General features: G+C 59.2%; 118 protein-coding genes (1 of these 118 cut by a window edge). 75 read left to right on the forward strand and 43 right to left on the reverse strand.

Annotation, left to right across the window (positions count from 1 at the left end; translation table 11 throughout):
* Positions 1-273 precede the first annotated feature (273 nt).
* The 7 genes from AC2FFD_RS18380 to AC2FFD_RS18410 all read left to right on the forward strand — a co-directional run bounded on the left by AC2FFD_RS18380 (position 274) and on the right by AC2FFD_RS18410 (position 5,980).
* Entirely contained in the window at positions 274-1,428 is a 1,155-nt protein-coding gene (locus AC2FFD_RS18380; protein ID WP_425080152.1) for a phosphoserine transaminase, read from the forward strand.
* A gap of 64 nt (positions 1,429-1,492) precedes the next feature.
* Positions 1,493-3,088, forward strand: coding sequence for a phosphoglycerate dehydrogenase (gene serA, locus AC2FFD_RS18385; RefSeq protein WP_170345525.1), 1,596 nt, complete (start codon positions 1,493-1,495; stop codon positions 3,086-3,088).
* Positions 3,089-3,206: 118 nt separating this feature from the next.
* A complete protein-coding gene (locus AC2FFD_RS18390) occupies positions 3,207-3,935 on the forward strand; it encodes a metallophosphoesterase family protein (RefSeq protein ID WP_496873793.1) in 729 nt (242 codons plus the stop codon).
* A gap of 35 nt (positions 3,936-3,970) precedes the next feature.
* Entirely contained in the window at positions 3,971-4,849 is an 879-nt protein-coding gene (gene serB, locus AC2FFD_RS18395; RefSeq protein WP_425080150.1) for a phosphoserine phosphatase SerB, read from the forward strand.
* Positions 4,850-4,891: 42 nt separating this feature from the next.
* A complete protein-coding gene (locus AC2FFD_RS18400; protein ID WP_117872947.1) occupies positions 4,892-5,221 on the forward strand; it encodes an ArsR/SmtB family transcription factor in 330 nt (109 codons plus the stop codon).
* Entirely contained in the window at positions 5,209-5,637 is a 429-nt protein-coding gene (locus tag AC2FFD_RS18405; RefSeq protein ID WP_170345528.1) for an SRPBCC family protein, read from the forward strand. The genes AC2FFD_RS18400 and AC2FFD_RS18405 overlap by 13 nt, the downstream gene beginning before the upstream one ends.
* 22 nt (positions 5,638-5,659) lie before the next feature.
* Positions 5,660-5,980 carry a YciI family protein gene (locus AC2FFD_RS18410; protein WP_170345529.1) on the forward strand — a complete coding sequence of 107 codons (321 nt, stop codon included), beginning with the start codon at positions 5,660-5,662 and terminating at the stop codon, positions 5,978-5,980.
* Between the two features lie 5 nt (positions 5,981-5,985).
* On the opposite strand, the gene AC2FFD_RS18415 is transcribed toward AC2FFD_RS18410, so the two are convergent.
* On the reverse strand, positions 5,986-6,984 hold the full coding sequence (locus AC2FFD_RS18415; RefSeq protein ID WP_496873794.1) for an asparaginase: 999 nt from the start codon (positions 6,982-6,984) through the stop codon (positions 5,986-5,988).
* A 179-nt stretch (positions 6,985-7,163) separates the two neighbouring features.
* Here AC2FFD_RS18415 and AC2FFD_RS18420 point away from each other — a divergent pair, with 179 nt between their 5' ends.
* From AC2FFD_RS18420 to AC2FFD_RS18440, 5 genes are all read left to right on the forward strand, one after another.
* Positions 7,164-7,700, forward strand: a complete 537-nt coding sequence (locus tag AC2FFD_RS18420; RefSeq protein WP_257599466.1) for an invasion associated locus B family protein — start codon at positions 7,164-7,166, stop codon at positions 7,698-7,700.
* A gap of 142 nt (positions 7,701-7,842) precedes the next feature.
* On the forward strand, positions 7,843-8,013 hold the full coding sequence (locus tag AC2FFD_RS18425) for a hypothetical protein (protein WP_170345532.1): 171 nt from the start codon (positions 7,843-7,845) through the stop codon (positions 8,011-8,013).
* A gap of 86 nt (positions 8,014-8,099) precedes the next feature.
* The gene (locus AC2FFD_RS18430; RefSeq protein ID WP_496873795.1) at positions 8,100-8,477 is read left to right on the forward strand and encodes a lysozyme inhibitor LprI family protein; all 378 of its coding nucleotides are present in this window, start codon (positions 8,100-8,102) and stop codon (positions 8,475-8,477) included.
* A gap of 86 nt (positions 8,478-8,563) precedes the next feature.
* Positions 8,564-9,751, forward strand: a complete 1,188-nt coding sequence (rlmN, locus tag AC2FFD_RS18435) for a dual-specificity RNA methyltransferase RlmN (RefSeq protein ID WP_257599464.1) — start codon at positions 8,564-8,566, stop codon at positions 9,749-9,751.
* A gap of 285 nt (positions 9,752-10,036) precedes the next feature.
* A complete protein-coding gene (locus AC2FFD_RS18440; protein ID WP_257599463.1) occupies positions 10,037-10,654 on the forward strand; it encodes a cytochrome P460 family protein in 618 nt (205 codons plus the stop codon).
* Positions 10,655-10,660: 6 nt separating this feature from the next.
* Here the strand turns inward: AC2FFD_RS18440 and AC2FFD_RS18445 are convergent, their stop codons facing one another.
* The 3 genes from AC2FFD_RS18445 to AC2FFD_RS18455 form a co-directional block, all read right to left on the reverse strand.
* Complete coding sequence (locus AC2FFD_RS18445; RefSeq protein WP_496873796.1) at positions 10,661-12,319, reverse strand: U32 family peptidase; 1,659 nt, start codon at positions 12,317-12,319, stop codon at positions 10,661-10,663.
* A gap of 63 nt (positions 12,320-12,382) precedes the next feature.
* Entirely contained in the window at positions 12,383-12,721 is a 339-nt protein-coding gene (locus tag AC2FFD_RS18450) for a hypothetical protein (protein WP_170345537.1), read from the reverse strand.
* Positions 12,718-13,638 carry a DnaJ C-terminal domain-containing protein gene (locus AC2FFD_RS18455; protein ID WP_496873797.1) on the reverse strand — a complete coding sequence of 307 codons (921 nt, stop codon included), beginning with the start codon at positions 13,636-13,638 and terminating at the stop codon, positions 12,718-12,720. Before AC2FFD_RS18455 ends, AC2FFD_RS18450 begins: the two co-directional genes overlap by 4 nt.
* A 160-nt stretch (positions 13,639-13,798) precedes the next feature.
* Between AC2FFD_RS18455 and AC2FFD_RS18460 the strand changes: the two genes are divergently transcribed.
* Positions 13,799-14,182: a hypothetical protein gene (locus AC2FFD_RS18460; protein ID WP_170345539.1), complete on the forward strand. Its 384-nt coding sequence runs from the start codon at positions 13,799-13,801 to the stop codon at positions 14,180-14,182.
* On the opposite strand, the gene AC2FFD_RS18465 is transcribed toward AC2FFD_RS18460, so the two are convergent.
* Both AC2FFD_RS18465 and AC2FFD_RS18470 read right to left on the reverse strand, forming a co-directional pair.
* A complete protein-coding gene (locus AC2FFD_RS18465) occupies positions 14,183-15,280 on the reverse strand; it encodes a cystathionine gamma-lyase (RefSeq protein ID WP_496873798.1) in 1,098 nt (365 codons plus the stop codon).
* A gap of 3 nt (positions 15,281-15,283) precedes the next feature.
* Entirely contained in the window at positions 15,284-16,126 is an 843-nt protein-coding gene (locus AC2FFD_RS18470; RefSeq protein ID WP_425080140.1) for an LOG family protein, read from the reverse strand.
* 79 nt (positions 16,127-16,205) lie between these two features.
* Between AC2FFD_RS18470 and AC2FFD_RS18475 the strand changes: the two genes are divergently transcribed.
* The 3 genes from AC2FFD_RS18475 to dapD all read left to right on the forward strand — a co-directional run bounded on the left by AC2FFD_RS18475 (position 16,206) and on the right by dapD (position 18,697).
* The gene (locus tag AC2FFD_RS18475; RefSeq protein ID WP_425080139.1) at positions 16,206-17,117 is read left to right on the forward strand and encodes a threonine/serine dehydratase; all 912 of its coding nucleotides are present in this window, start codon (positions 16,206-16,208) and stop codon (positions 17,115-17,117) included.
* Between the two features lie 44 nt (positions 17,118-17,161).
* Positions 17,162-17,761 (forward strand): GntR family transcriptional regulator, encoded by a 600-nt coding sequence (locus AC2FFD_RS18480; protein ID WP_152459316.1) that lies wholly within the window; start codon positions 17,162-17,164, stop codon positions 17,759-17,761.
* Between the two features lie 108 nt (positions 17,762-17,869).
* Positions 17,870-18,697, forward strand: coding sequence for a 2,3,4,5-tetrahydropyridine-2,6-dicarboxylate N-succinyltransferase (gene dapD / locus AC2FFD_RS18485; RefSeq protein WP_152459315.1), 828 nt, complete (start codon positions 17,870-17,872; stop codon positions 18,695-18,697).
* 141 nt (positions 18,698-18,838) lie between these two features.
* Here dapD and AC2FFD_RS18490 read toward each other — a convergent pair whose 3' ends face one another.
* On the reverse strand, positions 18,839-19,522 hold the full coding sequence (locus AC2FFD_RS18490) for a hypothetical protein (RefSeq protein ID WP_496873799.1): 684 nt from the start codon (positions 19,520-19,522) through the stop codon (positions 18,839-18,841).
* Between the two features lie 109 nt (positions 19,523-19,631).
* Here AC2FFD_RS18490 and AC2FFD_RS18495 point away from each other — a divergent pair, with 109 nt between their 5' ends.
* On the forward strand, positions 19,632-19,976 hold the full coding sequence (locus AC2FFD_RS18495; RefSeq protein WP_152459314.1) for a DUF8846 family protein: 345 nt from the start codon (positions 19,632-19,634) through the stop codon (positions 19,974-19,976).
* On the opposite strand, the gene AC2FFD_RS18500 is transcribed toward AC2FFD_RS18495, so the two are convergent.
* Positions 19,973-21,031, reverse strand: a complete 1,059-nt coding sequence (locus AC2FFD_RS18500) for a transporter substrate-binding domain-containing protein (RefSeq protein ID WP_170345545.1) — start codon at positions 21,029-21,031, stop codon at positions 19,973-19,975. The genes AC2FFD_RS18495 and AC2FFD_RS18500 overlap by 4 nt on opposite strands.
* Positions 21,032-21,241: 210 nt before the next feature.
* Between AC2FFD_RS18500 and dapE the strand changes: the two genes are divergently transcribed.
* Genes dapE through rnr form a run of 3 tightly spaced genes read left to right on the forward strand, consistent with a single transcriptional unit; the run spans position 21,242 to position 25,266 of the window.
* On the forward strand, positions 21,242-22,381 hold the full coding sequence (dapE, locus tag AC2FFD_RS18505) for a succinyl-diaminopimelate desuccinylase (protein ID WP_496873800.1): 1,140 nt from the start codon (positions 21,242-21,244) through the stop codon (positions 22,379-22,381).
* A 3-nt stretch (positions 22,382-22,384) separates the two neighbouring features.
* Positions 22,385-22,960 carry a TIGR04282 family arsenosugar biosynthesis glycosyltransferase gene (locus AC2FFD_RS18510; RefSeq protein WP_425080135.1) on the forward strand — a complete coding sequence of 192 codons (576 nt, stop codon included), beginning with the start codon at positions 22,385-22,387 and terminating at the stop codon, positions 22,958-22,960.
* Between the two features lie 47 nt (positions 22,961-23,007).
* Positions 23,008-25,266, forward strand: coding sequence for a ribonuclease R (gene rnr, locus AC2FFD_RS18515; RefSeq protein WP_496873801.1), 2,259 nt, complete (start codon positions 23,008-23,010; stop codon positions 25,264-25,266).
* On the opposite strand, the gene AC2FFD_RS18520 is transcribed toward rnr, so the two are convergent.
* Together AC2FFD_RS18520 and AC2FFD_RS18525 are read right to left on the reverse strand one after the other, a co-directional pair.
* Complete coding sequence (locus AC2FFD_RS18520; protein ID WP_257599451.1) at positions 25,257-25,643, reverse strand: DUF1801 domain-containing protein; 387 nt, start codon at positions 25,641-25,643, stop codon at positions 25,257-25,259. The two genes, rnr and AC2FFD_RS18520, sit on opposite strands and share 10 nt — an antisense overlap.
* Complete coding sequence (locus AC2FFD_RS18525) at positions 25,640-26,338, reverse strand: glutathione S-transferase family protein (protein WP_425080132.1); 699 nt, start codon at positions 26,336-26,338, stop codon at positions 25,640-25,642. Before AC2FFD_RS18525 ends, AC2FFD_RS18520 begins: the two co-directional genes overlap by 4 nt.
* A gap of 87 nt (positions 26,339-26,425) precedes the next feature.
* Between AC2FFD_RS18525 and AC2FFD_RS18530 the strand changes: the two genes are divergently transcribed.
* Entirely contained in the window at positions 26,426-27,139 is a 714-nt protein-coding gene (locus AC2FFD_RS18530; protein ID WP_425080131.1) for a helix-turn-helix transcriptional regulator, read from the forward strand.
* A 62-nt stretch (positions 27,140-27,201) separates the two neighbouring features.
* Positions 27,202-28,518: a lytic murein transglycosylase gene (locus tag AC2FFD_RS18535; protein WP_496873802.1), complete on the forward strand. Its 1,317-nt coding sequence runs from the start codon at positions 27,202-27,204 to the stop codon at positions 28,516-28,518.
* 52 nt (positions 28,519-28,570) lie between these two features.
* Here AC2FFD_RS18535 and AC2FFD_RS18540 read toward each other — a convergent pair whose 3' ends face one another.
* Both AC2FFD_RS18540 and AC2FFD_RS18545 read right to left on the reverse strand, forming a co-directional pair.
* Positions 28,571-29,968: an aspartate aminotransferase family protein gene (locus AC2FFD_RS18540; RefSeq protein WP_496873803.1), complete on the reverse strand. Its 1,398-nt coding sequence runs from the start codon at positions 29,966-29,968 to the stop codon at positions 28,571-28,573.
* Positions 29,969-30,045: 77 nt separating this feature from the next.
* Positions 30,046-30,729, reverse strand: coding sequence for a GntR family transcriptional regulator (locus AC2FFD_RS18545; RefSeq protein ID WP_480685916.1), 684 nt, complete (start codon positions 30,727-30,729; stop codon positions 30,046-30,048).
* 140 nt (positions 30,730-30,869) lie between these two features.
* Between AC2FFD_RS18545 and AC2FFD_RS18550 the strand changes: the two genes are divergently transcribed.
* The 5 genes from AC2FFD_RS18550 (at position 30,870) to AC2FFD_RS18570 (ending at position 36,161) form a co-directional block, all read left to right on the forward strand.
* Positions 30,870-31,955, forward strand: a complete 1,086-nt coding sequence (locus AC2FFD_RS18550; protein WP_496873804.1) for a polyamine ABC transporter substrate-binding protein — start codon at positions 30,870-30,872, stop codon at positions 31,953-31,955.
* Between the two features lie 75 nt (positions 31,956-32,030).
* Positions 32,031-33,158: an ABC transporter ATP-binding protein gene (locus AC2FFD_RS18555; protein WP_170345555.1), complete on the forward strand. Its 1,128-nt coding sequence runs from the start codon at positions 32,031-32,033 to the stop codon at positions 33,156-33,158.
* Positions 33,158-34,048, forward strand: a complete 891-nt coding sequence (locus AC2FFD_RS18560) for an ABC transporter permease subunit (protein ID WP_170345556.1) — start codon at positions 33,158-33,160, stop codon at positions 34,046-34,048. The genes AC2FFD_RS18555 and AC2FFD_RS18560 overlap by 1 nt, the downstream gene beginning before the upstream one ends.
* Positions 34,045-34,863: an ABC transporter permease gene (locus tag AC2FFD_RS18565; RefSeq protein WP_257599447.1), complete on the forward strand. Its 819-nt coding sequence runs from the start codon at positions 34,045-34,047 to the stop codon at positions 34,861-34,863. Before AC2FFD_RS18560 ends, AC2FFD_RS18565 begins: the two co-directional genes overlap by 4 nt.
* Positions 34,860-36,161 (forward strand): NAD(P)/FAD-dependent oxidoreductase, encoded by a 1,302-nt coding sequence (locus tag AC2FFD_RS18570; RefSeq protein ID WP_496873805.1) that lies wholly within the window; start codon positions 34,860-34,862, stop codon positions 36,159-36,161. Before AC2FFD_RS18565 ends, AC2FFD_RS18570 begins: the two co-directional genes overlap by 4 nt.
* 9 nt (positions 36,162-36,170) lie before the next feature.
* On the opposite strand, the gene AC2FFD_RS18575 is transcribed toward AC2FFD_RS18570, so the two are convergent.
* Genes AC2FFD_RS18575 through fliK form a run of 3 tightly spaced genes read right to left on the reverse strand, consistent with a single transcriptional unit; the run spans position 36,171 to position 38,980 of the window.
* The gene (locus AC2FFD_RS18575) at positions 36,171-37,037 is read right to left on the reverse strand and encodes a phosphotransferase (protein WP_496873806.1); all 867 of its coding nucleotides are present in this window, start codon (positions 37,035-37,037) and stop codon (positions 36,171-36,173) included.
* A gap of 53 nt (positions 37,038-37,090) precedes the next feature.
* Entirely contained in the window at positions 37,091-37,753 is a 663-nt protein-coding gene (locus tag AC2FFD_RS18580) for a flagellar hook capping FlgD N-terminal domain-containing protein (protein WP_171172301.1), read from the reverse strand.
* A 3-nt stretch (positions 37,754-37,756) separates the two neighbouring features.
* Entirely contained in the window at positions 37,757-38,980 is a 1,224-nt protein-coding gene (gene fliK / locus AC2FFD_RS18585; protein ID WP_496873807.1) for a flagellar hook-length control protein FliK, read from the reverse strand.
* Positions 38,981-39,090: 110 nt separating this feature from the next.
* On the opposite strand from fliK, the gene AC2FFD_RS18590 reads away from it, so the two are divergent.
* The 6 genes from AC2FFD_RS18590 to AC2FFD_RS18615 all read left to right on the forward strand — a co-directional run bounded on the left by AC2FFD_RS18590 (position 39,091) and on the right by AC2FFD_RS18615 (position 42,780).
* Positions 39,091-39,366: a rod-binding protein gene (locus AC2FFD_RS18590; protein ID WP_496873808.1), complete on the forward strand. Its 276-nt coding sequence runs from the start codon at positions 39,091-39,093 to the stop codon at positions 39,364-39,366.
* Positions 39,356-39,715, forward strand: coding sequence for a flagellar biosynthesis protein FlgN (locus AC2FFD_RS18595; protein WP_170345563.1), 360 nt, complete (start codon positions 39,356-39,358; stop codon positions 39,713-39,715). Before AC2FFD_RS18590 ends, AC2FFD_RS18595 begins: the two co-directional genes overlap by 11 nt.
* Positions 39,716-39,924: 209 nt before the next feature.
* Positions 39,925-41,136 (forward strand): flagellin N-terminal helical domain-containing protein, encoded by a 1,212-nt coding sequence (locus AC2FFD_RS18600; protein WP_170345564.1) that lies wholly within the window; start codon positions 39,925-39,927, stop codon positions 41,134-41,136.
* 77 nt (positions 41,137-41,213) lie between these two features.
* Entirely contained in the window at positions 41,214-41,588 is a 375-nt protein-coding gene (gene flaF, locus AC2FFD_RS18605; RefSeq protein WP_170345565.1) for a flagellar biosynthesis regulator FlaF, read from the forward strand.
* Positions 41,588-41,989 carry a flagellar biosynthesis repressor FlbT gene (gene flbT / locus AC2FFD_RS18610; protein WP_152459291.1) on the forward strand — a complete coding sequence of 134 codons (402 nt, stop codon included), beginning with the start codon at positions 41,588-41,590 and terminating at the stop codon, positions 41,987-41,989. Before flaF ends, flbT begins: the two co-directional genes overlap by 1 nt.
* On the forward strand, positions 41,986-42,780 hold the full coding sequence (locus tag AC2FFD_RS18615; protein ID WP_170345566.1) for a DUF1217 domain-containing protein: 795 nt from the start codon (positions 41,986-41,988) through the stop codon (positions 42,778-42,780). Before flbT ends, AC2FFD_RS18615 begins: the two co-directional genes overlap by 4 nt.
* A gap of 101 nt (positions 42,781-42,881) precedes the next feature.
* On the opposite strand, the gene AC2FFD_RS18620 is transcribed toward AC2FFD_RS18615, so the two are convergent.
* The 3 genes from AC2FFD_RS18620 to AC2FFD_RS18630 all read right to left on the reverse strand — a co-directional run bounded on the left by AC2FFD_RS18620 (position 42,882) and on the right by AC2FFD_RS18630 (position 45,523).
* Complete coding sequence (locus AC2FFD_RS18620) at positions 42,882-44,456, reverse strand: DUF427 domain-containing protein (protein WP_496873809.1); 1,575 nt, start codon at positions 44,454-44,456, stop codon at positions 42,882-42,884.
* A gap of 106 nt (positions 44,457-44,562) precedes the next feature.
* Positions 44,563-45,264, reverse strand: a complete 702-nt coding sequence (locus AC2FFD_RS18625) for a winged helix-turn-helix domain-containing protein (protein WP_170345568.1) — start codon at positions 45,262-45,264, stop codon at positions 44,563-44,565.
* Positions 45,236-45,523 (reverse strand): hypothetical protein, encoded by a 288-nt coding sequence (locus AC2FFD_RS18630; RefSeq protein WP_257599440.1) that lies wholly within the window; start codon positions 45,521-45,523, stop codon positions 45,236-45,238. The genes AC2FFD_RS18625 and AC2FFD_RS18630 overlap by 29 nt, the downstream gene beginning before the upstream one ends.
* A 176-nt stretch (positions 45,524-45,699) precedes the next feature.
* Here AC2FFD_RS18630 and AC2FFD_RS18635 point away from each other — a divergent pair, with 176 nt between their 5' ends.
* The 4 genes from AC2FFD_RS18635 (at position 45,700) to AC2FFD_RS18650 (ending at position 49,617) form a co-directional block, all read left to right on the forward strand.
* Complete coding sequence (locus AC2FFD_RS18635; protein WP_496873810.1) at positions 45,700-46,158, forward strand: hypothetical protein; 459 nt, start codon at positions 45,700-45,702, stop codon at positions 46,156-46,158.
* Positions 46,159-46,268: 110 nt separating this feature from the next.
* Positions 46,269-46,874 (forward strand): ribonuclease HII, encoded by a 606-nt coding sequence (rnhB, locus tag AC2FFD_RS18640; protein ID WP_496873811.1) that lies wholly within the window; start codon positions 46,269-46,271, stop codon positions 46,872-46,874.
* Positions 46,875-46,993: 119 nt separating this feature from the next.
* On the forward strand, positions 46,994-48,094 hold the full coding sequence (locus AC2FFD_RS18645; protein ID WP_496873812.1) for a site-specific DNA-methyltransferase: 1,101 nt from the start codon (positions 46,994-46,996) through the stop codon (positions 48,092-48,094).
* 140 nt (positions 48,095-48,234) lie between these two features.
* Positions 48,235-49,617: an adenylate/guanylate cyclase domain-containing protein gene (locus AC2FFD_RS18650; protein ID WP_496873813.1), complete on the forward strand. Its 1,383-nt coding sequence runs from the start codon at positions 48,235-48,237 to the stop codon at positions 49,615-49,617.
* Positions 49,618-49,696: 79 nt separating this feature from the next.
* Here AC2FFD_RS18650 and AC2FFD_RS18655 read toward each other — a convergent pair whose 3' ends face one another.
* The gene (locus tag AC2FFD_RS18655; RefSeq protein WP_170345574.1) at positions 49,697-50,833 is read right to left on the reverse strand and encodes an alkane 1-monooxygenase; all 1,137 of its coding nucleotides are present in this window, start codon (positions 50,831-50,833) and stop codon (positions 49,697-49,699) included.
* A 61-nt stretch (positions 50,834-50,894) separates the two neighbouring features.
* A complete protein-coding gene (gene mutY, locus AC2FFD_RS18660; protein WP_480685926.1) occupies positions 50,895-51,950 on the reverse strand; it encodes an A/G-specific adenine glycosylase in 1,056 nt (351 codons plus the stop codon).
* Between the two features lie 81 nt (positions 51,951-52,031).
* On the opposite strand from mutY, the gene AC2FFD_RS18665 reads away from it, so the two are divergent.
* On the forward strand, positions 52,032-52,538 hold the full coding sequence (locus tag AC2FFD_RS18665) for a DUF721 domain-containing protein (RefSeq protein WP_170345576.1): 507 nt from the start codon (positions 52,032-52,034) through the stop codon (positions 52,536-52,538).
* Between the two features lie 13 nt (positions 52,539-52,551).
* A complete protein-coding gene (locus AC2FFD_RS18670) occupies positions 52,552-53,214 on the forward strand; it encodes a DsbA family protein (RefSeq protein ID WP_257599435.1) in 663 nt (220 codons plus the stop codon).
* 39 nt (positions 53,215-53,253) lie between these two features.
* On the opposite strand, the gene lpxK is transcribed toward AC2FFD_RS18670, so the two are convergent.
* The 5 genes from lpxK to AC2FFD_RS18695 all read right to left on the reverse strand — a co-directional run bounded on the left by lpxK (position 53,254) and on the right by AC2FFD_RS18695 (position 59,297).
* Complete coding sequence (gene lpxK, locus AC2FFD_RS18675) at positions 53,254-54,255, reverse strand: tetraacyldisaccharide 4'-kinase (RefSeq protein ID WP_496873814.1); 1,002 nt, start codon at positions 54,253-54,255, stop codon at positions 53,254-53,256.
* Complete coding sequence (locus tag AC2FFD_RS18680; protein ID WP_496873815.1) at positions 54,242-55,480, reverse strand: 3-deoxy-D-manno-octulosonic acid transferase; 1,239 nt, start codon at positions 55,478-55,480, stop codon at positions 54,242-54,244. The genes lpxK and AC2FFD_RS18680 overlap by 14 nt, the downstream gene beginning before the upstream one ends.
* The gene (locus AC2FFD_RS18685) at positions 55,477-56,277 is read right to left on the reverse strand and encodes an inositol monophosphatase family protein (RefSeq protein WP_170345580.1); all 801 of its coding nucleotides are present in this window, start codon (positions 56,275-56,277) and stop codon (positions 55,477-55,479) included. Before AC2FFD_RS18685 ends, AC2FFD_RS18680 begins: the two co-directional genes overlap by 4 nt.
* Complete coding sequence (locus AC2FFD_RS18690; protein ID WP_496873816.1) at positions 56,264-57,610, reverse strand: TldD/PmbA family protein; 1,347 nt, start codon at positions 57,608-57,610, stop codon at positions 56,264-56,266. The genes AC2FFD_RS18685 and AC2FFD_RS18690 overlap by 14 nt, the downstream gene beginning before the upstream one ends.
* Before the next feature lie 172 nt (positions 57,611-57,782).
* The gene (locus AC2FFD_RS18695; RefSeq protein WP_496873817.1) at positions 57,783-59,297 is read right to left on the reverse strand and encodes a DUF2125 domain-containing protein; all 1,515 of its coding nucleotides are present in this window, start codon (positions 59,295-59,297) and stop codon (positions 57,783-57,785) included.
* Positions 59,298-59,437: 140 nt separating this feature from the next.
* On the opposite strand from AC2FFD_RS18695, the gene AC2FFD_RS18700 reads away from it, so the two are divergent.
* From AC2FFD_RS18700 to AC2FFD_RS18710, 3 genes are read left to right on the forward strand one after another with little or no spacing between them, the layout of a single operon-like run.
* The gene (locus AC2FFD_RS18700) at positions 59,438-60,181 is read left to right on the forward strand and encodes an SDR family oxidoreductase (RefSeq protein ID WP_496873818.1); all 744 of its coding nucleotides are present in this window, start codon (positions 59,438-59,440) and stop codon (positions 60,179-60,181) included.
* Complete coding sequence (locus tag AC2FFD_RS18705) at positions 60,178-60,786, forward strand: enoyl-CoA hydratase/isomerase family protein (RefSeq protein WP_170345584.1); 609 nt, start codon at positions 60,178-60,180, stop codon at positions 60,784-60,786. The genes AC2FFD_RS18700 and AC2FFD_RS18705 overlap by 4 nt, the downstream gene beginning before the upstream one ends.
* Positions 60,783-61,520: a VOC family protein gene (locus AC2FFD_RS18710; RefSeq protein WP_496873819.1), complete on the forward strand. Its 738-nt coding sequence runs from the start codon at positions 60,783-60,785 to the stop codon at positions 61,518-61,520. The genes AC2FFD_RS18705 and AC2FFD_RS18710 overlap by 4 nt, the downstream gene beginning before the upstream one ends.
* Here AC2FFD_RS18710 and AC2FFD_RS18715 read toward each other — a convergent pair whose 3' ends face one another.
* Positions 61,521-61,817, reverse strand: a complete 297-nt coding sequence (locus AC2FFD_RS18715; RefSeq protein WP_117872024.1) for an HNH endonuclease — start codon at positions 61,815-61,817, stop codon at positions 61,521-61,523.
* 48 nt (positions 61,818-61,865) lie between these two features.
* Here AC2FFD_RS18715 and AC2FFD_RS18720 point away from each other — a divergent pair, with 48 nt between their 5' ends.
* Positions 61,866-63,050, forward strand: a complete 1,185-nt coding sequence (locus AC2FFD_RS18720) for a TIGR03862 family flavoprotein (RefSeq protein WP_496873820.1) — start codon at positions 61,866-61,868, stop codon at positions 63,048-63,050.
* Between the two features lies 1 nt (position 63,051).
* Here AC2FFD_RS18720 and holA read toward each other — a convergent pair whose 3' ends face one another.
* From holA to AC2FFD_RS18740, 4 genes are all read right to left on the reverse strand, one after another.
* Entirely contained in the window at positions 63,052-64,080 is a 1,029-nt protein-coding gene (gene holA / locus AC2FFD_RS18725) for a DNA polymerase III subunit delta (RefSeq protein ID WP_425080104.1), read from the reverse strand.
* Positions 64,077-64,568: an LPS assembly lipoprotein LptE gene (gene lptE, locus AC2FFD_RS18730; protein WP_170345588.1), complete on the reverse strand. Its 492-nt coding sequence runs from the start codon at positions 64,566-64,568 to the stop codon at positions 64,077-64,079. Before lptE ends, holA begins: the two co-directional genes overlap by 4 nt.
* Positions 64,555-67,092: a leucine--tRNA ligase gene (gene leuS / locus AC2FFD_RS18735; RefSeq protein WP_496873821.1), complete on the reverse strand. Its 2,538-nt coding sequence runs from the start codon at positions 67,090-67,092 to the stop codon at positions 64,555-64,557. The genes lptE and leuS overlap by 14 nt, the downstream gene beginning before the upstream one ends.
* A 72-nt stretch (positions 67,093-67,164) precedes the next feature.
* On the reverse strand, positions 67,165-67,647 hold the full coding sequence (locus AC2FFD_RS18740; protein ID WP_170345590.1) for a DUF3576 domain-containing protein: 483 nt from the start codon (positions 67,645-67,647) through the stop codon (positions 67,165-67,167).
* A 285-nt stretch (positions 67,648-67,932) separates the two neighbouring features.
* On the opposite strand from AC2FFD_RS18740, the gene AC2FFD_RS18745 reads away from it, so the two are divergent.
* Positions 67,933-68,982: a porin gene (locus AC2FFD_RS18745; protein ID WP_170345591.1), complete on the forward strand. Its 1,050-nt coding sequence runs from the start codon at positions 67,933-67,935 to the stop codon at positions 68,980-68,982.
* Positions 68,983-69,083: 101 nt separating this feature from the next.
* The gene (locus AC2FFD_RS18750; protein ID WP_170345592.1) at positions 69,084-69,743 is read left to right on the forward strand and encodes a YggS family pyridoxal phosphate-dependent enzyme; all 660 of its coding nucleotides are present in this window, start codon (positions 69,084-69,086) and stop codon (positions 69,741-69,743) included.
* Here AC2FFD_RS18750 and AC2FFD_RS18755 read toward each other — a convergent pair.
* Both AC2FFD_RS18755 and ribA read right to left on the reverse strand, forming a co-directional pair.
* Complete coding sequence (locus AC2FFD_RS18755; RefSeq protein ID WP_496873822.1) at positions 69,727-70,227, reverse strand: L,D-transpeptidase family protein; 501 nt, start codon at positions 70,225-70,227, stop codon at positions 69,727-69,729. The genes AC2FFD_RS18750 and AC2FFD_RS18755 overlap by 17 nt on opposite strands.
* A complete protein-coding gene (gene ribA, locus AC2FFD_RS18760; RefSeq protein WP_170345594.1) occupies positions 70,224-71,315 on the reverse strand; it encodes a GTP cyclohydrolase II in 1,092 nt (363 codons plus the stop codon). Before ribA ends, AC2FFD_RS18755 begins: the two co-directional genes overlap by 4 nt.
* A gap of 162 nt (positions 71,316-71,477) precedes the next feature.
* On the opposite strand from ribA, the gene AC2FFD_RS18765 reads away from it, so the two are divergent.
* Positions 71,478-72,164 (forward strand): response regulator transcription factor, encoded by a 687-nt coding sequence (locus AC2FFD_RS18765; protein WP_117872957.1) that lies wholly within the window; start codon positions 71,478-71,480, stop codon positions 72,162-72,164.
* A gap of 218 nt (positions 72,165-72,382) precedes the next feature.
* On the opposite strand, the gene AC2FFD_RS18770 is transcribed toward AC2FFD_RS18765, so the two are convergent.
* Positions 72,383-73,201 carry a DUF2189 domain-containing protein gene (locus AC2FFD_RS18770; protein WP_480685935.1) on the reverse strand — a complete coding sequence of 273 codons (819 nt, stop codon included), beginning with the start codon at positions 73,199-73,201 and terminating at the stop codon, positions 72,383-72,385.
* A gap of 242 nt (positions 73,202-73,443) precedes the next feature.
* Here AC2FFD_RS18770 and AC2FFD_RS18775 point away from each other — a divergent pair, with 242 nt between their 5' ends.
* The 4 genes from AC2FFD_RS18775 to AC2FFD_RS18790 all read left to right on the forward strand — a co-directional run bounded on the left by AC2FFD_RS18775 (position 73,444) and on the right by AC2FFD_RS18790 (position 76,073).
* Positions 73,444-74,232, forward strand: coding sequence for an exodeoxyribonuclease III (locus AC2FFD_RS18775; protein ID WP_170345596.1), 789 nt, complete (start codon positions 73,444-73,446; stop codon positions 74,230-74,232).
* 75 nt (positions 74,233-74,307) lie between these two features.
* Positions 74,308-75,222, forward strand: a complete 915-nt coding sequence (gene trxA, locus AC2FFD_RS18780) for a thioredoxin (RefSeq protein WP_496873823.1) — start codon at positions 74,308-74,310, stop codon at positions 75,220-75,222.
* Positions 75,223-75,249: 27 nt separating this feature from the next.
* Positions 75,250-75,891 (forward strand): LON peptidase substrate-binding domain-containing protein, encoded by a 642-nt coding sequence (locus tag AC2FFD_RS18785; protein WP_496873824.1) that lies wholly within the window; start codon positions 75,250-75,252, stop codon positions 75,889-75,891.
* On the forward strand, positions 75,888-76,073 hold the full coding sequence (locus AC2FFD_RS18790; RefSeq protein WP_170345599.1) for a Trm112 family protein: 186 nt from the start codon (positions 75,888-75,890) through the stop codon (positions 76,071-76,073). The genes AC2FFD_RS18785 and AC2FFD_RS18790 overlap by 4 nt, the downstream gene beginning before the upstream one ends.
* Here AC2FFD_RS18790 and AC2FFD_RS18795 read toward each other — a convergent pair.
* Positions 76,070-77,332, reverse strand: coding sequence for an FAD-dependent monooxygenase (locus AC2FFD_RS18795; protein ID WP_245223640.1), 1,263 nt, complete (start codon positions 77,330-77,332; stop codon positions 76,070-76,072). The two genes, AC2FFD_RS18790 and AC2FFD_RS18795, sit on opposite strands and share 4 nt — an antisense overlap.
* 52 nt (positions 77,333-77,384) lie before the next feature.
* Here AC2FFD_RS18795 and AC2FFD_RS18800 point away from each other — a divergent pair, with 52 nt between their 5' ends.
* The 4 genes from AC2FFD_RS18800 (at position 77,385) to AC2FFD_RS18815 (ending at position 83,578) form a co-directional block, all read left to right on the forward strand.
* On the forward strand, positions 77,385-78,713 hold the full coding sequence (locus tag AC2FFD_RS18800; RefSeq protein WP_496873825.1) for an amidase: 1,329 nt from the start codon (positions 77,385-77,387) through the stop codon (positions 78,711-78,713).
* Between the two features lie 108 nt (positions 78,714-78,821).
* A complete protein-coding gene (locus tag AC2FFD_RS18805; RefSeq protein WP_496873826.1) occupies positions 78,822-80,003 on the forward strand; it encodes an aminotransferase class I/II-fold pyridoxal phosphate-dependent enzyme in 1,182 nt (393 codons plus the stop codon).
* Between the two features lie 14 nt (positions 80,004-80,017).
* Positions 80,018-82,942, forward strand: coding sequence for a DNA translocase FtsK (locus AC2FFD_RS18810; protein ID WP_480685941.1), 2,925 nt, complete (start codon positions 80,018-80,020; stop codon positions 82,940-82,942).
* 39 nt (positions 82,943-82,981) lie between these two features.
* On the forward strand, positions 82,982-83,578 hold the full coding sequence (locus AC2FFD_RS18815) for a LolA family protein (RefSeq protein WP_170345603.1): 597 nt from the start codon (positions 82,982-82,984) through the stop codon (positions 83,576-83,578).
* Positions 83,579-83,590: 12 nt separating this feature from the next.
* Here the strand turns inward: AC2FFD_RS18815 and AC2FFD_RS18820 are convergent, their stop codons facing one another.
* Both AC2FFD_RS18820 and AC2FFD_RS18825 read right to left on the reverse strand, forming a co-directional pair.
* Positions 83,591-84,172 (reverse strand): transglycosylase SLT domain-containing protein, encoded by a 582-nt coding sequence (locus tag AC2FFD_RS18820; RefSeq protein WP_496873827.1) that lies wholly within the window; start codon positions 84,170-84,172, stop codon positions 83,591-83,593.
* 60 nt (positions 84,173-84,232) lie between these two features.
* Positions 84,233-85,114, reverse strand: a complete 882-nt coding sequence (locus AC2FFD_RS18825; RefSeq protein WP_496873828.1) for an AEC family transporter — start codon at positions 85,112-85,114, stop codon at positions 84,233-84,235.
* Between the two features lie 80 nt (positions 85,115-85,194).
* On the opposite strand from AC2FFD_RS18825, the gene hspQ reads away from it, so the two are divergent.
* Positions 85,195-85,521 carry a heat shock protein HspQ gene (gene hspQ, locus AC2FFD_RS18830; protein ID WP_050604943.1) on the forward strand — a complete coding sequence of 109 codons (327 nt, stop codon included), beginning with the start codon at positions 85,195-85,197 and terminating at the stop codon, positions 85,519-85,521.
* Between the two features lie 35 nt (positions 85,522-85,556).
* On the opposite strand, the gene ggt is transcribed toward hspQ, so the two are convergent.
* The 3 genes from ggt to AC2FFD_RS18845 form a co-directional block, all read right to left on the reverse strand.
* Complete coding sequence (ggt, locus tag AC2FFD_RS18835; RefSeq protein WP_496873829.1) at positions 85,557-87,134, reverse strand: gamma-glutamyltransferase; 1,578 nt, start codon at positions 87,132-87,134, stop codon at positions 85,557-85,559.
* A 214-nt stretch (positions 87,135-87,348) separates the two neighbouring features.
* Positions 87,349-87,798 (reverse strand): ATP-binding protein, encoded by a 450-nt coding sequence (locus tag AC2FFD_RS18840; RefSeq protein WP_170345607.1) that lies wholly within the window; start codon positions 87,796-87,798, stop codon positions 87,349-87,351.
* 21 nt (positions 87,799-87,819) lie between these two features.
* A complete protein-coding gene (locus AC2FFD_RS18845; RefSeq protein ID WP_117872067.1) occupies positions 87,820-88,158 on the reverse strand; it encodes an STAS domain-containing protein in 339 nt (112 codons plus the stop codon).
* 102 nt (positions 88,159-88,260) lie between these two features.
* On the opposite strand from AC2FFD_RS18845, the gene AC2FFD_RS18850 reads away from it, so the two are divergent.
* The 13 genes from AC2FFD_RS18850 (at position 88,261) to rarD (ending at position 102,187) form a co-directional block, all read left to right on the forward strand.
* The gene (locus AC2FFD_RS18850; RefSeq protein ID WP_170345608.1) at positions 88,261-89,433 is read left to right on the forward strand and encodes a thiolase family protein; all 1,173 of its coding nucleotides are present in this window, start codon (positions 88,261-88,263) and stop codon (positions 89,431-89,433) included.
* A 72-nt stretch (positions 89,434-89,505) separates the two neighbouring features.
* A complete protein-coding gene (locus AC2FFD_RS18855) occupies positions 89,506-89,961 on the forward strand; it encodes a GAF domain-containing protein (protein ID WP_496873830.1) in 456 nt (151 codons plus the stop codon).
* Between the two features lie 141 nt (positions 89,962-90,102).
* Entirely contained in the window at positions 90,103-90,852 is a 750-nt protein-coding gene (locus AC2FFD_RS18860) for a hypothetical protein (RefSeq protein WP_496873831.1), read from the forward strand.
* A gap of 334 nt (positions 90,853-91,186) precedes the next feature.
* Positions 91,187-91,756: a helix-turn-helix domain-containing protein gene (locus AC2FFD_RS18865; protein ID WP_171726144.1), complete on the forward strand. Its 570-nt coding sequence runs from the start codon at positions 91,187-91,189 to the stop codon at positions 91,754-91,756.
* Positions 91,756-92,379, forward strand: coding sequence for a LysE family translocator (locus tag AC2FFD_RS18870; RefSeq protein WP_171726145.1), 624 nt, complete (start codon positions 91,756-91,758; stop codon positions 92,377-92,379). The genes AC2FFD_RS18865 and AC2FFD_RS18870 overlap by 1 nt, the downstream gene beginning before the upstream one ends.
* Positions 92,380-92,383: 4 nt before the next feature.
* Entirely contained in the window at positions 92,384-92,764 is a 381-nt protein-coding gene (locus AC2FFD_RS18875) for a GFA family protein (protein ID WP_170345613.1), read from the forward strand.
* Positions 92,765-92,779: 15 nt separating this feature from the next.
* Positions 92,780-95,230, forward strand: a complete 2,451-nt coding sequence (locus tag AC2FFD_RS18880; RefSeq protein ID WP_496873832.1) for a GcvT family protein — start codon at positions 92,780-92,782, stop codon at positions 95,228-95,230.
* Positions 95,231-95,246: 16 nt separating this feature from the next.
* Complete coding sequence (locus tag AC2FFD_RS18885; RefSeq protein WP_171637719.1) at positions 95,247-95,489, forward strand: cupin domain-containing protein; 243 nt, start codon at positions 95,247-95,249, stop codon at positions 95,487-95,489.
* A 45-nt stretch (positions 95,490-95,534) separates the two neighbouring features.
* Complete coding sequence (locus tag AC2FFD_RS18890) at positions 95,535-96,587, forward strand: alcohol dehydrogenase family protein (RefSeq protein WP_496873833.1); 1,053 nt, start codon at positions 95,535-95,537, stop codon at positions 96,585-96,587.
* Positions 96,588-96,598: 11 nt separating this feature from the next.
* On the forward strand, positions 96,599-97,492 hold the full coding sequence (locus AC2FFD_RS18895; RefSeq protein WP_496873834.1) for a homocysteine S-methyltransferase family protein: 894 nt from the start codon (positions 96,599-96,601) through the stop codon (positions 97,490-97,492).
* A gap of 5 nt (positions 97,493-97,497) precedes the next feature.
* Positions 97,498-98,475, forward strand: a complete 978-nt coding sequence (locus tag AC2FFD_RS18900; protein ID WP_496873835.1) for a GlxA family transcriptional regulator — start codon at positions 97,498-97,500, stop codon at positions 98,473-98,475.
* 89 nt (positions 98,476-98,564) lie between these two features.
* Positions 98,565-101,018: a GcvT family protein gene (locus AC2FFD_RS18905; protein ID WP_496873836.1), complete on the forward strand. Its 2,454-nt coding sequence runs from the start codon at positions 98,565-98,567 to the stop codon at positions 101,016-101,018.
* A 263-nt stretch (positions 101,019-101,281) separates the two neighbouring features.
* Positions 101,282-102,187 carry an EamA family transporter RarD gene (gene rarD, locus AC2FFD_RS18910; RefSeq protein WP_496873837.1) on the forward strand — a complete coding sequence of 302 codons (906 nt, stop codon included), beginning with the start codon at positions 101,282-101,284 and terminating at the stop codon, positions 102,185-102,187.
* On the opposite strand, the gene AC2FFD_RS18915 is transcribed toward rarD, so the two are convergent.
* Positions 102,178-102,888, reverse strand: a complete 711-nt coding sequence (locus AC2FFD_RS18915; RefSeq protein ID WP_496873838.1) for an SGNH/GDSL hydrolase family protein — start codon at positions 102,886-102,888, stop codon at positions 102,178-102,180. The genes rarD and AC2FFD_RS18915 overlap by 10 nt on opposite strands.
* Before the next feature lie 2 nt (positions 102,889-102,890).
* Entirely contained in the window at positions 102,891-103,301 is a 411-nt protein-coding gene (locus AC2FFD_RS18920; RefSeq protein WP_496873839.1) for a nuclear transport factor 2 family protein, read from the reverse strand.
* Positions 103,302-103,400: 99 nt separating this feature from the next.
* Between AC2FFD_RS18920 and AC2FFD_RS18925 the strand changes: the two genes are divergently transcribed.
* Positions 103,401-104,048, forward strand: a complete 648-nt coding sequence (locus AC2FFD_RS18925; RefSeq protein ID WP_496873840.1) for an RluA family pseudouridine synthase — start codon at positions 103,401-103,403, stop codon at positions 104,046-104,048.
* A 2-nt stretch (positions 104,049-104,050) separates the two neighbouring features.
* Here AC2FFD_RS18925 and AC2FFD_RS18930 read toward each other — a convergent pair whose 3' ends face one another.
* Positions 104,051-104,242, reverse strand: a complete 192-nt coding sequence (locus AC2FFD_RS18930) for a hypothetical protein (protein WP_170345624.1) — start codon at positions 104,240-104,242, stop codon at positions 104,051-104,053.
* 106 nt (positions 104,243-104,348) lie between these two features.
* Here AC2FFD_RS18930 and AC2FFD_RS18935 point away from each other — a divergent pair, with 106 nt between their 5' ends.
* From AC2FFD_RS18935 to AC2FFD_RS18950, 4 genes are all read left to right on the forward strand, one after another.
* Positions 104,349-105,041, forward strand: coding sequence for a helix-turn-helix transcriptional regulator (locus AC2FFD_RS18935; protein ID WP_496873841.1), 693 nt, complete (start codon positions 104,349-104,351; stop codon positions 105,039-105,041).
* A 126-nt stretch (positions 105,042-105,167) separates the two neighbouring features.
* Positions 105,168-105,839 carry a YiaD family glycine zipper/OmpA-like lipoprotein gene (locus tag AC2FFD_RS18940; protein WP_496873842.1) on the forward strand — a complete coding sequence of 224 codons (672 nt, stop codon included), beginning with the start codon at positions 105,168-105,170 and terminating at the stop codon, positions 105,837-105,839.
* Between the two features lie 132 nt (positions 105,840-105,971).
* Positions 105,972-106,514 carry an NADPH-dependent FMN reductase gene (locus tag AC2FFD_RS18945; RefSeq protein WP_170345627.1) on the forward strand — a complete coding sequence of 181 codons (543 nt, stop codon included), beginning with the start codon at positions 105,972-105,974 and terminating at the stop codon, positions 106,512-106,514.
* A gap of 15 nt (positions 106,515-106,529) precedes the next feature.
* Positions 106,530-107,321 (forward strand): HTD2 family dehydratase, encoded by a 792-nt coding sequence (locus AC2FFD_RS18950; RefSeq protein ID WP_496873843.1) that lies wholly within the window; start codon positions 106,530-106,532, stop codon positions 107,319-107,321.
* Here AC2FFD_RS18950 and AC2FFD_RS18955 read toward each other — a convergent pair.
* Positions 107,313-108,347 (reverse strand): NAD(P)/FAD-dependent oxidoreductase, encoded by a 1,035-nt coding sequence (locus tag AC2FFD_RS18955; protein WP_496873844.1) that lies wholly within the window; start codon positions 108,345-108,347, stop codon positions 107,313-107,315. The genes AC2FFD_RS18950 and AC2FFD_RS18955 overlap by 9 nt on opposite strands.
* Before the next feature lie 55 nt (positions 108,348-108,402).
* Between AC2FFD_RS18955 and mnmC2 the strand changes: the two genes are divergently transcribed.
* Both mnmC2 and AC2FFD_RS18965 read left to right on the forward strand, forming a co-directional pair.
* A complete protein-coding gene (gene mnmC2 / locus AC2FFD_RS18960) occupies positions 108,403-109,068 on the forward strand; it encodes a tRNA (5-methylaminomethyl-2-thiouridine)(34)-methyltransferase MnmC2 (RefSeq protein WP_170345629.1) in 666 nt (221 codons plus the stop codon).
* On the forward strand, positions 109,065-109,510 hold the 5' portion of the coding sequence (locus tag AC2FFD_RS18965) for a DMT family transporter (RefSeq protein ID WP_496873845.1). The gene runs 424 nt beyond the window's last position; the window shows 446 of its 870 coding nt (coding positions 1-446); it begins with the start codon at positions 109,065-109,067; its stop codon lies beyond the right edge, outside the window. Before mnmC2 ends, AC2FFD_RS18965 begins: the two co-directional genes overlap by 4 nt.

The following is a 109,510-nucleotide window of genomic DNA, read 5'->3' on the forward strand; positions in this document are numbered from 1 at the left end:
GTCGACAACGCATATGGCGACCGAAACCTCGTCTGCACATGCCCCCCAATGGACGCATACCAAGACGCCGCGGAATAACATCAAAAAACCCCGCCGAATTTCGGCGGGGTTTTTCGCCAATCGGAAACTCCTGTTCTGATTTGAGCCCTTTTTGGATGTCGTTTTCACTCAACGAAGCGTCTTTTCCGCTTGCTGCGGGCGCGAAGGACCCATAGCCCTGTGCGTGGGACACCCCTCCCCAACGAGGGGCGTGTATCTGGAAGGGTAATACACATGACGATCGAACAACCGGCGACGCGGCCGGCAAATCCGCGTTTTTCTTCGGGCCCCTGCGCCAAACCCCCCACATTTGATCTGACCAAACTGGCCGATGCCGCCCTGGGGCGTTCGCACCGTGCCGCTGTTGGCAAGGACAAGCTGAAAGCGGCGATCGAGGGCACGCGCGAGATCTTGGGTATTCCAGCTGATTACAGGATCGGCATTGTTCCTGCGTCTGACACGGGCGCGGTCGAAATGGCGCTGTGGTCGTTGCTGGGCGAACGCAAGGTCGAGATGCTGGCGTGGGAGAGCTTTGGGTCCGGTTGGGTGACCGACGTAGTCAAGCAGCTGAAGATCGACGCCGAGGTGAAGACCGCCGACTACGGACAGATCGTGGATCTGACATCGGTCGATTTCGCCAATGACGTCGTCTTCACTTGGAATGGCACCACCTCGGGCGTGCGCGTGCCGAACGGCGACTGGATCGCCGATGATCGTCAGGGTCTGACGATTTGTGATGCGACCTCGGCTGCCTTTGCGATGGACCTGCCCTGGGACAAGCTGGATGTGACCACTTTCAGCTGGCAGAAAGTTCTGGGGGGTGAGGCTGCGCATGGGATGCTGATCCTGTCGCCCCGTGCTGTTGAGCGCCTGGAGAGCTACACGCCGGCATGGCCGCTGCCCAAGATTTTCCGCCTGACCAAGGGTGGCAAGCTGATCGAAGGCATCTTCACGGGGGCGACGATCAACACGCCGTCAATGCTGGCGGTTGAGGATTATCTGTTTGCACTGGATTGGGCCCGCTCGGTCGGTGGTCTGAAGGGCCTTGTTGCCCGTGCGAACGCCAATGCCGGTGCCGTGCATGCGTTCTGCGACCAGAACGACTGGATCGAAAACCTGGCCGAAGACGCTTCGACGCGGTCGAACACATCCGTCTGTCTGAAATTCACAGATGCCCGTATTCAGGACGGCGCAAGCTTTGCCAAGGCCGTGGCCAAACGGCTGGAAGCCGAAAATGTCGCGCTGGATATCGGGGCCTATCGTGACGCGCCTGCGGGCTTGCGGATCTGGTGCGGCGGTACGGTCGAGACCTCGGATATCGAAGCGATGCTGCCTTGGCTGGCATGGGCCTTTGAGGCCGAAATCGCGGCGCAAACAGAAGCCGCCTGATCGCATCCCATCTTCACCGGGCCGCATCGGCCCGGACTTCTCATTGCATTCAAGGACCACAGACATGGCTCCCAAAGTACTCGTTTCCGACAAACTCAGCGAAACTGCCGTTCAGATTTTCCGTGATCGCGGCATCGACGTGGATTTCATGCCCGATCTGGGCAAGGACAAGGACAAATTGGCCGAGGTGATCGGCCAGTATGACGGTCTTGCCATCCGCTCGGCCACCAAGGTCACGCCGACCATTCTGGAAAAAGCCGACAAGCTGAAGGTGATCGGCCGGGCCGGAATCGGCACTGACAACATCGACAAGGAAGCGGCGTCGAAAAAAGGTGTGATCGTGATGAACACGCCATTCGGCAACATGATCACCACCGCCGAACACGCCATTGCGATGATGTTTGCCGTGGCGCGACAGATCCCCGAGGCCTCGACTTCGACCCATGCGGGCAAGTGGGAAAAGTCCAAGTTCATGGGGATCGAGCTGACGAACAAGACGCTCGGTGTCATTGGTGCGGGTAACATCGGCGGCATCGTGTGCGAGCGCGCGCTTGGCCTGAAGATGAAAGTCATCGCCTATGATCCCTATCTGGGCGAAGAAAAAGCCGCCAAGATGGGCGTCGAAAAGGTTGAACTGGACGAGTTGCTGTCCCGCGCCGACTTCATCACCCTGCACGTACCGCTGACGGATCAGACCCGCAATATTCTGAGCCGCGAGAACCTCGCCAAAACCAAGAAGGGCGTGCGCATCATCAACTGCGCTCGTGGTGGTCTGGTTGATGAGGAGGCTTTGGCAGAGGCGCTGCAATCCGGTCACGTTGCCGGTGCCGCGTTCGACGTGTTCAGTGAAGAGCCCGCCAAGGACAACCCCTTGTTCAACCTGCCCAACGTGGTCTGCACGCCACATCTTGGTGCAGCAACCACTGAAGCGCAGGAGAACGTGGCGCTGCAAGTGGCCGAGCAGATCTCGAACTATCTGCTGACAGGTGCGGTCGAGAACGCTTTGAACATGCCCAGTGTGACGGCGGAAGAAGCCAAGGTGATGGGGCCGTGGATCAAGCTGGCCGGCCATCTCGGCAGCTTCATCGGCCAGATGACCGATGAGCCGGTCAAGGCGATCAATATCCTGTACGATGGTGTTGCCGCTGAAATGAACCTGGCGGCGTTGAACTGCGCCGTGGTCGCCGGGATCATGAAAAAGTTCAACCCCGAGGTGAACATGGTGTCGGCCCCGGTTGTCGCCAAAGAGCGTGGGATCAAGATATCGACCACCAATCAGGACAAATCGGGTGCCTTCGAAGGCTATATCAAAGTCACCGTTGTGACCGACAAGCGCGAACGTTCCATTGGCGGCACCGTGTTCAGCGACGGCAAACCGCGTTTCATCCAGATCAAGGGTATCAATATCGATGCCGAGGTCGGTGCCCATATGCTCTACACCACCAACGAAGACGTGCCGGGCATCATCGGTGCTCTGGGGCGGACCATGGGTGAGAACAACGTCAACATCGCGAACTTTACCCTGGGTCGATCCGAGGCCGGCGGTGAAGCGATTGCGTTGCTTTATGTTGACGAACCGGTTCCGGCTGAGGCACGCGCCAAGCTGGCGGAAACGGGTCTGTTCACACAGATCAAGCCGTTGGAGTTTGATGTCACCTGACGAGGCCTGTTGAGTTTGAGAAACAGTGCAGGACCCGGATGATCGAATACCCGGGTCCTGTGTTTTCTCAGGCCGTAATATGCGGCACAAGCGAGCTGACCCTACCGTCGGAGGATCTATGACACAGCCTGTCTACGTTATTGGTGATCTGCACGGGCAGGTGGCCGAGCTGGAACGCGCGCTGTCTCTGATCCAGGGCGATGGCGGCCCGGATGCCCAGATCGTGTTTCTGGGGGATTACGTGGATCGCGGACCGGACAGTCGCGGGCTGGTCGAGCGTCTGATTGCCGGGCGCGATGCGGGCCTGAACTGGATCACTCTGCTGGGCAATCACGATCGCATGTTCGCCTGGTTCATGGAGGATACGCCGCGTCACGATCCACATTTGCTTGTAGGATATCACTGGCTGCATGAAAGGCTGGGTGGGGTCGAGACCCTGCGCAGTTATGGGGTGGAATTCGAAGGCCAGATTCGTCTGGAAGATCTGCATCGGATGGCGCAGGCGGCGGTGCCGAAATCGCACCTGACCTTTTTGCGAGATCTGGTTCTGATGCATCAGACGCCCGAGCTTGCCTTTGTTCACGCAGGCATTCGCCCGGGCGTGCCGCTCAACGAGCAGCGCGCCAACGATCTGGTCTGGATCAGGCAGGATTTTCATACCCATCCGGGCCCGCATCCCAAGCTGATAGTGCATGGTCATACTCCGGTGGATCAGGCAACGCATTATGGCAATCGCGTCAATCTGGACACTGGCGCCGGATACGGACGCCCGGTGGGTGTCGCGGTGTTCGAAGGGCAGACCTGCTGGGAATTGACCGATCAGGGCCGTTTACCGTTGACCCCTTAAGTCACCCCTTTCGGGTAGGACACTGGAGATTTAATATGTATGTCGCCACTTTGCTGACCAATCCGGCAGCGCCGTCGCTGGACAGCGCATTGGCTGAGTCCTTGCGCAATGCCTGGGGCGGTGGAGAGGTCCTCTGGCTCAACCCGGATGAGGCGGCAGAGTTCGAGTTGAACGCCATCCCCGACAATCGCTGGGACGTTTGGGCAGACCTGCAAGGGATGGGGGTGGACCTGATCGTGCAACCTGCGCAAGGACGGCGCAAACAGATGCTGCTGGCCGATATGGACAGCACGATGATCCAGCAGGAATGCATCGACGAGCTGGCGGATGAGGCCGGCGTTGGCGACCGGGTCAAGGACATAACGGCCCGCGCCATGAACGGAGAGCTTGATTTCGAAGGTGCCTTGATCGAGCGGGTTGGTTTGCTGAAGCACCTGGATGAAAGCGTCATCGGCAAAGTTTTGCGGGAACGGATCACCCTGATGCCCGGAGGCAGGGAATTGCTGGCGACGATGCGGGCAAACGGGGCCTATACAGCGTTGGTATCCGGTGGCTTTACGGCCTTTACCGCGCGGGTGGCAGAGCTTTTGGGATTCGATGAAAACCGCGCCAACACTTTGCTGGCGGAAGATGGCAAGCTGACCGGAGACGTCGCGCGTCCTATTCTGGGGCGTCAGGCCAAGATCGAAGCGCTCGAGCAGATTACGGCCCGGCTTGGCCTGTCGGAAAGTGACGTGATCGCCGTGGGTGACGGGGCCAATGACCTTGGCATGCTTGGCCGGGCCGGGGCCGGGGTTGCCCTTCACGCCAAGCCGTCCGTGGCCGCACAATGTGATGTGCGGGTGAATCACGGCGACCTGACGGCGCTGCTTTACCTGCAAGGCTATTGCCGCGCCGATTTTGTGGGCGGCTGATCAGGGCTATATTTTATTTAACATTTGTGTTAAATAATGGGTATGAGCACACTTCTGACCACGTTTTCCGCTTTGTCCGATGCCACCCGGTTCTCGATTGTCGAGCAATTGATGGAGCAGGGCGAACTGCCTGCCGGTGATCTGATCGAAGGGCGCGGCATGTCCGGCGCCGCGATTTCGCGCCACCTCAAGGTGCTGCGCGAGGCCGGGTTGGTACAGCAGCGTGTCCAAGGCACACAGCGGATGTATTCCATCCGATCCGAAGGGTTGCGGGCGATTGCCGACTGGACGATTTCCAAGCGGCAATTCTGGGAAGGCAGCCTCGACCGTCTGAGCGATATTATCGAAAGGGAGAATTCATGGCCGACCTGAAACTGGAACGGGAATTCCCTGTCAGTCCCGAAGAACTGTTTGCGTGGATCAGTGATGGTGCCAAGCTGTTGCAATGGTGGGGCCCCGAGGGGATGCACGTGCCGGACCACAACCTGGATTTCTCACGCACCGGCCCTTGGTATTCGGTGATGGAGAATGGCGAGGGCCAGCAATACAAGGTCTCGGGCCACGTCACGCATGTCGACCCGCCGAATTCGGTGGGTTTTACATGGGGTTGGCATGACGATCGGGATCAACGCGGTGCCGAAAGCCATGTGACCCTTTCCGTTGCCGCAACCGAAAACGGCGCCCGCCTTGTGCTGGACCACCGGGAACTGGCCGATGCCGAAGCAGCCGCGAACCACAATCAGGGTTGGACGTCTTCGCTGCGCAAACTCGAAGCACTTTGCAAATAGATATTCATCAGGGAGGAGTGATATGCCCCAATTTTTGTTTGTCTATCATGGGGGTCACACCCCGACCGACCCCGCCGAGATCGAGGCGACCATGGCCGCCTGGGGGGCTTGGTTTCAAAACATGGGCGACGCCCTCGATATACCCGGCAACCCGGTTGGGCAGTCTTACACCGTCAGCAACAATGGCGTGGTCGATAACGGCGGCGCGAACCCGGCCTCGGGCTTCACGGTGATCAAGGCTGACAATATCGACGCTGCGACCGAGATGGCCAAGGGCTGCCCGATGGTCGTCAACGGCACAGGCTCGGTTGAAGTGGCCGAAATCCACGAAATCGAGATGTAAGGGCCTTAGTCGGGGAAACCCGTCGCAGGTTTGATCACGCCGCATTCCAGCCCGCGACGGCTGTATTGCGTGGCGTTCATGAATTTGCGGGTGGCCGGGTGATCGGCCTCCAGCACGCCAAGGCTTACCAGTATCGCGGCAATCGCGCATTCACTGGCGCGGGTGGTTCCATCGGTGATCTTCAGCGCAACGCCCATGCGTTTTTCCGGGATGATGGCCACGAACACGGCCTCGGCCCCGGTCTTGATGGCCACACGTCCGTTCATCGCGCGCATCAGTTCGGTGCAGGCCCGGGTCTCACCGGCAACCAGTTCCGGGTGTTTGACCATGGCCGCAACCAGCTGAGCTGCCGCGTCACCGGAGCGATCAGACCTGTCCGAAGCGCTGGCAAACCATGCCATCGACCGCGCCAGACCCGCCAGAGATGTGGCGAAATTCGGGGCGGAACAGCCATCGATGCCGTATGCCGGGCTGGTCTCGCCCGTCGTTTCTTCGATGGCAGACAGACAGGCCTGTTGTACCGGGTGATCAATCTCAAGATACTCCGGACCTGCGCCCATATGCTGGCCCAGAGTCAGAAAGCCACAATGCTTGCCGGAACAATTGTTGTGGATCTGGCAAGGCGTATCGTCCGCCAGGATCAGCCGGTCCCGTGCGGCCGTGTCGGCGGGCTCTTGTGGGCCGCACCGCAGATCGTGCTCGTTCAACCCCAGATGGTCCAGCCACGCCGTCACGCGATCCGTGTGGATCGCCGCACCGTTATGCGAGGCGCAGGCCAATGCCAGGTGTTCGCTGGTCAGCCCGTATTTCGCCGCCGCCCCCGATGTGACCAACGGAAGCGCTTGGATCATCTTGGCGGATGACCGCGGGTATATGACGGATTGCGGGTCACCCCAACTGCGCACGATCTGGCCCGTGTCATCGCAAACAACCGCATGACCCAGATGCAGACTTTCCAGCAGTGCACCGCGCCAAAGTTCTGTCATGGGTACGGGCTGCGTCATCTGGACCTCCGAAATTTATGCGCAAAATTCTGCCAATCGCCCTTTCGCCTGTGGCGAAACCTGCGTTAGTGTGTGTATGTCGGCAAACATCGGAAGACGCAAACGAATAGACGAACCGGCAGGGTTCGCAGACGTGTCCGATGGGTATGAGGTAAGGGTCGAGCTAGGAGGCTGGACAAATGGGATCAATGCTCGTTCGCACGATAGCGGGCCTGTGTGTGGCAGGCATCGCCGCAACTTCTGCAATCGCCCAACAGGCGACAAGCACAAACCGTGTTGCTGCAAAAACGGATTGGAGCGTTTTTGTCGAAGACGATCCCACCGAATGCTGGAGCGTCTCGGCACCCAAGGAAACCGTGAACACCCGTGGTGGGCGCGTGGTTTCCGTACGGCGCAGCGACATCCTTCTGTTTGTGTTCTTTCGTCCGAATGCCGAGGTGAAAGGCCAATTGACCTTTACCGGCGGCTACCCGTTCGCCGCGGGTTCGACGGTGAACCTGAACGTGGACGGGACCGAGTTCGAACTGTTCACGGAAGGCGAATGGGCCTGGGCCGCATCGGATGCGGATGATGCCAAGATCATCACCGCCCTGAAGCGCGGAACCGAGGCTGTTCTGACCGCCCGGTCCGAGCGCGGGACGCAGACGAAAGACACCTTTTCGCTGCTGGGTTTTACCGCAGCGATTGAAGACGCTGAGAAGCGCTGCACCAACTGATCTTATCGCGCCGATTGTTCAAAAGGCCCCGCCTGGTTGCGGGGCTTTTGACGTATGGTCATCTGCCAGTTTTGATCCGTGTCAAAGTTTCTCATCCGGCAATGTGAACTAAGTGGTTCAGCCACTGAGAGAGGACATCGTGATGAAACAGAAAACTTGGATCACTCTGGTTCTGGCCGCATCGGTCGCAGTACTGAGCGCTTGCGAAAAGACCGCGGATTCCTACCCAATATCAGGCGAGCAATGTGGCCCGGAAGATCCGGTCAAGGAGCTGGATGCCGAGGATTGCTTCATTCCGCCGGCAGGGGTGTAAACGCCGCACGCCCAAAACCTGCCCGGGCCTTGCCTTTGCGCCAAGGTTCGCTTCAACTGCGTGAGCAGACATGTGAGGGGTGAGCCATGCGTTGGGTTTGGGCAGTATTTCTTCTTCCGGTACCGGGACTCGCAGACCCTGCGTTGGAATGTTCCGGTGCCGGATCACAGGTTGAAATCGGTGCCTGTGTCGGGCAGGCCGAGGCCAATGTCGCGGCCGCAATGACCGAGGCCTTAGGATTTGCAGCAGATGCGGCCAGAGATCTGGACGACGTCACCGGACGGGCCTTGGCCCTGCCGGCGCTCGAGGCATCCCAGGAGGCTTGGAAAGCCTACCGCGACGCACAATGCGAGGCGGTTGGTGCGTCCTATGGCGGCGGATCGGGCACGGGCATAGCGGTCTCCTCGTGCCGGGTCGAGCTGGGCCGGGCCCGGGTGGCCGAGCTGCTTCGGTTCGTGAACTGACACCTGGGCTGCACGAATCCTTTTGATCTTTGGCGGCGTTCCTATATAGAGGCGCATCCCAAGCCCGATTCCTTTGAGATACGCCAATGTCGCCCAAAGCGCCGATCACCCAAGACGTCATGACCATCCCGCGCAAACTGCCCGACGGGAAGGTAAACCTTGTCGGTCTTTCGCGCGACAGGTTGCGCGAGACCTTGATTGAACACGGCACGCCCGAGAAACAGGCCAAGATGCGCACAGGCCAGATCTGGCAATGGATCTATCAATGGGGTGTGCGCGACTTTGCCCAGATGACAAATCTCGCCAAAGCCTATCGTGCACAACTGGCCGAGCATTTCGTGATCGAAATCCCCGAGGTGGTGACGCGTCAGGTGTCCGAGGATGGCACCCGCAAATACCTGTGCCGCATCGCCGGCGGGCATGAGGTCGAGGTGGTCTATATCCCCGAGGAAGATCGCGGAACCCTGTGCATCTCGTCTCAGGTGGGCTGCACGCTGACCTGTTCGTTCTGTCATACCGGAACCCAAAAACTTGTACGAAACCTGACATCCGCAGAAATCGTCGGCCAGATCATGATGGCGCGCGACGATCTTGAGGAATGGCCAACCCCCGGCGCACCCAAGGACGAAACCCGCCTGCTGTCGAACATCGTTCTGATGGGCATGGGTGAGCCACTTTACAACTTCGAAAACGTCCGCGACGCGATGAAGATCGCCATGGACCCCGAGGGGATTTCCCTGTCGCGCCGGCGGATTACCCTGTCGACCTCGGGCGTGGTGCCCGAAATCGCGCGCACGGCCGAGGAAATCGGGTGCTTGCTGGCGATCTCGTTCCACGCCACCACTGACGAGGTGCGCGACATTCTGGTGCCAATCAACAAACGTTGGAACATCGAGGAACTGCTGACAGCTTTGGCCAGCTATCCCAATGCTTCGAACTCTGAACGGATCACGTTTGAATATGTGATGCTGGATGGTGTGAATGACAGTGACGAAGATGCGCATCGTCTGATCGATCACATCAAGCGCCACAACATTCCGGCCAAGATCAACCTGATCCCGTTCAACGAATGGCCCGGTGCACCGTACAAGCGCAGCTCGAACAACCGTATCCGCGCTTTCGCCAACATCATCTATCAGGCCGGCTATGCCTCGCCGATCCGCAAGACGCGCGGTGAGGACATCATGGCAGCTTGTGGTCAGTTGAAGTCGGCAACCGAGCGGGCGCGCAAATCACGCAAACAAATCGAGGCCGAAACGGGCCTGAACCAATAGGGTTCGGTCGATCTCGGCTTGGCTTGATCGGATCGCGCCTTAAGTGTTTTCTGGCTCTGTCTGCACGTCACAAGTGTTTTGTGCAAACTTAATGTTTCAGATGCTGAAACCACATGCATAATTTGCTATATTTCCAGTGCCCGTCTCTGAATTTGCCACTTCAATTCGACACACAAGGCGGTGAGGTGTTCGGGTCAGAGATGGCAAGTTTTTGCGATTCCGCTAGACTGTTCCAAGTGGTGCAGAATGCGCTCGGGTGAACTGATTTTCAGGTGGGCCACGATTATGAATGCAGGTTCTTTTTCGATCATCCGTTTTGGTGCCGCTGCGCTTGCTATCCTCTCGGGTTCAGGCTTGGCCTTCGCTGACGGCCAGAACGCTCATATCGCGATCGAAAACCCTGCCGAGCTGAGCAAACAAGAGGCTTTGGAACACTACCGATCGCTCAATCGCCGCATGGCGCGTGGCTACGCCGTGGCACAATTGAACCTGATCCTAAACTACCAAAGCTGGCCGCTTTTCAATGATGCGCCCTATATTTCGGCAACCCATGGGCAGCGGTATGTGAACAGCTATGCCAATCGCATGGCGCATAACTACGGGACGTTGCAGGAAGGTGAAGAACTTCCCATGGGGTCGGTTCTTGCCAAGGACAGCATGACCGTGACGGATGAAGGTCACGTACATCCCGGTGCCATGTTTATAATGGAGAAACTGACAGAAGGTGCCAGCCCGGACACGGCGGATTGGCGTTACATCATGGTCTTGCCGGACGGCTCGGTGTTTGGGGACACTATGGGCGACCGCGCCGGCGCCGTGGCGTATTGCCATGTCTGTCACGAACAGGTGGCAGATCGGGACTATACGTTTTACGTGCCGGAAGACTATCGGACGCGCGATTGAGCCAACTCAGGCATTTTCGCCCGGCAGCTTCAATTCCGTCGCCTCGCGGCGGCTGAGCTGCTCGCCTTGTTTGCGCTTTGACAGAACTTCACGGGCCAGCGCGTATTTGTCGTCCTGCCAGAAGATCAGGCAGCCGTTGCAGCCCTTGCCGCAGCAGCCTTCGGTGCCGATGCGGTTGGTCTTGAACCGGCGTTCGTTGCCGTCTTCGCCGATCTTCTCGACCAGTTCGTCGCGGCGGCGCGCATAGGCCGCGGGATTGTCGCGGCCCGAGGTTTCCAATCCCTGCACCAGCTTGTCGAACCGAATGCGGCTCCAGTGTTCGTCGGTCAGGGCGCGTTCCTTGCGCAGAACGGAATAGGCGGGGAACCGGGTGCGCAGGTCGTCGGTATCCTCGTGGTCGAACAGGGTGAAGGGCAGGCGGATCACTGTTTTGGTGCTGCCATGCACCACGTCCATCCGCGCACCATCGGATGCGCGTTCGAAATCATAAACCCGCAGCAGAACCGTCTCACGCGAGATCGGCGAGACGAAATCCAGCACATCGCCCGGTTCCAGCTTGTTCTTTACCTCGACCAGAAACGCATCCTCGGTCACTTCGGTGACGATCCCGGCATATTCCCACTGCGCGATGGACGCCGTGTGCTCGTAATCATGGGCGTAGTTGGTCAGCCGCCCCTCGTGGAACGCCAGCGTATAGCCGCGGTTTCCCACGGTCTCCAGCTCGCGCATATAGGGTTTCGGGTCCCAGTTGTCGGGGTCGGCATAGTAATCGTCGATGGCCATGCGATAGGCGCGCGCGACGATGGCGGCATAATATTCCGATTTACCGCGCCCCTCGACCTTGAGGCTGTCCACGCCGATCTTCAGGTATTCGTCCAGCTTGGGCATGATGCACAGATCGCGCGAATTGAGGATGTACGAGCCACGATCGTCCTCTTCGATGGGCATCAGATCACCGGGGCGGCAGCCTTCCTCCAGCAGAAACTCGAACAGGTCGGCGTTTTCCTCCGTGATCCGCAATTCCTGATGGGTGCCATCCTTCAGGCGCAGCTTCAGCGCATAGTTCCAGCGGCAGGAATTGGCGCAATTGCCCTGGTTGGCGCCGCGCTCGGCCATGAAGTTCGACAGCAGGCAGCGGCCCGAATAGGTCATGCACATGGCACCGTGGACGAAGGCCTCGAGCTTGATGTCGGGGCATTTCTGGCGGATTTCCACCAGTTCGGGGTAGGAAACCTCGCGCGCCAGCACCACCAGTTCGGCGCCCTGGTCCTGCCAGAACTTCACCGACAGCCACGAACAGATATTGGCCTGGGTCGAGATATGCAGCGGCAGTTCCGGCGCGCGGTCGTGGACGTACTGGAACACACCGGGGTCGGCGATGATCAACCCGTCCGGCTGCACCTTGCGGACCGTGTCGATATATTCGTCCAGCTTCGGGATGTCCTTGTTGTGCGAAAACAGGTTCAGCGTCAGATAGGCGCGCCGGCCATGGCTGTGGCAGAACTCGACCCCTTCGATCACCTCTTCCAGCGAGAACTCGGATTTTGTGCGCAGCGACATATCGGGCGTGCCCAGATACACCGCATCCGCCCCGTAGAGGACAGCGAGTTTCAGCTTGCGCAGATTGCCCGCAGGCATCAGCAATTCAGATCTGGACTGGGTCATGGCGCCACCTGTCAAAGGATCAAGCCGGCCTTCTAATCCAAATGTTCCGAGTCCAAAACCCCGTTATCTGCGACGGAATCGCGCTGTACCGATGACCTTGACCAGTTGCTGCCGCACAGGTTCGGGTTGCGCCTCGATCGCGTTCAGAACTTCGCGCAGTTCGGCCCGCAGCCCGTGCAACTGGTCGATCAGTGAGATCATCATCGACAGTGCATCGGCCTCCATGTCGTACTGTTCGTGCAACTCGCAGGCCAGTTCCAGACGGGCGACGTCGATATTTTGATAAACCAGCCCTTGATCCGACTGTTCCGGAATCACGATTTCCGCCGCGAGGTATTCGGTCAGGCGGTCCGAGGTCAGGCGGGTGACCGTTTCGATCAGTTCCTTTTCGGTCAGGGTCATAGCTGCATTCCTTTCCGCGGATCATAGCGGTGCTTTTGACGCCAGGTTTCCATGAACTGCTTCAGTTCATCATCGATCTTGTCCGGTGTCGCAATGGTCAGCTCAATCAGCTGGTCCCCACGGGCGGACGAGCCGCGCTTTTTCACGCCTTTGCCGCGCAACCGGAGCGTTTTGCCGCTGCTGGTGCCCGCTGGTACGTTGACATTCACACCGCCGTCAATGGTGGGGGCCGGGACTTTTCCGCCCAGAATGGCCTCGTCGATTGTGATCGGCAGCGTGATATGGATGTCGTCGCCCTGACGTTCAAAAACCGGGTGCTTGGCGACCGAAACCGTCACCAGAGCGTCACCCGGAGGGCCTTCGCCATATCCCGGCGCGCCTTTGCCGCGCAACCGGATGGTCTGGCCGTCGGTGATACCGGCCGGGATTTTGACCTCGATCCGGTCCCCATCCGGCAAGGTCAATTTCTGACTGGCGCCGAACACGGAGTCCAGAAAGCTGATTTGCAGGGTGTAGTTCAGATTAGGACCCGGAGCGTGAAACTCGTGGCTGCGCTGACCGCCAAAACCGCCGCGACCGCGCATGAACTCGGCGAAGATGTCTGACATGTCGTCGGGATCCGCCTGACGCCCCCGATAGGGGTTTCCAGCGGCCTCGGCATACTCTCGGTAATACTGCTGTTGCGGGCGCTCTTGACCCGAGGCGTCTATTTCCCCGTTGTCAAAACGCGCACGTGTTTCAGGGTCTTTCAATAGATCATAGGCTGCGGCAGCGGCCTTGAACTTGGCCTCGGCCGCGTCATCGCCCGGTTTCAGATCCGGATGGCAATCCTTGGCAATGCGCCGGTAGGCTTTCTTGATCTCGGCTGCGCTGGCGTCCTTCGAGACACCAAGAACGGTGTAGGGGTCGTCGCTCATATCACTCTCTCAGGTCAGGGACAGGTTTGATCAGGATGAAGGTGTTCTACCATGCGATTTCAACGGGTAAAACGAAAGAGGCGATTGAATTGTTTCGTAAAATCCCGCAGACCTGATAATATCTGCATGTTTGTACCTATTGATTGACGGAGATCGCCGCATGACGCGCAGAATAAAATCCGCTCTGGCTTTGCTGGCCGGGAATGCCATTGGGTTGTTGCTTGCCTCTCTGATCTTGTCTGGATTTGCGATCAAGCCGATCTCGTTCATCGTAGTGGTGATTGTCTTCACCGTCGTGCAGGTTGTGGCCGAACCCCTGATCCTGAAACTGGGCGAAAAGAAAGCGCCCGCCCTGAAGGGCGGTATCGCCTTGATCGTGACTTTCGTGGGCCTTTTCGTGACCGACCTGATTGCCGCCGGGCTGACCGTTGGCGGGGTTTCGAACCTGCTGGCTGCGACGCTGCTGGTCTGGCTGGGGGCGTTGATCGCCAGCGTGGTGCTGCCGATCTACGTGTTCAAAGAGCTGCGTGAACCCAAAAAGTAATCACACAGCGTTCAGGCTGGTTTCGATAGCGTGCCATAGTTCGTCCACTGGTTCGCATCCGACGGACAGGCGGATGAAGGCCGGATCAACGTCGTCGCCCCAACGCGCGCGCCGCTCGGCCGAGCTGTGGACGCCCCCGAATGACGTGGCCGGGCGCAGAAGCGGGCAATTGTTGATGAAGGCTTCGGCCTGGTCTTCGCTGTTCAGCGTCAGGGACAGTAGAAAGCCGAACCGTGTGGCCTGCTCTTGTGCCAGTTTGTGCGACGGGTCATCGGCCAGCCCGGGATAGCGCACCCGTTTCACTGCGGGATGTGCTGCCAATCGTTCGGCCAATACTTCAGCCGAGCTGCACATCCGGTCGAACCGAACGTCCAGCGTTTCAAGGCCGCGATGCAGCAGCCATGCTTCATGTGGCCCCGGAATCGAGCCGGAGACTTTTCGCCATTCCCCGACCCGTTCCATGATGTCGCTGTCGCGGCTGGCCACATGGCCCATCAGCATGTCGGAATGCCCGCCCATCGCCTTGGTATCGGACGAGACAACCACATCGATGCCCAGATCCAGAGGGCGCTGACCCAGCGGCGTCATCGTCGTGTTGTCGGCAATGGTTACGCCCCCAGCAGCACGCACCTGATCCGCCACCTCGGTCAGATCGATCATGTCCAGCCCCGGATTCGAGGGGCTTTCGGCAAAGACAACATCGAATCCGTCAAAACCGCCTTCGGCAAAGGCGATGGTGGGGCGTTCTTCAACGATCACACCCAGACGCGACAGGAAGCGATCGGCCAAAAGGCGCGTCACGTAATAGCCGTCGGAGGGGATCAGCAGGCGTGACCCGGCCTTTACGGTGGCAAACAGTGCCGCGGAAATCGCCGCCATGCCCGAGGGAAAGCTGAGGCACGGCGCGTCTTCCAAATGCGACAGAACATGTTCCAGATGCACCCAGGTCGGGTTGTCCACCCGGCCGTAACTCGCCTGTCCGTCCGGGGCGCCCGGCAGGTGGTACATGCTGCTTTGGGTCAGTGGCAGCGCCACAGGTTCGCCCTTGCTCAGGGCATTTCCGCGCAGATGCAGCATCTCTCCGGTCTTGGGTGCCATGGTTCAGCGCCCCGGAATTTCGTCGCGGGGCGGGGCGGGCTCCCAGTTTTCGATGATCTCGACCGCTTCCTGCGCCGTGTTCACAAAGCGGAACAGATCAAGATCCTCGTCCGAGATGGTGCCGGCATCGGCCAGTGCTTTCCAGTTTATGACCCTCTCCCAGAAATCACGTCCGAACAGCAGGAAAGGCACGCGCTCCATCCGGCCGGTCTGAATCAGGGTCAGGGATTCGAACAACTCATCCATTGTCCCGAAGCCGCCGGGGAAGATTGTGATGGCGCGGGCCCGCATCAGGAAATGCATCTTGCGGATGGCAAAATAGTGAAAGTTGAAACTGAGATCCGGCGTCACATAAAGGTTCGGGGCCTGCTCGTGCGGCAGAACGATGTTCAACCCGATAGAGCATCCGCCCGCGTCCTGTGCACCACGGTTGCCTGCCTCCATCACACCGGGACCGCCGCCCGTCACGATCACGTTTTCGCGGCAGCCGGTCTCGTTCGATTTCACGGTCATCAGCCGCGCGAACTCGCGCGCCTCGTCGTAATAGGTCGACAGACCAGCCAGTGTTTCCGTTCGTGCGGTGTGTTTCTGCGATGGTTCAGGGATGCGCGCGCCGCCGAACATCACGATGGTCGAGGTGATCTCACGCTCGCTCATGATCATCTCGGGTTTCAACAGTTCCAGTTGCAGACGCACCGGGCGCAGTTCGTCCCGGCACAGGAATTCGTCATCGGCAAAGGCAAGGCGATAGGCGGACGATCGCGTTTGCGGCGTGTCCGGCACTTCGCTCGCTGTCGAGCGATCTGTCTGCGCATCGCGAAACGGATTGTGGCGGTCTTCTCTCATGGGTGATCGATCCCTGCTTGCGTGTTTTCCAAACAGCTATAGGGTTCGCGGGCAGAGTGCCAGTCACGGAAAGACAAGAATGAATTGGAAGAACGAAATATCAGCGGCGCAGGATCGTATCGACGGACATACGCAGGTGACGCCGGTGATCGAGAGCCGAATACCGGGCTATCCCGTTGAGCTGAAGCTGGAGCACATGCAGCACACGGGCAGTTTCAAGGCGCGCGGCGCGTTCAATACGTTGCTGAGCCTCGACGTGCCCGATGCAGGTGTCGTGGCTGCATCCGGCGGCAATCATGGTGCAGCGGCGGCCTTTGCGGCGCAGGCGCTTGGTTATCCGGCCAAGATTTTCGTGCCTGAACTGGCGGGTCCGTCCAAGATCGCATTGATCCGGCAGACCGGCGCGGATCTGAGCGTTGTGTCCGGCGAATACGCCAATGCGCTGACACAGGCGCAGGCGCATGAAGCGGAAACCGGAGCGATGCAGATACACGCCTATGATGCGCCGGCGACTGTGGCGGGGCAGGGGACCTGCTTTGCGGAATGGGATGCGCAGGGTCTACAAGCAGACACGGTGCTGGTCGCTGTGGGCGGCGGTGGGCTGATCGCCGGGGCGTTGGCGTGGTTCGACGGCGCGCGCAAAGTCGTCGCGGTGGAGCCCGAAACCTCGTGCGCGCTGAATGCGGCGTTGCAGGCCGGTGAACCGGTGGATGTTTCCGTATCCGGGATTGCAGCGAACGCCCTGGGCGCGCGACGGATCGGGCGGATCTGTTTTGATCTCGCGCAGGGGATGACTTCGGTCCTTGTGTCGGATGACGCTATCGCGGCAGCTCAGAAGATGTTGTGGCAGGCGCATCGTATTCTGGTGGAACCGGCGGGTGCTACGGCGTTGGCAGCCTTGACCTCGGGCGTGTATCGGCCCGAACCGGGCGAGCGTGTGGCCGTTCTGGTGTGCGGTGCGAATATTGCGCCGGACCCGCTTGCGGGGTGAATTATCTGGTTGTGGATGGGCGTTGCGGATTTTATCTATAATTCATGACGGCCACGATTTCCGACACGATTTACCAGAACCTCAGCCAGCAAATCATCACCGGAGAGCTGAGCGCCGGGGAAAAGCTGCGGCAGGATCATATTGCCCGCGCCTTCGACACCAGCCATGTTCCTGTGCGGGAAGCCCTGTTGCGGCTTGAGGCGCATGGATTGGCCCGGCATGAACCGCGCCGGGGCATGCGGGTCACGGCGCTGGACCCGGCAGAGGTGCGAGAGGTCATCGAAATGCGCGTGGCGCTGGAAACACTGGCGTTGCAGCAATCGGTGCAGAACATGTCTCCGGTCGCATTGGAAAAGATCGATCGCGCACGCATCGCCTGTGACGAGGCGCAGACGATGCCCCAATGGGAGGCTCTGAACAGAGCGTTCCATCGCTGCATTCTGACGCCTTGCGGGTTGCCCCGGCTTTTGCATGCAATTGACGACCTGCATATCGCCAGCGCACGCCATTTGTTTGCGCACTGGCGGTCGAAATGGGTGCAGCAGACAGACAAGGACCACGCGGCGCTTGTTCAGGCGCTCAGGCGGAAGGACCTGAGCACGGCAAAAGGTATTCTGACCCGACATATACGCCGCGCCAGCTGATTACGGGCCTGTCAGCCGCAAAACGGCCCGTGTTCGTCGCATTGCGCCATGGGCCTGGCTTGCGTATAGGCCAAACCAACATGAACAGATTCTGTAGGGAGACGCCCCATGTCCAACGCGCAACTGGAAGCCGCCATCGAAGCCGCCTGGGAGGCGCGCGACACGATCACACCCGCCACGGCAGGTGAACAACGCGAAGCGATCGAAGACACGCTGAACGCGCTGGACAGCGGGTCGCTGCGTGTTGCTGAAAAGCTGGAAAACGGCGACTGGCATGTGAACCAGTGGGCGAAGAAAGCGGTTCTGCTGGGCTTTCGCATCAAGGACATGGAAATCCAGACTGGCGGTCCGCAAGACGGCGGCTGGTGGGACAAGGTGGACAGCAAGTTCGCCGGTTGGGGTGAAGATCAATGGCGCTCGGCCGGGTTCCGCGCGGTTCCCAACTGCGTTGTGCGCAAGTCGGCCTATATCGCGCCGGGCGTGGTGCTGATGCCATCGTTCGTCAACCTTGGCGCCTATGTGGATGAAGGCACCATGGTCGATACCTGGGCGACCGTTGGTTCATGCGCGCAGATCGGCAAAAACGTCCACCTGTCGGGCGGCGTTGGCATCGGCGGCGTGCTGGAGCCGATGCAGGCCGGCCCGACCATCATCGAGGACAACTGCTTTATCGGCGCGCGCTCCGAGGTGGTCGAGGGCTGCATCGTCCGCGAAGGCTCGGTTCTGGGGATGGGCGTGTTCATTGGCAAATCCACCAAGATCGTGGATCGCGAAACCGGCGAAGTGACATATGGCGAAGTCCCGCCCTATTCCGTGGTCGTCGCGGGTTCGATGCCGTCAAAGAACAATATCAACCTGTATTGTGCGGTGATCGTGAAGCGGGTGGATGAAAAGACCCGGTCGAAAACCGGCATCAACGAGTTGCTGCGGGACTGATTTTCCCGGTTGTACAGAAAGGCCGGAGCAGACCCGCTCCGGCCTTTCGATTATTTTGGGGTGTCGTTCAAGGTGAGGCCGAACCCCGACCAAAACCTGTCCTGAGCATGAGGCTCATCTTAGAGGATCACCCTTTGTGGGTCAGCGGTTTTCACCCTGCATAGCGTCAACTTCTGAGTTTTCAGCATTGGTTTCCGCGCCTTCGTTGTCGCCGCCGCTTTCGCTGTCGCCTTCGCTTTCGTTATCGCCACCGCCTTCGCTGTCGCCGCCGCCTTCGTTGTCGCCGCCGCCTTCGTTGTCGCCGCCGCTTTCGCTGTCGCCGCCGCTTTCGCTGTCGCCGCCGCCTTCGCTGTCGCCTTCGCTTTCGCTGTCGCCTTCGCTTTCGCCGCCGCTTTCGTTGTCGCCTTCGCTTTCGTTATCGCCGCCGCTTTCGCTGTCGCCACCGCCTTCGTTGTCGCCGCCGCCTTCGTTATCGCCGCCGCCGTCCTGAGCGTACGCCGCACCCGGCGTCACAAACGACAGCACAGCGACAGCAGGTACTCCGGAAAGCGCAATCACACTTGCAGTCGTCATCATTAACTTGGACAGAACACTCATTTTAATTCTCCTGTAAAAAATGACTTTCGCAGTGGCTCCAGCGTAGAGATGGCCTGTCTTCATCGTTGCAAAAGGCGGGAAACGCGTCGAACTCAGCAGAAAACGGCTAGAATCGCGACTCAAATGTGGCAAAAATGTGCCCGATTCAACTTGGAGAATCGAATTCGAGCACTGCTCAATTTTTGGGCGAAAACGGGAAAAGGGCTTTGCTGAGTCGCATTCCTGCAAGTCCTCAGGGCCTAAAGGCCAGGCAGCGGGCTGCGGAAGATCCTGGCCTCAAAGCCTGGATCGATGGAAGCAGTTGACCCTTCAAAACACCGCGCGTAATGCATGGCCCATGGAAAAGCAAAAGAAGCCCTCGCGTCAGCAAGTCTATACCCTTCTGGTCCAGATCGGCCGCAAGGATGGAGACGGGCTGCCCGACGGTGCGACCGGGGCGGCACTGATCTGTTATGCCAGTGGCGTGGACGAAGCCGAGGCCGTGCGCGAGACGGTGGCTATTCTGAAGCAGGCCGACACCGCGCCTTTGGATGTCACCGGCTACGGGACCCTGGCCGAGCGTGAGGCACAGGGACATGAGATCGAACCTGACGAACGTGCCCTGATGCAGCGCGCGCTGGATGAAAACGCCGTGATCGTCGCGCAGATGACACCGTTCTTCGGAGACGAGCCGCAGACCTAGTTTCGCGTACCGAACCACTTGCGATAGATTTCGTCATAAGTTCCGTCTTCACGCAACGAAAGCAGGGCCTGGTTGACATCTTCGACCAGAGGCGACCCGGTCGGGAAAGCGATACCGTAGTTTTCGCGCAGGAAGACGCCGCCTGTCATCGATGCAATCCGCCGGCCTTCATGGGCCGCATAGTAGGACAGGATCGGTGCATCGAAGACCACAGCGTCAAGTTGCTTGGCCTCGAACGCATCCAGCATCTGCTCCAGCCCGGGATAGCCGGTGAATTCAATCTCACGCCGGTTCAGAAAGCTTGCCGCGGTCGAGTCCGTGATTGTCCCGACACTCTTGCCATACAGGTCGTTCACCGAATTCACGCTGCCCGTGATCGCCTCCACGGTCATGACCGAGGTGATGCGGGCCGTGAAAACGGACACGATGAACAGTGACGAAACAACCAGAACGACACCCAGAAGCCGGCCGAATGGCGTGCGCGGCATCCTCTCTTCGAAACCGCCGTTCACGACAAGGTTCAGCGCCCACCAGAACGAGGGAAACCAGGCTTCGTTCAGCTTGCGGTCGAAATAGGGTTGGGCGCGGCGCTCAAAGCTCCACATCAGCATGCCGCCGCCCAACAGAATGGCGAAGGCCAGGCCGATGGCGATGAACAACTCTTTTGAGAGCAACGCATGCAGCAGCGACGGCTGGCGCGCGGCTTCCGATGGCACCATGATTTGCAGGCCCGCCTCAAAGATCGGCTGGGTGAAGTCCATTTGCGTTTCCCGCTGCGCGGTGATCGAGATATTGGCAACTGCAAGATCCGCAGATCCATCCCGGACCGCGCCCAGCATCTCCGAAAAGGAATCGACCCGATTGACGGAATAGTCCCAGTTCAGCGCCTCTGCCAGCGCCGCGAGCAGATCCATCGAAAAGCCGGTTTCCGCACCGTCCTCGACATAGGAAAACGGGGGGCGGGTCACTGTCGTAACCGTGAGAGACTGCGCCATGCTCTGCTGCGCGAGGACGGCGAAAGTCAGGCAGATCAGTGCGAAGAATGCGCGCTTCATATTCATTCACCTGTTTCGCGGCCCTGTAGCGCGATTATGCGGCGGGCGGCAAGATGGTCGCCGGGTAAACCGTCATGATTTGTCTGGGTGTCGCTTTGATACCAGCTCGGTTGGGTGAAAGGATATTTTTGCGAATTGGGGTTGGAAAACCGGCCAATTCGTTGAATCTGTGCGCGAACCCGCGAAAGACACTGTTCCAGAGGCCATTGCATGACCGACCCCGTCCAATTGACAGCCGATCTGATCCGTTGCCCATCGGTCACACCTGCCGAGGGCGGCGCGCTGGTTCTGCTGGGGTCGGTGCTGGCGGATGCGGGGTTTGAATGCACGCGTGTCGACCGTGGTGGCGTCAGCAACCTGTTCGCACGGTGGGGCCAGAAAGGCCATCCGCGCAGTTTCGGGTTCAACGGCCATACGGATGTTGTGCCAGTCGGCGATGAGGCCGCGTGGACGATGCCGCCTTTCGGGGCCGAAATACGCGATGGTGTGATGTATGGGCGTGGGGCAACGGATATGAAATCCGGTGTTGCGGCATTTGCGGCTGCGGCGATTGATTTCGTGCGCGACACCCCTCCGGACGGAGCCATCATCCTGACCATAACCGGCGACGAGGAAGGCGACGCGCTGGATGGCACGACCGCCTTGCTGGATTACATGGACGGCGCAGATGAAGATATGTCAGTCTGCCTGGTGGGTGAGCCCACCTGCCCGAACAAGATGGGTGAAATGATGAAGATCGGCCGTCGGGGGTCGATGACTGCGTGGTTTACGATCACAGGTGTTCAGGGCCATTCAGCCTATCCGCATCGCGCCAAAAACCCTTTGCCAGCCATGGCGCGGCTGATGGATCGGTTGGCGGGGCACGAACTGGATCAGGGCACGGATCACTTCGATGCTTCGACATTGGCCGTGGTGACAATCGACACCGGGAATGCGGCCACCAACGTAATCCCGGCGCAGTGCAAGGGAACGGTGAATATTCGATTCAATGATCTGCATTCCGGGGCCAGCCTGAGTGACTGGCTGAAGTCGGAAGCGGATCAGGTGGCCGCTCAGTTCGGCGTTGAAATAGATGTCGTAATCAAAATTTCCGGCGAAAGCTTTCTGACCCCGCCGGGGCCATTGTCGGATCTGGTGGCCGGGGCGGTGGAGGCAGAAACAGGCGCAACGCCCGAGCTTTCGACGACCGGCGGTACGTCGGATGCGCGTTTCATCAAGAACCACTGCCCGGTTGTCGAGTTCGGTCTGGTCGGGCGCACGATGCATCAGGTCGACGAGTGTGTCGAGGTGGCCCAGATTGAGCAGCTCAAGTCTATCTATACCCGTATCCTGACTGACTATTTCGCCTGATCCATGCAGCGCACATTGGTGATCATGGTGAAGGAACCTCGTCCGGGCCGCGTCAAAACGCGGCTTGGTCGAGATATCGGCATGGTCGGCGCAGCGTGGTGGTTTCGGCACCAGACCCGGTCCTTGATCCGGAGGCTGCGCGATCCCCGCTGGCGTATCGTTTTGGCCGTTTCACCCGATCAGCAGGGTCTGAAAAGCCGCGTCTGGCCAGCTGACCTGCCACGCGCGGCGCAGGGGCGTGGGGATCTGGGCGATCGCATGGCGCGGATGCTGCGCGGTATGCCCAAAGGGCCGGTTTGCCTGATCGGCGCGGATATTCCGGGCATTTCGCGCCCCCATATTGCCCGTGCTTTCGATGCATTGGGGCCTTCTCAAATGGTGTTTGGGCCTGCCCCCGATGGTGGCTATTGGCTGGTCGGAGCGCAACGGTATGCGGCCTTGCCGGCAAGTCTGTTCCGCGACGTGCGCTGGTCGACGGAACACGCATTGGCTGACACGCTTGCTTCGATCCCCGGCTGTCGGGTGTCATTGCTTGATCTGTTGCGCGATGTGGATACGGTTGCCGATCTTGAACCCTGAGGTTTTTTGGTCATGACGCGGTCGCAAACGCATGCTAGGCCGGACGTATGACTCGCATTCCTACCAAGCAGGAGGTCCTGGACTGGATCTCGGCGAACCCCACCCTGACCTCGAAACGCGATATCGCCAAAGCCTTTGGCATCAAGGGCGCGGATCGGATTGATCTGAAACGTATCCTCAAGGAGCTTGAGGCCGAAGGCCATCTTGAGAAGCGCAAGCGCAGTTACCGCGACCCGGATCGCCTGCCGCCGGTCAGTGTGTTGCAGGTGAAAGCTCCGAACAAGGATGGAGACCTGTTTGCGCGGCCGCTGGAATGGCATGGCGAGGGGGTCGAGCCCATCGTTCTGATCATTGCTCGTGCCAGCGACCCGGCGCTGGGCGAGGGTGACCGCATTCTGGCCCGTCTGACGGCCGTGCATGAGGAAGACCACAATTACGAAGCCCGCCTGATCCGTCGTATCGGGACGAACCCCCGTAAAATCGTGGGTATCTTCCGAAAAGGGGCTGAAGGCGGGCGGATCGTGCCGATCGACAAGGCCGGATCGACCGAATGGCTGGTGGCCGAAGGCGCCGCGCTGGGCGCCAGGGATGGCGAACTGGTCGAGGCCGAACAAGCCGGGCCGAAAAACCGCATGGGGCTGCCCCGCGCGCGCATCGTTGAACGGTTGGGCGACCCGACTGCGCCCAAGGCCGTTTCGTTGATCGCGATCCATCAGCACGGTATCCCGGATGATTTCCCCGACAAGGTGATTGCCGAGGCCGACAAGGCCAAGCCCGTTGGCCTGAAAGGCCGCGAGGACCTGCGGGATTTGCCGTTGTTGACAATCGATCCCTCGGACGCGCGCGATCATGACGATGCCTGCTATGCCCATGCTGATGACGACCCGAAAAACCCGGGCGGACATGTGATCTGGGTCGCGATTGCCGATGTCGCCGCCTATGTGCGCCCAGGCACCGCGCTGGACCGCGAGGCGCGCAAGCGTGGCAATTCCAGCTATTTCCCCGACCGTGTCGTGCCGATGTTGCCGGACCGTCTGTCGGGTGATCTGTGTTCGCTGCACGAAGGCGTGCCGCGCGCCTGTATCGCGGTGCGGATGCGCATCGATGCAAACGGCAACAAGATCGACCACCGCTTTGTGCGCGGTCTAATGCGCTCGGCCGCGTCCCTGAACTATGCCGAAGTGCAGGAGGCCATCGACGGCACCCCCAATGACCGGACCGGCCCGCTTCTGGACAGCGTTCTGAAGCCGCTTTATGCGGCATATGCCGCGCTGAAAAAGGCCCGCAACGAACGCCAGCCGTTGGACCTGGACCTGCCGGAACGCAAGATCGTGCTGAACGACAAGGGCGAGGTCGAAAGCGTGGCCTTCCGCGAACGGTTGGACGCGCACCGGCTGATCGAGGAATTCATGATCTTGGCCAACGTGTCCGCGGCCGAGACGCTGATCGCCAAGCGCAGCCCGTTGTTGTTCCGGGTGCACGAAGAACCCGCGCCCGAAAAACTGGAAAACCTGCGCGAAACGGCACAGGCCGCCGGGCTGAATCTGGCCAAGGGGCAGGTGCTCCAGACCCGTCACCTGAACGCGCTGCTGAATGCCGCCGCCGGCACCGAAGATGCCGAGCTGATCAATCTCAGCACCTTGCGGTCGATGGCGCAGGCCTATTACAGCCCGGAAAACTTCGGCCATTTCGGGCTGGCGCTGCGCAACTACGCGCATTTCACCTCGCCCATCCGGCGCTATGCCGACCTGATCGTGCACCGGGCGCTGATTTCGGCCCATGGCTGGGGCAAGGACGGGCTGACCGAGGACGAAATTGCCCGGCTTGAAGAAACGGCCACGCATATTTCGGATACAGAACGCCGCTCGATGATGGCCGAGCGCGATACGACCGACCGCTATCTGGCGGCCTATCTCAGCGAACGTGTGGGCAACGAATTCACCGGGCGGATCAGTGGCATTGCCCGGTTCGGGGCCTTCGTGAAGATGGACGAAACGGGCGCGGATGGCCTGGTGCCGGTGCGGTCTTTGGGGCGCGAATTCTTCCATTTTGATCGAGAGGCAGGAACGCTGATGGGCTCGGAATCCGGGCTGATCATCGCCATCGGCCAGCGGGTCACGGTGCGGCTGACCGAGGCGACACCTGTGACCGGCGGGTTGGAACTGGAACTGCTGTCCATCGACGATCAGGCCCTGCCGCGCGGGCGCGGACCCGCCAAGCGGTCGACGCGACGCAAGGCAGCCAGCACCAAGCGCAAGAAGGACAAGATCAAGCGCAAGGTCGAACGCAAGCGCCGTCAAAGGTGATAGGTCAGCGCCCGGGCAATCAGCCAGCCATGGCGGGTTTCATCTATCTGGCCCGGGTCATCGAACAGAATGGCCCGGTTCCCGTCGATCCTGTCTTCGCCAGGGAAGGCCGTGGTGAAATCACCGATCAATCGGCTTTGGCAGTGTACGAACAGCGCGAAATCCGCGGATTTATGAGCCCCCAGCCGGATCGTTGATCCTTTGGGGGCTAGATAGGCGGGCTGGCCCCAGCGCAGCTCTTCCCGCAATGGATTGGCAGCGGGCAGAGAGTCTGCCGTTTCAAAGATCAGATCGCGAAGCGCCAAAACCCCCGCGCGTGCGTGCGGGGGCAGGGCTTCAAAGGCCGATGCGACCGAGGGGTCATCAAACGGTTTCATGCAATCGGTATCGCCTGTTCCATCCGGTCCACGTAACTGTTCAACAGGTTATCCTGTTTGATCCTGCGGGTCAGTGGGGTATCGGCAGGTGTTGCGCGCATGGCGGCGAGCATCGGGCCGACGCTCATGTCTGCTGAAGTCGGTTGATCCGCCAGCAGGAAGCGGGATTGCCACAGATAGGCCGAGATCGCCTCGAGATCGCGTTCGAGCCGGTCCATGCGCTCGGGCAACGAGAACCGTCCGATCCCTTGTGACGTGATCCCCTTCAGAACGGATTTTCGGATCGCATTGGACACCGGCTTACGGATCAGGGCCGGAATTCCGGTGAAAAAGGTTTCGCGAAGGATTGGCCAGACCTCATCATTGCCCCAGCGGTCCAGAACGATGTGGAAATACAGATGCTCTTCGGCCATGCGCACCAGCGCGCGGGATTGCGCTTTTTCCACGTCCGAAAGCCCCTGATCGAACGCGGCCCCCTTCTGTTCCAGCCAATCGCGGATCAGATCGCTGTCCGGTATCAACCGCTCTGGCGTGCGCAGGACGGGCAGTTTTTGATGCGGCATCTTGCGCGGGTCAAGCATGTCCGAACGCTGCCAGGCCTGGCCGGAGTGTTGAAGCATCAAGGCTGTCTTGACGCAGAACGGGCTGGCGCTGAACAGCCCGAAGGCAGAAGGATAGGTGAGAAGGGTCAGCATCGTGCGGCTCCGTGTTTTTTCGACGTGCCAGATAAGTAAACCGACCTAATGACAGTTTTTGTCATCAGGGTTAGGCTAGGGTTCATCATGTCCCGCACCGCCCGATTGTTCCAACTGATGCAATCCCTGCGTTCTGGCCCATCGCCCAGAACGTCTGAACAGTTGGCCCAGGATCTGGGTGTTTCTGCCAGAACAATTCACAGGGATATTGACGCGCTGCGTGGTCTGGGGGCCGTTATCGACGGTGAAGCGGGGTTTGGGTTCACTCTGATCGAAGATGCCACGCTGCCGCCATTGGGTTTCACTGATGACGAGCTTGAGGCCCTTGTTCTTGGCCTTCGTGAAGTACAGGTGATTGGTGATCCTGCCTTGTCAGTGGCAGCCAGCGCCGCCCTGCGGAAATTGCAGGGGCGATTGCCACAGCGTCAGTCCCATCGGCTGAGCCACGCGGTTCTGGCGGCAACGCGGTTCAATCGCCCGCCCGCGCCGACCATCGACGTGGCCGTTTTGCGGCAGTCGACGTGGGACGAACGCGCGGTCGAGTTCTCGTACACGGACGCAAAAGGCGATGCCACACGAAGACGGGTGAACCCGCTGAGCATCGTCTACATGGATCGATCAAATGTGTTGCTCGGCTGGTGCCACCTGAGACGGGATTTTCGCGTCTTCCGGTTGGATCGCATGCAGGACATGTCTGTGACAGATCAAAGCTTTAGACCGAACCGCGTGCCCATGCTGCGCGAGGTTTTGGCGCAAATCCGCGCAAAGCGCGACGCACAGGAGCGCGATGAGGATGCCTGAGACTTTGTGATTCACCGATTTTGCGCTACCCTGAGGTTGAGCAGTAATCAGGAAAAATCGGAATGCATAAATGCGTAGGCGGCGTCATGACCGTCGCATTGTGGGCATCCATAGTGCAGGCGGAAACATCAGAAAACACGAAATGGCCAGACAGTGCAGTGACCGGCGAAACGATCCGGCTGGCCTCGGCGGATGTGACGGTTTCGATCCGTCCGGTCCCGCGCCCGGCCGTTGAGGCTTTGCGGGTGTCCGCGGCCGTGACCGCACGGTTTCAGGCCTGGCTCGGCGCGTTTCAGGAGCGCGCGCAGCAGCAGGGCATAACGGAAAGAACGTTGAACAGGGTGTTCTCGGACATGACCTTTGACGAGGATATCCTGAAACGAGACCGCAATCAGGCGGAATTCTCGAAACCGATCTGGGAGTATCTGGATTCCGCAGTCTCGGACTCGCGCGTTTCCAATGGTCGTGCCGCCATGCAGCAACATCGGCAGGTGTTGAAGCAAATCGAGGCTGAATATGGCGTTGAAAAAGAAGTGGTCACGGCAATCTGGGGGCTGGAGACATCTTTCGGCTCTTATCGTGGCAGCAACCGGACGCTGAGTTCCCTGGCGACGCTGGCCTTTGATGCACGGCGGGCGCAGTTCTTTGAAACGCAGTTGATCGCCGCCCTGAGGATCGTTCAGGCAGGGGATGTCAGCGCCAAAAACATGCTGGGCAGCTGGGCAGGTGCGATGGGGCACACGCAATTCATGCCGACATCGTATCTGGATCACGCAGTTGATTTTGATGGCGATGGTCGGCGTGACATCTGGTCGGACGACCCGACGGATGCGCTGGCCTCGGCCGCGTCCTATCTGGCGCGGCACGGATGGAAAAAGGGGCAGCCCTGGGGCGTTGAAGTGCGCCTGCCCGAAGGGTTCGACTATGCCACCGCCAAACGGGACTACACCCTGCTGCCGTCAGATTGGGCGGCGCGTGGCGTGGTGGGGCGTGACGGCAAACCGATCCCGGATCACGGGCAAGCCGCAATCCTTTTGCCCGCCGGGGGGCAGGGCGTGGCGCTGATGATTTTCGACAATTTCAGCGTGATCGAGGCCTATAACGGGGCCGATGCCTATGTGATCGGTATCGGACATCTGTCCGACCGGCTTGCGGGTGGTGAACCGTTTCAGTCCGACTGGCCCCGAGATGAGCGGGCGCTGAGCTTCACCGAGAAAAAAGAGTTGCAGACCCGGCTGACCCAGGCCGGGTTTGATACGAAGGGTATAGATGGGCGCACCGGGCCGAACACCATCAATGCGGTCCGCGCTTACCAACTTGCGCGGGGCTTGGTGCCGGACGGCTATCCAACTGCGAAACTTTTGGAGCGGCTGCGGTGAACAAAAAGAGGCGACCCAAACGGGCCGCCCCTTGATCGAAGCTTTTTTGATCTCAGGATGCGGCTTTCATCAGCCCCTGAGCGATGATTTCCGCCTGTGCTTCGTCCAGCGACTTGTGGATGCGCACGAACATTTCGTCGATATCCGCCGGGGTCAGGATCAGCGGGGGTGAGATGATCATCCGGTCACCCACATGGCGCATGATCAGGTTGTTGGCAAAGCAGCGGTCGCGGCAGATATAGCCGACCGTGCCGGGGTCCGAGGCAAACTTAGCACGGCTGGCCTTGTCTGGCGTCAGCGCGATCGAGGCCATCATGCCGACGATTTTGGCCTCACCGACCAGCGGGTGATCGGCCAGCGCCTCCCATTTCTCTTTCAAATAGGGCGCGGCCACGTCGCGGACGTGTTCGACGATCTTCTCCTCTTCGAGGATGCGCAGATTTTCCAGCGCAACGGCAGCGGCAACCGGGTGGCCGGAATAGGTGTAGCCGTGGTTGAACTCGGTGCCGCCGATGACCTCGGCGATCTCGTCATTGACGATGGACCCACCAATCGGCGCATAGCCCGAGCTGAGGCCCTTGGCGATGGTCATGATATGGGGCTTGATGCCCACGGTTTCAGATCCGAACCAGTTGCCGGTACGACCAAAACCGCAGATCACCTCATCCGCGATCAGAAGGATATCGTATTTATCGCAGATCCGCTGAACCTCGGGCCAGTAGCTGTCGGGTGCCACGATCACGCCGCCTGCACCTTGCACGGGTTCGGCGATAAAGGCGGCGACGCGGTCTTCGCCCAGCTCCAGAATGGCGTCTTCCAACTCGCGCGCGCGGGCAAGGCCGAATTCCTTGGGGGTCATGGTGCCGCCTTCGGCCCACCAGTTGGGTTGGTTGATGTGGTGAATGTTCGGGATCGGAATGCCGCCCTGCGCGTGCATGCCTGCCATACCGCCCAGCGAAGCCGACCCGACGGAAGACCCGTGATACGCGTTTTTCCTGCTGATGATGATATTCTTGTCCGGCTGCCCCTTCTCGGCCCAATAGGTGCGTACAAGGCGGATGTTGGTATCGTTGGCCTCGGACCCACCAGCTGCGAAGAAGACATGGTTCAGATCACCCGGTGCCAGCTCGGCGATCTTGGCGGCCAGTGCGATTGCGGGCACATGGGTCGTCTTGAAGAAGGTGTTGTAGTAGGGCAGTTCGCGCATCTGGCGCGCCGCGACATCGGCCAGCTCATCACGGCCATAACCGATATTGACGCACCAAAGACCTGCCATTGCGTCCAGAATTTCCTCACCTTCGCTGTCGGTCAGGTAAACTCCGCTGGCGCGTGTAATCACGCGTGCCCCTTCCTGTCCCAGCGCGCCATTGGCCGAGAAAGGATGGATGTGATGCGCCGCATCCAGCGCCTGCAATTCGGCGGTCGGCATATGGTTGGTTATGGTGGACATCGGAGAATCTCCTACAAGAACGCAGTTGCGGTTCACAATATGATCAAATTCATCGCTGTCAATCGAATCGGGTTGAGTCAGGTGGAAGTCAGGGCCTCCGCGATCAATTCCATGCCTTGCTCAATGTCCTGTGCCGTTGCTTTTGCGGCTTTTTCGGCGTCTCGGTTGCGCAAAGCGGCAATGATATCCTTGTGCCGATCCGGCAGGCTTTGAGTCCCGAATCGACCACATACGACACGCAGCGACGGACCGAACCGCAACCAAAGCCTTTCGGCCAGATCGCTGAGAATCGGTGCGTTTGCGTGTGAGTACAAGGTTTCGTGGAACGCCTGGTTCAGACGCAGATATCCGCCTACATCCCCGTCAGCAATCATACGGTCCAGATGCATGTCGAGTCGCTCCAGATGATCTATATCTTCGGTTTGCAAATTCGACGTTGCGCGCCTTGAAAGCTCTGATTCTATTGCGGTTCTGGCAAAGATCATTTCCTGGATGTCGCCCGGGGACAGCAGCGGCACACTTACACGCCGATTGCCTTGGAACACCAATGCCCCGTCCGAGATCAACCGGCGGATGGCTTCGCGCACCGGTGTCATACCAACACCCAGCGAATCAGTCAGGCCCTGGATTGTGACAGGCTGGCCGGGAACCAATTCGCCGAACAGGATCTGTGATCTGAGCGTTTGATAAACCTGCTCATGCGCGGGCTGTTTCCCTTTGTCGATTGTCGACGCAGATGCCTTATTTTTGATCAAATCCAATTGGTTCTTCCCATTTCGACTAACCCTGACTTGTCAGGTGACAGACCTCGTGAAACCATACGCCGGATCGAGGAAAAACGCAAAACTTGATCAAATCCAAAAAAACGGGAAAATAGCCGTACACTTGCAGGGAGAAGAATATGACAATCAAAACGCTGACCATGACAGCGGTCATCGCATTGGGGACTTCGGCGGCATTTGCCGAAGAGGTGCGTGTTTACAACTGGTCCGACTACATCGACGAAGAATTGCTGAGCAAATTCGAGGAAGAAACCGGCCTGACCTTGATTTACGATGTGTTCGACAGCAATGAGGTTCTGGAAACCAAGATGCTGGCCGGTGGTTCGGGATACGATGTGGTGGTGCCGTCGGGCACATTCCTGCAACGCCAGATTCAGGCGGGCGCATTTCAGGAACTTGACATGACCAAGTTGCCGAATGCGGTAAATCTGTGGGACGTGATTCAGGAGCGTACCGCAGGGTATGATCCGAACAATGCCTACTCGATCAACTACATGTGGGGAACGACGGGCATCGGTGTGAACGTCGACAAGGTCAAGGAAGTCTTGGGTGACGACGTGGCCTTGAACAGCATGGATTTGGTTCTGAAGCCGGAGAATATGGAAAAGCTGGCCTCGTGTGGCGTTCATTTCCTTGATGCGCCAGCCGAAATGATACCGATGACCTTGCAGTACATCGGTGAAGACCCCGACAGCCACGACCCGGAAGTGATCAAGAAGGTCGAAGACGTTCTGACAAGCGTTCGCCCCTACATCCAGAAGTTTCACAGTTCGGAATACATCAACGCGCTGGCCAATGGCGATATTTGCGTAGCCGTGGGTTGGTCCGGTGATATTCTGCAAGCGCGGGACCGCGCGGCCGAAGCCGACAACGGTGTGAACATCGAATACCACCCGTTCGCAGAAGGGTCATTGATGTGGTTCGACCAGATGGCGATTCCTGCCGACGCGCCGAATCCGGATGGTGCGCACAAATTCCTGAATTTCATTCTGGATGCCAACAACATGGCTGCTGCGTCCAACTATGTGTACTACGCCAACGGCAACAAGGCGTCTCAGGAGTTTCTTGAGGAAGACGTGATCGGCGATCCGGCAATTTATCCGGATGAAGCCACGATGCAGAACCTGTACATCACGACTCCGTACCCCGCGAAAACACAGCGGGTCGTGACCCGTCTTTGGACCAAGATCAAGTCAGGCACCTGATCCGGTCAAAAGCGCGGGGCGGTCTGGCGATCGCCCCGCCGCACTATTGTCCTAACTGACCATGCGGGGGCTGCTTTGAGTTCTGACGTTTTTGCGCCGTGGAATGACCCACAGGCGAAACCCTTGATCCAGTTCCAGAACGTGACCAAGCGCTTTGGTGAATTCACAGCGATCGACAACCTGTCGCTGGATATCTTCGAACGCGAGTTTTTTGCCCTGCTCGGCCCTTCTGGGTGCGGCAAGACAACGATGATGCGTATGCTGGCCGGGTTCGAGACTCCGACCGAAGGCCATATCCTGCTGGGCGGGCAGGATATCGACCCCATCCCGCCGAACAAGCGGGCCGTGAACATGATGTTCCAGTCCTATGCCCTGTTCCCGCATCTGAGTGTCTGGGAAAACATCGCTTTCGGTCTGCGCCGAGACAACATGCCCAAGCACGATCTGGAAGATCGGGTCGAAGAAATGCTGCGCCTGACCCGGCTGGAACAGTTTGCCCGTCGCAAACCCCATCAGATCTCGGGCGGTCAGAGGCAGCGCGTCGCGCTGGCGCGCTCGTTGGCCAAAGCGCCCAAGCTTCTGCTGCTGGATGAACCGTTGGGTGCGCTGGACAAAAAACTGCGACAAGATACCCAGTTCGAGCTGATGGATATTCAGGAGAAGACGGGCACCACCTTTGTCATCGTCACCCACGATCAGGAAGAGGCGATGACAGTCGCCACCCGCGTCGCGGTGATGGATCAGGGCCAGTTAAAGCAAGTGGCCACCCCGGATCGGATCTATGAAAACCCTGAATCTGTTTATGTCGCTGACTTCATCGGAGATGTGAACATCATCGAAGGTCGCGCGACACGATCCGGAGAGGACGCCTACCAGATCGTATGGGCCGAAGGTCAGGCCCCGTTTTCGGCGTCTTCGCCTGCTGTTTTCTCAGACGGTCAGTCCTGCCATCTGGCGATCCGCCCCGAGAAAGTGACAATCTCTGCCGAACGACCCGTCGATGCGGTCAACGCCGTGCAGGGCAAGGTTCACGACATTGCCTATCTGGGCAATCTGTCCACCTATCACGTTGAATTGGCAAACGGCACGATCATCAAGGCGCAGACGGCCAACACCCGCCGCATCTCGCGCCGTTCGTTTACCTGGGAAGACCCGGTCTGGCTGTCCTGGACAGCCACGGCTGCGGTTCTGCTGGCCAACTGATGCGCCGCGCCGTTCTGATCGCCATTCCTTACGTCTGGCTGTTGGCCCTGTTTCTGGTGCCGTTCTTCATCGTTCTGAAGATTTCGCTGTCGGATACCGCACTTGCCATCCCGCCTTATACGCCAACTTTGGACCTGTCAGCCGGTTGGACGGGGATAAAGGAGTTTTTCAGCCAGCTTGATCTTGAGAATTATGTCTGGCTGACCGAGGACGATCTGTATTGGAAAGCCTACCTGTCCAGCGTCAAGATCGCTTTTATTTCGACCTTCCTGACACTGCTGGTGGGCTACCCTATTGCCTATGGTATGGCCCGGGCACCTCAGGAATGGCGACCGACACTGATGATGCTGGTCATCCTGCCCTTCTGGACCTCGTTCCTGATCCGGGTTTACGCGTGGATGGGCATTCTGTCGAACGAAGGGTACCTCAACCAGATCTTGCTGTGGACCGGTATCATCTCGACCCCGCTGACGATCCTGAACACGTCAACTGCCGTCTATATCGGCATCGTTTACACTTATCTGCCCTTCATGATCCTGCCGATCTATTCGGCGTTGGAGCGTATGGACGGATCGCTGATCGAGGCGGCGGAGGACCTGGGGTGTTCGCGTTTGCAGGCCTTCTGGCTGGTGACCATCCCGCTGTCCAAGCCAGGCATCATTGCAGGGTGTTTCCTGGTGATGATCCCCGTGATCGGTGAATTCGTGATCCCATCCCTTCTGGGTGGTTCCGGTACGCTGATGATCGGCAAGGTTCTGTGGGAAGAGTTCTTTTCGAACCGTGACTGGCCGGTGGCAAGTGCGGTGGCCATCGTGCTGCTGCTGATCCTCGTCATTCCCATCGTGCTGTTCCAGCGCAACCAGCAGAAACAGGCGGAGGCCGAAGGATGAACAGATTGAGCTGGTTCAACACGGTTTCGCTGACGCTGGGCTTTGCGTTTCTGTACATCCCGATGATCATCCTGATCATCTTCAGCTTCAACGAAAGCAAGCTGGTCACGGTCTGGGCCGGGTTTTCGACGAAATGGTACGGAGAGCTGCTTCGGAACGAAGCGTTCCTGGATGCCGCCTGGGTCACGATCCGGGTCGCGGTCTTTTCGTCGACGCTGGCGACAATTCTGGGAACGGCCGCCGCTTATGTACTGGTCCGCAGCGGACGCTTTTTTGGCCGGACACTGTTTTCCGGCATGATCTATGCGCCGCTGGTGATGCCCGAAGTGATCACCGGCCTGTCGCTGCTGCTGTTGTTTATCGGCATCGGCCTGGATCGGGGTATTCTGACCATCGTTCTGGCACACACGACTTTCTCGATGTGTTTCGTTTCGGTTGTCGTATCCTCGCGCCTCATAACTTTTGATCGCTCGCTGGAAGAGGCTGCGCTGGACCTTGGATGCTCGCCCGCACAAGCCTTCCGTCTTGTCACCCTTCCGATCATCGCACCTGCGGTAATCTCGGGTTGGTTGCTGGCCTTTACCCTGTCACTTGATGATCTGGTGATTGCATCGTTCACTTCGGGGCCGTCGGCAACGACATTGCCGATCAAGATATTCTCGGCCGTGCGTCTTGGCGTCAGCCCGGAAATCAACGCGTTGTCGACGATCATGATCGCTGTGGTGACAGTCGGGGTAATCACGGCCTCGCTTGTGACCAAACGCGCTATGGTACGGCAGCAGCAGGACGAAATGGCTGCCGCGCGCACCGAATGAAGCGGATTTTTCCAGACTACGCCTATGGCAGCGACCCTCGCGACGGCTGTTGGTGGGACGAAACCGTTGCCAGCCCGGACTGGCCAGAGGTTCAAGGCGGCATGCATGTGGATGTGGCCATCATTGGGGGCGGATTTACAGGTGTTTCGGCTGCCCTGCATTTGGCTGAAAACGCTTCGGTTGCGGTGTTCGAAGCCGGCGCACCGGGGTGGGGAGCCTCGGGCCGAAATGGCGGGTTTTGCTGTCTTGGCGGCTCAAAACTTGGCTACGAATCCATGCAGCGCCGGTTTGGCCGCGATGCTGCTTTGGACTATGCGAAGGCGGAACAGGAAGCGGTTCAACTGGTCGCTGATCTGTTGGTACAGCATCAGATCGATGCGGATACCCACTCCAACGGGGAAACCCAGCTGGCGCATTCCAGGCGTGCGATGGACATGCTGCGCCGCAATGCAGACGAGGCGGGAACCCTGCACGAAGCCAGAGACCTGCCTGCGAAGGGCATGGGTGGCGCGTTTCATGGTGCCTACACTTCGCCGGTCGGTTTCGGGTTGAATCCTCGCAAATATCTGTTCGGGATTGCCCGAGCCGCCGAAGCAATGGGCGCGCATCTGTTCCGGAATTCCCCGGTTCTGAGCGTTGAAAAAACGGCGTCCGGCTTTGTGCTGCAAACGCAGAGCGGGCCAGTCAAAGCGCAGGCGGTTTTGGTTTGTACCAACGGATATTCCAGCGAGGATATCCCGGCCTGGATGTCCGGACGATACATGCCTGCACAGTCGACTGTCATGGTAACGCGACCCCTTGGCAGATCCGAGCAGATGGCACAAGGATGGACTACGGATCAGATGTGTTACGATACGCGCAATCTGTTGCACTATTTCCGCCTGATGCCAGACGGGCGCTTTCTGTTCGGGATGAGAGGCGGCCTGCGGTCATCGGCCGGGGCTGAAGCGGCCATTCGGCGAAAGGTCCAGCAGGATTTCAAACATATGTTTCCTGCCTGGTCGACGGTCGAGGTCACTCATATCTGGTCCGGTTTGGTGTGCCTGTCACGGGCCCTGACACCTTTTGTCGGCCCCGTTCCGGATCAACCGGGAATGTTTGCCGGGTTTGCATATCACGGCAATGGCGTCGCCATGGGCACGTATTGCGGTCGAGCACTGGCACGCTTGGTTCTGAGGCAGGACGCCAGGCTGCCGGCGGTGATGACACAAACACCGGGTCGGTTTCCTTTGGGTCGCTGGCGCCGCGTGCTCATGCCGCCAGCCTATGCCATGCTGGCGCTGGCCGACCTGCGATAAGGCGCGGCGTTACAGAATTGCGGTTTCCAAGTTCAACCCTGTCACATAGTCGGGCGCACCATTTTCAGCGCGCCAGAGGCAATACGCCGCCATGCGCCACGCATACCATGGCCTGAGCTGTAGATAGCGCGCGACGATTTCCGGTCTGCCGTAGGCCGAAAGAAACTGGTCTTCCTCTTTCTTCGACAGTGGTGAACCTCGGTAAAGCTGCTGCATTGCAGGCGACAAAAAAAGCGCAAGGTCTTCGCAGGGATCGCCCAGGGCCGGGCATTGCCAGTCGATCAAGGTCAGACCGCCGGTCGCCACCAGGATATTGCCTGCCACGGGGTCGCCATGGATCAGGCACGTCCGTTCCATGGGTGCGACCGGATTCGTAGGTTGCAAATCGGCGAGTTTGTCGCGCCCGTGTGACGTACAGCCTTGCAGAATTCTGTTTCCATGAGCGCGCAAGTCTGCGCTGCCGTTGCAACCGACTGGCGCCTGGACGGCAATGGGCAGGGTATGAAGCTTGCGCAGCAAGGCGCCAACCTGGGCTGAATCCTGCCGCCAGGGTGCTCCGGGGGCGTGGTCGTAGAACACCCAGCGGGCTTCTTTGTATTGCCCTGTGGCCCGCAACCTTGGCACGAAACCCGTGGCGCCAAGCGCTTTCAGGCATTGAGCCTCCAACTCTGCATCATTGCGAAACAAAGGATTGCGCAATGCTGTGCTGTAGAGTTTCAGGACCTTGTCGTTGTCGCGGCCCTTGACCTTCCATACCCTGTTAGTGCGCCCGCCATACAAGGTTTCGAACCGAGGATGCGCGTTGACCAATCCTTGCGCGTAGAGATGGTCAACCAGATCTCGAGGGGGGGCAGGCAGGTCGGGCAGAGGTTCCATCACTTCTTATGGCGAGTCGATTTGCCAAGCTTTGGCCCGTCCCGCCCGACAGATCAAGCACCAGTTCGGACTGCGGTGACCTGAGTTGCGGGAATCACCTGACCGCCCTGCAATGTCAGCAAAACAGTATCGTCGCCAACCTGTGCTTCGACGACGCGACCGTAGGCGGCGACAGGTTTCTCGGAGAGCAACTCATCGCCTTTGTAGCTTTCCAGGGTTGCAGTGTAGTTGCCTGATGCCAATGGATTTCCAGAAGAATCCACGCCCGCCCAAACAAACTCTTCAGTTGTCGTGGGTACAGTGACTTTATCGATCACCGTACCGTCACTGTCGCGGACCACCAATTTGGTTGCGTCCGCATCAGGGTCGGCCTGAGCAAACAGTGTTACGGGCTGGCCGTCAAAGTGAAAGGCTGATGTCGAACGGACGTCCATGCCCACCCAACTTGCAAGCTCGTTCAGTTTCGTGCCGCCCAATGCGTTGGCCAGGGTGGACAAGAGGTCATTGGTCTGGACTTGTTGCTCGACCATCGAGAACTGCGCCAACTGAGACGCATACTCGGTCGAATCCATCGGCTCCAACGGATCCTGATTCTTTGCCTGCGCCGTTAGCATCAGCAAGAACGTCTCAAAGTCCGACGTAATCGCGGACTTTTGTGATGCCCCGGCCTTTTGTTGATCCGCAACGGGCTGCGTGGTGTTGACAGGCGTAATCATTGGTCAAAACCTCATGTCGATGCCCCGGCCCGAGGCCAGATTCTGTGGATGGGAAGCTGTGTGATCGATCCGTTCCTGCGGCGCAGCTTCTGAATGTGAGGGGGATTGGGTGTCAGCGTCATTTGCGTCCTTTTGATCTGCGCCAGAACCCCAAGAGGTTCCCAGATCAAAGCTCAGATCCCCATACCCCAGTTTCTGAAACTCTTCTGTCAGAACGGACAAATGGCGTCGCATTAACTCGAGGGTTTCCGGGCGCTCGGTCGCAATGGTGATTTGCAGGCCGTTCTCCCGGCCGTTCAGAACAATCGACACACGCCCAAGCTCTTCCGGATTCAACGCTATTTCGGTTGCTCCTGATCCGGTGCGTGTCTGAACCGCTGCCGACAGCTGACCAGCGATCGCCCGGGCGATTTCTGCTCGGGCGGCAGTAGACGGAGCCGTGAGTTGAGGCGCGGAGTCGCGCGAGGTCAGCGGCAAAGGTTCCTCTCTGGTGGCAGGCAGGGCCTCAACCTCGACAACGGGTGCAACCGGTTCGGCTTCAACGGCAGTTGCCATCAGCTGAAGCTGCGCCACCGAGGGCGCCCGGTCAGGCGCTGACGGTTTGGGCGTCAGAATGTTCACTTCGGGCAACGGTTTCTTTTCAGGGCCCAGCGGGAGGGGGACGGCCCCCGTTTGTTCGACCGTGCCTTTGGGCTTTGCAAGCTGATCAGACATCTGGCCGATTTCGGTCATGGCTGTCACTTGCACAGGTTGGGGCGCCGGACCCTGCGCCTTCTGCGAGAGCGACGGAACCGGGGAAGGCGTGTCGCCTTGTGTGGGCAAACCTATGGATGCCAATACCTGTGGTTGATCCGGTATTTCGGAGGGGGTTTGATTTGCCTCCGCAACCTGAACCGGCATCATCGTTACCTCGTCCAAGCCGGGGGTTTCGAGGAATGCAGAAGGGGCTTTCTGTTCGCCGGTGCGTTCTGAAATCTGGGTGGGATGGGCCGTTGCAGATGCCTCGGCCGTTGTCTCCGGCACAGGCTCGGGCTCTGCTTCGACATTTTTCAGCTCGGCACTGATGGCAGCGTTTTCGCCTTCAGGGTGGCCGGTGGCACCAACCTCTTGCCCGAGGACATCCTGAAAGCTCTCCGATCCGGTGTTTTGGCCCGGAGCCTTACGAGATGTGACGGCTTTCTCGGGTGTGGTCGGCGTTGCGTTCGCCAGCGTTAGGGGGTTGGGCATTTTGCTCCGGCTCCGTGTGACTGGTCGGAACACTGCCTGTAGGAAGTTACGTTTATTTTAACCGCTTTCACCTTTGATCGAGAAAGTTCGAAGCAAATTCGGAGAATGCCATGAAGGTTTCCACCCTTCCTCACGTATCTCAATCACAGTCACCCCAGACCCGGCTGAAAAACGCCGCCATAGAGCTGGAGGCGGCGTTTCTGGCGGAAATGCTGAAATCTGCCGGGTTGGGAAAAACCCGCCAGTCCTTTGGCGGTGGCCCCGGTGAGGATCAGTTTTCTTCGATGCTTGTTCAACATCAGGCGCAGCAACTGGCCCGGTCCGGTGGCGTGGGCCTTTCCGAAATTCTGTTCAAGTCACTGATGGAGAAAACCGATGACGTCTAAAGTCGATAATGCGTTGATCAAGTCTTTGGAAGAAGTCCTGGATTTGGAACGTGCCGCACTTGTGCAGGGGGATCTGGACCGTTTGTCCAGCATGGTGCCTGAAAAAGAAAAGCTGATCGGGGCAATCAATGATCTTCAGGTGCTGGAAAGCGAGGCACTGATTCGCGTTCAACAGAAAGCCGAGCGCAATCAGGCGCTGCTGAACAGCGCGGCTGAGGGCATCCGGGCAGTCGCCAGCCGAATGGCTGAATTGCGGCGCGTTCGGCAGGAATTCAGCACCTATGGTGCGGACGGACAGCGAAGTGAATTTGCGGTGCGCAGCGTGGCAAAGCTGGAAAAGCGGGCATAGGCAGAAGTTTGATTCAAATCCGAAATTTCTGGGTTACGCGTTTTAGCACTCCGTTAGGGGATCGGGTTCAAAAGTGGTGTTGCACCTGAGATCAACAGGTGGCGCGAACGGCCACGCGGCGCGTCGCACAGGTCAGAAAGACACCAATGCCCGCAAATAGTGCGGGGTGAACATGGGCAAAACGGCCCGAACGGAAAAGGAAGAAAGCTATGTCCAGCATTCTGACAAACAACGGCGCGATGGTTGCGCTGCAAACTCTCAAGTCGGTTAACAAGAACCTGGCCTCCACCCAGAACGCGATCTCGACCGGCAAGGATGTCGCAACGGCCAAGGACAACTCGGCAGTATGGGCGATTTCCAAAGTGATGGAGTCGGACGTCAAAGGTTTCAACGCCATCAAGGACAGTCTCGCGCTTGGTGAATCGACCGTCGCCGTTGCACGGAATGCTGCGGAAACCGTCACTGATCTGCTGACCCAGATGAAAGGCAAGATCGTCGCGGCGCAGGAAGACAACGTTGACCGCGGCAAAATCAATGATGATGTGACTGCGCTGAAAGGTCAGATCGCGTCCGTTGTCAGTGCGGCGCAGTTCAATGGTTTGAACCTGGTTGACGGCTCTGCCGGTTCCGCTTCGATCCTTGCGTCGCTGGACCGCGACAGTACCGGCGCCGTGACCTCGTCGTCGATCACCGTTGCAGGGCAGAACCTGTCAACCGGCGGTTATGTCACCAAGCAGGTTTTTGACGGTTCGACCGGCGCATCGACAGGCAACGATCGCGTTGGCGCAACCATCGACAACGGCGCGACTGCCGCAACCGCGCTGGTCACCGACGAATCCAGCGGTGTGTTTGCCGCTGGTGACAAGGTTGTCGTCGCGATCAACGATCAGGTCGTGTCCTATACCGTGTCTGCCGAAGACGCCGCCGCGACAACGACCGGTGATCTGGTTGCCGTTGGATTGAAATCGAAGATTGAAGAGCTTGGGATTACCGGTCTGACCGTGGATTATGACTCGGGCACAGCCGGAACCCTGTCCATCACCAACGGTACGGGCTCTGACATTTCGTTCTCGGCTCAGTTCGTGAATGCCGGTGCAGGTGGTCTGGGCGCGCTGGCCGGTATTGATGTCTCGACCGGTGCGGGTGCGACCGCAGCCCTGGCCGCCGTTGAATCGCTGATCGATACTTCGATCGATGCATCAGCTGCTTTCGGTTCCTCTCAAAGCCGGATCGAAACTCAGAAAGAGTTCATCTCGAACCTGTCCGACTCGTTCAAGTCAGGTATCGGGTCGCTGGTCGACGCGGACATGGAAGAGACTTCGGCGCGGCTACAGGCGCTTCAGGTTCAGCAACAGTTGGCGACACAGTCGCTTTCGATCGCCAATCAGGCACCGCAGTCGATTCTGTCGCTGTTCCGTTAATTTGCATAATCGGTTGGGGCGCGGATTTCGCGCCCCATCAATGACTGCCTGATGACGGCCCTTTGGAAGGATTTCAAGTGACACCGCAAACCCTAGCCCATCAAACCTATGCGCAAACAGCCGCGCCGACTCGGACGCCTCGAGACACGGAGTACGAAGCGATTTCAAGGATCACACGGCGTCTGAAGGCAGCAACAGCACAAAAGGCAACGGATTTTTCGGGCTTTGTTCAGGCCGTGCACGAAAACCGGCGGCTATGGGGGGTGCTCGCAACCGGCGTTGCCGATTCCGAGAATGCCCTGCCCAACGATCTGAGAGCCAGGATCTTCTACCTTGCCGAATTCACCGAACAACACAGCAGCCGCGTTCTGGGAGACGGCGCAACCGTTGAACCCCTGGTGGAAATCAACACGGCTGTATTGCGCGGATTGCGCCAGATGAGGGCAACTTGATGAGCGGACTGGTCCTAAAGCTTGCCCCGAAAGAAAGGGTTCTGATCAACGGGGTCGTGATTGAGAACGGCGATCGCCGCGGCCGGTTTTCGATCATGACGCCACAGGCGAATGTTCTTCGACTGCGGGACGCGATTCATCCGGATGAGGTGAATACGCCGGTGCGCCGCGTCTGCTATGCTGCGCAGCTTGTATTGTCGGGTGACATCGAACCTGGCCAGGCACGTCAGCAACTGTTGCGCCGCGTGGAAGAGCTGAGCCAGGTTTTTACGGATGCAGATAGCCGTCGGGTCTTGGCCGAAGCAACGGATGCCCTGGTTGCAGAGCATTATTACAAGTGCCTCAAATCGCTTCGCTCGCTTCTGCCGCGCGAAGAGCGGCTGATGGCTTATCAGCAATGACATTCCAGCCCGTCATCCCAAGCGGTGGAATCGTGGGCTGGCGGTTCTTGCAACGTACCTATGAAAGCCAGCTCCAGAGTTTTTCGTCGTCAGCTGCGAATGAAAGAGAGACACAGTATTTTCTGGACAACATCGGAAAAATCCAATCCGCCGAACAGCTGGTGTCGGATCGCAGGTTGTTGCAAGTCGCATTGGGTGCGTTCGGACTGGAAGGAGATTTGGACAACCGGTTTTTCATACGCAAAATCCTCGAGGATGGGACACAGGCGGATGACGCGTTGTCCAATCGATTGGCCGACAAGCGATACCGGGAGTTTTCTGACGCCTTTGGGTTTGGTCCCGGTGCTGTCCGAAAAACCGCGCTGACGTCCGACATGGGGCAAATCGCCCAGGCCAATTTGACGGCACGGTTTGAAATTGCCGTTGGCGAGTCGGATGAAACGATGCGCATTTCGCTCTATGCACAACGAGAACTTTCGGATCTCGCCAACAGGGCCTCAAGCGCAGACACAAAATGGTTCGATCTGATGGGGTTGCCCCCTTTGCGCAGCATGATGGAAACGGCACTTGGACTGCCGTCATCCTTTGCGCAGCTGGACATTGACAAGCAGTTGGTCGAGTTCAAGGCCAGGTTGCACAAACTGACCGGCTCGGAGGACTTGGCGCAGTTTTCGAACCCAAAGTCCATCGAGAAACTGACCGACACATATTTGGCCAGAAGTCAGATTGCGCAACTTCAGAACACGATCTCGCCAGCGCAGACCGCGTTGATCCTGTTGGGAGCCGTTTGAGCAGAGCGCCTCCGGGTCGAAGTGATCGATGAAGCATGATCGCACAGGCGTAACGTTGATCAAGGCAATGCGGGTTTCTTCAGAACTGCAAACGAAAGGCCTTAACCGTTCAGAATCTCATCGGCTGCGGTTCGTAAAGCATATGATCTGACGGGCCGGGACACATTGTGCAGATTGACGTCGCCCAGCGGCACGGCGTTGGAACAGGCCGGTTCGATGTCTTCTGAAACGACAATGCGGTGCCCTTGCGTCTTGCCGAATTCTCCCAGGCGCGCTGCGATGTTCGCGGCCTGACCGATAACCGTGAAGTCAAGGCGTTCACGAGACCCCACATTGCCGTAGGTGACACGCCCATAAGCGACCCCGATCGAACAGTCGCAATGCACGTCCGTGCCTTCTTTGCGCAGTTCACCCAAAGTTTCGACGATTTTGATCGCCGAGCGCTGGGCATTGGTGCGGGCTGTACTGGCATCTTCGTCCGTTGCCGGGAAAACGGCCAGCACAGCGTCGCCAATGAATTTCAGAACTTCTCCGTTATTGTCGTGAACAATACCCGAGACTGTTTCAAAGAACTCGTTCAGGAGACTGATATATTCCCCCCGGCCCAGCTTTTCTTCCAGGCTTGTTGAATTGCGGAGATCGCAGAACATGATTGCGGCGTCGATCTCATCCCCGTCACCCCGCCTGATTTCGCCACCCAGCACACGCGCGCCGGTGCGCTTGCCGACATAGGTTTCCAGCAGGACCTGCGCGTTTTCGCGCTGCATGAACACTTCGTAGAAACGGGCAATGACAGAGGAACACTCAAAGACAAGGCCCAGGTTTTCGGTCGTGAACCCGTCCGGGTGATCGCAGGTCAGCGTCAGAACATTGGTGCGCCCGTCGGAAAACGGCAAAGGCATGGCCACGTAATCCGTTGCGCCCTTGGCCCGCAGATCTTCCATGATCGGAAAGCTGTTATGCGGGTTTTCATCGTTCAATCTTTGCCGCACGCCACCCAGGCCGTTCGAGACATGCCGCAAGGGGCTGTTGATGAACGCCGGGTGGTCATAGATTTCGTATGTCGGGGCCCGGGTCAGAATCTCGTCTTCATCTTTTTCCCAGATATAGTGCTTTCCCGCGATAAGCGGGTGCAGAGACCAGGCCAGAATGCTCAGCCTTTGTATCGCGATGCCATGCTCCAGCATCTTCTCGGCCAGCGCTTTGGTAAAGCTCTCGGGTGTTGTTGCAGTCGAAGCACCACGCATCAACCAGTCAATCAGCGGGCCGCTGATATTGCCGTCTTCAGGTTCGCGAAGGCGGTTTTCGCCCAGATCGATTTTCGTATAGGCGCCGGGCATAAACCCTATGCAGCCTTGTATGGCCGCGCTTTCAGGCAGGGCTTCTTCATAGGCCCAGACAGAATTGGCCAGATTTTCCGAACCCAGATTGATGTCGTGGTAAGTGGCAGTGCCTTTGAACGGGCAGAATGTTTGCAGATCTGTTTCTTCGCTCAGATCAACACAGACATCCGCGCGGGGCACATAGATCGTGGGCGGCAGGCGCGTTTCATACATCACCTTGGCATTTGTACTTTCAGCCAAAAGCACATCGTTTCGGTAAATGGCAATTCTACCATTCAGCGATTCAACCGATATTCCATACCCATTGATCTTTGGTGCGGCGTGGACGTTCACATGCGACCTCCCTTGCCTGGGGTTGTTCTAGAATGGGGCTTTGCATCGCACATTCCAAGAGGCGGTGAAGGGAAAAGTGCCAACGCATACGGTCACACGGCAAGGCTCAGACCATCTGTATGACGTCTTTTTCGATGGACAGCATATAGCCTTTTTTGGCGATGTTCTTGACCAGAAGTTCACTGACCATCTGGTTGCCAAGCGCATCTCGCAACCGTTTGATCCGCGTCGCGCCCGCAGCTTCGTCGCAATCGGCTGCATTGCGGCCGGAAATCATCGCCTCGATCTGGGCCCCGGACAACACCTCGTCATCCAGTCGCGATTCAGCCAGAACCGAGAGGGTTTCCATGGCGGCGGGCGTGAGTTTGAAATCCATGTTGTTGAGGTAGACGGTGTTTTCCTCGCGGCTGATCAGCAGGGATGTCACCTGAATGCCGGTGCGTTCGATTTGCGCCATGCGCCGGTTCAGCAGAACCAGCATCACCAGAAAGACCAATGCCGAGGCCATCATCGCACAGGCAAAAACCAGCAGCACATAGATCACCATCCGATAACTGGACAGGGTGTCCGCGAAGGCCGTGCCAGACTGGGCCAGAATTTCAAGCAACCGGATTTCGGTTTGCGAGGTCAGATCGGCCTCGACAAACAATCGCTCGACCCGCGCGTTGAATGCGTTGGCGTCCGGCAGGGTCCAGAACAGGAAAACGGCGGCAGTGATCAGGATGGCGACAATGGCTGCGATGCCCAGCACGACCAGCCTGACACCAGACCGGCGCGCATCAGAAACGGAGATAGAATTGTCCGGCATTGCCCTTCCTCTGATCCAACCCTTCCGGCCCGAAAACGGACTGCACTTCAAGCAAGGTCCAGCCTGACGCGCTCAGGCGCCGGGCGATTTCTGCATGGGCCTGGCCCTTGTCGCAGTTCGAGACCTGAATGACCCCATAATGCAAACGCAGCGGGTTGTCTTTCTTGGCCTTGTAATCCGCATAGCAATCCGCGGCAGACGCAGCAGTGCCAAGCGATATCAGGACCGCAAAGGTCAGAGAAGAGAGGATCTGTTTCATAGGCCGCATCCTGCGCATGAGTTGTCGCGATATTCAATAACCCAAGGGGTTTGCGGGTTCTGATATCCGATAACACCGGGCCGTTATTGCTTGTCTGAACCGGTCGCCCCCAGTGTCAGGGCAATCACGACGCGCTCCGTCACACGGTCGCCCAAACACTATGAAGGACACGCATCATGCACAGGAAATTCATTGCTTTCATCGTTGCGACCGCGGTTGCAATAACCGGGGTTTCTGCTTCGCAGGCGCGGGCTGCGGACGCAAAGGACATTCTTGGTGGGCTGGCGGCCATCGCGATCATCGGGGCCGGGGTTCACTATTACAACAAGGAAAAGAAAAAGGATCGGGCGGCTCGCCATCAGACATATACCCCGGCACCTTACACGCCGCAGCCGGTGCGCCCTCTGCCGCCGCGCGTGGCGCGATACGATCTGCCGCAGCGCTGCCTGCGCACATTCAACGGGTACTCACGGGATCATCCGCTGCTTGGGCCTAAATGCCTCAAGAAGCACTACAAACATGCCAATAGCCTGCCGCAAGAGTGCAAAGTCGGTTTCTGGAATGGCCAAAAGGTCAAGCGGGCATACGAACCCGCGTGCCTGCGCCAGAAAGGATACCGTGTCGTTTACCAGTAACAACGGTTGAGCAGGAGCGGCGCCAATGACGCGCCGTATGAGAGAGGGCGGTGTGGGCTGCCCTCTCTTTTTTTCTTGCGGCGCTGTGTGAAACGCGGTTTTCCAAAGGCATGACAAAACCAGACTTCGAACTTGAGCAGGCGCTGCTGGACCAGGGCCATTATCGCATCGCGGGTGTGGATGAGGTCGGGCGCGGCCCTTTGGCGGGACCAGTTGTCGCCGCGGCCGTGATCCTGAACCCACAGGCCATCCCCGAAGGGTTGAATGATTCCAAGAAGCTGACGGCCAGACGTCGGGCCGCGCTGGATGCCGAGATCCGGCACAGCGCCGAGTTTGCCGTGGCCGAAGCCTCGGTCGCCGAGATTGACGAGATCAACATCCTCAGGGCATCGCATCTGGCGATGCTGCGCGCGGTCGAGGCTCTGTCGCCGGCCCCTGATTTCCTGCTGATCGACGGGAACATGATTCCACGCGGCCTGAAAATCCCGTCGCAGGCCATCGTGAAGGGGGATGCCCGATCGGTGTCGATTGCAGCCGCCTCGATCCTTGCGAAAAACTGGCGCGATCAGGTGATGGTGGATTTGGCGCAACAGCATCCGGGATATGGATGGGAAACCAACGCCGGTTATCCGTCAAAACAACACAAGGAAGCACTGCAAAATCTTGGCGTGACCCCACACCATAGACGTTCGTTCAAGCCGGTGCACAATATCTAGTATCAAGAGTAAATCGTAAGCCGCTGATTCAAAAAAGAAATTGACGCCGATTCGTCTTTGACTCATCCTTGTCTCAACCAAATGAGCGCAAAAGCGCCGTGGACACTTGAGGCAGTGATATGACGACAACCACCAAAAAGGGCGCAATAGCGCCCCCTTTAAACACGATTCTATCCGGGGACTGCATCGACGTGATGAACAGTCTTCCCGAGGCATCCGTTGACCTGATTTTTGCGGATCCGCCCTATAATTTGCAGTTGAAAGGCCAACTGCATCGCCCGGATAACAGCCAGGTGGATGCGGTGGACGATCACTGGGATCAGTTTTCCAGCTTTGGTGCCTATGACGAATTCACCCGCGCGTGGTTGAAGGCGGCGCGCCGTCTGCTCAAGCCAAATGGCGCGATCTGGGTGATTGGCTCTTACCACAACATCTTTCGTGTGGGTTCGGCCTTGCAAGATGCAGGGTACTGGATTTTGAATGACGTTGTCTGGCGCAAATCCAATCCGATGCCCAACTTCCGCGGCAAGCGTTTTACCAACGCGCATGAGACGATGATCTGGGCGTCCAAGCGCGAAGGGGCCAAATACACCTTCAACTATGAGGCGTTAAAGGCCCTGAACGAAGGCGTGCAGATGCGCAGCGACTGGGTGCTGCCGATCTGCACCGGGCATGAACGTCTGAAGAATGAAAATGGCGACAAGGCGCATCCGACGCAAAAGCCGGAATCTTTGCTTCATCGCGTACTGATCGGGTCGACCAATCCCGGCGACGTGGTGCTTGATCCGTTCTTCGGCACCGGCACCACGGGTGCGGTCGCCAAGATGCTGGGCCGCGAATTCATTGGTATCGAACGCGAGGAAAGCTATCGCAAGGTGGCCGAGAAACGCATCGCCAAGGTGCGCAAGTTCGACCGTGAGGCTCTGGAAGTCAGCGCCAGCAAACGTGCCGAGCCGCGTGTTCCGTTCGGGCAGCTGGTCGAGCGCGGCATGCTGCGCCCGGGCGAAGAGCTCTATTCCATGAACCAGCGCCACAAGGCCAAGGTTCGCGCCGATGGCACGCTGGTCGGCGACAACGTCAAAGGCTCGATTCATCAGGTAGGCGCTCATCTGGAAAACGCGCCGTCCTGCAATGGCTGGACCTATTGGTGCTTCAAGCGCGATGGCAAAACGGTTCCGATCGACGTCCTGCGTCAGCAGATCCGGGCCGAGATGAACTGATTTCAAGAACACCGCCGGTGCCTGTGGCCTGACACAAGGCACTACGCCTTGCCCCGCCGATCCTACGGCGGGGTCTTTTGTTTTTGGACCAACAGTGATTGCATGAAGATGACCCTGACACTGCAAGAAAGATCACGGCCATGACCGAGACAACCGCGCAGCCCCGCCGCAGTCTGTATTTCACGGAACCTGACACTTTCGATCTGGACAACAAATACACCGAGGCCGCGTTGGAGCGGCACAAGCGCGAAGGGCTTGAACTGGCTGTACGCGCGCGCTGGGTGGCCATGGCCCTGACCGGGGCTCTGCTTATTTTTCTGAACCCGCAATGGGATGTGCTGTGGTATCATTTCATCCTGCTGCTGATCTGCGCCAATGGATGGCTGATCCGCAGCGCGGGCCGGGTGGGGCAATCCCGGGTCGAGCTTCTTTTGATCTTTGTTGATCTGTTGATCATGACCCTGGGGATGATCGTACCCAACCCGTTCAGCGATGATGTCCGGCCGCTGGCCATGCAATATCGGTTTGACAACTTTCAGTATTTTTTCGTCATTCTGGCGGCTGGAACCCTGGCCTATTCCTGGCGTACGGTGATTGCCATCGGTTCGTGGACGGCAATGATGTGGACGATCGGTTGGATCGTCGCCTGGTGGGTGGCCACGCCTATTCCGGAGATCAGCGAAAAGGTTGCAGAGGCCTTGCAGGGCTATCCGGATGTTGCCGAGCTGCTGGATCCCAACAGTTTCATGATACCTCAACGTATTCAGCAGGTGATCGTGTTCATGATGGTTGCAGTAACGCTGGGCATCTCGATGCGGCGACTCAATCAATTGTTGATGAACAACGCGGGGCTGGAACGGGAACGGGCCAATCTGTCACGGTATTTCTCGCCCAATGTGGTAGATGAGTTGAGCCAGAACGATGAACCGCTGAAACAAGTCCGCAAAGCGGATGTGGCCGTTCTGTTCATCGATATCGTCGGGTTCACCAAATACGCCGCCGGGCGGGACCCCTATGAAGTGATCGAGGTGCTGCGCGGGTTCCATGCCCGTATGGAAACCGAAGTATTCCGGCACCACGGGACATTGGACAAGTATCTGGGCGACGGTTTGATGGCGACCTTCGGCACGCCGGTGCCAACGCCTCTGGACGCGAGCAATGCCCTGGAATGCGCCCGTGCGATGGTAGGCGCGATCGACCGTTGGAATCTGGAACGTCGCAGGGTTGGAGAGCCCGAAATCCATGTCGGCGTTGGGGTGCATTACGGCTCGGTCGTACTTGGGGATATCGGTGCCAACCGGTTGGAATTCGCGGTGATTGGCGATGCGGTCAATGTGGCTGCCAAGCTTGAAGCGCTCACGCGTGATTTCAAGGCGCGTGTCATTGTCAGTGATGCCGTGCGCCTGCGGGTTGCGGAAGAAAACCCGTCGATGTCGGAGGCCATGGCCGGTTTTGTTGCCTGTCGCGACCAATCCGTGCGAGGGGTCGAGGCGCCGATGGATGTCTGGGTGATGAAAAGCTGAGGGCCTCCCGCCCGTCAGAACAGCATCGCAGATGCAGTGCTGACAGTTGGGCCAAGCAGCGCGCCCGTGCGCGCTGCGGTCACGCTTTGGGCATGGGGTTCAGAGATTTGTTGTAGGGGTGCCAGTCGGTGATCTCGGGATAATAGTGGCGTCGCCACGCGCGAACGCGCGGGTTCATGACCCGCCGCCACAGCGGAGGGATCATCGCGGCCACGGTCATGACGGGATAGCCATAGGGCAATTGCGGAGCTGTGTCCGACGCGTGATGTTGTAGCAGCGGAAACCGGCGGTTGGGTTTGTAATGGTGGTCCGAATGGCGCTGAAGATTGATCAGCAACCAGTTCGACGCTTTCTGCGAGGCATTCCACGAATGGCGTGGCAATACATGCTCGTACCGTCCGTCGCCCAGGTGTTTTCGGGTCAGGCCGTAATGCTCCACGTAGTTGACCAGCTCGAGCTGCCAGATCGCGACGCCAGCCTGTAGCACAAACAGCGCCACGCCGGACCATCCTCCGATCAGGCCAGCCAGTGCCAGCATCCCACCTTGCAGCGCCCAGTACCGCCAGAAAGGGTTTGAGCGATCTGTCCATGGTCGGTCTTTGCGGGCCAGCTTGTCGCGCTCGGCGCTGAAGGCCGAAACCCAGCATTGCCACAGAACGCGGGGATAGAAGCGATGAAACCCTTCGTTGTAGCGCGCCGTTACCGGATCGCGCGGGGTTCCAACATGGCGGTGATGGACCAACAAATGCTCGGACCGAAAATGAGAATACAGCACCATGGCAAGAAGAATGTCACCCAACCAGCGTTCCAAGCGGCTTTTCTGGTGCATCAACTCGTGGCTGTAGTTGATCCCAATCGTGCCCGAAATGACGCCCATGCCAAAGAAGAGGCCGATTTTCTCTAGCGTTGACAGATGGGTGTTGTGGGTTGCGTACCAGATCAGACCAAAAAGGGTGACGAACTGGATCGGGACCCAGAGTTTTGTCAGCAATATGTACCATTGCAGCGCCGTGTCCGGCGTCTCGGGGTCGGCGTTTTGAGTGTTGAGCCCGGTGATCCGGTCCAGCACTGCAAAAGCCCACCAGGTTGCGGCAGGAACCAGCAGCAGTGACCATCCACCGGTAGCAGCTGAAAACCAGACCAGCGGGATCAGCAGCAGCGACACCCAGAAAGGGGATGCAGATTGCCAGCGGGACAATGTGCCAGTTGCGATCATCTTTTCTGCTCCGACTTTTTGGACATACCCTAGACATGGCCCGAAGACTTGCACAGCGGACTTATTGTCCTTTCCAAAGGTCATAGGCCTTACGCATCACGGTTGGCAGGTCGCCGGGCCTGAAGCTGTGTTTGTCGACGACCGTCAGATGTTCGGGTACGTCGTGATCAGCGGCATCCGTGGTCCAGATCCGCAAAATCAGGTGGAAATGTGTAAATGTATGGCGCACTTCGCCCGGCAACATCTTCCAATTCGCAGGGAACGGGGCACGTTCGGTCGGGGCATCGTTCCACTCTGATCCGGGCCAGCCCAGCATTCCGCCCAGCAGGCCTTTGTCAGGTCTGCGTTCCAGCACCATGGCACCGTCTGCCATACGCGCGACATACACGTGCCCATAGCGGGTTGGCTTGGGTTTTTTGGGTGTTTTTCTTGGCAGGTCAGCTTGGGTGCCTGCGACGCGGCTCTGACAGGGGTCACGCAGGGGGCAGATGCCACATGCCGGCGACTTCGGCGTACAGATGGTGGCCCCCAAATCCATGACCGCCTGCGCGTAATCGCCGGGGCGTGTGGCCGGGGTCAGGGCCGACGCCTTTTCCTTCAGCAGGGGTTTGGAGCCGGGTAACGGGTCGTGAATGTCGTGGAGCCGGGCCATGACACGCTCGACGTTTCCGTCCAGAACGGTTTCGGGCTGATCGAATGCAATGGCCGAGATCGCAGCCGCAGTATAGGGGCCAATGCCGGGTAGCTTCAGCAGGGCGTCAAAGCTGTCGGGAAACCGGCCATCGCAGTCCTGCGTGACAGCGCGCGCGCATTTCAACAGATTGCGGGCGCGGGCGTAATAGCCAAGCCCGGCCCATTCCCCCATGACCTGTTCGTCCGGTGCGGCGGCCAGGGCCTGAACTGTGGGCCAACGGGTGGTGAAACGCAGGAAATAGTCACGAACGGCGGCAACTGTTGTTTGCTGTAGCATCACTTCGGACAACCAGACCCGATAGGGATCGGGGCGTATGCCGGCGGCGCGATCCGCCGGACCCGTGCGCCATGGCATTTCGCGGGCGTGGCGGTCGTACCACTCCAGCAACGCATCACTGACGGTCAATTCAGCAGAGTCACGCAAGTTTTATCCATCTCCCTGTCGGGTTTCTCTGGCACCCGGTGCCCTGCTCAGTACAATAGAGGTGTAGGAGCTGGAAACCAGATGCAACGCAGACGTTCTTCGACCCGTGGGTTCAAACGCACCGCGTCCGTGCTGAACGATCAGATCAGGCGCGCCGGGGAAAGCCGGGGGTTTGCCGTGTCGCGGCTTTTGACCCATTGGGCCGAGATCGTCGGCCAGGAAATCGCCGCCATCGCACGCCCGGTCAAAGTGGGTTATGGCAAGGGCGGTTTTGGTGCGACCCTGACCGTTCTGACCACCGGGCCACAAGCTCCGATGCTGGAAATGCAGAAGGAACAGCTGCGCGGGAAGGTGAATGCGGTCTATGGCTACAACGCCATCAGCCGCGTCCGCATTACCCAGACCGCTCCGACCGGATTTGCCGAGGGGCAGGCCAGTTTCGACCACAAGCCGAAGCAAACCAAACCCCAGATTGCGCCTGACATTGCCGCCGAGGCTGACAAAGTGTCACGCAATGTAAATGATGAAGATTTGCGCGCGGCTCTTGAACGTCTCGGGCGCAACGTTTTATCCAAACAGAAACGCTGAGAAAGGGCTGAGAATGAGCCGTATTGCAACCGTAATCTGTGCGGCTGTCGCCGTAGCCGCTGGCGGCTATTGGCTGACACAGTCGAACACCAACGTCACCCTTCCGCTGGTCAGTGCTGCCGAAGCGCAGGAGGCAGACCTGGATACTTCGACGATCGTCGATATGGTGCAGGGCGCTGAGGATGCGCCGGTCGAGATCATCGAATATGCATCCTATACCTGCCCGCATTGTGCGAGTTTCCATCAGGGTGCCTACAAGCAGATCAAGAAAGACTTCATCGACACCGGCAAGGTCAAGTTTATTTACCGCGAAGTCTATTTTGACCGCTACGGCCTTTGGGCATCGATGGTGGCCCGCTGCGCCGGCCCGGAAAAGTTCTTCGGTATCACCGACCTGATCTACGAAGGGCAAGCCGAATGGTCACGTGCTGGTGGTCCGGCCGAGATCGTGGACGAGCTGCGTAAGATCGGTCGTCTGGCCGGTATCGATGGCGACCAGCTTGAGGCTTGCCTGCAAGATGGCACCAAGGCGCGGACATTGGCTGCGTGGTATCAGGAAAACGCCGAACGTGATGGCATCCAGGCGACTCCGTCGTTCCTTGTGAACGGCAAGAAAGTCGACAACCAGTCCTACGCGGACTTCAAAAAGTTGATCGAAGACGAATTGGGTGGCTAACCACCCTTTTCCGGTTGGCCCTGTCTGGGCCGACCGGACCTATTTTGGTGCAGGTGCTGCGTTCAGCAGCATGTCGCGGACCTTGTCAGTTTCACCGACTTGCAAACGAACCGGCAGAGTGATCACTTTGCTCCGAAACGCCGGAGGCAGGCGTACGGCGTCTTTTTCGGTTGTGATCATCTGAGCACCCAGCTGGCGCGCCTCGTTTTCCAGTCGGGTCATCAGGGCCTGAGTCAGGGGCTGGTGATCGTCCAGAGCTTCGGCGCGGACCAAGTCTACGCCCAGCTGCCGCAGGGTTCTGAAGAACTTCTCGGGGTGGCCGATACCGGCAAATGCCAAAGCGCGTGTCCCGGTCCAGTCCATGCCGGTTTGCAGGGGTTCGATTGCACCGGTGACATGGGGAACGGACAACTTGTCGCCCCACTGACCGGTGAAAGCCTGTTGTGCAGCCTCATCGCCCAGAGACAACACAAGGTCGGCCCGTTTCAACCCGATGTCGACCGGTTCCCGCAGCGGACCGGCAGGCAGGCACAAGCCGTTTCCGAACCCGCGTTGAGCATCGACAACAATGATCGAGAAATCCTTGGCCACCGAGGGGTTCTGAAAACCGTCATCCAGAACGATTACCGTGGCACCCGCAGCCGCGGCGGCCCGCGCGCCCGCTGCCCTGTCCTTGGCAACCCAGACTTCGGCAAACATCGCCAGAAGCAGCGGCTCGTCCCCAACTTCGGCAGCAGTGTGCTTGGCCGGATCAACTTGCACCGGCCCCTCCAAAGAGCCTCCGTGCCCCCGCGTGACGACATGTGGTTCGTGCCATGCGCCCCTAAGCTGTTCAAGAGTCCAGATCACCGTTGGTGTTTTACCGGTTCCACCAGCGTTTAGGTTGCCGACACAGATCACGGGCACACCCGGCCTTTCGCCGGCCTCCGAGGCGATCCTTCGGGCGGTTGCCGCTGCATATAGGCGCCCCAACGGTGCCAGCAGACGCGCCCTCGGATCCGGTTGGTCCGGGGGCGTGTTCCAGAAATCAGGTGCCCGCATGATCCGCACTCCGCTGATCCAGAATATCCTGCACCAATTCGATCAGGGCGTCAGCCTGTGGTGCGCCTTCGGTCAACAACTGCCACCCCGCCAGCGCCATGTCGGCAGCTTGATCCGGGGCCAGAAGCTGCACAACGGCGTCGCCCAGTTCGGTTGCCGTTTTTACCTCTTTGGCGGCGTTCACCTGTTGCAGGCTGGAATAGAATTCCTGATGGCGGTGCACATATGGTCCGAACATGATCGCAGACCCCAGCGCGATTGCTTCGGACGGGTCCTGACCGCCCGCGCCGCGTTCCAGCGAGCTGCCCATGAATGTCACTGCTGCCATGCGATGCCACAGGCCCAGGTTTTCGGGGTCCGATGTCAGGACGACCTGAGTGGTATCTTCGATCATGTCCCCTTCATCCCAGCTGACGCAGCGCAGGTCCATCGATTCCAGCCGCCGTCTCAGCGGCGTGACTTCCGGCTCGTTTGCCACGTGCAGCACCAGAACCAGCCGATGCAGCATCCGCAGCGCCTGACGGTGGGCTGTCAGGACCGAGATAAACTCCTTGTCCTGAACCCATGCCGCCAACCAAACCGGGCGCCCGGCAAGCGTATAAGTGGTCTCGATAAGCTCGTCTTCTGGCCAGGGCCGGGGGTCGGGGCTGATCCGCAAAGGCGGTGATTCCACGACTTTTCCGGATGGAACACCGAGACGGCGGATCTGTCGAGCCGTCTCGGCGGATGGCGTGAGAATCTTGCGGAAACAGTCAAAGGTCACCCGTGTGATGTCCGGCAGCCAACGGGCGTTTCGGGACAGTGTGACGCTGAATTGGGCGTCGAACAGGACCAGCGGGATCGCCTGTTCGTCAGCGCGCGTGACAATGTTGGGCATCAGATCCCCACCGACCCACAACCCCATGTTCGGACGCCAGTATTCGATAAACTCGCGGGCTGCTCCACTCTGTTCCTGTGGCAGGTTGATCAAGGGGAACTTGCTGTCCGGCCAGTTGGACAAATCCTCATTTGGGGGTGCTGTCAGCAGGAAATTCAACTTGGCCCTGACCTGCGACAGCCGACGACAGAAGTCGGTCACAGCCCGCAGCCGATCCGGGGTGGCAACATGGATCCACAGCAACTCACCTTCGGGGCGCGGCATGTTGGATTGCGGCGCAACCCGGTTGCGCATCCCCCATGACAACACCCTGTAGGCGGCCAGGCTGAGTGAGCGCGGTTTGCTCATGTTCCGATTCCCGGCCCGGCCGGGTCCAGCAGTGCGGACAGTTGCTGATGAATCGAGGCGCTGGCGGCGATCACGCCGTTCAGCCTGGGGTGCGCATTGTTGAAGATCAGCCGTTGCCCCGTACGGTCCGAACAGATTCCGCCGGCCTCTCGAATGATCAGGTCGCCTGCGGCAATATCCCATTCCCAACTGGGGCGCAGGGTCAGCATGCCATCGAACCGTCCCTGCGCAACTAAAGCCATGCGATAGGCAAGCGACGGGCGGTACGCGCGTTCGAACTCTGGTGCCTGCGCGTGGCGCCAATGCCGTGCGTCAAGGTTTGGCTTGGCAGCCAGAATTTCTGATTGCAAAAGCTCTGGGGTGTCCGAGGTCGTGATCGTTTCGCCATTGAGAGTCGCGCCCTGACCCTGTGCCGCCGTGTACAGCAAATCCCGCATCGGCAGGTAGATGACCGCCGCCGTCACCACGCCGTTGTCGGCGACGGCCATGGAATGCGCCCAGGTGCGCGCGCCTTCTGCAAAGCTTCGGGTGCCGTCGATCGGATCGATGATGAAAGTGTTGCTGCGGTCCAGCCGGTCGGGTGAGTCTTCGGATTCCTCGCTGAGCCAGCCATAGCCCGGCCGTGCTGAACACAACCGTTCCTCCAGCATCGTGTTCACGGCAAGATCCGCTTCGGTCACTGGCCCGGCGCCATCGGGTTTGTCCCAGCGCTGTGCTTGCGTGCCGGAATAGCGCGTGGCGATCTTGCCGGCCTCCAGTGCCGCTTCGATCAGCAGGGGCAGGTCAGTTGCCGGCAAGTGTCATTCCTTCGATCAGAAGCGACGGAACCACGCGCGACAGATAGGGGCGGGCATCGTTCGCCGGGATGATCCGGCGCAGCATGTCCCGCAGATTGCCCGCGATGGTGCATTCATTGACCGGATGCGTGATCTCGCCATTCTCGACCCAGAAGCCCGATGCACCCCTTGAATAGTCACCGGTATTGGGGTTGATCGTCGATCCGATCATGGACGTGACCAGCAACCCGGTCCCCATTTCGCGCAGCAGGTCGGCGCGGCTTTGGTCGCCTTGTGTCAGGCTCAGGTTCCAGTTGCTGGGCGATGGCGGGCCCGAGACCCCACGAGTGGCGTTACCCGTGGACGCCATGTCCAGTTTTCGCCCGCTTGACAGGTCCAGCGTCCACCCGGTCAGGATGCCGTTTTCCACGATTGCCCGGCGTCGTGTCGGCAAACCCTCGGCGTCAAAAGGACGCGAGCCCGAGATACGTGGCCGATGCGGGTCTTCGATCAGAGACAGGTGTGCGGGCAGAACGTCCTGCCCCAGACAATCCTTGAGCCAGGATGCGCCCCGCGCGATTGCTGCACCATTGCTGGCGGCCAGAAGGTGGCCGATGAGCGAAGATGAGATTCGTTCGTCAAAGAGCACGGGAAAGCGACCCGTTTCAGGTTTGCGCGCACCAACCAGTTGCACGGCGCGTTCGCCTGCTGTGCGCCCGATCTCATCTGCGCTGCGCAGGTCGGATTGGAACGTCCGGCTGTCGCCGTCATAGTCCCGCTCCATCCCGGTGCCTTCTCCCGAGATCGCAACACAGGATATCGACCGGCTACTGCGTTCATATCCGCCGGTGAACCCGTTTGTCGCGGCCAGATGCACATGGTGGGTTCCATAGCTTGCGGCCGCATCTGACACCTGGGTAACGCCGGTAACGGCCAGCGCTGCGGCCTCGGCCCTCAGAGCATCCTGCATCAGGGCTTCGGCAGACGGGGCCGGGGCAGGGTCTGTCAATTCCAGTGACTCTGTGTTCCAGTCTGTGACCAGCTGGTCCGGGTCAGCCAGCCCGGAAAACGGGTCTTCGGGGGCTTCCTTGGCCATCGCAACCGCTCGTTCCGCCATGGCGCGCAGGGTTTCCGGCCGGCTGTCGGAACTGGACACAATGGCAGACCGTTTGCCCAGAAACACCCGCAATCCCAAATCAGTGCCTTCCGAGCGTTCGGCGTGTTCCAGCGCGCCGCCCCGCACTTCGACGGAAACAGAGGATCCGTGGAGAACGATGGCATCCGCCGCGTCCGCGCCCGCCTTGCGGGCCACGTCAAGCAAGTGCTGGCTGATTTCTTCTGGTGTGCGGGTCATGAGGCCTCCGGGTTGGTTGCCAAGGACCTAGCCTTGGACTGCCCGTCTCGCAAGACCTGTGACCGGATTGTATGTTGAGGATCGCGGTGAACCCGTGCCGTTTCAGAGGTTTGTGCAGGGGTCGGCAGGACGGAGAAAGGGCCGCATGTTGCGCGGCCCTTTCCGTTGATCGTCACTTGATACGCTGACCATTCGCCAGGATCTGACCGTCTTCGGTGAACTCGATCTTCGAGTTCAGTGTGTCCGGTTCTTCGCCCGGGACGGCCATCAGGCCCATCATCATGCGGGCGCCCAGCGCGTCTTCGTCCGAGATGATTCCCATGCCGATCAGGGTGTCGATCAACTGGTTGGCACCAACCAATTGAAGGTTCGCCACGCCGCTTGGGCTGGGCAGGCCATCAAACTCTTCGGTGTTGGTGTTGTCGAAAGCAAAATCTCCGTCACCGGTCAGCTTGGCGCCAACCAGCGAAACCAACAGTTCGTTGATCTTCAACGAGTGCAGTTCCCCCGGCGCTTCGTCGGATTCGACGTCGATTTCAGGATCGAATATGTTCATCAGCACTTTCGCTGTACCCGTCGCATCCAACGCAATCGTCGCAGGGTCACGCGGCAGTGCGCCCGCAGGGTCGAAAATGCCCCACAATATGTCCGACATGGTGAAATCAGTCAGGTTCAGCCCAAAGCCGAAAGGTTGAACTTCATCCGATTGCTGGATGGGGAATTCGAAGTTCAGGCCAGCCTTGGCCATCGAAAGCTCGATCGGGAACGGCAAGCCCGCCGTGGTAACGGCCATCTTCGTGCTGTTCTGGTCAATGTCATAGACGATACGATCTGCATCGATGCTGGCAGCAAAACGCCCGCCTTCGGACGTGCTGTTCATCGAGAACGCCTGACCTTCGCTGGTTCCGCTCAGATCGGTGCTGCCCGCGGCATAGGTGAAGGTGCCGTCAAACGAGAAACCAGCCTTGTAAAAGGCTTCTGGGTCCGAAAAGTCAAAATCCGGCGGGATCACGTTTTTGCCTTCAAATGCCAGTTGATCCAGTTGACCGTTGATCAACCCGTTTTCGCCGCTTTCAGGATCCTGAAAGTTCAGATCATAGGATAATGTGGCTGCGTTGAACGTCTGGCTGATGTTCCGATTGTCGCCGATCTGCATCCGCGAGCTGCCGGACAGATCGCTTGCTTGGACATTGATGCCAAACACATCATTGGGCAGAGCCTCACCATCGACCTCAATCGAATCCAGTTTCACCCCCAGATTGTCAGCCTTGTAGTCATAGGTCATGTCGTCCGGTGTGCCTGAAACGACCATGTTCAGTTGGCTGTGGGAATAGGTGACAGTGGCTGCGAAGTTTTCGTCTTCGGCCTGTCCGGTGACTTCCATGGGAAAGCTTTCCGGCAGGTCAATGGTAACGGTCCCGTCACCATTTTCGGTCAGTGTCATTTCTGGCATGACCATCCGAAACTGCCCTTCCTCTTCGGGCAGGGCCACTGAAAGTGTCATGTTTGAAATCGTGGTGACGTCGCCCGAGGTGCTTTCGTCTCCTGTGATGGTGTAACCCATCGAAGTGAAATAACTCTGCCAGTCGGACCAGACATCATTGGCCGACAGGTCTGCAAACGCCCCTTGGGTGGCAACGGCATAAGCCAGGGCAGCGCCGCAGCTGCGGCGAAGGAAAACGGACATAAGGTAACCCTTCTTGATCAATTTGTGGCGCATGGTCGGGTTTGTGGCGGGTATCGTCAAGGGGGCAAGGGCTGGACCCTTTCCCCGTTTACGCGTTACGGCTGTAGCCGACAGAGATTGCAATGCGTGAGGAAGGGCAAATGCAGGGAAAAACTGTTCTCATAACCGGGGCCAGCCGAGGAATTGGGGCCGAGGCAGGGCGCGTTTTTGCCGCAGCCGGTGCCAATGTCGCATTGGTGGCCCGCAGCCAGGATCAGATTGACGCGCTGGCCGCAGAATTGGGCGATCAGGCCATCGCACTGGCCTGTGACGTCAGCGATTTCGCGCAGGTGGAACAAGCCGTGGCCACATGCGTGGACCGGTTCGGTGGGTTGGATGTTCTGATCGGCAATGCCGGCGTGATCGATCCGATCTTTCATCTCTCGAATGCTGACACCGAGGCGTGGAGCAAGGCCATCGACATCAACCTGAAAGGCATTTTCTATGGGATGCGCGCGGCGTTGCCAGTAATGCGGGCTGCGGGAGGAGGGAGCATTCTGACGATCTCGTCCGGTGCGGCGTCGAACCCGGTCGAAGCCTGGAGCCATTATTGCGCCTCGAAGGCCGGGGCCAAGATGCTCACGGAATGTCTGCATCTGGAAGAAGCCCATAATGGTATTCGCGCCATGGGTCTTTCACCGGGGACGGTGGCCACCGATATGCAGCGTTCGATCAAGGCCAGCGGCATCAATCCCGTCAGTCAGCTGGACTGGGATGTCCATATCCCCGCGGACTGGCCCGCACGGGCGCTTCTGTGGATGTGTTCCGATGATGCAGATGAGTTCCTGGGCACCGAAATTTCGCTGCGGCTTGAAGACATTCGCAAACGGGCCGGGCTGATATGATCGATTTGACCAAAGAAGGCGGCCTCTGGACCGTCACGATCAACAACCCTGACAAAGCAAACGCCCTGACGGGGGCCATGCTGGCGGAACTGGCCGAGATTGCCGAATCCGCGACAGGGGCCAAGGCGTTGATCCTGACCGGCGCGGGCAAAGTGTTCAGTGCCGGGGCAGATCTCGACGAGGCGCGCGCCGGTCTGGCCAAATCGGATGTCTGGGAAAGGCTGTCTGGTGCCATTGCCGCGCTGCCCTGTCTGACCGTCGCCGCACTGAATGGCACCCTGGCCGGTGGGGCCAATGGTATGGCGCTGGCCTGTGATCTGCGCATTGCCGTGCCATCGGCCAAGTTCTTCTATCCGGTGATGAAGCTGGGGTTTCTGCCGCAACCGTCCGACCCCGCGCGGCTGGCGGCTCTGGTCGGACCGGCCAGGGCCAAGTTGATTCTCATGGCCGGTCAGAAAATCACCGCGCAGGAAGCGTATGAATTTGGTCTGGTCGACCGGATTGTCGATCCCGATCACCTGATGCAAACCGCACGCGATCTGGTGGCAGACAGCGTGAATGCCGACCCCGAGATCGCAGCGGGAATCGCAAGGTTGTGTTCATGAGGCTGTCTGCACTGCGCCTGCGGGTCGCTGATCCGGATCGGCTGGCCGCGTTTTATCGCGACGTTCTGGGCATGTATGTTGGCCAAGCAGAAACCGGTCGCCGTGTCGGCTATGACGGCGCAGACGCAGACATTTTGCTGCTGCCGGGTGGAGGAGGATACACCCATGACAGGGGGCAGCGGTACTGGAAGATAGGAATCACTGTACCGGATGTCGATCTTGCTGCGGCTCATCTGCGCAGGTTTGACGTTCCAGTGAGCATGCCGAACCAGTTTCTGGACATCGGCTACATGTGCCATCTTGCGGATCCCGAAGGGTTCGTCATCGAGCTGCTGCAACATGATTTCGAAGGCAACCGACCGCCGCATGCGGCGGACCCCGACGCGCCCTTCGCGCGGGCTCGGATCGGTCAGATTACCCTTCGAACCGGCGATATTGCCGCCGAAGACGCGTTCTGGCGCGCCCGGGGCATGTCGTTGTTGTCGATGCAGGAGGTCGCCCCTTGCGGCTTTGACCTGCATTTCTATGCCTTTACGGACGAAACCCCTCCCAATCCTGATCTTTGGGCTGTTGAAAACCGCGAATGGCTGTGGAAACGCGCCTATACGACGTTGGAATTCCAGCATGTTGCGGGCGCACAATTCGCGCATGTACCGGACTTTCAGGGTATCGAGATCGAAGGCCTGTCCGAGCCCCTGACAGATACTTTCGGCGACCCGATCCTGCCGGGCTGATCACCGCCCGCGCCGCTTGCCCGGAACTTTCGAACGAAACCCGGGTGGGCGTTTGCGGACCCAGATCAGAAATTTCTCGAGCCTTGGATGCGCACGCAGGGCCTCGACCGTGTTGAAACTGCGTGCCAGTTCGGCCTCGGTCAGGGTGGCGTGCACCTCTTTGTGACAGATCTGATGCAGCAGAACGGTCGGTCCGCCCTTGCCTCCTTTGAGTTTTGGGATCAGATGATGCAGGCTGCCACCCCCGTCGGGGATCGGGCGGCCGCAAAGCGGGCAGATCGGATCGCTGTTCGTCATGATGATGTGAAACTTGCGCCTGTGACGGGCGAAGGCAAGAGGGTGCGAATGGCTCAGGCAATGGTGATCGGAGCAGGCCCCGCCGGGTTGATGGCGGCCGAACAGCTGGTCGCAGCCGGGCATTCCGTGTTGGTGGCCGAGGCCAAACCTTCGGTCGCGCGCAAGTTTCTGATGGCCGGGAAATCGGGGCTGAACCTGACCAAGGACGAGCCGCTTGATGACCTGATCCGCGCCTATGGTGAAGCGGCGGATTGGTTGCGCCCGATCATGACTGACTTTGATGCCGAGGCGGTGCAGCACTGGGCGCGCGGGTTGGGGCAGACGCTGTTTGTCGGCTCGACAGGGCGTGTATTTCCTGAATCCATGAAGGCCTCACCCTTGTTGCGGGCCTGGCTGGCACGGTTGGGCAAGGCCGGGGTCGAGGTCAGGACCCGCTGGCGTTGGACAGGCTGGGACGGTGAAGCGCCGGTGTTTGACACCCCGGACGGGCGGCGCCGTGTTTCGCCGGATGTCACCGTGCTGGCACTGGGCGGTGCAAGCTGGGCCCGCCTTGGCTCGGACGGTCACTGGGCGCAGATATTGGCCGGAAAAGGCGTGGCGCTGGCTCCGTTCGAACCTGCAAACTCAGCCATTTCCGTTGATTGGAGCCCACATATGCAGCCTCATTTCGGGGCCGCATTGAAATCGGTCCGATGGATGGCAGGTGACCTGGAGAGCCGAGGAGAGGCAGCGATTTCCAGAACCGGTCTGGAAGGCGGCGGGCTGTATTCGCTGACACCGGCCTTGCGCGCGGGGCAGCCATTGTTTGCTGATCTGAAGCCTGATCTGGACCAACAGGCTCTGCTGGCGCGGTTTTCTGCGAAACGGTCGAAAACAACGCTGTCCCAGTGGATGAGAAAGTCGCTGAACCTGTCCGCTCAGAAAATCGCCCTGTTTCATGAAATGACCAAACACGGCGGCCATTCTCAATCCGTGCAAGTGAGCATGTTGAAAAAGCTACCAATCCGGCATGCCGGACTTCGCCCGATGGACGAAGCCATTTCGACCGCAGGTGGTGTGAAACGGACAGCGCTGGATGACGGGCTGATGCTGACGGCCCTGCCGGGTGTGTTCTGCGCCGGTGAAATGCTGGATTGGGAGGCCCCAACCGGGGGATATCTGCTCACGGCTTGCCTGGCGACCGGGCGCTGGGCCGGTCAGACCGCCGCAGATTGGCTTGAAACGGCCAAGTGAGTTAGCGGGATCGCGCCAACATCGCCAAACGGATCATCGCGCGTTCCACCAGCGCCATGGCAGGGGCTGTCTGCCCGGCAGAGCGCAGCGCCAAATCCGTATCCGTCAGAACCGTCAGCGCGGTTTGCAGCTTGGCCGCCCCCCAACCTTGTGCCTGTCGCAGGATACGGTCACGCCGCTTGCCGTAAACCGGCGGACGCAGCTTGCCGATGCCCTGCGCAGCACCACCGGGATCGGACGCGCAGGCATAGAGTGTCCGAAAATGCCGCATTGCTCCGATGCACAGAGTCACGCCGTTGGTGCCCTGCGCCTGCAACCTCCGGATCAGCGGCCCGATCTCACCGGCGCGGCCCTCGGCAACGACGTTGAGAACATCATCCAGCGCCGCCTCGGTCGAGCGCGGAGCGCAGGCCTCGATATCTTCGACTGTCAAGTCAGAGCTGTCATCACGCTTGTAAAGAGACAGTTTTTCAACCGTTTGCGCGAAATCACCGGGGCTGAGGCTTGCTGCCAATTCGCTGATTGCAGACATGACATCTCGGGGCACGTTTTTCATACCCGACTCGGCAAGAACCCGTTCCACTTCGGCGCGTGAGGGCGGGTCGTCATAAATGCCAACCGCATAAGCGGCAGGGTGGCCTTCGAACACCTTGCGGATTTTCGAACTGGGTTTCAATTGCCCTGCGGTCACGATGATCTGGGCGTCTCCGGGGGCCCAGTCTTCGAGCGCGGCCAGAATTGCAGGCGCTGCGGTTTCGGTTGCGTCTTCTACGAAAACGGCACGTGGGCCGGGAAAGAAGCCGACCGCCTTGACCGCGTCCAGCAACAAAGCGGGATCACCACGCAGATCGCCACCGGGCATGCGGGTCAGGCGCATTTCTTCTTCGGCTTCGGGGCCAAGCAGAGCGGCCAGCACCTGTTGCCGCTTGAGCGCAACCCGCATCGCATCCGCGCCATAGATAAGCAGCCCGGTCTTGTCCGCGTCCGGCTTGGCAAAATACCCCTCAGCCTCGCGCGGGCTCAGCTTCATGCGGCCAGGTCCGGCATGGCGTAAAGGCGGTTCATGATCTGGCCCGACAGTATCATCATCAGCCGTCTCTTGGCATCGCGCTCATCCGCCAAGGTGGAAACGGTCGATCCTGCGGCGGAATATGACACAAAATCCGCCACCGAGCCCGAGGCGATGATCTGACCGGTTGCGTTGGACCGCAGCGTGTATTGCGCGCGTCCGTCGATGGTGTAGCGTTGCGTTTCGTTCGTGGTGGTGATTGCTGCGCCACGCGTTACGGTCGAAACCTGAACATCCAGCTTGTAGTCGTTGACCGACCCGGCGCTTCGCCCCAGTTGCTGTTCCAGATTTTGGACCAGCAAATAGCTTTCCACGGTGTTGGGGGCCGACACCTCGACACGGCCATACAAGGCCGAACCCGATCCGCCGGGCGCATAGACGGGCTCAAAGCCGCAGGCGGCCAGCGCCAGCGGCATCAGCAAAAAGGTTCTGCGATCAAACGACGACATTCACAATCCGGCCCGGAACGACGATTACTTTCTTCGGCGCATTGCCTTCCAGCGCCTTTTGGACAGCTTCGGTGCTGAGCGCGATTTTTTCAACCTCGGCTTTGTCCAGATCCTTGGCCACGCTGATTTCCGCGCGACGCTTGCCGTTGATCTGGATCGGCAAGGTGACGGTGTCGTCGACCAGCATCGCCTCGTCGGCGACGGGCCATGGCGCAACGGCCACAAGGCCTTCGCCGCCCTGATGGGCCCAAATATCTTCCGCCAGATGTGGTGTCATCGGCGACATCAGCTGTGCCAGCGTTTTGATGGCCTGCTTTTGGGCCGCAGCACCTGCCTTGGATTTCGCCAGGGTGTTGGTGAAGGCATAAAGCTTGGCGATGGCCGCGTTGAAGCCAAAGCTTTCAACACCCAATGTCACGTCGCGGATGGTTTTGTGCATCTCGCGCAGCAGCTCCTCATCGCCTTCGCCCGTGGCGTTCGGGTCCATGGCACCGATCTTGTCGCAGAGAGTCCAGACACGGTTGAGATGCTTGTACGCGGCCTCGGCCCCCGCAGCCGTCCATTCCACGTCCCGTTCGGGCGGCGAATCGGACAGCACGAACCAGCGGGCTGTGTCGGCGCCGAAGGCCGAGATGATGCTGACCGGGTCGACAACGTTCTTCTTGGACTTTGACATTTTGGCCGATGGGATGATCTCGACCTCTGTGCCGTCGGCCAGTTTTCCGTCCGTGACCTCCTCGGGCAGGTGATAGACCGGGCGACCGTTGGCATCGCGGGTCTGGTAGATCTCGTGCGTCACCATGCCTTGGGTGAACAGCGCGTCGAAGGGTTCGATGGCTTTGTCCGGCAAATGCCCGGTGATGTTCATCGCGCGGGCGAAGAACCGCGAATACAGCAGATGCAGAATCGCGTGTTCGATACCGCCGATATACTGGTCTACATTCATCCAGTATTCCGCCTCGGCCAGATCGGTGGGTGTTTCCGCGCGCGGAGCGGTGAATCGGGCGAAATACCATGACGAATCCACGAATGTGTCCATCGTGTCGGTCTCGCGCTTGGCTGGGGCGCCACAATTCGGGCAAGCGCAGTCGCGCCAGGTCGGGTGGCGGTCCAGCGGGTTGCCCGGTTTGTCGAAGGTGACATCATCGGGCAGGCGAACCGGAAGGTTCTCTTTCTTTTCAGGGACCACGCCACAGCTTTCGCAGTGAACGACTGGAATCGGACAACCCCAATAGCGCTGGCGGCTGAGGCCCCAGTCGCGCAGGCGATATTTCGTGACCCCTTCGCCCCAACCGGCTTTTTCGGCGAAATCGATGGTGGTGTTGATCGCCTCTTCGCCGGTTGCTTCGGTCAGGCCCGCGAAATGGTTCACCCAACGGACTTTTTCGGTCTTCGGCGGGACAAAGGCGATCTTGTCGACCGGCGTGTCGTCGTCCAGCGCAAAGAACGTATCGATCACCGGCAGATCGTATTTGCGGCAGAAATCAAGGTCCCGCTGGTCATGGGCCGGGCAGGCAAAGATCGCGCCGGTGCCATAGTCCATCAGGATGAAATTGGCGATCCAGACCGGCAGTTCCCAGTTCGGGTCCAGCGGGTGCTTGACGCGGATACCGGTGTCAAAGCCCAGCTTTTCCGCGGTTTCGATGGCTTCTTCCGTGGTGCCGCCCTTGCGGCATTCCGCAACGAATTCAGCAACTTCGGGGTTTTCGGCCTCAAGCTGTTTGGCGATCGGGTGATCGGGCGAGATCCCCACGAAGGACGCACCCAGCAGCGTGTCGGGCCGCGTCGTGTAGACAGTTATCGGTTCCCCACCATCGGTGCGCTCGAACCCGAATTGCAGGCCGCGCGACTTGCCGATCCAGTTTTCCTGCATCAGCCGCACCTTGGCGGGCCAGTTCTCGAGCGTATCCAGCGCCTCGAGCAGCTCTTCGGCGAAATCCGAGATCTTGAAGAACCACTGCGTCAGCTCGCGCCGTTCCACCAGCGCGCCCGAGCGCCATCCGCGCCCGTTTTCCACCTGTTCATTGGCCAGAACGGTCATGTCGACCGGATCCCAGTTCACCACGGCATTCTTGCGATAGACCAGCCCGGCCTCGAGCATGTCGAGGAACAGCGCCTGCTGCTGGCCATAATATTCCGGGTCACATGTGGCGAATTCACGGGACCAGTCGATCGACAGGCCCAGCGGCTTCATCTGGGCGCGCATGTCGGCGATATTGCCGTAAGTCCATTCCTTGGGGTGGCCGCCAATCGCCATGGCAGCGTTTTCCGCCGGCATCCCGAACGCGTCCCAGCCCATTGGGTGCAGAACATTGTGCCCGGTGGCCAGCTTGTGCCGCGCGATGACGTCGCCCATCGTATAGTTGCGCACATGCCCCATATGGATTCGCCCCGACGGGTAGGGGAACATCTCAAGCACATAGTATTTCGGCTTGTCCGCCGTCCGTTTGGCGGTGAAGATCCCGGCCTTGTCCCAGGCCTCTTGCCATTTTGCTTCGATTTCGGTGGCCGAATAGCGCGACATTGTGCGGTCCTTCGTGAATGAAAACGCCGGGTAGGAACCCGGCGTGGTATTAGTGTGATTTTCGGCGGAGTGCTAGAACTTGTTGTCGGCGATGCGCAGCTGACGGGCGCGGGACAGAATCGCATCCTCCACGGCACGGGTTGTTGCCGCGCTTACCGGGGCGCCCCCGCTGGATTGCAGGGCGACGGACAAAGACCGGGCCGCAAGCGCCGGATCGCTGATGTGTACGGTCGCCCTGTATGACCGGCCTCCGCCCGGAGGGGTGCCGTAACCTGTTACGATCACTCCGGTAAACGGATCGACCTCCTGCACAGGCAGGAAATTCAGTATGTCCAGAGAAGCTGCCCACAGGTACCGGTTTACATTGGTGGTCTGCTCGGCCTTGCTGCGATCGAAAATGTCCCACAACGTTGAACGTTCGGGATCGTTCAGTTCGCGTTCATCGGAATTACCGCTGGCGGGATTGGGGGAATATGTCGAAGTGGTTCGATTCTGCCCGCATGCCGCAATCGTGGTGGTCAGCATGATTAATCCCAAAATCGTAGGCAGGCGCATTGTCAGCAGGTCCTGTTTCACTTGTTTTGCAGTATTCAGGGCATACTCCTAGCCAAGGACCCTCGCTGCAACAAGCCTATTCTTCTGAAATGTAAGTGTATCACCCGCATCCGGGCGAAAAGGAACTGTGGCATCCTTGCACCAATCTGACCCCAATGACGTGACCGGGTTTATGCCAAGCTTGCGCAATGGGGGCAAAAAGAGCGAAACGGTGTCCGTGCTGAGACATATGCCGAGGCATGTGTCGAGTAGATAACTCTTTTGAAAGAAACCGAGGGAAACAAGATGAAAAAAGTTCTCTTCGCATCGACGGCGCTGATCGCGACCGCAGGCGTTGCGGCAGCTGAGATTAACTTCAGCGGTTACGGCCGTTTTGGTATTGGTTACACTGAAGACCGTACCGCAACCACAACCGTTACTGGACCTGGCGCAGACGGCCTGATGGGCACAGCAGATGACGTATCCGCAAGCTCGACCGCACAGTCTGACGACGCTATCCTGGTCTCGCGCTTCCGTCTGAACATCGACGGCATCGCAGAAACCGACGGCGGCGTTCGTTTTGAAGGCCGTGTTCGTCTGCAAGCTGACGAAGACAGCAGCACCGGTGAAGCAAACTCGGCCGGCCTGAACGGCGCACGCTTCTCGGTCATCTACGGCGGTCTGCGTGTTGACGCGGGCAACGTCGCAGGTTCGTTTGACAACCTGGCAAACTACTACGGCAACGAAGTAGGTCTGGAACTGTTCGCAGGTCAGTACTCGGGCGTTGACTACAGCTTCCTGGCGTACTCGTCGACCGGTTCGGGCGCGAACGCTGTGTTCTTCCAGTATTCGGTTGGCGACTTCTCGTTTGGTGCGTCTTATGACCAAGCGCAGGTTACAACTGTTGCAGCTGGTGGCGCCACTTCGACCACCACTGACGCAGACCGCTGGGACATCAGCGCGACCTACACCTTCAACAACATCACTGCCGCTCTGGCCTATGGTCAGACCGACGGTGGCGCAGGCAGCGATCCGAGCCTGACCGTTCTGACCCTGGGTGGCGAATGGGGTGACTTCTCGGGTACTCTGTTTGTCGCGGACGACGCAACCAAAGTTGCTTCGACCGACGGTACTGCATGGGGTCTGTCGGCTGCCTACAACCTGGGCGCTGCAACCACCCTGCTGTTCACCTATGGTGACGGTAACGCATCTGCTGACCTTCAGCAGGTTGCTATCGGTGCAATCTACGACCTGGGTGGCGGTGCATCGCTGCGCGGTGGTCTGGGTGTAAACGACTGTGACTCTTGCGCAGACTCGACCATCAAGGCTGACTTCGGTGCTCAGTTCAACTTCTAAGCTGATCTGAACCGTAAGGTTTAAGGGCGGGTCTTCGGACTCGCCCTTTTCTTTTGCGCCGACTTGGTGTTTTTCTGCGCCAAAGACAGATTGAGGGCCCCATGTCGTTGCAAGAGATCACCGCGCGTATCGCCAAAGCCGAAGCCAAAGCACAACGGCAGGCCGGTTCGGTCAAATTGATTGCCGTTTCCAAGGTGCAGCCCAACGAACGGGTTCAGGCCGTTCTTGAGCAGGGGCACAGGTGTTTTGGTGAGAATCGCGTTCAGGAGGCGGCCAGCAAATGGCCCGCTTTCAAAGAGCAGTTCGATGCCGTCGATCTGCATCTCATCGGCCCGTTGCAGACCAACAAAGCCAGGCAGGCGATGGAACTGTGTGATGCGATCCATTCGGTCGATCGCCCCAAACTGGCCAAAACCCTGGCGCGGCTGGCGCAAGAGTTGGGATACTGCCCCGACTTGTTCATTCAGGTCAATACGGGTGAAGAAGCGCAGAAGGCCGGCGTTCTTCCCGCGGACGCGGACGGGTTCATCGCGGAATGCCAGTCTTTGGACCTTCCGGTGCGCGGGTTGATGTGCATCCCGCCGGTCGATGAAGAACCCACACTTCATTTCGCACTTTTGGCCAAGATCGCCGCACGCAACGGGCTTGAGGGCTTGTCGATGGGTATGAGCGGTGATTTCGAGCAGGCCATCGCCTTGGGCGCGACCCATGTCCGCGTCGGGTCGGCCATTTTCGGCGAGCGGGTCAAACCTCTGGGATGATCAGGCGCGTTCCAGGAGAGATTCGCCCTGCAATCCAGTGCAAATGGTCCCGACGGAAGGCGATGCAACCTTCGGTTGGGTAGCCGGGCCTGCGCCACTGGTGCAGAAAAATTGCCGATCCCCTGCCGGGAACCGCATTCGGCCAGTTCCAGTCGGTCAACAGAACCAGATCGTAAAGCGGATCAGCCCGGCGCAGTTTTTCATGACTGAACGCATAAGGGGCGGGCACCATGTGATTGTAGCGGCTGTCCTCGACGTCATCCGACCACAAGTCCTGCGGCCCAATCGGGATCGCCCAGAAGTTGGGGGCGACCAGCCGGTCGGGCCGATAGAGCATGCCGACGATTCGATGGCATCCGGTAGGTGTCGCCCCGTCACCCTCGTGTTTCGTGTTGTTCAATCCGCCTTTGCCAATGGAACACGGAAACGTTCTGCCCAGAAACCGAACGCCGTTCGGGGTCAGAACCAAATCACTTGGGGTCACAGCAAGTGCCCGGATTTCGCGGCTTTCGTGGCCAGGTATCCCCGGTTATGCGCGGTTTCGCCCACTTTCAAAGGAACGCGCTCGGTCACGGCGATCCCCGTGCGTTCCATCATCGAGATCTTGGCGGGGTTGTTGGTCAGCAGGCGCACCGAGTTGAAACCCAGCGATTTCAGGATATCCGACCCGAGTCGGAAATCGCGCTCATCATCCTCGAAACCCAGCCTGTGGTTTGCTTCTACCGTGTCAAAGCCCTGATCTTGGAGAAAATAGGCGCGCATCTTGTTGGCCAGCCCGATACCGCGCCCTTCCTGGTTCAGGTACAGAAGAACTCCTGCCCCTTCGGCCCCCATTTGTGCCAGCGCGCCGCGCAGTTGCGGACCGCAGTCGCATTTCAGGCTGCCCATCAGATCGCCCGTGAAACAGGCGGAATGCAACCGGGCCAGAACCGGCTTGTCCCGATCCGGGCGGCCTATTTCGACCGCGTAATGCTCTTCTCCGCCATCTTCGGGGCGGAAAACATGCAGGCGACCGGCCTCGGAGACTTCCATCGGAAGGCGGGCGGCGACCACCTCATGCAAGGCGCTGCGGTCCGCCAGATGCGGGGCGGCGCGTGTGTGATCTATGCAGGTCAGGCCGTGCGATACGGCAAAGGCCCGACCGTCTTCGACCGGCACGACGACCGCGGCGGGAAGAATGCGAGCGGACTTGGCCAACGCAATCGCGATGCGGTGCAAATTGGCGTTACCGTGGCGCTCGGTCATCAGCGGCCCTTTCATCGGCGCGCTCAGATCGTCCGAGGGATCGGCAACCGCCTGCACCCATGTGATGTCTGCATCGGCGGGAATCGAAACCCGTGCGAGATCACCGTCATAGGCACGCGCTTTGAGTGTTTCGGCCCGCCGCCCGGTAATGGCCACCACCGGTTCCCCGAGCTTTTTCAGATCAGCCAGGCGCTGTGGGCTGAGCGTTTCCGCAGAGATCGCCACAACGCTAAAGCCGCTGTCATCGGTCAGCACCACTGGAACGCCCATGCGCAGATCGGCCCGGGCCCTGGCCAGAAGTTCGGTGATATCGGGAATGAGACTCATCTATGTTACCCTATAACGCTCAGCTTTTCTCCTAGCTGTTTCGAAAGGAAATGTGAAACATTTCTGCCAACTCTGACACGAAGGCGTGAAACCGTTGCAGCAAATCTTGTTGATTGCATATTCCGCGCGCAAGTGATGGAAAAGCGTTTGGAGGATCGGGAAATGGCTCAACTCAAGAAAATCCTGTTGGTGGACGATGACGAGGATCTGCGCGAGGCGCTCAGCGAACAACTTGTCATGACCGAAGACTTTGACGTTTTCGAAGCGTCAGACGGCCAGTCCGCAATGGAGCGCGCACGCGAAGCGATCTATGATCTGGTCATTCTTGATGTGGGTCTGCCCGATACCGACGGGCGGGAACTGTGCCGCCTGATGCGCAAACAGGGTGTCAAAAGCCCGATCCTGATGCTGACCGGTCATGACAGCGATGCCGATACGATTCTGGGTCTGGACGCCGGCGCGAATGACTATGTCTCCAAACCATTCAAATTCCCGGTTTTGCTGGCCCGTATCCGCGCTCAGCTGCGGCAGCACGAACAATCCGAGGACGCGGTATTTGTTCTTGGCCCCTATACGTTCAAACCAGCGATGAAGATGCTGATCACGGAAGAAGACCGCAAGATCCGCCTGACCGAGAAGGAAACCAACATCCTCAAGTTCCTGTACCGCTCGACCGATGGCGTCGTGGCGCGGGATGTGCTGCTGCATGAAGTTTGGGGATACAATGCCGGGGTCACGACGCATACGCTGGAAACCCACATCTACCGTTTGCGTCAGAAAATCGAGCCCGATCCGTCCAATGCGCGCCTTTTGGTCACAGAATCGGGTGGATATAGGCTCGTGTCTTAACTGGTTGTGGATTGATGTGGATCAAAGTGATACTCTGAACTCATAATTAGGTTACTCCCAACCCGTGCATGTCCGGGTCATGACATGTACCTCCCTGTTGGACTGCCGGGCCGAATGGCCCGGCTTTTTTTCGGTGCTGAAGGGGGGCTGCTACGCAAGACAGAAAGCAGCACTGACCGATTTTTGGCCCATAATAGAACAATGAGCTCTGCGGCGGGTCACTCTTCCACGGGAGCAACGGCCCGCTGATAAAGGTGCCACGTGGTGTGGCCAAGGATCGGAAGGGTGAAAACCAGACCCAGAAACGCCGGAACCAGCGACAACAGCATGGTGACCGAGATGATCGCCGCCCAGCCCAGCATGACCACCGGGCTTTCGGATACGACGCGCAAAGAGGTCAACATGGCGGAAATGAAGTTGGTTTCCCGGTCCAGCAGCAAGGGCATGGCGACGACGGTCACCGAAAACAGTACGGCCGACAGGAATGCGCCGACACAGGTGCCTACGGCAAGGAATATCCAACCCTGCGGTGTGAAGAATACGGCGTTCAAAAACCCGTCGAAATCCGAAAAGGATGCGTTCTGGAGTATGATCGCCAACCAAAGCCGAACCTGGTAAATCCATACCCAAAAAATGAAAAGAGTGACAAAGGCCATCCAGCCCATTTCGCGTTTGCGTTGATTGGCCATAACGGTCAGGATTTCAGACCAGCCAAAGCTTTCGCCTTTCTGCAAGCGGCGCGACATTTCATAAAGCCCGGCGGCGGCAAAAGGGGCGATCAGCGGAAAGCCTACAATGGCAGGGATAATCATCCAGATCTGGCCAAGCCAGATCAGGGCCCAAACCAACAGAATTCCGAAAACCGCAAAGAAAAGGCCGAAGAAACCGCTCATGACAGGGCGGGCCAGAAAGTCGGAAAACCCTGCCTTCAGTGACGCTGTGATATCATCTACAGTGACCCTGTTGACATTGGGCATGGTTTGCTGCTGTGGCGTCAGGTTTTCCGGCGGCGTGGAACCTGCGGATTCGGATGCCATGACACACTCCTCCCAAAGCATCGTGCCGGGCCGGTCTGTTCGCGAACAGACCCAGCGGTGAAATAGACATTCCTCATTCGCACACAAGTCTGCATCAGGCGAGGTATCAGGGCAAGAGGAAGCTCGACGGCAAAGCTCGTTGACCTGCCGACGGATAGTCCAGGGATGAAGCCGCCTTTTCTCGTGGCAACTGGCTTTGTGCCACGCTAACCTGCGCCAATCGCGACAAAGGAATCCCCGACATGCCTTTCACCCTTGCCACATGGAACATCAATTCCGTTCGCCTGCGTGAGCCTATCGTTCTGAAATTGCTGCAAGAAGAAGCCCCTGACGTATTGTGCCTGCAAGAGTGCAAATCACCGGTTGAGAAGATCCCGACCGAAGGGTTTGCCGAACTGGGTTACAGGCACATGATCGCGCGGGGGCAGAAGGGTTACAACGGCGTCGCCATCCTGTCGCGCCTGCCGATGGAAGAGGTGGGTGACAAGGATTTCGCTGGTCTCGGACATGCCCGCCACATTGCCGGGCGGTTGGAAAACGGTGTCACGATCCACAACTTCTATGTCCCGGCGGGCGGCGACGTGCCGGACCGGGACGTCAATGAGAAATTCGGCCAGAAGCTCGACTATCTCACTGATATGCGCGATTGGTTCCGTGCGGAAAAGCCGGCTAAATCCATCCTTGTCGGTGATCTGAACATCGCCCCGCGTGAGGATGATGTATGGTCACACAAACAACTGCTGAAGGTCGTCTCGCACACGCCCGTCGAGGTCGAGCATCTGGCCGAGACACAGGAAGCAGGCGGCTGGGTCGATATCACCCGTCAGGATATTCCGGAAGGGCAGCTTTACAGCTGGTGGTCCTATCGCGCCCGGGATTGGGATGCGGCAGACAAGGGGCGCCGGCTGGACCATATCTGGGCCACGGCCGATATCTCGAACGCGGGCCATTCCAGCCGCATCCTGAGGGACGCCCGTGGATGGGAAAAACCCAGCGATCACGCTCCGGTCTTTGCCAGTTTCGACGTCTGATCTGCAACTCAGCCCTTGGTTTCCGCGGCCAGCGACTGCATATAGGGCGCAAATTCGAACGAAAGAGTGATTGCCATGGACCTTCTGAACGGCGGAGACGCCCCAGCAACCGATCTGATCAAAGACGGGACCGAGGCCACTTTCATGGCCGATGTGGTCGAAACCTCGCAGGAAACACCTGTGATCGTCGATTTCTGGGCACCTTGGTGTGGCCCGTGCAAAACCCTTGGCCCGATGCTGGAAGAGGCTGTGACAGCCGCGAAAGGCGCGGTGAAGATGGTCAAGATCAATGTGGATGACGCGCAGACAATTGCCGCGCAAATGCGCATCCAGTCGATCCCGACCGTCTATGCCTTTTTCAAGGGTCAGCCGGTGGACGGGTTTCAAGGCGCGTTGCCGGGATCCGAGATCAAGGCTTTCGTGGACCGTGTGATCGAAGCCGCAGGCGGTGAAAGCCCGGGCGGCCAGTTGGATGATGCCGTGCAGGCTGCCGAGGAAATGCTCGCCGAAGGTGCTGCCGCGGACGCGGCTCAGACCTTTGCCGCGATTCTGGGCGAAGACCCGAACCACGCCGCGGCTTATGGCGGGCTGGTGCGGGCGCATATCGCCACCGGTGATCTGGAGCAGGCAGAGGCGATCCTGAACGGCGCTCCGGCCGAGATATCCACATCGGCCGAGCTGGAAGCCGCACATGCGCAGCTGGAACTTGCCAAGCAGGCGGCAGATGCCGGCCCCGTCGCCGAGCTGATGGCGGCTGTCGAGGCGGATCCGGACAACCATCAGGCCCGCTTTGATCTGGCCCAGGCGCTGCACGCGAACGGCAATGTGGAAGAAGCCGTGGCACAATTGCTGGAGCTGTTCCGCCGGGATCGTGAATGGAATGAGGGCGCGGCCAAGACACAGCTTTTCACCATCTTCGATGCGCTCAAGGCCAATGACCCGATTGTTCTGAACGGACGTCGCAAACTCAGTTCGATGATATTTGCCTAATCTCTCATCAGAGCTAGAATTGGGTACATGATGCACCCCGCCGACCTGCCGGATACGGTATCCGTTTTTCCATTGCCCGGGGCACTGCTGCTGCCCCGCTCGCGCTTGCCGCTTCACATATTCGAGCCGCGCTATCTTCAGATGCTGGACGACGCGCTGAAAACCAAGGAACGGTTGATCGCAATGGTTCAGCCGAATCCTTCGGTCAAAGACGAGGACAAACTGCACCGTATTGGATGCGCAGGGCGGGTGACGCAGTTTTCGGAAACCGAAGATGGCCGGTATCTGATCACGTTGACCGGTATATCCCGGTTCAGGGTCCTGTCAGAGCTGGACGCGTTCACGCCCTACCGGAGGTGTGCGGTCTCGTGGGACGGGTTCGATCGTGATCTGGGAAAGGCCGAGAAAGACAACGGGTTTGACCGCAACGCGTTCCTGACACTGTTGGAGCGTTTCTTTTCATCCCGTCAATTGTCCACCGACTGGGATTCGCTCAAAGATGCCGAGGATGAGCTTTTGGTGAATTCCCTGTCGATGCTTTTGGATTTCGACCCCGAGGACAAACAGGCCCTGCTGGAAGCCCCTTGCCTGCGCACCCGGCGCGAGACGTTGGTGACGCTGATTGAATTCGCCATGCGAGGCGGATCGAATGAGGAAAAACTGCAATGACCGACCCTGAACACGCCTTTGATCGTCACATGCTCGAGGCGATGATCTGCCCGCAGACACATACGACCCTGCACTATGACGCCGAAAGGCGGGAACTTGTTTCAAAAGCGGCGGGTTTGGCTTTTCCCATCCGCAACGGGATTCCGGTCATGCTGGTCGACGAGGCCCGGCAGCTGGATTAAATCGGGCGCCCTTGCAACAGCTTGGGCAGATCGCCGGTCAGCCCGGCAGCCTCGCGAACGAAGCCGCGACGCAGCCCGGGCAAAGCGCCGACAACTCCCATGCCAATGTCACGACCAAGGCGCAGCAACGGATTGTCGTTTGAAAACATCTTGTTGAAGACATCTGTCGCCATTGCCAGCGAGGCCGTGTCGAAACGGCGCCATTCCTGATAGCGCTCCAGCACCATGAGCGAGCCGATATCCTCGCCGCGCCGTCCCGCCAAAGTCAGAACTTCAGCCAGAGCGCCGACATCGCGCAGGCCAGCATTCAGGCCCTGACCGGCAATGGGGTGCATTCCGTGCGCGGCATCCCCAACCAGCGCCATGCGATCACTGATGAAGGCATTGGCGATGGTCAGGTTCAGCGGGTAAGTGAAACGATCACCCGCCAGACTGATTTTGCCAAGAAAATCGCCAAATCTCGGGCGTAGCACTTGCACGTAATCATCTTCGGGCAGGGCGTTGATGTGCTGTGCGGTTTCGGTGCGTTCGCTCCAGACGATGGAACTGCGATTGCCAGTCAACGGCAGAATCGCCAGCGGACCGGGTGGCATGAAAAACTGATGCGCAATGCCAATATGCGGCAGCTCATGTTCGATGGCGCAGACCAATGCCGTCTGGCCATAATCCCAACCGGTGCGTTTGATGCCGGCCCGAGACGCGGTTCCGCTGCGGCGACCGTCACAGCCAACCAGCAGGATGCCGCCCAGGGTTGTGCCGTCATCCAACGTCACGGTCACGTTGGCAGTGTCGGCCTGTTGCGAAACGACGGATTTGCCGCTTACCTGGGTGATGCGCGGCTCTTCGGCCATCGCGTCCAGAAAAGCACGGCGCAGGTGGCGATCCTCGACCATGTACCCCATCGGGCCTTCTTCGATCTCGGCATGGTCGAAATGCATGAAAAAAGGTGATGGTCCTGTTCCGGCATGGCCATCTGTGACCTTGATTTCCAGCATCGGTTGGGCGTGCTGCGCGACGCGGTCCCAAATACCGATGGCATCCAACAACCGCTGTGAGGCCAGAGCCAGCGCATAGGCACGCCCGTCGAATGCCGCGTTCTTGCGCGCCTTTTCGACCAGCGCATCGATCACCGTGACCGAATGACCGGTTTGTGCCAGTGCCAGCGCCAAAGCAGGGCCGTTCAACCCGCCGCCCACGATCAGAATGTCAGAAGCCTGTGTCATGCCCTGCAATATGCGCGCCCTTTCGGGATTGTCCATGTGCAGTCCTGTCGCTACCGTCACCCAAAGCCTAAAAATCAGGAGGGATGAGATGCAGGACTGGTTGACCATGACCGCGTGTGATTTGGGCCGTGGCATTGGCATGGGCCAGATCGATCCGGTCGAACTGACGGAAACCTACCTGTCCGCTATTGACGCTCATCCGCATCGGGACCGCATCTATGCCCGCGTCACCCATGACCGTGCCCGGGCTGAGGCTGAAGCCGCTCGGCAACGCGCGCAACTGGGCCTGCGCCGGTCGTTGCTGGACGGGGTCCCGATCAGTTGGAAAGACCTGTTCGACACCGCCGGCACCGTGACCGAGGCCGGTTCGGCTCTGTTGAAGGATCGCGTACCGGAAGCGGATGCTCTGGTGCTGCGCAACGCGACTCAGATGGGAACGGTTTGTCTGGGCAAGACGCATATGAGCGAGCTGGCCTTTTCCGGCCTCGGGTTGAATCCGATCACCGAAACCCCGCCCTGCATTCATGACGAGGCAGCAGTGCCCGGGGGGTCGTCTTCAGGGGCGGCGGCCTCGGTCGCCTGGGGGTTGGCGGCGTGTGGCATCGGCTCGGACACGGGCGGGTCGGTGCGTATCCCGGCGGCATGGAATGATCTGGTGGGGCTGAAAACCACTGCGGGGCGGCTCAGCCTGGAAGGTGTGGTACCGCTTTGCCTGCGGTTTGACACGGTTGGACCTGTGGCGCGTTCGGTCGAGGATGCGGCGCATGTTCTGGCTCTGCTCGAGGGGGGGACGCCTGCCGATCTGCGTGGCGCTTCGCTGAAAGGACGCCGTTTTGCCGATTTGCAGAACATCGCCAAAGACGATCTGCGCGACACACCGCGCAAAGCATATGACGAAGCCGTTGCCAAACTTGCGGACGCGGGGGCCGAGATCGTGCCGTTGGAAGTGCCCGAGTTGAACGAGGCCATGACGTTGACCAGCATCGTATACACGACCGAGGCCTATGGGCTGTGGCGCGATGTGATCAAGGCCAATCCCGACGCGATGTATCCCGAGATACTCGAACGCTTCCGCATTGGCATGGGGTATTCGGGCCCCGACTATGTGGCCGCCTGGGCCAAGCTCAAGGCGTGCCGCAGCGCCTGGGACGCGGCAACTGCCGGGTTTGATGCGGTTCTGGCGCCGACAGCGCCGATTTTGCCGCCCAATCTGGAGCGCTTGCTCAGCGATCACGACTACTACGTGACTGAGAATCTTCTGGCCCTGCGGAACACGCGGATTGGCAATCTGATGGGGCTTGCGGCGCTGAGCCTGCCCACCGGAACCCCCGGTTGCGGGTTGATGATGTTGGGCTATCCCGGCTCGGAAGAGGCGTTGTTGCGGCTTGGTTCGGCAGCGGAATCGGTGCTGGCCTGAATGCCACAATCCCCTGATTCGGAACCTCTTTGTCTGGACGAAGAGGCATACGGACTGTAATCTGCCAAAAAAACGGGGCGCCAATGACCCCGATATTGAGGCAGTATTATGGTTTTCCCCGAGCGGTTTTCGAACCTACCGGCTTATGCATTCCCGCGTCTGCGCGCCCTGCTGGATCATCACCAGCCGGGCGGTGACGTCATTCATATGACCATTGGTGCGCCGACACATGAATTTCCGGCCTGGGTGACGGATGTCATCATGGAAAACGCCGCCGGGTTCCAGGGATATCCCCCGAACGAAGGGTCGGATGACCTGCGCAGTGCGATCACGGGCTGGATCAAGCGGAGATATGGGGTTCAGATGGACCCTGATGCCAACGTAATGGCGCTGAACGGCACGCGCGAGGGGCTATACAACGCCGCCATGGCTTTGTGCCCGGAACAGAAGAATGGTCAGCAGCCGATCATCCTGTGCCCGAACCCGTTTTACCAGGTTTACATGGTCGCCTCGCTGTCGGTCGGCGCGCAGCCATACTTCGTGCCAGCCACCGCCGCGACGGGCCATCTGCCGGATTATGCCGGCCTGCCTGCGGACGTGCTGAACCGCACCGCCGTGGCCTATATCTGTTCACCGGCCAATCCACAGGGGGCCGTTGCCTCGCGCGATTATTGGGCCGACCTGATCCGTCTGGCCGAGCAGTACGATTTCCGCATTTTTGCGGATGAGTGTTACTCCGAGATTTACCGTGATGAGGCCCCGACAGGTATTCTGACCGTCGCGCAGGACCTGGGCGCTGATCCTGAACGGATCACGCTGTTCAACTCACTCTCCAAACGTTCGAATCTGGCCGGCTTGCGGTCGGGACTTGTCGCAGGTGGTCCAAAGTCGATCAAACAGGTCAAGCAGTTGCGCACCTATGCCGGGTCGCCTCTGCCTCTGCCCTTGCAAGCTGCCGCGGCAAAGGTTTGGGCGGATGAGGAACACGTTCGCGAAAACCGCGCGCTGTATCAGGAAAAATACGCCATAGCGGATGAGGTATTCGCAGGCGTGCAGGGCTATATGCCGCCCGAGGCCGGATTCTTCCTGTGGCTGCCGGTCGAGAATGGTGAAGACACCGCATTGAAAGTCTGGAAGGAAACCGGTGTCCGGGTCCTGCCGGGCGCATATCTTTCACAAAGCGATCCGGGAAAGAACCCGGGCGAAGGATTTATTCGGGCTGCATTGGTGGCCCCAAAAACAGAGTTGCAGCGTGGTCTGATCACACTCCGCGACTGCATCTATTCGTGAGGTACGAGGGCAAAATGGCATCATACAACGCGCGTAACCGCGATCCATTGCTGGACAGCACAACGCAGGCAGCCCTGGAGCGACGCAGCAAGGAACTGATTGGCATCGCCCTGATCCTGCTGGGTTTGGCTGCGGCCGCGATGATCTGGTCCTACACACCTGATGATCCAAACTGGATGGTGTCCACCGACGCACCGGTGCAAAACTGGATGGGGCGGATTGGGGCCTCGATCGCCGCTCCCTTGTTCATGATCGTCGGCTGGGGAAGCTGGGGCATCGCATTGGTTCTGATCGGTTGGGGGGTTCGGTTTGCGGGCCATTTCGGGGAAGATCGCGCGATCGCGCGTCTGATCTTTGCGCCGATCTGGATCGCCGTCGTCTCGGTGTACGCCGCAACCCTCGTTCCTGACGCAGACTGGCGCGCGACCCACAGCTATGGTTTGGGCGGATTGTTCGGCGATACGGTCATGGGCGCGTTGCTGACGCTGCTGCCGATTTCGTCCCATTTTCTGGTGAAGCTGATGTCGCTTGCCATGGCGGTCGGGATGATCGCGCTGGGCATATTTGTTCTGGGCTTCACCAAAGCTGATGTAAAAAAGGGCTTCCGAGCCTTCCTGCTGGGTCTCGTTATGGCATACGACATGCTGATGACCCTGATGGGCCGTGGTGCAGCCTCGGCAGCGCAGGCTGCGCGAGATCGCCGCGCGCAATGGGAAGAGCGCAAACTTGCGCGAACCGCAGCGGCCGAGGCCGTGTTCGAGGATGATCTGGCTTATGCCGATCCAATCTTTGAAGAACCTGAACTGGAAAGTCCCGAACCTCCGGTCAAATCCGGCCTGTTGGCGCGCATGCCGTCACTCATCAGGCGCCCCGATCCCATGCCCGAGCCAGAGCTGGTCGATCCGGAACCGATCGCGGGTTTCGACGAAATGCCGGGGGAAGATCGCATCCGGTCGAAAATCTCGGCCGCTGTGCGCAATCGCAAAGTGGCCACCGGTGAGGTGACGCCCGAACCCGACCCGAACCTTCCGCTGACCAAAGGCCGTGGCCGCCGCCCAGGGCCGCTGATTCTGAACACAAGCCAGCCCGATGGCTTGCCGATGGAACCGCCGGTGACAGCAGCAGGGCTGCCGCCCGAGCCACCCGTAACAGCGGGTGACAAGCCAGAGTCGCAAGACTCCGCACTGGTTGAAAACGCGCCCGCGCCCATGCAGACCCCCTATGCGCCCGAACTGGACGAGGGGGACGCAGAGGTATTCGAGGATGTCGAACAAGCTGTTCGGCAACCGCGCCCGGCAATGAAAATCCCGGTGGCCGAACCGCGCAAGCCCGTGGTCGCACAACCGATACGCCGCACACCGCAGCCGTCTCGCCGCGCACAGGCCGAGGCGCAGCCCGCATTGTCCTTTGAAGAGCGGCACTCGGATTTCGAACTGCCACCTCTGGGCCTTTTGTCGAATCCGGCCAGCATTCAGCGCCATCATCTGAGCGATGAAGCCTTGGAAGAAAACGCGCGGATGTTGGAGAACGTTCTGGATGATTACGGCGTCAAGGGCGAGATCGTCAGCGTTCGCCCCGGCCCGGTTGTGACCATGTACGAGCTGGAGCCCGCTCCGGGTCTGAAGGCAAGCCGTGTGATCGGCCTGGCCGACGACATCGCACGCTCGATGTCGGCCCTGTCGGCGCGGGTTTCGACCCTGCCGGGGCGTTCGGTGATCGGTATCGAACTGCCGAACGAAAACCGCGAAATGGTGGTTCTGCGCGAAATCCTGGCCAGCCGTGACTTTGGCGATGGCAACCAGGCGCTGCCGTTGGCCCTGGGCAAGGATATCGGCGGCGAATCCGTCGTGGCGAATCTGGCGAAGATGCCGCACCTGCTGATTGCGGGCACCACCGGGTCAGGTAAGTCGGTGGCAATCAACACGATGATCCTGTCACTGCTGTACAAGCTGACGCCGGATGAATGCCGTCTGATTATGATCGATCCCAAGATGCTGGAACTGTCGGTCTATGACGGCATCCCGCACCTGCTGTCGCCGGTCGTGACCGACCCGAAAAAGGCGGTGGTCGCACTGAAATGGGTCGTGGGCGAGATGGAGGACCGCTATCGCAAGATGTCCAAGATGGGCGTCCGCAACATCGCGGGTTACAACGGGCGCGTGAAGGATGCGCTGGCCAAAGGCGAGATGTTCAGCCGCACGGTGCAGACCGGGTTTGACGATGAAACCGGAGAACCCACATTCGAGACGGAAGAATTCGCGCCCGAAGCGATGCCCTATATCGTCGTCATCGTCGATGAGATGGCCGACCTGATGATGGTGGCGGGAAAGGAAATCGAAGCCTGCATCCAGCGTCTGGCGCAGATGGCGCGGGCCTCGGGCATTCACCTGATCATGGCCACACAGCGCCCTTCGGTCGACGTGATCACCGGTACGATCAAGGCGAACTTCCCAACGCGGATTTCGTTCCAGGTGACGTCGAAAGTCGACAGCCGCACCATTCTGGGTGAAATGGGCGCCGAACAGCTGCTGGGGCAGGGCGACATGCTTTACATGGCTGGCGGTGCCAAGATTACCCGCTGCCACGGGCCGTTCGTGTCGGATGAAGAGGTCGAGGAAGTCGTAAACCACCTGAAACAGTTCGGCCCGCCGGATTACGTCAGCACGGTGCTGGATGGCCCGGCCGAAGATAAGGCTGACAATATCGATGCCGTTCTGGGGTTGAACACAGGTGGCAATACGAACGGAGAGGATGCGCTCTACGATCAGGCGGTGGCAATCGTGATCAAGGATCGCAAATGCTCGACCTCGTACATCCAGCGAAAACTTGCCATCGGCTACAACAAAGCTGCACGGCTTGTTGAGCAAATGGAAGACGAAGGTGTTGTTTCGTCAGCAAATCATGTGGGGAAACGCGAAATCCTCGTCCCCGAACAGTAAGATATTTAATAACAAGGGCAGAAGACCTATCTGTACGGCATGAAACAGATTGCTTTTGCCCTTGCTTTGACACTGGCCGCACCCGCCGCATGGGCGGCGGAGAAACTGCCGCTTTCACAGATTTCCAACTACCTGAACGGATTGAAGACGGTTCAGACGACATTCACGCAGGTGAATGACGATGGCTCGCTGAGTACCGGCAAGCTGTGGATGCAGCGCCCCGGCAAGATGCGGTTTGAATATGACCCGCCCAACAGTGCCGTGGTTCTGGCGAGATCCGGAAGTGTTCAGATCTTTGATCCGAAATCGAACCAGCCGCCCGAGCAATACCCGCTTAAGCGCACGCCCCTGTCCATCGTGCTGGCGCGCAACGTGAACCTGAGCCAGGCAAATATGGTTGTAGGTCACAGCTTTGACGGGACGGCCACGGTTGTCACCGCGCAGGACCCCAAAAACCCCGAAGCGGGCCGGATCGAACTGATGTTCACGGACAATCCGGTCGAGCTGCGCAAATGGGTGATTCACGACAATGCAGGCAGCCAGACAACGGTATTGCTGGGCGCCCTGAATGAAGGCGGTCGCCTTGATCAGAAGCTGTTCTCGGACAAAAAGAGAAGCGGGTCAGGCAATCGCTGACCCGCTGACGCATCAGTACCGGCAGTTCGCCAACTGTGCCTGATATAGTCGCGCGCGCGCGTCCACGTCATTTGCAACGTTCAACAGCCAGGATTTGTTGTTGTAGCTGCCGCGCGCGTACCCTGTATGGCCTTCGTGATAGGCCAGGTATTGATTGCGCGTGTCGCTGGGATGGATGCCGTTGCGCTCGTAGCTTTTGTTCATGTACCAGCCGATGAAATCCGAGGCGTCGCGGATGCGATCCCGTTTGGCCCGACGTTTTCCTGTTTCGCGCTGATATTGTTCCCACGTCCCGTCCAGTGCCTGACCATAGCCGTAAGCGCTGCTTTGACGGCCCATCGGGATCACGCCCAGAACATATCTGTGTGGCGTGCGCGCGTCATGCTTGTACCGGCTTTCCTGATAGATGGTCGCCATCTGAACGTGAACCGGAACGCCCCATTTGCGCTCGGTATTCTTGAAGGCCTTGATAAAGTCGGGTTTTTCACGCGCAATGCTGCACGCGTCGTTCAATCTGCTGGGCGGCTGATTGGAACCGCCCCCACAGGATGCCAGAAGCAGCACCCCAAGGAGTACGAAAAGAATTCTGCTCATGTGCCTCGTGCCTTTTTTGCTTATTCTAGCGCAGATTGAGCGCTGAGGAAATCACAATCGCTATAAAATGATGGCCAGAACAGCCGGTAACGCCGCCACGGAAAGTACGGTGGACACCATGACCATGCCGGCGACGGCGTCGGAATCGGCCCCGAACCGTTCGGCCAACAGGTAAGAGGTTACGGCAACCGGCGTACAAATCTGAAGAACCAGAACGCCAAATGCGATCGTATCCAGATCAAACCATCGTCCGATTCCCCATCCCAGCGCAAAGCACACCGCCAGTTTCAGCGCCGACAGCCACAGCGCCCGCCCCAGGCTGTGCGAGGTCAGGCGGGCGATTGCCACACCCAATGTGACCAGCATCAGCGGGACGGCCATTTGCCCCAAAAGCTCCAGCGTGCTGGTCAGAAATGTCGGCGTCTGCCACCCCTGCGACAGAAACACTGCGCCAAGGATCGTCGCCCAGGCCATTGGTTGGCGCGCAACCTGTCCCCACGCACCTTTACCGGCGACCAGATAAATCCCGTAAGTGAAAGAAAACAGTGCAGTAACTGACAGAAAGATGACTGCATACCCCAGGCCGACCTGTCCAAAGGCAAAGATACACAGCGGCAGGCCCAGATTGCCGGTATTGCCGAAAATCAAAGGTGACAGATACGTTCGCGGGTCCAGGCTCAACCCTCGAACGATCAGCCAGAACAACACTGCCAGCAGCAGATTTGCGACCAGTGTCGCCATTGTGAAGCGTGACAGATCATTGCCCGGGATCTCGGTTTGCATCAGGGCAACAAAAATCAGGCTGGGCATCGCCAGCATCGTTGCAAAGCGGGTGACGAATTGCAGGCGGTATTCGAAACCCAGCTTGACCCAGCTAAAACCAACAGCCGCCAATAGAAAAACCGGCGCCACGATTTCGAACACTGTCAGTATAAGGTTCACAGACTGTTTCCCTGATTTTCACATCAATGATTGGCTTTTCCGCCCGGAAACGGGTAAAAAAAGCGGTGGGGGCTGATACAATGCTAAAGACACGTGCAAAATACGGCTTGGGCCAGGTGGTTCGTCACAAGAAACACCCTTTTCGAGGGGTGATTTTTGACGTGGATCCCGAGTTTTCGAATACCGAAGAATGGTATCAGGCCATTCCGGAAGACAGCCGCCCAAGGAAAGAGCAACCGTTCTATCACCTGCTGGCCGAGAACGATCAATCCTTCTATGTTGCTTATGTTTCAGAACAAAATCTGGTTGCCGACTATTCAGGAGAACCGGTCGAGCACCCGGATATACCCAATATGTTCGGACCGTTCGAAGATGGTGCATACCCCCTGCATTTCCACCTGAACTAGCGGAACCGAACCGGCGGGCATAGGTCTGCCGCAGATCAGTATCCAAGCGAACAGCCATCCTTGCGTGGGTCGCTGCCGCCTTCCAAAATGCCGTCGTTTCGGATTCGGATCGCTTGCGCTCCGCCAAGTGGTGTTTCCGGCACTTCAATATTATGGCCGATATCGGACAATTGTTTCGCGATCTGCTCGCTGTACCCGCGCTCCAGTTTCAGAACCGATCCGTCAAAGAAGGCGCGCGGTGCATCGATGCTTTGCTGCAACCCCAACCCGAAGTCAGTGAGGTTTGAAACGAAACGCGCGTGTCCTGTTGGCTGATAGGCACCGCCCATCACTCCAAACGGCATCGTGACCCGACCGTCCTGCGCCAACATTCCCGGAATGATCGTGTGCATCGGGCGTTTGCCGCCGCCCAGTTCGTTGGGGTGGCCGGGCTGCAATGTGAATCCTGCCCCGCGGTTTTGCAGCAATATGCCGTATTTTTCCGACGCTATACCGGATCCAAAGCTGTGAAAGATCGAATAGATCAGCGAAACAGCCATTTGGTCGCGGTCGACCACGGTGATGTAAACCGTGTCCTTGTGAACCGCTTCGGTCAGAGGCGCCGCAGCAGGCATCGCCTTTTGGGGATCGATCAAAGCAGCCAATCTGGCAGCGATATCCGGATCCAGAAAGCGCTCCACTCTTGCCATGTGGTCGGGATCCGCGATGAACCGGTTTCGAGCGTCGTAGGCCAGTTTGGTGGCCTCGGCTTCGATATGAATACGCTCCGCTCCGAATGGATCCATCGAGGCCATGTCAAAGTGCTTGAGGATATTCAGCAGCAGAATCGCGGTTGCGCCCTGGCCGTTCGGTGGATGTTCCACCAAATCCACGCCTTTGTAGGCCCCATGTATCGGCTGCGTTTCGGTATATCTTGTGTGATGAAAATCCTCAGCGGAATGGACACCACCCCTTTCCGAAAGTGCGGTAATCATATCATCGGCGATTTCACCTGAATAGAACGCGTCGCGCCCGTGGGCCGCGATCTGGCGCAATACCTCCGCCTGTCCCGGCGCACGGAAAACCTGCCCGATCGACGGGGCTTGCCCGTCAATCAGATAGTGGTCGCGGGCGGCGCCCTGAAGTGTTGCGGCACCAGACTTCCAATCGAAAGCGACACGGGGAGCCACCGGAACACCCGCTTCAGCATAATGAATCGCCGGGTTCAAAATCGCGCCCAACCCCAGGCGACCCTCGGTCTGGGCCAGGTGGCAGAAGGCATCGACGGCTCCGGGAATGGTCACAGCATCCGGCCCATCCAAAGGTACGGATGACAGGCCCTGATCGCGCAACATCTGGGATTGCGCGGCAGCCGGTGCGCGACCCGATCCGTTGAGCGCGCGTATCCTGCTTTCGCCGGCACGATTGAACAGAACGAAGCAATCGCCGCCCAATCCGGTCATCTGAGGTTCGCAAATCCCCAGAAGAACAGCCCCGGCGATCGCGGCATCCATCGCGTTGCCGCCCTGGCCCAAGATATCGATGGCCACCTTTGCCGCCAGCGGATGCGACGTTGCGCACATGCCTTGCGTGGCAAAAACTTCGGATCGGCCCGGGCTATGCAGATCACGCATGGCGAATTCTCTCTTTGTGGAACAAGAGAAAGCTATTCACTGATCAGCGATTGTCCAGCAGTTTCGGGGGGAAGTTCCTCGGCGCCATTCACTGGGTGGGGGCTGTGATATGTGGCGCCGAGGGAAGCTATCTGAGCTACGAGTCACTGTATGGCGGTTGTTTGCGGCGCGACAATGTTTCGAAAATGACCTTATTGTGACCAATTGCGGTCGATCACCCGTTGGGTTCAAAGTCAAACCGCAGGGACAGACGGTTGCATCCACCGCGCCGCTCGTACCGGATATCACTGGTGAGGCGATGAATCAGGAACCAGCCGAACCCGCCTTCGGGGAGGTCCTGTAGATCCGTTCCAATTGGAGCAGGGGTGCCATCCGGAAGCCGGTATCCAGGCAGCGGGCGCCCCGTATCCGAGATCAAGATGTCCAGAAGATCCCTGTCCAGCCGACAGGTGACCTGAACCTTGGCCGCGGCGATGCCATTGTAAGCGTGTTCCACGACGTTGTTGATGGCTTCAGCCAATGCAATCTTCACATCATCGGCTTTATGGGGGGGCAACCCCCGTTCCGCCAGACCGACGCTGAGCTTTGCAATGCCCACACTGGCCTCTGATTCCGTCGCAGGGAAGGTCAATTCCAGACAGGTCTTGTTTTCAATCGGCTCCACGCCATCTATCCCCTGCTGCCGTCAGGCGTCCGTCTCTGACAACGCGTCATCCAGTGTTTCAAAAAGCCTGAAAACCGTATCCATGCGTGTCAGGCGAAAGACTTTTTCGACCACTGGCTGCAACCCGGCCAGATCAAGCCTCCGGTCCTTTCCCAGCTGTTTCATTGAGGCAACGATTGCACCCAGACCGCTGGAGTCAATGAACTCGACATCGGACAGATCCAGAACAACGCGATGAGCGCTGTCCTCGGTATTGGCGCGCATGTCTTCCTTGAACTGAATGGCCATTGCAGCATCGATCCGGTCGGCATGAACGGTGATGATCTGAGTTTCGCCGGTTGTCTTGCTGGTCAGCCCCATGATCCTGCCGCTTTCCAAACTGAAATTGAGTCGTAGAAATACGCTAGACGGCAATTCTTACCATTCGGTATTCAAGGCCGGGAAAGCAGGAGGAAAACCCGGATGAGAGACGTTGTTATAGCAGGGGCTGCCCGTACACCGATGGGCGGGTTTCAGGGCATGTTTGACGGTGTTGCTGCGGCTGACCTCGGGGGCGAAGCGATCCGCGCGGCTTTGCAACAGGCAGGGGTACAGACAGTCGACGAAGTGCTGATGGGTTGCGTTTTGCCGGCCGGGCAGGGTCAGGCACCTGCGCGGCAGGCCGGATTCGCGGCAGGATTGGGCGAAGAGGTTCCCGCCACCACGCTGAACAAAATGTGTGGTTCGGGGATGAAGGCCGCAATGATGTCCTTTGACCAAATTGCCTTGGGTCACGCAGATACGATGGTTGCGGGCGGCATGGAAAGCATGACCAACGCGCCGTATCTGCTGCCCAAGATGCGCGGCGGTGCCCGCATTGGCCACGGCCAGGTGGTTGATCATATGTTCCTCGACGGCCTTGAAGATGCCTATGACAAGGGCCGTCTGATGGGGACCTTCGCCGAAGATTGTGCCGAGGCGTACCAGTTCACCCGTGAAGCACAGGATGAATACGCGCTGCAATCTTTGTCCAACGCGCTGTCTGCGCAGGAAAGTGGTGCATTCGATCAGGAAATCGCGCCGGTTACGGTCCGGACGCGCAAGGGTGAAATTCTGCTGGAGACAGATGAGCAGCCAAAATCCGCCCGCCCCGAGAAGATCCCGACGCTGAAGCCTGCATTTCGCAAGGACGGTACGGTGACGGCCGCCAACTCGTCTTCGATTTCGGATGGCGCGGCGGCGCTGGTTCTTGCGTCGGCAGAAGCCGCCGAAGCGCAGGGCATGACGGTTCGGGCCCGGGTTTTGGGTCATGCGAGCCATGCTCAGGCCCCCGGCCTTTTCACGACGGCTCCGGTCCCGGCGGCGCAGAAGCTGTTGGCACGCATTGGCTGGAGCAAGGATGACGTCGACCTGTGGGAAGTGAACGAGGCCTTCGCGGTTGTGCCGATGGCTTTCATGCACGAAATGGGCTTGCCGCGAGACAGGGTGAATGTGAATGGCGGCGCCTGTGCCCTGGGTCATCCCATCGGTGCCTCTGGTGCCCGCATCATCGTTACGTTGTTGAATGCGCTGGAAAAACGAAACCTCAAACGGGGTGTCGCGGCGATCTGCATTGGCGGGGGTGAAGGCACGGCCATTGCCATTGAACGCGTTTGACCCTTCATCTTTTTCCAAATACTCCGGGGGCTCGGGGGCCGTGCCCCCCACCATCCGAAGGGGTTGCAATCAATGACTGCCGATTATGAAACGCTTGCCAAGACCATCGCGGCCCTGACCGAAGGTGAAACGGATCATGTTGCTCTCATGGCAACTGTCGCCTGCGAGGTTCACCATTCCGACGATCGTTTTGACTGGACCGGGTTTTATCGTGTCACCGAACCGGGCGTTCTGAAGATCGGCCCCTATCAGGGTGGGCATGGGTGTTTGGTCATCCCGTTTGAACGGGGCGTCTGCGGTGCTGCCGCAAGAACGGGCGAAACGCAGCTGGTGCCGGATGTCGATGCATTTCCGGGTCACATCGCCTGCGCCAGCTCAACCCGGTCCGAACTGGTTCTGCCAGTGCGGGATTCGTCGGGAAAAGTCATCGCCGTTTTTGACATTGACAGCGACCAGCCGGATGCTTTCACGCAACAGGATGCGCAAAACCTGGAAGGCATTCTGACTGCCGTGTTTGCGAGGCACTGACCGCTGCGGTCGTTGCGGATGTGCATCAACCCGAGGGATTCCCGAGGGATTGAACGGCCCGTCTGACTTCGTCTTGCAGGCTTGGAAACGATCTCCTATCAAAATCCATAGCGAAGTTTCGTTTTGGGGTGTTTCTCAGGGATGCAAGAGTCTGACATCAATCCGACGGTCGCGGATGAAGCGCCTCCAAAAGGGATCAGACGCGCCCATATGGCGACATTCCCGGATCGCATCGGCGTATTGCCACATTCGGTGGCAAGCATCGCGCATCAGGTCGACAGAGTTTTCATCTGCCTGAACGAATACCAGAAAGTTCCCGATTTTCTGGGCGAGTTCGACAACGTCACCGCCGTGATTCCCGACCGGGATTACAAGGATGTTGGCAAGTTCATTTTTCAACCTGATCCGGAAGACACCGTTTTTCTGGTCGACGACGATATCGAATATGCGGACAACTATGTCCGTCAGACCATACGCCGGGCGCGGGGCGTCGGGCTGGAAAAGCGCGTCTTCGGCTATCACGCCACGACATTCACAAACCCGACGCCCAAGTCCATACGGCAGCGCACGTTGTTGCGTATGAACCAACGGCTGACCTACTCGACCAGGGTGCACCAGCTGGGAACCGGAACCGTCATGTTGTCCGGGTCGCTGTTCCCAGCACTGGATTACATGGAGGGCAGCGAGAAGTTTGTCGATGTGCGTTTTGCCCGCTACTGTTTTGAAAATGACATCGAAATGTGGACGCTGCCCAGAAACCGCCGCCGCTTTCCCAGCTTGCTCGCCGGGCTTGAGCCGGAAAAGCGTGAAACGATTGCTGACAGTTTCACTCGTCGTTGGCCTCAACATGTGTTGGATGAAGTAAAGGTTTTTGCCGGTCTTCAATTCTAATCCCGGGCGGGCTTTGCACGGTTCACGCTCATTCAAGACCTGTCTCTGTTGCTTAGGATTTCCCATGTCGCAGCAGCGCGACGGGGGAACGATATGTGCTGTCTTTTTGAAATGAAGCCCTTGTACGGCAAACACTGAAATCCGGCTGCTGCGTCCCTGCGGTTTTTCTGGTGTTTCAAGGGCCTCCGTGCCTTCTGGTCCTCAATTCTGTTGTCGGTACGAAGTGATGACCAACGCCCCATTGAAACCGGGCGTGAAAAAACGCTTGGAAATTTCACCGTCTTGCTTCATCGTGAAAAACGAAGGAAGAATTTCATGAGATTCGGAGCGGCCTGTGAACAGCCAAGCCCCCCAAAGCGCGACCCTTGGTGCTGACCTGAGGGCCTTGCGCAAGGCCCGAGGGTTGACCCTGACCGAGATTGCAACTCGGCTGGATCGCTCTGTCGGTTGGTTGAGCCAGGTTGAGCGCGATTTGTCCGAGCCTTCAATCTCGGACCTGCGCCAGATTGCCGAATGCCTCGGCGTGCCAATGTCGATGCTGTTTGCGCATTCCGCTGCCCCCGCAGACGAACAGGGCTACGTTGTGCGCGCCGGGTCGCGTCGCCCGATGGGGTCGGGCGAAGAAGGGCTGATCGAAGAGTTGCTGTCGCCGGATCTGACCGATGATTTCGAAATGGTGCATTCCACTTTCGAGCCACATTCACGGATGCAGACGCCAGCCAATCGCCCGACGCAGGAAGTGGGCTATATGATCTCGGGTCGATTGAACCTGACGATCGGGGCGCGTGAATTCCTGGTGGGGCCTGGTGACAGCTTTCGGATCAAACATGAACCTTATCAATGGGCCAACCCCTATGATGAACCTGCCGTGGCCATCTGGGTCATTGCTCCGCCGGTGTACTGATGAGCTTCGAGGCCTGGACCATATTCGCGCTGTTCTGGGTGGTATTCGTCACCACTCCGGGGCCGAACGCGGTCAACTGCATCTCGAACGGGATGAGCCTGCCGTTTCCAAAGGCGATGATGGGTGTATTGGCCATCCTGACACAGGCCAGCATGTTTTTGATCCTGTCCGCGCTGGGCGTCACAGCCCTGATTGCCGCTTCTCCGACCGGTTTCTTCATGGCCAAGCTGGTCGGAGCGGGCTTTCTGATCTGGCTGGGCGTGCGGGGGTGGATGAACGCAACAAAGCCCGCACCGGTTTCAGAGCGCCCGGCCCGGCACGTTTATTTGCACGCGCTGGCAGTGGCCACGATCAACCCCAAAAGTGTCGCCGGATATCTCGCGGCGTTCTCGCAATTCGTTCAGCCCGAGGTTCCAATCTGGCAGCAGATGGTCGTGATCATGCCAACCGCGCTGATCATCACCACGCTCAGCTATACCGGTTTCACCGTGTTGGGCGCCTTGATGGGCAAGGCGGCGCTGGGCGCGGTGTTCAATATCTGGGTGCGCCGGGTGATGGCGGCCTGTTTCATAATCTACGGCGTGTTGTTGGGAACCAGCACAGCGCCTGCGGCAAGGGGGTAGTCTTATGTACAGCGGGTCCTGCCTTTGCGGTTCAGTTGCTTTCACCATCGACGGAGACCTTTCTCCGCCTTCGATCTGCCATTGCGGGCAGTGCCGAAAGCAATCCGGCCATGTCTGGGCCTCGACCACGACCCATCAGGACAACCTGAGTTTCTCGGCCCGCGACACGCTGAACTGGTTTCACGCGTCAGACACCGCACGGCGCGGGTTTTGCAGCAAATGTGGCTCGTTTCTCTTCTGGCAACATAACCAAGAGGACACGATTTCGATTTCCATGGGCGCATTCGATGCCCCCACGGGCCTAAAGCTCTCGAAGCACATCTTTGTGGCTGACAAGGGCGACTATTACGACATCACGGACGATCTGCCCCAACGGGCACAGTAACAGGGACCAAGACACATGAGTGATTTTCCGACAAAAGCCCGCGTGGTCATTATCGGTGGCGGTGTGGTGGGGGCTTCCTCGCTGTATCATCTGGCCAAGAAAGGCTGGACCGACTGCGTTCTGCTGGAAAAGAATGAACTGACCGCAGGTTCGACCTGGCACGCGGCGGGCAACGTGCCGACCTTCTCGACCTCGTGGGCGATCATGAACATGCAGCGGTATTCGACCGAGCTGTATTCGCGTCTGGGTGAAGAGGTCGACTATCCGATGAACTACCACGTGTCCGGCTCGATCCGTCTGGCGCACAGCAAAGAGCGGATGCAGGAGTTCCAGCGGGCCATGTCGATGGGCCGCTATCAGGGAATCCCGATGGAAATGTGGACGCCGGAGCAGGCCAAGGAACGCTACCCGTTCCTGGAAACTCATGATCTTGAGGGTGTTCTGTATGACCCGACCGATGGCGATATCGACCCCGCGCAGCTGACCCAGGCGCTGGCCAAGGGTGCGCGTGACATGGGGCAGAAGATCATCCGGTTCTGCCCCGCCACCGGCGTCACCCAGCATGACGATGGCACCTGGACCGTGCATACCGAGAAGGGTGACATCGACTGCGACTATGTCGTCAACGCTGCCGGATACTATGCGCAACGCGTCGGCGAGTGGTTCAAACCCTATGGCGGCCGCACCGTGCCGGCGATGGTCATGAGCCACCAGTATCTGCTGACCGACGAAGTGCCGGAAGTTGAAGAATGGTCCAAGAAGAACGGCGGCAGGAAGCTGCCGCTGCTGCGCGATGTAGACGTCTCATACTACCTGCGGCAGGAAAAGAACGGCTTCAACCTCGGCCCCTACGAGCCCAACTGCAAGGGCCATTGGATGACCGAGGATGACCCGATGCCCGAGGATTTCAGCTTCCAGCTTTGGAACGATGATCTGGACCGCATCGAGGATATCGTCACCGACGCGATGGAGCGGGTGCCGCTGATGGCGACCTCGGGCGTGGGCCGCGTGATCAACGGGCCGATCCCCTATGCGCCCGACGGCCTGCCGCTGATCGGCCCGATGCCGGGCGTCAAGAACGCCTTCGAGGCACATACCTTCACCTTCGGCATCGCCCAGGGCGGCGGCGCGGGCAAGGTGCTGGCCGAATGGATCGTGGATGGCGCCACGGAATGGGACATGTGGGCCGTCGATCCGCGCCGCTATACCGACTACACCGATCAGGATTACTGCAACCAGAAGGGCATGGAAGTCTATGGCAACGAATACGCCATGCACTTCCCGTGGCACGAATGGCCTGCCGCGCGCGACAAGAAGCTGTCGCCGGTGCATGCCAAGGTCAGGGAACTGGGCGGCGTCATGGGCGTCTACAACGGCTGGGAGCGCGCCAACTGGTTCGCGCAGCCGGGCGACGATACCTCCGAGGAAGGCACCCACACCTGGGGCCGGTCCGGCCCGTGGGAGCAGCGGATCAAGGAAGAATGCGAGGCCGTGCGCGACCATTGCGGCGTGCTCGACCTGCCGGGTTTCTCGCGCTTCATCGTCAAGGGCGAAGGCGCGGCCGAGGCGCTGCGCGGGCTGGTCACCGGTGGCCTGCCCAAGGTGGGGCGGATCAACCTGGTCTACATCGCCGACGACCGTGGCCGCATCCTGACCGAGATGTCCTGCATGCGCCTGGGCGAGGATGATTTCGTGATGATCACCGCCGCCACCGCGCAATGGCACGACCGCGACATCCTGAGGAACGCGATGCCCGCAGGCGTCACCGTCGAGGACGTGACCACCACTCGCGACACGCTAATCGTGACCGGGCCGAAATCGCGCGAGATCCTGTCGGGCCTGACCGATGCAGACCTCTCGGCCGGCTGGCTGACCCATCAGGCGGCCACCGTGGCCGGGCAACCCGCCCACCTGATCCGCGTGTCCTTCGCCGGTGAACTGGGCTGGGAGGTGCATGCGCTGAACGAGCACATGCCGCCGATCTATGACGCGATCCTTGCCGCCGGGGCCAAGCCGTTCGGCATGTATGCGCTGAACTCACTGCGCATCGAAAAGGGATACCGCGCGTGGAAGGGCGACCTCAGCACCGACTACTCGCTGCTGGAAGCGGGCTTGGAGCGGTTTGTCAAACTGGACAAGCCACAGGACTTCCCCGGAAAGGCTGCAATCCTGAACGAAAAGCAGCAGGGTGTGAAAAAGTCGTTCGTCACCCTGACTGTCGACGCAGGTGATTGCGATGCGCCTTACATGTCGTGCATCTGGCAGGGCGATCAGATCGTGGGCGAGACCACTTCGGGCGCATGGGGTTACCGCGTCGGCAAATCCATCGCGCTGGGCATGATCAAGTCAGAACTTGCAAACCCCGGTACCGAGCTCGAGGTTGAAATCTACGGCCAGAAGTGCCGCGCCGTGGTACAGGAGGATCAGCCGCTGTGGGATCCCGCAAACGAGCGGCTGCGCGCCTGACAAACAGGAGGCCCCCATGCGCCCGCGATATTCCAAGATGGGACCTGGTGAAGGTCCCAACTATGACTGGGAAAACGACCATACCTTCGTGAAAGTTTCCGGTCAGGACACGGGCGGAGCCTACACACTGATGGAAGACAACGTGAAGGCCAGCTTCGCACTTGGCCTTCATCGCCACGACAGCCATGCCGGGACATTCTGTTGTCCGGAAGGCGGGGTTGGTTTCCTTGTTGATGTGGATCGCGTTGATGTGGGCTGAGGATCACGAGCCACAGTCCGAAACATTCGGATGATGAGGTCTGAGATGACGATTCCCAATACCATGTCGGGCGTTTACCTGACCGATCACGGTGGACCCGAGGTTCTGGAATGGCGTGATAATATTCCGGCTCCTGAACCCGGGGCAGGGCAAGTTCTTGTTCGGGTCGCTGCCGCAGGTGTGAACAACACGGATATCAACACACGGGTCGGTTGGTATTCCTCGGGCGTCACCGGTGCGACGGATGCCGTTGATCAGAAGGTCGAAGCGGGCGGTTGGGGCGGTGCATTGCACTTTCCCCGCATTCAGGGCGGAGATCTTTGTGGCATCGTGGAACAGGTTGGGCCGGGTGTTGCCTTCAAACCCGGGCAGCGCGTGACCTGTCCGATAAACCTGCCGCGTCCGCGCCCGGGAAACCCGCAGGGCTTCATTGCGCTTGGTTCCGAGATCGATGGGGCCTTTGCCCAGTATTGTCTGGTTGAAGCCGATGATCTCTATGACGTCAGCGCCTCGCCTCTTTCGGACGTGGAAATCGCCGCCATTCCTTGCGCCTTCGGGACGGCGGAAAACCTGCTGACCCGCGCAGGCGTGACTGCCGGGCACAATGTGCTGATCACCGGCGCCTCGGGCGGCGTCGGGCTGGCGGCGGTGCAACTGGCCGCCCTGCGCGGGGCGTCGGTTTGGGCTGTAACAGCGGGCACGAAAGCCGAGATCGTGAAATCCCAGGGGGCCGAGAATACGTTTGACCGGAACGACCCGCTGCCGCAGGATAAGTTCGATGTGGTGATCGATGTTGTGGGTGGCCCGGCCTGGCCGTCGCTGATCCTTTCCCTGAAATCCGGCGGGCATTACGCCGTTTCGGGGGCGATAGCGGGCCCGATTGTCGAAGCTGATCTGCGGGACATATATCTGCGCGACATCACCATACATGGGTGCACGCACCAGGCGCCCGAAGTCTTTGCCCGTCTTGTCGAACTGGTGAATACCGGACGGATCAAGCCACTGGTTTCCCGGACCTATCCGTTGAAGGATATTGGTATTGCACAGGCTGATTTTCAGTCAAAGACTCTTCCGGGAAAACTGGTATTGGTGCCCTGAGGAGTAATGACATGGCAGATATCACTCTTTTGGACGGCTCTATCGGGCAGGAACTGGTAAAACGCAGTGGCGACCGGGCGACACCGCTGTGGTCGACGCGCGTGATGATCGATCACCCCGATTTGGTTGCGGAAGTGCACCGCGACTATTTCAGCCGGGGTGCGACGGTCGCGACAACCAATACTTATGCCGTCCATCGCTCTCGCCTGGTGCGGGTGGGGATAGAGGATCAGATGCCTACCCTGATCGACACTGCCTTGACGCAGGCCGAACGCGCCCGCACGGAAACCGGGGGGCGGATCGCGGGTGCACTGGGGCCATTGCTCGCTTCATATCGCCCCGACCTTAACCCGGACCCTGCGGATGCGGCTGAAAAGTTCGCTGAACTTGTGGCCATGATGGCCGCGCGGGTCGATCTGTTTTTGATCGAAACCGTGTCCTCGGTGCAAGAGGCCGAGGGCGCATTGCGTGGCACGGTCGGATGCGGAAAACCGGTTTGGCTGTCCCTGTCGGTCAATGATGACGATGGCAGCCTTCTCAGGTCCGGCGAACCGTTGGCGGACATTGCACCGTTGATGGAGGAGTTTTCGCCCGATGCCGTGTTAATCAACTGTTCGCGCCCCGAGGCGATCCCGGCGGCGCTCGAGGTTCTGTCCGGCATGAACCGGCCTTACGGGGCCTACGCCAATGGCTTCACGCATATTACGGATGATTTCCTTCAGGATGCGCCGACCGTGGATGCCCTGCAAGAACGGCATGACCTTGGCCCCAGGGCTTATGCGGATCAGGTGATGCGGTGGATCAATCAGGGGGCAACGATTGTTGGCGGGTGCTGCGAAATCGGGCCGGATCATATCGAAGAACTGGCGAACCGGTTGCGGGCCGCCGGTCATAACATCGTTTGAAGAAAATGGCGGCAAAATCTACTTCGGACGCTCCAAAGCAGGCCATCCGGCATTTCGACATCCTTGTCGCGCCGGGTTTCGTGCTGTTGGAGCTGGCGTCGTTGGTAGAGGTATTGAGGTTGGCCAACCGCGTATGCCCAAGCCCTCCGTTCTCCTTCACCTATCGCTCGCTCAAAGGTGGCACGATTGCCAGCAGCAGTGACGCCGTGGTTCAAACAGAAGCGGTGCCGTCACAGCCAAGGGCGGATTACCTGTTCGTAATCGGCAATTCAGACCCGGACCATCCGGATTTGTCGTTGGGGCGGGTGGTGTCGGACTATACCTTCCGGGACGCCAAGGTGTTCCTGCTGGCCGAAGCCGCCAGCCGCTATATCGACGAGCAGGGAACAGCCGACTTGGCAACCCATTGGGAAAACGCGTCGTTCCTGCGCGAACGCGGCGCCCGGTTCGAAGCCAAGCTGTCGATCGCAACCGAACAGGGCGCGGTTGTGACATGTGCCGGGATGGAGGCCACAACGGATATCGCCTTGGCGGTGATCGGGCGCCATATCTCGGGGCCTGCGAAGATGACCGTGGCCGACATCATGCTGCATGAGAACATCCGCGATTTCGCTTCGATGCAACCGTTCTCGGGGGCCAAGTTGACGGCGACCGGCGATTCGAAGCTGGATCAGTGCATAAAGCTCATGCAGGCCAATATCGAAGACCCCCTGCCGATCAATCAGATCGTCGAATCGCTGCACCTGTCGAACCGGTCCCTCGAGCGTAAGTTCAAAACCTTTTTTGGAACCACTCCCAACGGATTCTACCGGGAAATGCGACTGGCCAAGGCAAATAACCTGTTGCTGAACACCACGATGAGCGTACGCGAAATTGGATTGGCTTGTGGTTTTCCGAACGGGTTTTCGTCTGTGTACAAAAGCTTCTTCGGGGTAACGCCTTTTGTCGTACGTCGGCAAAAGCGCGCGGCTTCACATCGGTGAAAACTGCGGATTATGTGACGCTTTTGGTGCATTTATTGTCGATCTTCCATGGCAACCTATGCCAAACCTGACACAGCGGAGATTTCAGGATGGTTGATCTTCCCAGCAAGGCCCGAGCGGTCATCATCGGCGGTGGCGTCATCGGATGCTCGGTCGCGTATCATTTGACCAAGAAGGGTTGGAAGGACGTCGTGTTGCTTGAACGAAAGCAACTGACCAGTGGCACCACCTGGCATGCGGCGGGTCTGATTGCGCAGCTGCGCGCCACCGCAAACATGACCAAGCTGGCGAAGTACAGTCAGGAGCTGTATGGCTCGCTGGAAGAGGAAACCGGCGTCGCCACCGGCTTCAAGCGCTGCGGGTCGATCACCGTGGCGCTGACCGAGGAACGCAAAGAGGAAATCTATCGTCAGGCTGCGATGGCGCGGGCGTTTGGTGTCGAGGTCGAAGAAATCTCGAATGAGCGCGTGCAGGAACTGTATCCGCACATCAATCTCGAGGGCGTCAAAGGTGCCGTCTATCTGCCGTTGGATGGGCAGGGTGATCCCGCCAATATTGCGCTGGCCCTGGCCAAGGGCGCCCGCCAGCGCGGAGGCGTGGTGAAAGAGAGGGTAAAGGTCACCGACATCGTCAAACAGGGCCGCCGCGTGACCGGCGTCGATTGGGTGGCCGATGACGGCAGCGCCTCGGGTCATATCGAATGCGACATGGTGGTGAACTGCGCGGGCATGTGGGGCCACGAAGTTGGCCGAATGGCCGGCGTGAACGTCCCGCTGCATGCCTGCGAACACTTCTATATCGTGACCGAAAACATCGACGGCCTGACCCAGCTGCCGGTGCTGCGGGTGCCGGATGAATGCGCCTATTACAAGGAGGATGCCGGAAAAATCCTGCTGGGTGCATTTGAACCCAACGCCAAGCCCTGGGCGATGAATGGCATCCCGGACACGTTCGAATTCGACCAGCTGCCCGAGGATTTCGACCATTTTGAACCGATCCTCGAAGCCGCCTGCGAACGGATGCCGATGCTGGCCGAGGCCGGTATCCACACCTTCTTCAACGGCCCCGAGAGCTTTACGCCTGACGATGCCTATCATCTGGGTCTGGCGCCTGAGATGGACAATGTCTGGGTTGCCGCCGGGTTCAACTCGATTGGCATTCAATCGGCAGGCGGTGCGGGCATGGCGCTGGCCGAATGGATGGATTCGGGTGAAAAACCCTTTGACCTGGGCGATGTGGACATCAGCCGGATGCAACCCTTCCAAGGCAACAGGAAATACCTGTTCGAACGGTCCAAGGAGACGCTGGGCCTGCTCTATGCCGACCACTACCCCTATCGCCAGAAAGCCACGGCGCGCGGCGTGCGCCGGACGCCGTTCCACCACCACCTGAAAGAACACGGGGCCGTGATGGGCGAACTGGCCGGGTGGGAGCGCGCCAACTGGTTCGCCAATGAAGGGCAAGAGCGCGAATACAACTATAGCTGGAAGCGCCAGAACTGGTTCGACAACTCGGCCGCCGAACACCGCGCGGTGCGCGAAAACGTGGGCATGTATGACATGTCCTCGTTCGGCAAGATCCGCGTCGAAGGCCCCGATGCCCAGAAGTTCATGAACTTTATCGGTGGCGGCGACTACGCGGTGCCCAACGGCAAGATCGTCTACACGCAGTTTCTGAACCGTTCCGGCGGAATCGAGGCGGATGTCACCGTGACACGTCTTACCGAGACGTCCTATTTGGTGGTCACCCCGGCAGCGACGCGGCTGGCGGATCAGACCTGGATGATGCGTCATTCGGGCGATTTCAACGTGGTCATTACCGATGTCACGGCGGGTGAAGGCGTTCTGGCGGTGATGGGTCCGAATGCGCGGGCCTTGCTGGAAAAGGTTTCGCCAAACGATTTCACCAACGCGGCAAACCCCTTCGGCACCGCGCAGGAGATCGAGATCGGCATGGGCCTCGCCCGCGCCCACCGCGTCACCTATGTGGGCGAGCTGGGCTGGGAGATCTACGTATCTTCCGACATGGCGGGCCACGTCTTTGAAACGCTGCACGATGCGGGGCAGGGCATGGGGCTGAAACTCTGTGGCATGCACATGATGGACAGCTGCCGGATCGAAAAGGGCTTCCGCCATTTCGGCCATGACATCACCTGCGAGGATCACGTGGTGGATGCCGGGCTGGGCTTTGCCGTCAAGGTGGACAAGGGCTGCGACTTCATCGGCCGCGAGGCGGTGATCGCGCGCAAGGAAAGCGGGCCGAAATCGCGCCTTGTGCAATTCCGCCTGACCGATCCCGAGCCGCTGCTGTTCCACAATGAACCGATCATCCGCGATGGCGAGTATGTGGGCTATCTCAGCTCGGGCAACTATGGCCACACGCTGGGAGGCGCCATCGGTTTGGGTTACGTGCCCTGCGAAGGGGAGAAGGCTGCGGACGTTCTGGCCTCGACTTACGAGATCGACGTTTGTGGCACGCAAGTCCGGGCCGAGGCGTCGCTCAAGCCGATGTATGACTCGAAATCCGAACGGGTCAAGGTGTGACCACGGGGTTCGGTGGGGGCTCTGCCCCCGCCGCCTTCGGCGACTCCCCCGAGATATTTTCGGCCAGATGAAGATTGGTGCCCCTTGTTCATCTGGCCACAAATATCCCGGAGCGCGAGGCAGAGCCTCGCATTTCAGACCTCACCTGAAAAGCGTGGTCTGACAACTCATCAAACATCGTTATGTGACACTTCACTGTTTTCAGAGTTTTCAACCCGTTCATTTCTGCCTTAAACCGAACCGGTATCAACCGGAGACCCGATGTGGCAGACACGCTTCTACCTTCACAGAACACGGACACACCAAGGGGGCTTGCGCTGGCAGTCACGGCCTATGTTCTGTGGGGGTTTTTGCCTCTGTACATGAAAGCGCTGGATCATATGGGCGCGGTCGAGGTTGTGGCGCACCGTGTTATCTGGTCAGTGCCCGTGGCCGGGTTGTTGCTGGTTGTCCTGGGCCGAACCCGGGATCTGAAGGCCGCGCTTGGCAACCCGAAGATGTTGGGCATGGCCGCTTTGACCGCTGCGCTTATTTCCGTGAACTGGGCGATTTACGTATGGGCCATTTCCACGGGCAACGCATTGGATGCAGCGCTGGGATATTACATCAACCCTCTGTTCAGTATTGCGCTGGGGGCAATCCTGTTGAGGGAACCCCTGACACGGACACAATTGTTCGCGGTTGGATTGGCTGCGATCGGTGTGGTGGTACTTGTGGTGGAAGCCGGTCGTTTGCCTTGGGCCGCTCTTGGCTTGATGGTCAGCTGGGGGTTCTACGCGTTCTTCAAGCGCTCGCTGCCGATTGGGCCGAACCAGGGTTTCCTGCTCGAGGTCCTGATCCTTTTGATTCCGGCACTGGTCTATGTCACCTTTTTGGGTGTGCAGGGCACAGGACATTTCGGCGTGGCGATGCCGGACACCTTGTTGCTGTCCTGTGCAGGGGTTGTGACGGCGGTGCCGTTGCTGGTTTACGCAAATGGCGCCAAACTGGTGCGTCTGTCCACGATGGGCATTCTGCAATACATCGCGCCGACCATGATCTTCATTACTGCTATAACCCTGTTCGGTGAGAAGATAGACACCGGCCGGATGATTGCGTTCCCATTGATCTGGGCGGCTCTGGTCGTTTACTCGATCCCTATGATCCGGCAGGCGCGCGGTCAGGCCTGAAGCAACAGACGCGCGGCTGCATCCGCCCAAAGCGCATACGCCCGGGGGCTGGGATGATAGCCATCCGGTGCAGCCAATGCCGGGTCGTCCGGCAGATCGAGGGGCAGGTGTTGAGCATGCGGAAAAGCAGCTACAACCTCTTGCAGCCCCTGGTCCAGGCGCGCGGCTTGGCATCCTAGTACCCAGGCCAGCGGCTGTGGCAGGGCCGGAAACCTGTTCATCTGCGGGACAGCGGTGACGACGATGCGCCGAGCGCCCAGGTCTTCTGAAAGCAAGCGGATGAGACGGGTCTGGCGGTGCGCAAATTGCTGGCGTGTTACAGCCCGGGTGACATCATTGACCCCGAGTGCCGTAACGACAGCATCAAATTCGCCATTTATCTGCGACAGGCGGTCAATCGTATCCTGGGTGGTGTGCCCGGTTGTCGCTTCCAGCCGCCATTCGACCGCGTAGTGCCTTGCCAGACGGTTGACCAGATGGCCGGATAACGCCTGATCCTGCGTGCCCGCGCCCACTCCGGCTGCCGAGCTGTCACCGGTGATCAGAAGCCGCAGGCGCGGCCCGCGCCCTGTGCGGCCCTCGCGCGGGCCAGTCGGTTCCGGCAGCAGCTGAGCGTTCCGTCGCACCGATAGGCCCTGCGCGGCAAGCACCGGAAGCAAAGGCACCCGCAAAATCTGATCGGCAGCCAATGAACGTGGCATTGTCAGCTCAGCGCGTTTTTGAATTCCAGAAAACGGGCGTCGGTCATAACCCGCGCCATCATGGCATCGCGCAAGGCACCTACCGTTTTGTAGGGGCGCATGACGACCTCGAAAACCTGAATCAACCCGTCGTCATTCAATGTAATCAGATCGACACCGATACCATCCAGATCACCGACTTTGCATTGAAACTCCAATGCCCAGTCTTTCCCGTCGCCCATGATGCGCCGATACCGAAAATCTGAAAACACCTGCCCGACATGCCCCAGAACGGCCGCGACCGGAGCGCGCCCTGTCCAGGTGCTGTAGTAGGTTGGTGGCAGGAACTGCACATCTTCGGCCAAAAGTTCGTGGATCAAGGCCTCATCGCCCTTCGCGACAACCTCTTGCATGCGTTCTATTGTCGGGTGCATGGCATCTCCTCCGCTTTTTTGGGGAGAAGGTCACCGAACATGGGCGGGCATGCAAGGACGACGTTGCGGGAGGTCACGAGCTGGGATAGGCACCCCTGCATGAGCGAAACCTATGATCCCCCTCAAACCCCGCTGGATGTGTTGCATGAAGATGCACAGCTGATCGTGGTGAACAAGCCTCCGGGCCTGCTTTCCGTTCCGGGGCGGGGGGCGCATCTGTCCGATTGTCTTTTGACCCGGGTGCAGGATGCATTTCCACAGGCCCTGCTGGTGCACCGGTTGGACCGGGACACGTCCGGTGTCATGGTCTTTGCCCAAACGCCGCACGCGCAGCGCAACCTGAGCCTGCAATTCGAGCAGCGTCAGACCCGCAAAACCTATATCGCCCGTGTCTGGGGGCATCTGGAACCCAAGACCGGTACCGTTGATCTGCCTCTGATCGTGGACTGGCCCAACCGGCCCAGACAGATGGTTTGTCATGCGACGGGCAAACCTGCCGTGACGGACTGGCGTGTCGTGAAGACCGAAGGCGATACGACGCGTGTGCGTCTGTTTCCCAAAACGGGCCGGTCTCATCAGCTTCGTGTTCATATGCAGGCTCTGGGCCACCCGATCCTGGGCGATCCATTCTATGCAACAGGCGATGCGCTGGGCTTCCCCAGATTGATGCTGCATTCGGAAGAACTGCGCCTGAAACACCCGGAAGGCGGGGTTTCGATGAAGTTTCGTGCCCGGCCCGAGTTCTGATCTCAGGCCGTGCTGGTCCAGAGCATCTTCAGATTTCCCAGCGAAAAACGTCTTGATCGTTTCTTTGAAACGGGCTGCTTGCACTGCCGGGCCATGGCGATTTCGCGCTCGATCTCGAAGGCGCGCAGGGTGTGGTCCTGAGACCATTGCCCCAGCCTGAGTGTCATCATGACATGGGTGTCGAGGTATGGCATTTTTCGTGCTCCTTTTCGTGATGCCATTCCAATTTGACCCATCTCTCCTGACACCCTCTTGTCAGTGGGGTGTGCTAGGGTGTCAGCATGGTGACAGGAGGATGCAATGCGCCGTTCGACCCGATTGTTTGAAATCATCCAGATCCTGCGGGCTGCGGGCGCTCCGGTCACGGCAGAGGCACTGGCCGCAAGGTTGGAGGTGTCCGTGCGCACGGTTTATCGGGATATTGCCGAGTTGCAGGCGCAACGGACGCCCATCGAAGGTGAGGCGGGCGTTGGTTACATTATGCGGCGCGGTTACGACTTGCCGCCGCTCAATTTCGATGCAGAGGAAGTTGAGGCCTTGTGGGTTGGACTGTCCATGTTGGCGCGCACCGGTGACAGCCATCTTCAGCGGGCCGCCAGCCGGATATGTCAGAAGATCGATGCATTGCATTGCCCAGCGGATTGGTTGCAGGTTGCCCCATGGGGTGCCCCGGCGGATGATCCGGAAAAGGGTTGTGTATCGATCGCGCATTACCGCGAAGCCATCAGGGCAGAGCGGAAAATCCGTATCACCTATGAAGATGGCGAAGGCGAACGCACGGTCCGGGTCGTGCGCCCTGTGGCGCTGATCTACCACATCGAATGCACGATGCTTGCAGGCTGGTGCGAACTGCGCAACGGGTTTCGCCATTTCCGCACCGACCGTATCTGGTCCAGCGAATGCACGGAGGAAAGCTTTTCAGGACAGAGCAGGTCGTTGCGCGACCTCTGGCAGGAACAGCAGAATGCAGAAGCGTTCGTTGAAACGGTTTGAATACGCGTTTGGCGGGTATTCGCCGATCTCACCGCATTGTTGCTTGAGCCGCCAAGCCTGCACAGTGATATACTGAGGAAAACGAAGCATGCCCGAATAACGGGTGCTGGAGCAGAAGGTGATATCATGACGATTTCCAAGTTTTTCGTGGCCACAGGCTTGTGTTCAGCCCTTGTGTTGGCGGCCTGTACCGATCCGGGCACGCTGACAGTACAAAACGACCCGAACCAGAACGCCAAACAAGGCGCCGTATTGGGTGGTCTGGTTGGCGCTGGTATCGGGGCGATTGCCAATAACTCGAACCCCGGTCTGGGTGCGCTGGCCGGTGCCGCAATCGGTGCTGCCGGGGGCGGAGTGATCGGCAATCAACTGGACAAGCAGGCTGCGGAGCTGCGTCAACAGCTGGCAAATGACGGAATTACGATCGTCAACGCAGGCGATCGCCTGATTGTGACGGTCCCGAATGACATCACCTTTGACACCGACAGTTCGACCGTACGCCCGGCGCTGCGGTCTGATCTGGTGAAAGTGGGCCAGAACCTGGTCAACTACCCGAATTCGAACGTGCAGATCATCGGTCACACCGACAGCGACGGAGACGCAACCTATAACCAAGGCCTGTCAGAGCGTCGCGTAAATGCCGTGGCCGATATCCTTCAGGCCAATGGTGTCAGCTACAACCGCATTCGCACGATCGGGCAAGGTGAAAACAACCCTGTCGCGTCCAACCTGACGCCCGAAGGAAAATCGCAAAACCGGCGTGTCGAGATTGTCGTGGTTCCCAGCGGAAACGCGTAACTCCTGCGTTTTGTGAACAGCGGGGCCACCCTTTGGGCGGCCCCCTTCGCGCAATGACTGTGCGTCAAATGGGGTTTGGATCAGGGTGAACTCGGTCTAACTTGCGACAAACACAGAAACGGAGCTTTCCTGATGTCCCAACCGACCCTTCTTGGCCTGTCCGGGTCCCTGCGCCAGAACGCGACCAACCGTAAGCTTCTGCGCGAGGCGGCTCGGTTGTTCGATCCGGCGAGCTTTGTCGAAGCGGATTTGAACCTGCCTCTCTATGATGGTGATCTGGAAGACGGCGAAGGGATTCCCGAAGTGGTTCAGACGTTGGCCAATCAGATCGCACAGGCCGATGCGGTGATCATCTCGACACCTGAGTACAACAAGGGCCCATCGGGTGTTCTGAAGAACGCGCTGGATTGGGTCAGCCGTACGCAAGGCAATCCATGGGCCGACAAACCGGTTGCGGTAATGTCGGCGGCTGCTGGTCGTGCGGGCGGGGAGCGGGCGCAGATGATCCTGCGGGCCTGTATGGTTCCCTTTCAGCCGCGCATCCTGCAAGGGCCCGAAATCCATCTGGCGAACAGTTCGAACGAATTCGACGATCAGGGAAGGCTGCGTTCCGATCGCTATGAAAAGTCCTTGCACGATTTGATGCAGAAACTAAGGGCCCAGGCCGGGTTCTGATCGCGGGTCAGGCAAATGACGCAAGAGCGACAGACCGATCTTCTGGATCCGGCCCGCGCGGCCGCATTTCAGGTGGCGCTGGGCGCTGTGCCGACGATCGCCAGTGGTTCGGAATTGCCGCCCTTCTTCCATCAGCTCTATTTCTGGACCCCGCAACCGGCTGCCGCATTGGGCCGGGATGGGCATCCCAAGGTTGGGGGCCTGATCCCGGATATGGGGTTGCCGCGCAGAATGTGGGCCGGGGGGCGGTTGACCTTTCACGCTCCTCTGATCGCTGGGATCACCGCCGAAAAGAAATCGGTTCTTGAAAGCCAAAGCGCCAAGGTGGGGCGGTCCGGCCCGTTGGGCTTTGTCACTTTGCGGCACGAGATCTGGCAGAACGGTCAGTTGCGCGTGACAGAGTGGCAGGATCTCGTCTATCGCGAAGATCCTGCGCCGGATGCTGAAACGCCCCAACCGCCCATAGCGCGCACCGATGAAACCGATTTCCGCGAAGTCGGGTTCGATTCAACCTTGTTGTTTCGATACTCGGCCCTGACCTTCAATGGCCACCGTATTCACTATGATCTGGACTATGCGCGCGATGTGGAAGGATATGGCGGGCTGGTCGTGCACGGGCCGCTTCTGGCGCAGCTTCTGATGTTGTTCGCGGTGGATCTGAGCGGTCCGCTCGCCTCGTTTTCGTTCCGTGCGACTTCACCGTTGATGCATTTCGAAACTGCCCAGTTGTGCCGGAGAGGTGAAAACATGTGGGTGCGCGGCCCTGACGGGCGGCGATGCATGCAGGCTGTCGTACAGTCACAATGAGGCTTCGGGCCGGAACTCATCAGGGATCCTATCCCGATCTTCCAGCATAAGATCGGCCATGACCTCGGCGATTTTGGGGGCCATGCCGAACCCGATTTTGAACCCGCCATTGGCGATGAACTGCCCCTGATGCAGGGGATGAGCGCCCAACATCGGCGCACGGCTTTTGCTGCGAGGGCGCACACCGGCCCAGCGTTCGATCACCTCGGCCCCGTGCAACAGGGGCAGGACGCGCGTGGCGCGGTCTATCACGTCGTCCAGAGCTTCGTCCGTGCTGGTCGGGTCATCGTAGTCCCGTTCCGAGGTCGATCCGACCGCAAGTGTTCCGTCTGCATGTGGGACAATGTGAATCGCGTCGGCGAACAGTTGCGGCACTTCCCCCGCGTCGAAGCGCAACAGGGCGGCCTGCCCTTTGACACCATTTCCGACGGTCTTGCCGTAGGCGTCGTTCAATTCCTGCAATCCTGCAAGGCCCGTGGCGTGGATGACCTGCCCCTTGTCCTCGGCTTCACTGACAATGTGGACGCCCATGACCTCCAGGGCTGCGACCAGCGCGGCACAGGCCCGCCGGGGGTGCATCCGTGCCGTTAACGTATCCCGGATGACAAAGCCTGTGGGGCTGGGCGGGCACCATGAACCCGCTTGGGCCGTGGTCATGACACGCCATTCCGCGCGGCCTTGCCAAAGCTCATCTGCGGTGCCTGCGCGCTGGCGGGCCAATTCCAGACCACGCGCGTCCGGGATCGGCTGAAGGCGGCCCAGCCGGCCATAGCCGGGGGAAACCCCGCCGGTGTCTTCGACCTGCCGCCAGAACGGTTCAGCCATGATCAGGCTGTCGAACTGAAATGCTTTCTTGGCGTTCCAGTTTTCCGGCACATGCGGGGCCAACGCGCCGACCAGACCTCCGCTGGACCCCGCGCCCGGTCCGAACGGATCGACAACCTGCACGTTTGCGCCGCGTCGCGCACAAATCCAGGCGATGGACAGGCCGAAAATTCCCGCGCCGCGAACCGTCACATCGACCATTGCCAATTCCCTTTTCCTTGTTCAGTGTCGCGCCGCTTAGCTACAGGATTCCCCGATGGCAGACCAGCGCGCCAAATTGACGTGGACCGAAGATCAGATCCCGGTCTCGGACCGCTTCGACGACCCATATTACTCGTTGCAGAACGGGCTGGAAGAGACGCGCCATGTGTTTCTGGCGGGAAATGATTTGCCTGCACGGTTTGCGCCGGGGTTTCACATTGCCGAGTTGGGTTTCGGCACCGGCCTGAACCTGCTGACGGCCTGGTCGGAATGGGAAGCATCCGGCCAAAAAGGGCCATTGCGCTTTACCAGTTTCGAAGCCTTTCCCATGGCGCCGGAAGACATGCAACGCGCGCTCGGGTCCTTTCCTGAATTGCATCCGTGGAGCAGCCGTTTTCTGGCGCATTGGACAGGACGCACATGTACATTGGAGTCGCTTCAGTTCGAGGTGGTGATCGGCGATGCGCGCAAGACATTGCCGAACTGGGACGCAATGGCAGATGCCTGGTTTCTCGACGGGTTTTCACCGGCCAAGAACCCTGAATTGTGGGGTGTGGGCCTGATGCAGGACGTGGCAAACCACACTGTCACGGGGGGGACGGCGGCCACGTATACGGCCGCGGGCTTTGTGCGCCGGGGGCTTGAAAGTGCCGGTTTCAACGTGACCCGCACGCCCGGCTTTGGCCGCAAGCGGCACATGACCCGGGCACGCAAAGCATGACCCAGAAGAACAATGTGGGCGCGGGCATCGCATTGATGGTGGGCGCGACGATTGTCTTTGCTTTGCAGGACGGTATCTCGCGCCATCTGGCCGGAACCTACAACACCTACATGGTGGTCATGATCCGCTATTGGTTCTTTGCAGCTTTCGTCATCGCTCTGGCTGCGCGGGCCCCCGGTGGGCTGAAGGCGGCCACAAAGACAAGTCAGTTGGGTGTGCAGATCGTGCGGGGGGTGCTGCTGGCGACCGAGATCTGCATCGCGGTGTTCGGCTTTACGGTCCTTGGCCTGATCGACAGTATGGCGGTTTTCATCTGCTATCCTCTGCTTGTCGCCGCGCTGAGCGGGCCGGTGCTGGGTGAAAAGGTCGGATGGCGGCGGTGGGTCGCGATCGGTGTCGGCTGCATCGGAGTTCTGATCATTCTGCAACCGGGTGGCGGGGT

Source organism: Ruegeria sp. YTSC002 (genome assembly GCF_059609845.1).

Coding starts and splice junctions, on each gene's coding strand:
- AC2FFD_RS18770 (WP_480685935.1), bottom strand. CDS start 73,201: ATGGCATCCGAATCCGCAGGTTCCACGCCGCCGGAAAACCTGACGCCA.
- AC2FFD_RS18895 (WP_496873834.1), top strand. CDS start 96,599: ATGGCAGATATCACTCTTTTGGACGGCTCTATCGGGCAGGAACTGGTA.
- AC2FFD_RS18405 (WP_170345528.1), top strand. CDS start 5,209: ATGGCCGACCTGAAACTGGAACGGGAATTCCCTGTCAGTCCCGAAGAA.
- AC2FFD_RS18445 (WP_496873796.1), bottom strand. CDS start 12,319: ATGACCCAGTCCAGATCTGAATTGCTGATGCCTGCGGGCAATCTGCGC.
- serB (WP_425080150.1), top strand. CDS start 3,971: ATGTATGTCGCCACTTTGCTGACCAATCCGGCAGCGCCGTCGCTGGAC.
- flbT (WP_152459291.1), top strand. CDS start 41,588: ATGAGCGGACTGGTCCTAAAGCTTGCCCCGAAAGAAAGGGTTCTGATC.
- dapE (WP_496873800.1), top strand. CDS start 21,242: ATGACCGACCCCGTCCAATTGACAGCCGATCTGATCCGTTGCCCATCG.
- AC2FFD_RS18820 (WP_496873827.1), bottom strand. CDS start 84,172: ATGAGCAGAATTCTTTTCGTACTCCTTGGGGTGCTGCTTCTGGCATCC.
- AC2FFD_RS18710 (WP_496873819.1), top strand. CDS start 60,783: ATGAGGCTGTCTGCACTGCGCCTGCGGGTCGCTGATCCGGATCGGCTG.
- rnr (WP_496873801.1), top strand. CDS start 23,008: ATGACTCGCATTCCTACCAAGCAGGAGGTCCTGGACTGGATCTCGGCG.
- AC2FFD_RS18420 (WP_257599466.1), top strand. CDS start 7,164: ATGGGATCAATGCTCGTTCGCACGATAGCGGGCCTGTGTGTGGCAGGC.
- holA (WP_425080104.1), bottom strand. CDS start 64,080: ATGAAGCTGAGCCCGCGCGAGGCTGAGGGGTATTTTGCCAAGCCGGAC.
- AC2FFD_RS18815 (WP_170345603.1), top strand. CDS start 82,982: ATGAAACAGATTGCTTTTGCCCTTGCTTTGACACTGGCCGCACCCGCC.
- AC2FFD_RS18510 (WP_425080135.1), top strand. CDS start 22,385: ATGCAGCGCACATTGGTGATCATGGTGAAGGAACCTCGTCCGGGCCGC.
- AC2FFD_RS18635 (WP_496873810.1), top strand. CDS start 45,700: ATGCACAGGAAATTCATTGCTTTCATCGTTGCGACCGCGGTTGCAATA.
- AC2FFD_RS18920 (WP_496873839.1), bottom strand. CDS start 103,301: ATGCACCCGACAATAGAACGCATGCAAGAGGTTGTCGCGAAGGGCGAT.
- AC2FFD_RS18800 (WP_496873825.1), top strand. CDS start 77,385: ATGCAGGACTGGTTGACCATGACCGCGTGTGATTTGGGCCGTGGCATT.
- leuS (WP_496873821.1), bottom strand. CDS start 67,092: ATGTCGCGCTATTCGGCCACCGAAATCGAAGCAAAATGGCAAGAGGCC.
- ribA (WP_170345594.1), bottom strand. CDS start 71,315: ATGAGTCTCATTCCCGATATCACCGAACTTCTGGCCAGGGCCCGGGCC.
- AC2FFD_RS18680 (WP_496873815.1), bottom strand. CDS start 55,480: ATGAGCAAACCGCGCTCACTCAGCCTGGCCGCCTACAGGGTGTTGTCA.
- AC2FFD_RS18550 (WP_496873804.1), top strand. CDS start 30,870: ATGACAATCAAAACGCTGACCATGACAGCGGTCATCGCATTGGGGACT.
- AC2FFD_RS18805 (WP_496873826.1), top strand. CDS start 78,822: ATGGTTTTCCCCGAGCGGTTTTCGAACCTACCGGCTTATGCATTCCCG.
- AC2FFD_RS18845 (WP_117872067.1), bottom strand. CDS start 88,158: ATGGGGCTGACCAGCAAGACAACCGGCGAAACTCAGATCATCACCGTT.
- AC2FFD_RS18790 (WP_170345599.1), top strand. CDS start 75,888: ATGACCGACCCTGAACACGCCTTTGATCGTCACATGCTCGAGGCGATG.
- AC2FFD_RS18495 (WP_152459314.1), top strand. CDS start 19,632: ATGGAAAAGCAAAAGAAGCCCTCGCGTCAGCAAGTCTATACCCTTCTG.
- AC2FFD_RS18590 (WP_496873808.1), top strand. CDS start 39,091: ATGAAGGTTTCCACCCTTCCTCACGTATCTCAATCACAGTCACCCCAG.
- AC2FFD_RS18810 (WP_480685941.1), top strand. CDS start 80,018: ATGGCATCATACAACGCGCGTAACCGCGATCCATTGCTGGACAGCACA.
- AC2FFD_RS18945 (WP_170345627.1), top strand. CDS start 105,972: ATGTCCCAACCGACCCTTCTTGGCCTGTCCGGGTCCCTGCGCCAGAAC.
- AC2FFD_RS18875 (WP_170345613.1), top strand. CDS start 92,384: ATGTACAGCGGGTCCTGCCTTTGCGGTTCAGTTGCTTTCACCATCGAC.
- AC2FFD_RS18775 (WP_170345596.1), top strand. CDS start 73,444: ATGCCTTTCACCCTTGCCACATGGAACATCAATTCCGTTCGCCTGCGT.
- trxA (WP_496873823.1), top strand. CDS start 74,308: ATGGACCTTCTGAACGGCGGAGACGCCCCAGCAACCGATCTGATCAAA.
- AC2FFD_RS18455 (WP_496873797.1), bottom strand. CDS start 13,638: ATGAGCGACGACCCCTACACCGTTCTTGGTGTCTCGAAGGACGCCAGC.
- AC2FFD_RS18870 (WP_171726145.1), top strand. CDS start 91,756: ATGAGCTTCGAGGCCTGGACCATATTCGCGCTGTTCTGGGTGGTATTC.
- AC2FFD_RS18520 (WP_257599451.1), bottom strand. CDS start 25,643: ATGAAACCGTTTGATGACCCCTCGGTCGCATCGGCCTTTGAAGCCCTG.
- AC2FFD_RS18765 (WP_117872957.1), top strand. CDS start 71,478: ATGGCTCAACTCAAGAAAATCCTGTTGGTGGACGATGACGAGGATCTG.
- AC2FFD_RS18525 (WP_425080132.1), bottom strand. CDS start 26,338: ATGCTGACCCTTCTCACCTATCCTTCTGCCTTCGGGCTGTTCAGCGCC.
- AC2FFD_RS18470 (WP_425080140.1), bottom strand. CDS start 16,126: ATGAGAGAAGACCGCCACAATCCGTTTCGCGATGCGCAGACAGATCGC.
- ggt (WP_496873829.1), bottom strand. CDS start 87,134: ATGCGTGATCTGCATAGCCCGGGCCGATCCGAAGTTTTTGCCACGCAA.
- AC2FFD_RS18940 (WP_496873842.1), top strand. CDS start 105,168: ATGACGATTTCCAAGTTTTTCGTGGCCACAGGCTTGTGTTCAGCCCTT.
- AC2FFD_RS18745 (WP_170345591.1), top strand. CDS start 67,933: ATGAAAAAAGTTCTCTTCGCATCGACGGCGCTGATCGCGACCGCAGGC.
- AC2FFD_RS18390 (WP_496873793.1), top strand. CDS start 3,207: ATGACACAGCCTGTCTACGTTATTGGTGATCTGCACGGGCAGGTGGCC.
- AC2FFD_RS18460 (WP_170345539.1), top strand. CDS start 13,799: ATGACGCGCAGAATAAAATCCGCTCTGGCTTTGCTGGCCGGGAATGCC.
- AC2FFD_RS18570 (WP_496873805.1), top strand. CDS start 34,860: ATGAAGCGGATTTTTCCAGACTACGCCTATGGCAGCGACCCTCGCGAC.
- AC2FFD_RS18720 (WP_496873820.1), top strand. CDS start 61,866: ATGGCTCAGGCAATGGTGATCGGAGCAGGCCCCGCCGGGTTGATGGCG.
- AC2FFD_RS18855 (WP_496873830.1), top strand. CDS start 89,506: ATGACTGCCGATTATGAAACGCTTGCCAAGACCATCGCGGCCCTGACC.
- AC2FFD_RS18530 (WP_425080131.1), top strand. CDS start 26,426: ATGTCCCGCACCGCCCGATTGTTCCAACTGATGCAATCCCTGCGTTCT.
- AC2FFD_RS18890 (WP_496873833.1), top strand. CDS start 95,535: ATGACGATTCCCAATACCATGTCGGGCGTTTACCTGACCGATCACGGT.
- AC2FFD_RS18575 (WP_496873806.1), bottom strand. CDS start 37,037: ATGGAACCTCTGCCCGACCTGCCTGCCCCCCCTCGAGATCTGGTTGAC.
- AC2FFD_RS18690 (WP_496873816.1), bottom strand. CDS start 57,610: ATGACCCGCACACCAGAAGAAATCAGCCAGCACTTGCTTGACGTGGCC.
- AC2FFD_RS18925 (WP_496873840.1), top strand. CDS start 103,401: ATGAGCGAAACCTATGATCCCCCTCAAACCCCGCTGGATGTGTTGCAT.
- AC2FFD_RS18655 (WP_170345574.1), bottom strand. CDS start 50,833: ATGATCGCAACTGGCACATTGTCCCGCTGGCAATCTGCATCCCCTTTC.
- AC2FFD_RS18905 (WP_496873836.1), top strand. CDS start 98,565: ATGGTTGATCTTCCCAGCAAGGCCCGAGCGGTCATCATCGGCGGTGGC.
- AC2FFD_RS18665 (WP_170345576.1), top strand. CDS start 52,032: ATGCAACGCAGACGTTCTTCGACCCGTGGGTTCAAACGCACCGCGTCC.
- mnmC2 (WP_170345629.1), top strand. CDS start 108,403: ATGGCAGACCAGCGCGCCAAATTGACGTGGACCGAAGATCAGATCCCG.
- AC2FFD_RS18565 (WP_257599447.1), top strand. CDS start 34,045: ATGAACAGATTGAGCTGGTTCAACACGGTTTCGCTGACGCTGGGCTTT.
- AC2FFD_RS18645 (WP_496873812.1), top strand. CDS start 46,994: ATGACGACAACCACCAAAAAGGGCGCAATAGCGCCCCCTTTAAACACG.
- AC2FFD_RS18600 (WP_170345564.1), top strand. CDS start 39,925: ATGTCCAGCATTCTGACAAACAACGGCGCGATGGTTGCGCTGCAAACT.
- AC2FFD_RS18450 (WP_170345537.1), bottom strand. CDS start 12,721: ATGACCCTGACCGAAAAGGAACTGATCGAAACGGTCACCCGCCTGACC.
- lptE (WP_170345588.1), bottom strand. CDS start 64,568: ATGTCGTCGTTTGATCGCAGAACCTTTTTGCTGATGCCGCTGGCGCTG.
- AC2FFD_RS18955 (WP_496873844.1), bottom strand. CDS start 108,347: ATGGTCGATGTGACGGTTCGCGGCGCGGGAATTTTCGGCCTGTCCATC.
- AC2FFD_RS18785 (WP_496873824.1), top strand. CDS start 75,250: ATGATGCACCCCGCCGACCTGCCGGATACGGTATCCGTTTTTCCATTG.
- AC2FFD_RS18440 (WP_257599463.1), top strand. CDS start 10,037: ATGAATGCAGGTTCTTTTTCGATCATCCGTTTTGGTGCCGCTGCGCTT.
- AC2FFD_RS18850 (WP_170345608.1), top strand. CDS start 88,261: ATGAGAGACGTTGTTATAGCAGGGGCTGCCCGTACACCGATGGGCGGG.
- AC2FFD_RS18535 (WP_496873802.1), top strand. CDS start 27,202: ATGCATAAATGCGTAGGCGGCGTCATGACCGTCGCATTGTGGGCATCC.
- AC2FFD_RS18900 (WP_496873835.1), top strand. CDS start 97,498: ATGGCGGCAAAATCTACTTCGGACGCTCCAAAGCAGGCCATCCGGCAT.
- AC2FFD_RS18750 (WP_170345592.1), top strand. CDS start 69,084: ATGTCGTTGCAAGAGATCACCGCGCGTATCGCCAAAGCCGAAGCCAAA.
- AC2FFD_RS18915 (WP_496873838.1), bottom strand. CDS start 102,888: ATGCCACGTTCATTGGCTGCCGATCAGATTTTGCGGGTGCCTTTGCTT.
- AC2FFD_RS18475 (WP_425080139.1), top strand. CDS start 16,206: ATGAATTGGAAGAACGAAATATCAGCGGCGCAGGATCGTATCGACGGA.
- rnhB (WP_496873811.1), top strand. CDS start 46,269: ATGACAAAACCAGACTTCGAACTTGAGCAGGCGCTGCTGGACCAGGGC.
- AC2FFD_RS18465 (WP_496873798.1), bottom strand. CDS start 15,280: ATGGCACCCAAGACCGGAGAGATGCTGCATCTGCGCGGAAATGCCCTG.
- AC2FFD_RS18670 (WP_257599435.1), top strand. CDS start 52,552: ATGAGCCGTATTGCAACCGTAATCTGTGCGGCTGTCGCCGTAGCCGCT.
- rlmN (WP_257599464.1), top strand. CDS start 8,564: ATGTCGCCCAAAGCGCCGATCACCCAAGACGTCATGACCATCCCGCGC.
- AC2FFD_RS18415 (WP_496873794.1), bottom strand. CDS start 6,984: ATGACGCAGCCCGTACCCATGACAGAACTTTGGCGCGGTGCACTGCTG.
- AC2FFD_RS18400 (WP_117872947.1), top strand. CDS start 4,892: ATGAGCACACTTCTGACCACGTTTTCCGCTTTGTCCGATGCCACCCGG.
- serA (WP_170345525.1), top strand. CDS start 1,493: ATGGCTCCCAAAGTACTCGTTTCCGACAAACTCAGCGAAACTGCCGTT.
- AC2FFD_RS18740 (WP_170345590.1), bottom strand. CDS start 67,647: ATGCGCCTGCCTACGATTTTGGGATTAATCATGCTGACCACCACGATT.
- AC2FFD_RS18500 (WP_170345545.1), bottom strand. CDS start 21,031: ATGAAGCGCGCATTCTTCGCACTGATCTGCCTGACTTTCGCCGTCCTC.
- AC2FFD_RS18930 (WP_170345624.1), bottom strand. CDS start 104,242: ATGCCATACCTCGACACCCATGTCATGATGACACTCAGGCTGGGGCAA.
- AC2FFD_RS18700 (WP_496873818.1), top strand. CDS start 59,438: ATGCAGGGAAAAACTGTTCTCATAACCGGGGCCAGCCGAGGAATTGGG.
- lpxK (WP_496873814.1), bottom strand. CDS start 54,255: ATGCGGGCACCTGATTTCTGGAACACGCCCCCGGACCAACCGGATCCG.
- AC2FFD_RS18595 (WP_170345563.1), top strand. CDS start 39,356: ATGACGTCTAAAGTCGATAATGCGTTGATCAAGTCTTTGGAAGAAGTC.
- AC2FFD_RS18880 (WP_496873832.1), top strand. CDS start 92,780: ATGAGTGATTTTCCGACAAAAGCCCGCGTGGTCATTATCGGTGGCGGT.
- AC2FFD_RS18580 (WP_171172301.1), bottom strand. CDS start 37,753: ATGATTACGCCTGTCAACACCACGCAGCCCGTTGCGGATCAACAAAAG.
- AC2FFD_RS18885 (WP_171637719.1), top strand. CDS start 95,247: ATGCGCCCGCGATATTCCAAGATGGGACCTGGTGAAGGTCCCAACTAT.
- AC2FFD_RS18950 (WP_496873843.1), top strand. CDS start 106,530: ATGACGCAAGAGCGACAGACCGATCTTCTGGATCCGGCCCGCGCGGCC.
- hspQ (WP_050604943.1), top strand. CDS start 85,195: ATGCTAAAGACACGTGCAAAATACGGCTTGGGCCAGGTGGTTCGTCAC.
- AC2FFD_RS18380 (WP_425080152.1), top strand. CDS start 274: ATGACGATCGAACAACCGGCGACGCGGCCGGCAAATCCGCGTTTTTCT.
- AC2FFD_RS18480 (WP_152459316.1), top strand. CDS start 17,162: ATGACGGCCACGATTTCCGACACGATTTACCAGAACCTCAGCCAGCAA.
- AC2FFD_RS18540 (WP_496873803.1), bottom strand. CDS start 29,968: ATGTCCACCATAACCAACCATATGCCGACCGCCGAATTGCAGGCGCTG.
- AC2FFD_RS18425 (WP_170345532.1), top strand. CDS start 7,843: ATGAAACAGAAAACTTGGATCACTCTGGTTCTGGCCGCATCGGTCGCA.
- AC2FFD_RS18630 (WP_257599440.1), bottom strand. CDS start 45,523: ATGAAACAGATCCTCTCTTCTCTGACCTTTGCGGTCCTGATATCGCTT.
- dapD (WP_152459315.1), top strand. CDS start 17,870: ATGTCCAACGCGCAACTGGAAGCCGCCATCGAAGCCGCCTGGGAGGCG.
- AC2FFD_RS18935 (WP_496873841.1), top strand. CDS start 104,349: ATGCGCCGTTCGACCCGATTGTTTGAAATCATCCAGATCCTGCGGGCT.
- AC2FFD_RS18860 (WP_496873831.1), top strand. CDS start 90,103: ATGCAAGAGTCTGACATCAATCCGACGGTCGCGGATGAAGCGCCTCCA.
- AC2FFD_RS18795 (WP_245223640.1), bottom strand. CDS start 77,332: ATGGACAATCCCGAAAGGGCGCGCATATTGCAGGGCATGACACAGGCT.
- AC2FFD_RS18615 (WP_170345566.1), top strand. CDS start 41,986: ATGACATTCCAGCCCGTCATCCCAAGCGGTGGAATCGTGGGCTGGCGG.
- AC2FFD_RS18430 (WP_496873795.1), top strand. CDS start 8,100: ATGCGTTGGGTTTGGGCAGTATTTCTTCTTCCGGTACCGGGACTCGCA.
- fliK (WP_496873807.1), bottom strand. CDS start 38,980: ATGCCCAACCCCCTAACGCTGGCGAACGCAACGCCGACCACACCCGAG.
- AC2FFD_RS18695 (WP_496873817.1), bottom strand. CDS start 59,297: ATGTCCGTTTTCCTTCGCCGCAGCTGCGGCGCTGCCCTGGCTTATGCC.
- AC2FFD_RS18410 (WP_170345529.1), top strand. CDS start 5,660: ATGCCCCAATTTTTGTTTGTCTATCATGGGGGTCACACCCCGACCGAC.
- AC2FFD_RS18625 (WP_170345568.1), bottom strand. CDS start 45,264: ATGCCGGACAATTCTATCTCCGTTTCTGATGCGCGCCGGTCTGGTGTC.
- AC2FFD_RS18650 (WP_496873813.1), top strand. CDS start 48,235: ATGACCGAGACAACCGCGCAGCCCCGCCGCAGTCTGTATTTCACGGAA.
- AC2FFD_RS18715 (WP_117872024.1), bottom strand. CDS start 61,817: ATGACGAACAGCGATCCGATCTGCCCGCTTTGCGGCCGCCCGATCCCC.
- AC2FFD_RS18705 (WP_170345584.1), top strand. CDS start 60,178: ATGATCGATTTGACCAAAGAAGGCGGCCTCTGGACCGTCACGATCAAC.
- AC2FFD_RS18560 (WP_170345556.1), top strand. CDS start 33,158: ATGCGCCGCGCCGTTCTGATCGCCATTCCTTACGTCTGGCTGTTGGCC.